The following is a 112,130-nucleotide window of genomic DNA, read 5'->3' on the forward strand; positions in this document are numbered from 1 at the left end:
TGTTGAGGATGAAATGCCGTTATTGCCCGAATAAAGGGAGTCGAAACTTTCCGATCAGATACATCCGGCATTTTAAGGAGAATTTCCGTCACAAACAGTGCTTGCCCGGCAATGTGCAGGCCTGGACCAAGGAACCCCTTGGTTTCCGTTCCAAATTCGACTGAAAAGCAGTGGATGACGCGTATGACGCCGGGCGGTTTCCTGACGACCGGTCTCTCGCTTAGGAGAGAGCAAGTAGCGAGACCGGTCGCAAGTCCCAGAACCGCCGGGGCCACACGCGTAACATCCGTTGCTGCACAGAATATTAGGCAAGTCGCGTGCCAAACCCGCGTGCTGGGACGCTTTTCCGCCATTTCGCAACGGAGTTTTCCCAACTAATGTCGGTGCGGAATCGGAAAGGCTTTGAGATGGCGGAACAATCCAAACGGGTGATCATTGTCGGCGCAGGCATCATCGGTGTCGCCGCCGCGGTCTGGCTGCAACGCGAGGGCCATCAGGTCGTGCTGCTTGACCGGGCCGGTCCTGCCGAAGGTGCCTCTTTCGGCAATGGCGGCGTGCTGGCCTCGGCCTCGGTGGTGCCGGTGACGACGCCGGGGCTGTGGCGCAAGGCCCCGCGCATGGTGCTGGACCCCGACAGCCCGCTGTTCCTGCGCTGGTCCTACCTGCCCCGGATGCTGCCCTGGCTGGCGCGCTACCTGTCCCATGCCAACGACCGCGACGTGCGGCGCACGGCAAAGGCGCTTTATCCGATTGTCGGCGACAGCCTGGCCGATCACCGGGCGCTGGCCGCAGGGACCGGGGCCGAGAAATGGATATCGGAGGCCGATTTCGTCTATCTGTACCGGTCGCGCCGCGACTATCTGGCCGATGCCTACGAATGGCAGTTCAACCGCGACTACGGCTTTGCGCCGGTCGAATATGAAGGCGACGCCCTGCGCGCCTACGATCCGGCCTTCGGCGACACGATGGGGTTCGGCGCGGCGATGCCCAATCACGGCCGGATCGCCGATCCCGGCCAGTATGTGAAGGACCTCGCCACCCATGTGGAGGCGCAGGGCGGGCAAATGGTCATCGCCGACGTGACCGGGCTGATCCGCGACGGTGGCAGGGTCGTCGGGGTGCACAGCAGCACCGGCGACCTGCGCGGCGACGCCGTGCTGATCGCCACCGGCGCCTGGTCGGGACCGATGTCCAAAGCCCTGGGGCTGAAGATGCCGCTGGAAACCGAACGCGGCTATCATATCGAGCTGTGGAACCCCTCGGTGATGCCCCGCTCGCCGGTGATGATGACGACAGGGTCCTTCGTGATCACCCCGATGGAAGGCCGGTTGCGGCTGGCCGGGATCGTGGAATTCGGCGGGCTGACCGCCGGCCCGTCGCGGGCGCCGTTCAAGCTGTTGATGAAGCAACTGAAAACCGCAATGCCCGATCTGCGTTGGGACCAAGTCACCGAATGGATGGGCTATCGCCCCACCTTGACCGATTCCCTGCCGGTGATCGGCGCGGTGCCGGATCTGCGCGGTGTCTATCTGGGCTTTGGCCATCAGCATGTTGGGCTGACTGGCGGGGCGAAAACCGGTCAATTGCTGGCGCAGATGATCGCCGGGAAACGCCCCAATATCGACATGGTGCCCTATGATCCGGGCCGCTTCACCGGCTGATCCGCGAACGGGTCGTCGGGATAGCCGACCCCGGCCAGATACAAACCCTGCGGCGGACAGACCGGACCACAGGCGGCGCGGTCACGCGCGGCCAGAGCGTCGCGCACATCTTCGGGGGCCCAGGACCCGGTTCCGACCCTTTCCAAGGTGCCGACAAAGCTGCGCACCTGATTGTGCAGGAAGGACCGCGCCCGCAGGAAAAACCGCAGCTCGGGGCCGGACCAGCCGTCGACCTCTTCAATCCGCAGTTCGTCGAGCGTCTTGACCGGGCTGGCGGCCTGGCAGATCGTCGATCGGAACGTGGTGAAATCGTGCTTGCCGATGAGATGGGCGGCCCCCTGCCGCATCGCATCGGCATCGAGTTGCTGCGGCACCTGCCAGACCAGTCCGGCATCATGGGTGGCCGGGGCCCGCCGCATCAGCAGCCGGAACACATAGCGCCGCTCTCGCGCCGAAAACCGCGCGTGCCAATCGTCATCGACCCGGGCCGCCGCCCGGATCGCCACCGGTTGCGGTTTGAGATGGTAATTCAGCGCCTGCGACAGCCGGAACGAATCCCAGTCTTTTGCCAGATCGCAATGCGCCACCTGTGCGATCGCATGCACGCCCGCATCGGTCCGTCCGGCCGCCGCGATGTTGTGCGGCCCCGGTTCCAGCCGCGCCAGCGCGGCCTCGATCGCACCCTGCACCGAGGGTTGATCGGTCTGGCGCTGCCAACCGACAAAAGGGGCGCCGTGATATTCGATATGAAGGGCAAATCTGGGCATGGCGCGCCCATAAAGCAAATTTACGCATTTGGGAAGCGGCCGGGAATTTCGAGTATTTTTTCCAAGAAGAAACACAAGTGGTTTTGCCGGGCCCGGCTTGTGCTTATGTTGGGGGCGAGGCGAGACATGAAAGGCGGACCCTTGGTCATCACCACATTGGCGGACAGCCTGACCCGGCAGGTCGAGGCGGTCAGCGATACCATATCGGAAACCCTGTTCGAGCCGGTGATCCGGCTGGGCGTGACCGGGCTGGCGCGCTCTGGCAAGACGGTGTTTATCACCTCGCTGATCGCCAACCTGATGGATCGCGGCCGGATGCCGCAACTGGTCGCCGCCGCCGATGGCCGGATCGAGGCGGCCTTCCTGCAACCACAACCCGACGATACCGTGCCCCGGTTTGAATTTGAATCCCATCTGGCCGCTCTGACCGGGCCGGAGCCGCATTGGCCCGACAGCACCCGCACCATTTCCGAATTGCGGCTGTCCCTGCGGGTGCGGCCGCGGGGATTGCTGTCAGGGTTGCAGGGGCCGCGCACGGTGCATCTGGATATCGTTGATTATCCCGGCGAATGGCTGCTCGATCTTGGCTTGATGGATAAAAGCTATGCGGACTGGTCCGGCAACATGCTGGGGCGGATCGCCGGGCGGGCTTCGGCGCAGGGCTATCTTGGGTTGCTTGGCGCGGTCGACGGGACCGCCAGCCATGACGAGGGCCAAGCACAGCGATTGGCGCAGGCCTATACCGACTATCTGCAAAAGGCCCGGATCGAGGGGTTTTCCGACTGCACCCCGGGGCGGTTCCTGCTGCCCGGCGATCTGGCCGGGTCGCCGGTTCTGACCTTTGCTCCACTGCCTGCGCTGGCCAACGCGCCGCGCGGGTCGTTGCAGCGCGAGATGCAGCGCCGGTTCGACGCCTACAAGGCGCAGGTGGTGAAACCGTTTTTCCGCGATCATTTTGCCCGGATCGACCGCCAGGTGGTTCTGGTCGACGCGCTGGGCGCGATCCATTCCGGTCCCCGCGCGGTCGAGGACCTTCGGCTTGCCATGGCCGACATCCTGTCGGCGTTCCGGCCCGGGCGGACGGCGTTCCTGGCCCGGCTTCTGGGGGCCAAGCGGGTGGAAAAAATCCTGTTTGCCGCCACCAAATCCGACCATCTGCATCATTCCCAGCACGCGCGCCTGACCGCGATCATGGAGGCGTTGTTGCGCGACGCGCGCACACGGGCGGATTTCGCCGGGGCCGAAACGCAGGCTTTGGCCCTCGCATCGCTGCGGGCCACTACCGAAGAAACCCTGACCCATGACGGCCGGCGGCTTGATTGCGTGCGCGGCCGGTTGCTGGATACCGGCAAGCGGGCCGCGTTTTATCCCGGCGATCTGCCGACAGATCCGGCACAGTTGCTGGCGCCCGCGCGCAAGGGCGCGGAAAGCTGGCTTGGTGCCGATTACGAGGTGATGAATTTCGCCCCCGCCGTCTTGAGCCTGAAACCCGGCGAAGGCCCGCCGCATATCCGGCTCGACCGGGCGGCGCAGTTCCTGATCGGGGATCGGCTGTGACTGTCACACTGCGCGCCGCCGGGCCGCTGGATGCCGGGCAGGCGGGGGCGATCCTGTATCGTTTCAACAGCACCACCGACTGGCTGCCCGATCTTTATTCGCAGGCTGAAACCATCGGGTTCTGCGGCACGATGATCGACCGCGGCTGGGTCACGGTGGCCGAATGCGCGGGGCGCGTGGTCGGCTTTCTGGCTCGCGATGGCGAGGAGATCTGCGCGCTTTACCTGCAATCCGGTCACACCGGTCAGGGCATTGGCAGGCGGCTGCTGAACCGCGCCAAGGCGCAATGCGATGCGCTGCAGCTGTGGGTGTTTCAGGCCAATACCGGGGCGCAGCGTTTCTATGCCCGCGAAGGGTTTGTGGAAACCGGCCGCAGCGACGGCGCGCGTAATGATGAAACCCTGCCCGATCTGCAACTGACCTGGCGCAAGGAGACCGCCAAATGACCAAGGGACCGATCCTGATTGATCTGGAACACGCCCCCGACGCCCCGGGGCCTGACATCGCCCCGCCGGTGAGCGATGAGGGCCTGCCGCGAACGGCGGCGATGCAATCGGCGATCGCGGTGGCCGGTCGGCGGCCATCCAGGCTGGGGCGCTGGATCTGGGGGCTGGCACTGGCTTTCATCGGTGCGGTGGTGTCGGTGGCGGCGTGGGATTTCGTCACCGGGCTGATCGCGCGGACGCCGGTGCTCGGCATGGCCGTGGCTGTGCTGGGGGGTGCTCTGGTGCTGGCGGTGGCGGTTGCGGTGATCCGCGAATTGGCGGCGTTTTCGCGGCTGTCGCGGATTGACGGGCTACACAAACAGGCCAGCGAAGCGCTGGCCGAGGATGATCTGGCCAAGGCGCGGCAGGTCAGTGATGGCGTGATGCGGCTTTATCGCGGGCGGGCTGAACTGGACTGGGCGCGCGACCGGTTTATCGACCGGCAGGGGGACCAGTTTGACGCCTCGGCGCTGCTGGATCTGACCGAATCCGAATTGCTGGCCCCGCTCGACAAGGCCGCGCAGGCCGAGGTGCAGGCGGCGGCGCGCCAGGTGGCGACGGTGACGGCGCTGGTGCCGCTGGCCCTGGCCGATGTGGCAGCGGCGCTGACGTCAAACCTTAGGATGATCCGGCGGGTGGCCGAAATCTATGGTGGCAGGTCTGGCGCCTTGGGCAGCTGGCGGTTGATGCGGGCGGTGATGGCGCATCTGGTGGCCACCGGCGCGGTGGCGGTGGGCGACGATATGCTGGGATCGCTGGCCGGTGGCGGGTTGTTGTCGAAACTGTCGCGCCGGTTCGGCGAAGGCGTGGTCAACGGTGCGCTGACCGCCCGGGTCGGGGTGGCCGCGATGGAGGTTTGCCGGCCGCTGCCGTTTTCGCGGCAGAAACGGCCCAGCGTGTCGGCAATTGTGTCGGGCGCGCTGTCGGGACTGTTTTCCAAATAGGGCGCGCAGCCGCCTCTGGACCTTTGGTCCATTCACCCCCGGGATATTTGTGAAAAGAAGAAGCGGTTTCTTCTTGGGTCAAATACTCCCGCCGGAGGCGGTCGGCGCGCGCGGTCCGGGCGACGCTAGCGCAGGATCGGCACCCCGCCGGGGCCTTGCATCTTTTCTACCACGCTGGCGCGCAGGCTGGCCCCTATTTTATGGGCCATTGCCGACCATGCGGCGGCCTGATCGGGGCGCAGTTCGGTCCGTAGGGTCAGGTCGAACAAGGCCAGCCAGATTTCGAACATGCCGGGGCGGACATTGCCGGCATCGCGGTGAACCCGCACCGGATTGCCGTCATAGCCGCGTTCGTGCAGGATCGCATTGGCCCAGAAGGCGGCGATCTTTTCCTCATGCGCGGGCCAGTCGGTCACATGGGCGGCGAAAACCGGGCCCAGCCCGGGATGCTGACGCACCAGCGCGTAGAAGCTTGCCACTACCCTTTCGATGTCATGGCGGGTCACGTCGAAACGCGGGGGAAGGGCTGTCATCATCAATACTCCGGAATTCGGGCATAGTTTAGCGCAATCCCGCGTGACCGCGAAAGGGCCAAAGCGCCGCGTTTCCGCCACTGGACGCTGCCCGCGCAGGGGCCTATAAAGCCGGTCATGAGGCAGACTATGGCCATTATCATTCGAATTATTTGCCCGGCGCTCTGATCTGAGACGAGCCGCCGGGACAAGGCGTATGGCATCCCGCGCCGCCCCTGAACCCTGACAGACGACTATATCCTGAAGGACGCCCGAAATGTGCGCCGATACACCCGAGACCCCCGATTACAAATCCACCCTGAACCTGCCGCAGACCGATTTCCCGATGCGGGCGGGCCTGCCCAAGCGCGAACCCGGCTGGCTTGACCGCTGGGCCGAAATCGGCGTTTACGACCGTCTGCGCGACAAGGCCAAGGATGGCAGCCGACAGCCTTTTACCCTGCATGACGGTCCGCCCTATGCCAACGGCCACCTGCATATCGGTCACGCGCTGAACAAGACGATCAAGGACATGATCGTGCGCAGCCATCAGATGATGGGGTTTGATGCGCGTTACGTGCCGGGCTGGGATTGTCACGGGTTGCCGATCGAATGGAAGATCGAGGAACAGTATCGCGCCAAGGGCAAGGACAAGGACGCCGTCGACGTGGTGGAATTCCGCCGCGAATGCCGTGCCTTTGCCGCCGAATGGGTCGATATCCAGCGCGATGAATTCAAACGTCTGGGCATCACCGGCAATTGGGCCGACCCCTACCTGACGATGGATTATCACGCCGAGGCGGTGATCGCAGAGGAATTCATGAAATTCCTGATGAACGGCACGCTGTATCAGGGGTCGAAACCCGTGATGTGGTCGCCGGTGGAAAAGACCGCGCTGGCCGAGGCCGAGATCGAATATCACGATCACAAAAGCCACACGATCTGGGTGCCATTCACAGCGCAAAACGGCACCGGAGACCTGCAAGGTGTCAAGGCGGTGATCTGGACCACCACGCCCTGGACCATCCCGTCGAACAAGGCCGTCGCTTATAATCCCAAGATCGCCTACGGGCTTTACGAGGTCACCGCTACGCCTGACGAATGCTGGTGCAAGGTTGGGGATAAATACCTGCTGGCCGATGCGCTGGCCGAGGATGTTCTGGTCAAGGCGCGGCTGGAAGACAGCATGTGGACACGGCTGCGTGACGTCGCGCCCGAGGAACTGGATGGGCTGGTCATGTCGCACCCGTTCGCGGGCCTTGATGGCGCGAACGGGTTCTGGGATTACGACGTGCCGATGATCGACGGCGATCACGTCACCGACGATGCCGGGACCGGTTTCGTGCATACCGCGCCGAGCCACGGCGCGGATGACTATGACTGTTTCGTCAAGCGGGGCTGGCTGGACCGGATGACCCACAATGTCGGCGAGGAAAGCGAATTCCTGCCGCATGTGCCGTTCTTTGCCGGGCTCAAGGTGTTCAACCACAAGGGCAAGGAAGACAAGGCCAACGCCGCCGTCATCGACAAACTGATCGAAGCGGGCGGTATCATCGCCCGTGGTCGCGTCACTCACAGCTATCCGCATAGCTGGCGGTCCAAGGCCCCGATCGTTTTCCGCAACACGCCGCAATGGTTCGCTGCCATCGACCGCAAGATCGACGACGGTCAGGGCAGCTATGGCGACACCATCCGTGAACGGGCGCTGACCTCAATCGACCAATTGGTGAAATTCACCCCGCAAACCGGGCGTAACCGACTGTATTCGATGATCGAAACCCGCCCCGACTGGGTGTTGAGCCGGCAACGCGCCTGGGGCGTGCCGCTGACTTGTTTCACCAAGAAGGGCGTGCTGCCGACCGATCCCGATTTCCTGCTGCGCAATGACGCGGTGAATGCCCGCATTTCCGAGGCGTTCGAGGCCGATGGCGCGGATGTCTGGTATGTCGAGGGCGCCAAGGAACGCTTCCTTGGCGGGATCGTCGACCCGGACGCCTATGATCAGGTGTTTGATGTGCTCGACGTGTGGTTCGATTCCGGATCGACCCATGCCTTCGTGTTGCGCGACCGTCCCGATGGCACCGCGGACGGTATCGCGGATGTCTATATGGAAGGCACCGATCAGCATCGCGGCTGGTTCCATTCGTCGTTGTTGCAGGCTTGTGGCACCAAGGGGCGCGCGCCCTATCGCAACGTGGTGACGCATGGTTTCACGCTGGACGAGAAGGGCAACAAGATGTCCAAATCGCTTGGCAATACCATCGTGCCCGAAAAGGTCGTGCAGCAATACGGCGCCGATATTCTGCGCCTGTGGGTGGCCCAGACCGATTACACCGCCGATCAGCGGATCGGCCCGGAGATCCTCAAAGGCGTTGCCGACAGCTATCGCCGGTTGCGCAATACGCTGCGCTTCATGCTTGGGGCGCTGAATGACTTCAGCGACGCCGACCGGGTCGATCCGGCCGATATGCCCGAACTGGAACAATGGGTGCTGCACCGTCTGGCGGAACTCGACCACAGGGTGCGCAACGGGTATCAGTCCTATGATTTCCAGGGCGTGTTTTCAGCAGTGTTCAACTTTGCCACGGTGGACCTGTCGGCGTTCTATTTCGACATCCGCAAGGACGCGCTCTATTGCGATGGCGACACCGCCCGCCGCCGCGCCGCGCGGACCGTGCTGGACATCCTGTTCCACCGGCTGACCACCTGGCTGGCCCCGATCCTGGTCTTCACCATGGAAGAGGTCTGGCTCGAACGGTTCCCGGGCGCGGACAGCTCGATCCATCTGGTCGATATCCCTGAAACCCCTGCCGATTGGCTGAACGAGCCGCTGGCGTCGAAATGGGCGCAGGTGCGTCAGGCCCGCCGTGTCGTCACCGCCGCGTTGGAACTGCAACGCACCGACAAGGTGATTGGGGCGTCGCTCGAAGCCGCGCCTGTTGTGCATGTCCGCGATGCCGACACGCTGGTCGCGCTGAAATCGGTCAATTTCGACGATATCTGCATCACTTCGGATATCCTGTTGACCGGTGACCCTCTGCCGTCCGAAGCGTTCCGCCTGCCGGAAATCGAAGGTATCGGCGTAGTGTTCGAAAAAGCCGATGGCGAGAAATGTCAGAGGTGCTGGAAAATCCTGCCCGATGTCGGCTCTCATGCCCATCCGGGCACGTGTAAACGGTGCGATGAAGCGCTGAGCTGAACGACGATAGCGGCCCCAAACCCGGTTTGGGGTCGTTTTTATATGGAGTGTCATGATGTTACGGCTGACTGTTGAAACTCCAACTGGCGCCGTTTCCCTGACCGAAGAAAACGGTGCTCTCACCGGCCTCGACTGGGGCGGGGCCTATGCGGATCACTCGCCACTTTTGGACAAGGCCGCGCAACAACTGGTCGAATATTTCAGCGGCGACCGGACCGAATTCGATCTGTCCTTGCGAGTCGGAGGATCGGATTTCCAGCGCCGTGTCTGTGCCGCCATCGCCGCGATTCCGTTCGGAGGAACAAGAACCTACGGCGACTTGGCAAGAGATTTGCAAGTCCCGGCACAAGCGGTCGGGCAGGGCTGTGGCGGCAATCCGATCCCGATCCTGATCCCCTGCCACCGGGTGTTGGGCGCTCAGGGTCTGGGCGGGTTTTCCGGTCGCGGCGGGGTGGAAACCAAAGTCTGGCTGCTCAGGCACGAAGGCGCTGCGGGACTGCTGATTTGATCCCCAAACCCGAAGTAATGTAAAATATTCGATTATGTATTAGAGTTATCCACGTAATAAGCTGCCAAAATTGCCCAAATGTGATGATTTGTGGATAACTTACTGTATCTCAGCGTTGTTTCGCCGTGGCGAAGCAACTTGACTTATCGTCCAGCCGCGGCAAAGCAATTCGATTTCAAATAGTCACATAAGATGTATTTTCGATGACTTATCCACAGAAATTACCACATTTATTGTCTAATTAGTACAATATGTGGATAACTCAAGCTGACCGTTTTTCCGGCGTCATTTGCTGTACGATACCGACCAGCATCAGGTAGACAGAGGTCGCCACAAGACCCCAATGCGCCCAGCTGTCGGGGTGGAAATCGACCCAGGCGGCCCAGCCTGCAAACAGCGTCCAGGCCAGCGCGACCGGCAGTGACACCACCCGCCAGCGTTCGGTCCGCACCGGGTGAATGAATTTCAGCGGCACGAACATCCCCACCGCCAATACGGTGACAAGCGACAGGATCACCCAAAAATTCGGGGTCAGCGCGAACATCACGATCACCAGCATGTTCCAGCAACCGGGAAAGCCGGAAAAGGAATTGTCCTTGGTCTTCATCCTCGTGTCGGCGAAATACATCGCGCTGGCAAAGGTGATGACGATGATCGCGAACCAACCGGTCCACCCCGGCAACAGGTCGGATTTGAACAGCGCAAAGGCCGGAATGAACACATAGGTCAGGTAATCAATGATCAGGTCCAGCAGCACGCCATCGAATTGAGCAGCGTAGTGTTTGACGTGATACCGCCGTGCCAGCGGCCCGTCGACCCCGTCCACGGCAAAGGCCACGACCAGCCACAGAAACATCAGGCTCCATTTGCCGTCCACGGCGGCCAACATCGCCAGCATGGCGAAAACGGCCCCGGTCGCGGTCAGCAGGTGAACAGATAAAGCTTTGAGTTCATTTGTAATAACCATTACAGATCCCTGTTTCTCTGCTTAGCCTGCTTTCGGATGGGTTCTGTCATATACCTCTATGATACGGGTCAAGTCCACCGCGGTATAGGCTTGGGTCGTCGACAATGACGCGTGGCCCAGCAGTTCCTGGATCGCCCGCAGATCGCCGCCAGCATTCATCAGATGGGTTGCAAAACTGTGCCGCATCGCGTGCGGCGTGGCCGTGGCGGGCAGGCCCAGCTGCATCCGTGCCTGTTCCATCACCTTCTGGATGATACGCGGGCTCAACGCGCCGCCGCGCACGCCGCGAAACAGCGCGGTATCCGGGTCCAGCGGGTAAGGGCATAACCGGACATATCGTGCGACCGCCGCCTGAGCGGCGGGTAAAACCGGCACCAAGCGTTCCTTATTGCCCTTGCCGAGAATCCGCAGGCTTTCGGTCAGCGGCACATCCCGCCCCTTAAGCCCCAGCGCCTCGGAAATCCGCAACCCGCAACCATAAAGCAGAGTCACAACCGCCATATCACGGGCTGCAACCCAATCTTCCTTCGCCTGAATTTCGACCGTGTCGATCATGTCGCGCGCGGCATCCTCGTCCAGCGGCCGGGGCAGTTTGGCGGTGAATTTCGGCATTCTTGTGGACAGAACCGCGGTCGGTTCGAACCCTTCGCGTTCTGCCAGCCAGCGATAAAAACTCTTTACCGCCGACAGTTTGCGCGCCAAAGACCGCGACCCGACCTTGCCCGACCGGGTAAAGGCCATCCAGGCGCGCATATCCGATACGGTGATCTGCGACAGCGGCGTCAACCCTTGGATCTGGCCCTTGTGGCCGGTCATGAAGGTCAGGAAACCGCTGACATCTCGGGAATAGGCCGCGATGGTATGATCCGACGCGTCGTTCAGCGCTTTTTGTCCCTCCAGCCACCGTTGCAGGGCATCCCGCGCAGCCGGAGAGATCAGGCTCATGACAGCCAGCGGCGCATCGAGCGTTCGAAAACAGCGGCGAAAAACGCCAGCAGGTCGGTGCCCTGTTGCGGGCTGAACTGATGCGGATCTTCGGCCCCAAGCACCAACATGCCGGGCAAACGGCCCGCGCCGAAATCCAGTTTCAGGCAGGCTTCGGACCGCATCCAGTCGGCCTTGTCGCCATAGATTTCCGGTGCGCCATCCTGAATCTGCCGCAACGTGACCTGACGCAGCGGGATATTGCGGCCCTGAGTCAGATAATCGGCGATGAAACCGGGTTCAGCCACCGATAATACATCGCCCAACCGCTGCACCGCCGGTTCTTCATCATTTTGCACCGATTCAAGCACCAGCTTGATGCAATCGACCCGCAGAATATCGGCCACCGGCCCGGCCAGATCACGCAGGAAAACTTCGAATTCCATCGGGTCCAGCATGCGCAGAATGGCGCGGTTGACCTGGTTGGTGCCGGCCAGGTTTTCATAGGCGGCGGCGATCACGCTGCGATGGGTGTCTTCCAGCCGGTCGAGCCGGGATTCGAGCCGTTCCATCGCGATGCCGCGCAGATCGACGATATTGCCGCCCATCGCGCGTTCATTCGCAGCGATCAGGGCATGCATAAGGTCTTGATCGTCAAGGATAACATCGGGCTGCGAAATGATCTGTTCGCGCAGCTTGTCGTTGATCTTAGGCTTGCTCATCGGTCCATCATTCATTTTTTGCCTAACAGTAACAGATGGTTCTTCGATTTTCTTCATGTTTTTCACAGGAAAACTCAGAAATTGGCTGTCACGGCCGGGCCTTCCAGGGCCCGTTTTGTGGAAATCTTTGTGAAATACCACAAATACAAAGCGTTAAACTGGTCGTTCCTTGTGGATAACCTCGCGCGGGTTTCTGCCGGTTACAACCGCCGGCATGAAAAAGGCGCGCCATCCGGCGCGCCCCGCATCATTCGCTAAGACTGGCGATTTACAGGATCTTGATACCGGCCGCGTCGATATCGGCCAGGAAGGTCGCCAATCCCTTGTCGGTCAGCGGGTGGTTGACCAGCGATTTGATCACCGCAGGCGGCGCGGTCATCACATCCGCGCCGATCCGGGCGCAATCCAGCACGTGGTTCACCGACCGGATCGAGGCGGCAAGGATCTGGGTTTCGAAGCCGTAATTGTCATAGACGGTGCGGATATCTTCGATCAGTTCCATTCCGTCCAGCCCGATATCGTCCATCCGGCCGATGAAGGGGCTGATGAATGTGGCGCCCGCCTTGGCCGCCAGCAGCGCCTGATTGGCGCTGAAACACAGCGTCACGTTGACCATGTTGCCGTCATCGCTCAGCACTTTGCACGCTTTCAGCCCGTCCCAGGTCAGCGGCACCTTGATGGCGATGTTTTCGGCGATCCCGGCCAGCTTGCGGCCTTCGCTGATCATCGTTTCGGCATCGGTCGCGGTCACTTCTGCCGATACCGGGCCGTCGACCAGATCGCAGATTTGCTTGGTCACTTCCAGAATGTCGCGGCCGGATTTCTTGATCAGCGACGGGTTGGTGGTCACACCATCGACCATGCCCAACTCGTGCAGCTCGGCGATGGCGTCGAATTCGGCGGTATCTACAAAGAATTTCATCTCGGGGCCTCGAATGGGTTGGACTTTGCTCGGCTTGGCTTTACCCCATAGAGGCTGAACCCGAAACCCAAAAAAGGCGACCCGTGACGCAGCAGGATTTCTTTGATCAGGGCGATCTTGTCGGTGTGCTGACGACCCAGCCGCTGGACCGTATTCTGGATTACAAAGCGCCCGAAGGCGGCTGTTGGCGCGGGGCCTTTGTCGAGGTGCCGCTGGGCCCGCGCAAGGTGCTGGGCGTGGTCTGGGGCGCGGGCAAGGGCGATTATGACCGCTCAAAGATCCGCTCGGTGATCCGGGTGCTGGATGTCGCCCCGATGCGCGAGGAAATGCGCGCTTTCCTGACCCGCGCCGCCGATTACACCCTCACCCCGATGCCCGCCATGTTGCGGCTGGCCACCCGCGCACCGGGTCTGGGCGATCCGCCGTCGATGCAGAAAATCTATCGTTTGGGCAGTGGCGAACCGGATCGGAAAACCGACGCCCGCACACGGGTGATCGAGGTGTTGCACGATTACGGCGGGTTGGCTTTCACGTTGAGGGAACTGGCCGAAATGGCAGGCGTTTCCACCAGCGTGGTCAAAGGGTTGGTCAAACAGGGTGCGGTGCTGGAACAGGACCGGCCGCGCGATTTGCCGTTCCCGGTGATGGATCCCGAATATGGCGGCAAGGACCTGACCGAGGATCAGGCCGAGTCTGCCGCATCGTTGCGCGCAGCGATGCAAACCGGGCGCTATGGCACCACGCTGCTGCGCGGTGTCACCGGGTCAGGCAAGACCGAGGTCTATCTCGAAGCCGTGGCCGAATGCCTGCGTCAGGGCCGTCAGGCGCTGGTGCTGCTGCCCGAAATCGCGCTGACGGCGGAATTCCTGACACGGGTCGAGGCCCGGTTCGGCACCAAACCTGCCGAATGGCATTCCGGCGTCACCATGACCGAACGCCGCCGGATCTGGAAAATGGTCGGGCAGGGCGGGGCACAGATGGTGATCGGGGCGCGCTCGGCCCTGTTCCTGCCGTTTCAAAACCTTGGCCTGATCGTGGTCGATGAGGAACATGATAATTCCTACAAACAGGAAGACGGCGTTCTGTATAATGCCCGCGACATGGCGGTTCTGCGCGCCAGCCTGTGCGATGCGCGGGTGATTCTGGCCTCGGCGACGCCGTCTTTGGAAAGCTGGACCAACGCCGAAGCGGGCAAATATGACAAGCTGACCCTGACCAGCCGCTTCGGCGCTTCGGTGATGCCGGAAATGAAGGCGATCGACATGCGCGGCGAACAATTGCCGTCGGACCGCTGGATTTCGGACACGCTGCAACGGGCGGTTCAGGCGCGGGTCGAAAAGGGTGAACAGTCACTGTTATTCATCAACCGGCGCGGCTATGCGCCGGTGACGATCTGCCGGGCCTGCGGCCATCAGATCGCCTGTGATCACTGCGACGCGCGGATGGTGGAACACCGGTTCCTCAAACGGCTGGTCTGCCATCAATGCGGTGAAACCAAACCGATGCCGGAAAAATGCCCCCATTGCGATGCCGAAGGCCGTCTGGCCCCGGTTGGCCCGGGCGTGGAACGTCTGACCGAAGAAGCGGTGAAACTGTTCCCCGACGCCCGGGTCGTGACGCTCAGTTCTGACATGTTCGGCACCGCGCGGGCTCTGAAAGCCCAGATCGCGGAAATCGCCGAAGGGGCTGCCGATATCATCATCGGCACCCAACTGGTCGCCAAAGGGCATAATTTCCCGCTGCTGACGCTGGTCGGGGTGATCGATGCCGATCTCGGGTTGCAGGGATCGGATCTGCGCGCCGCCGAACGTACCTTTCAGCTCATGCGTCAGGTCGCAGGCCGGGCCGGGCGGGCCGAACGTAAAGGCACAGCTTTGTTGCAGACCTATCAGCCCGAACACCCGGTGATCCGCGCCATTCTGGCCGGTGACGAAGAAGGGTTCTGGCGCGCCGAGGCCGAAGAACGCCGCCATGCCGGGGTGCCGCCCTTTGGCCGCATGGCCGGGATCATCCTCAGTTCCCCGGATCCGCAGGCGGTGTTCGACCTCGGCACCGATATGGCCCGGCGCAACGCGCCGTTGCGCCAGATCGGGGCACAGGTATTCGGCCCGGCGCCGGCACCGATTGCCCGTATTCGCGGGCGGCACCGGGTGCGGCTGCTGATCAAGGCGGACAAATCCGCGCCGTTGCAAGCGGCGCTGGCGCGTTGGATCGCACAGTTCAAGCTTCCGAACCAGATGCGCCTGACGGTCGATATCGACCCGCAGAGCTTTTACTGAAATACTGCCTCCGGGACAGGAGGAAGCGTTTATGGAACAGGCTATTGTGATCGGGGCAGGTCCGGCCGGGCTGGCGCTGGCCGCCAGCCTCAGGGCAATGGGCGTCACGCCTGTCATTCTGGACAAGGAAAACAGCATCGGCAGCGCCTGGCGGCGGCATTATGACCGGCTGCACCTGCACACCGACAAGAAACGCTCGCACCTGCCAATGCGGCGCTTTCCCGACGATGCGCCGCGCTATGTTCCGCGTGATCAGGTGGTCGCCTATCTGGAGGACTACGCCGACCATTTCGCCCTGTCGCCACAGTTGAACGCCGAAGTGACCCGCGCAGACCCTATCGAACGGGGCTGGCGGGTGACGCTGGCCGATGGGGCGCAGATCGACACAAAGGTTCTGATCCCTGCCACAGGCATTTCCGAATGCCCCAAATGGGGTGACTGGCCGGGGCTGGCGACGTTCCCCGGCCCGATCCTGCACACCCGCGATTACCGGCGCCCTGCCGACCTGCCGGGACAGCGGGTTCTGGTGGTGGGGTTTGGCAATTCCGGTGGCGAGATCGCGATTGATCTGGCCGAGGATGGCCGTCAGGTCGATCTGGTGGTGCGCAGCGCGGTTAACCTGCTGCCCAAGGAACTGTTTGGCCTGCCCATCGGCAATTTCGAACTATTGCAGAAAATCCTGCCCTATCGCTGGGCCGACCGGATCACCGCCCCGGTGCTGAAGCTGAAAATCGGCGATTACCGCCAATACGGGCTGCGCAAATCCCCCAAGGGGCCGATCACCCAGATCCGTGAAGACGGGCGCATTCCGCTGATTGATCTGGGCACTTTGGCATTGATGAAAGCGGGTAAAATAAAATCCCGCCCCGGGCTCGACAGGATCGACGGCGCGACCGTCACCTTCACCGATGGCAGTTCGGCCGACTATGACGCGATCCTGATGGCGACCGGCTACCGGGTCGATCTGCGCCCGCTTTTCGGGGACTTGCCGGGGGTATTGGATGACGCGGGCTGTCCGCATGCATCGGCCCGGCAACTGGCGCCGGGCCTGTGGTTTTGTTCCTATCACCCGGTGCCGAATGGTCAGCTCAGGGAAATCGCATTACAGGCGCCACGGATCGCGGCCGAAGTCGCCGATTATCTGGTCGCCAGCCGCAAAGAGGGCTGATCCAGCAGGATATCGGTGGCCATTGCTCCCACCCACATGAAGAACAGCGCACACCAGGCGGTGCCGGCAAAGATCGACCCGCCGGTAACGCCTGCGCCAATGGCGCAGCCGCCCGCCAACATGCCGCCAAACCCCATCAACACCGCGCCGATCATCGCCCGGCGCATGGTCGAGGGGCCGTCAAAACCCTGCATTTTGAATTCGCCCATCAGGAACGAGGCCAGAAACGACCCCACGAACACGCCCGGCACCAGCCCGACATCGAATTCCAGCACCGCGTTGCGTTCCAGGAAAAACATCAGCGTATGGGCCGACGGTCCGGTAAAGGTGGCGCTTTCGATTTGTACCGGGTCAAACGCGACCTGGCTCAACCCAAAGGTCAGAACCCAGCCCAATGCGACGGAAAACCCGACGCCCGAGGCAAAGACCAGACGTGAAATCCCGATCCGGTTGCGCCGCGACAGTTCCAGCGCCAGCAACGCAATCGCAATGCCCAACGCCAGCCCGCCCCATTTCGGTACCCCGAAAAAGGCCAGCAGGTCCATGTTGCGCCCGCCTTCGGTGATCCAGATCGCCGCCAGCTTATCGCGCCAACCCGACAGGATGCCCTGCAGGCTCATCTGCGCCACCACGGCGAAAATCAGTCCCGAAACCAGTGATCGCAGGTTTCCGGTCGCCGCCAGAACCAGCAGCCGCCCGGAACACCCCTTGGCCAGAACCATACCGACGCCGAACAGAAGCCCGCCGATGATCGCGCCGGACCAGCTGCCCGGTACCGCCATCATCCTCGCGTCTTCGGCCCGCATCAGCCCCAATAGCTGCGCCGCCTGAACCCAGACCACCGCCGTGGAAAAGGTCAGCAACCACACCGCCACCTTGTCATTCATGTGGCCCCGGGCAAATTCCACCGTCGCCGCGCGCAGGCAAAACCGCGATCGCTGCGCCGCAACCCCGAAAACCACGCCAGTGGCCAGCCCCATCACGGCGGCAGTCGGCGCTTCTCCAATTCGTTCAACGATGTCGAGCAATTCCATGGCCACGACTCCCTGTTCTGCGTCGCGGGCAGTCCATCACAAACATATTCAGATTTCATTGATTCAGATCAGGCCGGGCAGGAAAATCCGTCGCCGGTCGGGGCAGGGCGGCGTTTTGCCAAAACCGCGCCGCCCGCCCTTATTCACGCGCCCTGAGCGTCTCAACCGGACGCATGTTCAGCGCCTGCCAGGCAAATCCGATTCCGGCCAGCACCGTCGCAGCCACCCCGCCCAGCACGATCCCCAGCGCCGAAGTCCAGATCACCTCGAACCCGGTTTCCATCACGAAATGCATCACCGCCCAGCCGCCCGCGACCCCCGCGGCCAGCGCGACCAAAGCCGCCGCCGCCCCCAGCAATGCCGCGCGCAATGCGAAACTGCCAAGGATTTTCGCCCGTGTCGCGCCCAGCGTTTTCAGCACCGCCGCCTCGTATCTGCGTTCCGGGGCACCTGCTGCCGCCGCCCCGATCAGCACCAGAAACCCGGTCAACAAAGTCGCCGCCGCCGCCCAGGACGTCGCCGCAGCGATCCCGTCCAGCATCTGCGACACCCGGTCGATCGCATCGCGCACCCGGATCGCTGTAATATTGGGATAAGCGCCGGTCAGATCGCGTAAAATCGCCGGCTCCGCCGTTTCTTCTGCATAGACGGTTGCGATGAAACTGTGCGGCGCGCCCGCCAGCGCCGCCTCGTTCATCGCCAGGACAAATCCCATCCCGGCAGTGGAAAAATCCACTTCGCGGAAACTGGCGATGGTGCCGGTAATATCGCGCCCAAGGATATTGAGGGTCATCGTATCGCCCAGATGCAGGCCCATTTCTTCGGCCTCTTCGGCGGCGAAACTGATCAGCGGCGCTCCGCTGTAATCGCGCGGCCACCAATCGCCTGCGACCAGCTTGGTGTTCTCGGGCTGGGTGGCGGCATAGGTGACGCCCCGATCGCCGCGCAATACCCAATGATCGCCTGCCACGTCGCGGGCGGGTTGGTCATTGATCCGGGTGATAACCCCGCGCAGCATCGGCGCGTGTTCAACCCGGCTGACTGATGTATCGCCGTCCAGCCGGGCCAGAAATCCGTCGATCTGGTCCTTCTGAATATCGACAAAGAAAAACGACGGTGCCTTGTCCGGAAGGTCCCGGGCAATTGCGCCGCGCAGATTGCCGTCAATCTGGCCGACCGCCGCCAAAACCGTCAGACCCAGCCCCAGCGACAACACCACCGGGGTGGCTTCGTCGCGCATGCCGCCAATCGCGGCCAGCGCCCAACGCAGTGCCGCGTGGCCCCGTGCCAGCGGGGTGCCGACCCGGGCCAATTTGCGGATTGCCCGCGCCGCCAGCGCCAGCGCGACCAATGACAGCAATATCCCCCCCGCGGTCCACAGCGTCAGCCGCCAGGTGCCGGAAAACAGGATCGCCGCCCCGATCAGTGCGACCGTCAGCCCCAGCGTAATCAGGACATAACGCAGCGGCGGCAATATCCGCGCCCCGGCCATTGCATCACGGAACAGCGTCGCGGCCCGCACCTCGCCGGTGCGCGCCAATGGCCACAGGGTGAAAATCAATGCTGTCAATGCGCCATAGATCGCCGCCTCGATCAGCGGCGCAGGAAAGACCGTGAAATCAGCCGGCACTGGCAATTGCGCCGCCAACAGCGGCCCTGCAGCCAAAGGCACCCCGGCCCCCAATAGCAGCCCCAGCGCGATGCCCAGCACCGACAGTGCCCCGATTTGCAGGAAATAGATCTGGAAAATGGTGCGCTGATCCGCGCCCAGACTGCGCAGGGTGGCGATCACCCCGGTTTTTCCGGCCAGATAGGCCCGCACCGCAGCCGATACGCCAACGCCACCAACCGCCAAACCGGACAGGCCGACAAGGATCAAAAACGCCCCGATCCGGTCGACAAAGGTCTTGATCCCCGGTGCCCCGTTGCGGGCATCGCGCCAGCGCAGCCCGCTGTCTTCGAACTGCTGCATCGCCTGTCGTTTCAACGGGCCCAGTTCGGTTTCTGGCGGCAATGCCAACCGGTATTTGCTGCTATAAAGCGTCCCCGGCGCCAACAGGCCGGACGCGGCCAGATCGGCCGTGCGTACCATCGTGCGCGGCCCCAGGGCAAAGCCATCCGCCGCACCATCGGGTTCGCGCTCCAATGCGGCGGTCAGCACGAAATCCTGTGTGCCCAACCGGAACCTGTCGCCAATTTCGATCCCCATCTGCGCGATCAGCAAAGGGTCCATCACCGCACCGGGCAGGCCGTCCTGACCCGCCAGCGCCGCGCCCAGCTCCATCGCCGGGTCAAGCGTGACCGCGCCCACCAGCGGATAGGCGTCATCGACCGATTTCACCTGTGTCAGCATCCGGGTGTCGCCCCGCGTCGCCATCGACCGGAAATCGCTGACCTCGGACACCGCAACCGCCCGCGCCGCCATCCAGTCGCGTTCGTCTTCGCTGGCAAAGCGATAGGTGAATTCCATTTCGGCATCGCCACCCAGCAAAGCCGCGCCTTCGCGCGCCAGCCCGGCCTCGATCCCCGCGCGCACACTGCCCACGGCGGCAATCGCCGCCACGCCCAGCGTCAGGCAGGCCAGAAAGATGCGGAACCCCTTCAGACCGCCGCGCAATTCCCGCCGGGCCAGCCGTGCCGCGATTCTCAGGCTCATGCCACCGCCTCTTGGCTGGCATCTTCGATCCGGCCATCGCGCAGATGCACCACCCGGTCGCAGCGGCTGGCCAGGTCCGGCGCATGGGTGACCAGAACCAAGGTTGCGCCGTGACGGTCGCGCAACCCGAACAGCAGATCAATGATCGCCGCGCCATTGGTCCCGTCCAGATTGCCGGTCGGTTCATCGGCCAGTAAAATCTTTGGCCGCGGTGCCGACGCCCGCGCCAGCGCCACCCGCTGTTGTTCGCCGCCCGACATTTGCGACGGGTAATGGTCGGCGCGGCTTTCCAACCCGACCGTCTGCAATTCTTCCATCGCGCGGTCGAACGCATCTTTATGCCCGGCCAGTTCCAGTGGCGTAGCGACATTTTCCAGCGCGGTCATGGTCGGGATCAGATGGAAGGACTGGAACACGATGCCCATATTGCCGCGCCGGAACCGGGCCAACTGGTCTTCGTCCATCGTGGTCAGGTTCCGCCCCAGCGCCCGCACTTGCCCCGAACTGGCCTGTTCCAGACCGCCCATCAACATCAGCAGCGAAGATTTGCCGGATCCTGACGGTCCCACCAATCCGAGGCTTTCACCGCTCTGGACATCCAGAGTAATGCCGTGAAGTATTTTCACGCGACCGGCATTGCCATCCAGAGAAAGGGTTGCATCTGTAAGGGAAAGAACGGGATCAGACATGCGGTTTTACCAATTTTTGCAAACTCTTGTGTCATATGGGGCCAGCGCCTTGCGCGGCAAGTCCCTTGCGGTGTTGATGCTGCTTCTGCCTGTGCCCGGTTTTGCCGCGCCGGTCACGCTGGTGGCCTTTGGCGACAGTCTGACCCAAGGCTATGGGCTGATCGAACAGGACGGGTTCGTGCCGCAGCTGCGCGGCTGGCTGGCCGATCACGGTGCCACAGCGCGGGTCATCAATGCCGGCGTGTCGGGCGATACCACGTCGGGCGGATTGGCGCGGATCGACTGGACGCTGACCGATGATGTCGACGCGATGATTCTGACGCTGGGCGGCAATGACGTGCTGCGCGGCACCGACCCGGGGCTGGTCCGCGCCAATATTCGTGGCATTTTGCAGGTGGCGCAGGTCAAAGGCGTCGAAGTCCTGCTGGTCGGGATGCAGTCGCCGGGCAATTACGGTCCTGATTATGCCCGCGATTTCAACGCGATCTGGCCCGAACTGGCAACAGAATTCAACGCGCTCTATGTGACCAGCTTTTTTGAGGGGCTGGGCACCGACGATCCGGCACAGCTGCGCGATCTGTTCCAACCCGACGGCATCCACCCCAATGCCGACGGCGTTGCGCTGATCGTTGACGCTTTGGGGCCGCATGTGCTGGAATTGCTGGCCCGGCTGGACTGAAGGCCCGGTTGACAGGTGCCGACCGGCATCTGATTGCCAAGCCTTCGGGTATGCGCATAGTCTCCCGGTAAAGAGTCGGGCCGCGATAACGCGGCCAAGGGAGAGCATTCATGAGTAACAAGATCATTGATCCGGGCCGCGATGGCGCCAGGATGAATTTCCGCGACGCGATGTCTTATGGCGATTACCTGTGCCTCGATGCGCTGCTGGATCAGCAACACCCGCAAAGCGACGCACCGGACGAATTGCTGTTCATCATTCAGCACCAGACCAGCGAATTGTGGATGAAACTGGCGATCCATGAACTGTCCGGTGCCCGCAATGCGCTGAACGCGGGCGACATGGCCCCGATGTTCAAGATGCTGGCCCGGGTCAGCCGGATATTCGAACAGCTCAACAATGCATGGGACGTGCTGCGCACCATGACGCCGGCCGATTACACCCGTTTTCGCGAAGCGTTGGGGCCGTCATCGGGGTTCCAGTCCTATCAATACCGGATGATCGAATACGTGCTGGGCAACCGCAATGCCAACATGCTGAAGCCACATGAACACCTGCCCGACGTGCATCAGATGCTGACGGACGAATTGGCCAGACCCAGCTTCTATGACGATGTGATCCGGCATCTGTTTATCACCATCGACGGACCCGACGCGCAAATTCCCGCCCCGCAGCTTAACACGCCGCACATGCCCGTCCCCGAGGTGCAGGCCAAATGGAAACTGGTCTATGAAGACGTGCAAACCCATTGGACCCTGTATGAACTGGCCGAAAAGCTTGTCGATCTCGAAGATTACTTCCGTCGCTGGCGCTTCAATCATGTCACCACGGTCGAACGCGTCATCGGTTTCAAACGCGGCACCGGCGGCACGTCGGGGGTCGATTACCTGAAAAAGATGCTCAGCGTCGAACTTTTCCCTGAACTCTGGCAATTGCGAGGAGAACTCTAATCATGGCATCGCAACTTCCGCGCAAAGACCTCTTCGATCTGCCAGAGGGTGTGATCTATCTCGACGGCAATTCTCTGGGCCCACTGCCCAAAGGGTCCGCTGATCGCGCCGCGCAGGTGATCGGCGCCGAATGGGGGGGCGAACTGATCAAGGCCTGGAATACCGCCGGCTGGATGGCGTTGCCCAAGAAGGTCGGCGACCGCATCGCCGGGCTGATCGGCGCGCCCGAAGGATCGGTTGCCACCGGCGACACCTTGTCGATCAAGGTCTATCAGGCCTTGGCGGCCGCGCTGAAAATGCGCCCCGACCGGCGGGTGATCCTGTCGGATAGCGGCAATTTCCCCTCCGATCTTTACATGGCGCAAGGGCTGATCGACACGATCGACAAGGGCTATGCGCTCAAAACTCCAGCGCCCGAAGATGTGGCCGACGCCATCACCGAAGATGTTGCGGTCGTGATGCTGACCCAGGTCGATTACCGGTCCGGCCGGATGCATGACATGGCCGCGATAACCCGCAAAGCCCACGACATGGGCGCGGTGATGATCTGGGATTTGGCCCATTCGGCTGGCGCGGTGCCGGTCGATCTGACCGGGTGTAACGCTGAATTCGCGGTTGGGTGCAGCTACAAATACCTCAATGGCGGCCCCGGCGCACCCGCCTTCATCTATGTCCGCCCCGATCTGGCGACCACGGTGCAACCGGCGCTGGCGGGATGGCTGGGGCATGATGCGCCGTTCGCGATGGAACTGACCTACCGCCCGGCGATGTCGACCGAACGGATGCGCGTCGGCACACCACCGATTGTGCAACTGTCGATCCTCGATCATGCGTTGGACGTCTGGGATGGGATCGATATGGCCGATCTGCGCGCGGCCTCGATAGTGCTGTCCGAACGGTTCATTTCCGAGGTGGAGGCGCGCTGCCCGCAGCTGACGCTTGCATCGCCGCGCGATCCCGCACAGCGCGGATCACAGGTGTCATTCGCCTTCGAACATGGCTATGCCGCGATGCAGGCTTGTATCGATCACGGCGTGATCGGCGATTTCCGCGCTCCTGACATCATGCGCTTTGGCTTCACCCCGCTTTATATCGACGAGGCGGACGTCATCGCCGCCGCCGGGGTGATCGAAAAGGTGATCGCAGACGAACTGTGGCGCGATCCGAAATATCAAACCGTGTCGAAAGTGACCTGAAACCGGGGCATTCCCGCGCCTAGCGCGGGAACGCCCCATCGGGTTCGGCGCAGGGATAGGGCGTGCCGTCGGGCAGGTGGCATAGCTGCGTGAAGTAATCCGGCGGCACCAGCTCGTACCGGGGCAGGGCTTTGCTTTCTTCGATCCGGGTCAGGTATGCGTTGCAGATGCTCAGGTAATATTGCTCGACCCGTTCCGGTGACCGGTACCATTGGTCGAACGCGGCGCTGGCCGCATCGCTGGGCGTGTCGCTGACCGCCATTTCTTCGGCAAAGCGGGCCGCGATGTCGCGTGCCGAAGGCCAATCCTCGATCGCCTGCCACGGACCGGCATCGCCGTTCTGGCGCAGCCACCACGTCGCCAACAGCATCACCGCCGACGCGTCGGCCTCCAGCGCCAGAACAGCCCGCGCGGTTTCCTGCATCGACATTTCGGGGGCCGGGCAAACCGCGCTGCGGAACTGATCCAGATGCCTCAATTCATGCAGCAGGATCGCCAACAGGATATCGTCGCCCAACCGGGCGTTCAGGACGATCCGGCTTGCATCAGCCTGCATATATCCATGTTCTTCATATAGCTGCCCCGACAGACAAATGTCGGGACCAAGCTCGCGCAATGCCGTATGCAGCGACGGCAGAACCTCCAGCACAGGCGCCAACCGCAGCAGCAGGCCGGTGATCCTTTGCTGCTGTGGACTGTTCGGCTCTGCACCGGCCGTCAGGCACTCTTCGGGCGCGGCGATACCGGCTTGCGCCGATGCTTCGGCGCAAAGGACGAAAAGCCACAGAATTGCGAACCCGAACACCCGTGTCATGTGACCCAGCATGCCCTCAACACGTCCTTCAGGACAAGGGACCATGCCGTTCTTTTCCGCTTCGGCCACGAAACCGGGTGAAACACATACGGCCCCGCGCACGAGCCCCATTGACCAATCGGCAATTCCACAGCATATCCCGATCCATGACCGATCTCGCACATATCCGCAACTTCTCCATCGTGGCCCATATCGACCACGGTAAATCCACATTGGCCGACCGGCTGATTCAGTCCACCAATACGGTGGCGGAACGGGACATGAAGGCCCAGATGCTTGACGCGATGGATATCGAGCGCGAGCGCGGCATCACCATCAAGGCCAACTCGGTGCGGATCGAGTATGTCGCCAAGGATGGCGAAACCTATGTGCTGAACCTGATCGACACCCCCGGCCATGTGGACTTCGCCTATGAGGTCAGCCGCTCGATGCAGGCGGTCGAGGGATCGCTGCTGGTGGTGGACGCCTCGCAAGGGGTCGAAGCGCAGACGCTCGCCAATGTCTATCAGGCGATCGAGGCCGATCACGAGATCGTGCCGGTTCTGAACAAGATCGACCTGCCCGCCGCCGATCCCGAGCGGGTGAAGGAAAACATCGAGGACGTGATCGGCATCGACGCGCAGGACGCGATCCCGATCTCCGCCAAGAGCGGCCTGGGCATTCCCGACGTTCTGGAGGCCATCGTCCACCGTCTGCCCGCCCCGAAGGGCGACCGCGACGCGCCGCTGAAGGCGATGCTGGTGGACAGCTGGTACGACCCTTATCTGGGCGTGGTGGTCCTGATCCGCGTCATCGACGGCGTGATCAAGAAGGGCGACCAGATCAAGATGATGCGCACCGGCGCCACCTACAAGATCGACAAGCTGGCCGTGCTGAAGCCGCAGATGGTCGATTTCCCCGAACTGGGGCCGGGCGAGATCGGCGTCTTCACCGCGCAGATCAAGCAGGTGCGCGACACCAAGGTCGGCGACACCATCACCCATGAAAAGAAGCCCTGCGCGGCGCCGCTGCCGGGCTTCAAGCCGTCGATCCCGGTGGTGTTCTGCGGGCTGTTCCCGGTGGATGCGAACGATTTCGAGGATTTGCGCGACGCGATCGAGAAGCTGCAGCTGAACGACGCCTCCTTCTCGTCCGAGATGGAAACCTCCGCCGCGCTGGGCTTCGGCTTCCGCTGCGGCTTCCTCGGCCTGTTGCATCTCGAGGTGATCCGCGACCGGCTGGAACGCGAATACAATCTGGACCTGATCACCACCGCGCCCTCGGTGGTCTATCACCTGCACATGAAGGACGGCTCCATGACGGAGCTGCACAACCCCGCCGACATGCCCGACCTGACCTATGTGGATCACGTCGAGGAACCGCGCATCAAGGCCACCATCATGGTGCCCGACGAATATCTCGGCGACGTGCTCAAGCTCTGCCAGGACCGGCGCGGCATCCAGATGGACCTGACCTATGCCGGCACCCGCGCGATGGTGGTCTATGACCTGCCGCTGAACGAGGTGGTGTTCGACTTCTACGACCGCCTGAAATCGGTGACCAAGGGCTATGCGTCCTTCGATTACCAGATGATCGGCTATCGCCAGGACAACCTGGTGAAGATGCAGATCCTGGTGAATGACGAACCGGTGGACGCGCTGTCGATGATGGTGCATCGCGACCGGGCCGAACTGCGCGGCCGCGCCATGTGCGAGAAACTGAAGGACCTGATCCCGCGCCACATGTTCAAGATCCCGATCCAGGCCGCCATCGGCGGCAAGGTGATCGCCCGCGAAACCCTGTCGGCCCTGCGCAAGGACGTCACCGCGAAATGTTACGGCGGCGACGCCACGCGGAAGAAGAAGCTGCTGGAAAAGCAGAAGGCGGGCAAGAAGAAGATGCGCCAGTTCGGCAAGGTCGAGATCCCGCAGGAAGCGTTCATCTCGGCGTTGAAGATGGACGATTGAGGCAGGCGGATCATAGGCCGTAGGCCGGGCTTCAGCCCGGCACCCCGCCCCACCAAAGCCCGCCATCCGGCGGGCTTTTCGTTTCTGGCTCCAAAGCTTTGTGCAGCCCGGCCAAATCGAAGATTTGGCAGCGCCCGACCCGTCCCATGGGCGGGTGTTAAACTTGAGCAAGCCAAGTCGTTGTCTGTTCTTGAAAAAACTTGAACGGGTATCGTTCTTCATGCACAAACATCTAAAATAGTTTAGAGGTGTTCTGATGCAAGATGATACCCAGATTGAGTTGGTAGTTTCGTTGGCTGGTGGAAAGAGCGATACCCACCAAGTCCCAGCTTTTACGGCTTTGGATAGCGCCCATGCAATGTCTCAAGCGCTAATGATGATTATATATTTTGCTCAAACTGGAGAAATAAGAAGGCGAAATTTTAAAGACTTGGACTTGCAACTCGATCTCAAAACTACGCGACCAGGTTCTTATGAGTTCGTTTTTGAGTTTTCGCAGTTTGCTCCATATCTGATCGAGGCTTATGGAAGCGGTTTAGCAAACGCATCTTGGAAGTTGATTGAGACTGTTTTCAACCGGGCTACCGGTCTCTCAGGCTCAAAGGAAATTGAAGAAGCAGAAGATGACGGGCGCATTAATGCCGGAGATCTTGGAGCTTTGATCCAAGCGACCGAACCTTCCGTAAGACGTGCACACTCTGCAATCAACCACGGCTCTTCTAACATAAATATTTTCGTGACGGGTGACGATAATACGATCAACCTCGATGCTGAGAGTAAGGAGTATATGTATGAAAGTATTTTCAACGATGAAACTCGTTCTCAGAGGTTCTTGGTAACAAGCTTCGATGGAAGGAATAGAACAGGGCGCTTGTTCGATTTGGAGCAAGAACAGGCGTTTACCTTTGATTTGCTTGCGGAAGCAGACAGGAAATCGCTCACTGTGATTGTCGATGCAGCGAGAGCATATGCTTTGCGCCAGAAGGGGAAGTTCGACGAGAATATGGAAGCTGTATGTGCATTTACTTCTGTAGATGCACCAGATGGTCGAACTAAAAGACTGAAAGTCTTTGCAGCGGCTCGTGAGTTTGATGAGCTAGAAGTCGGGCAAATTCCAGATGTAACGAATGCGGCGAAACAAATCGAAGATCATAGTGACGATGATGGCGATGTGATCGAGTAATGTTAAACAGCTAATCGCCCCTACAGATCACCAGACCACCCAAGCCCGCGCAAAGCAAGCCGTAGGGTGGGGTTTCACCCCACCATTGCCCACCAACGATGGTGCGCTTCACCGCACCCTACATCATCAAATCCATGTCGCTTGAAAACCGCCCATCCCGATGCACCGACGAAAACGGCCACTCCTCGGGCGTTGCCACCAACCCCGTGTTTCACCGGGTTCATCCAACAATACCGCAAATGCGCGCGGAAATCGGCCTCATCCCGGATGTGGTGGTCCCAAAACCGCCTTTGCCAAATCCCGGCATCGCCTTTGCGCAGCTTCGACGCCGACCTCTGGGTGGGGTTACACCCTGCCGCGATCCCGACCCATCCCGGGCCGGGCGCTGGCTTGCGTCAAATGTCGTGACCCTTGGGGCTGGCAACACCGCGCCGCGCTGAAAATCCGGCGTCTTACCCAGCCAGAAACGGCATCGGAACCCCGAACGTATCCGCCAGCAGGACGAAGTTCAGCGCCAGAACCGCCGTCGCCCCCAGCACCGCCAGACCGCGCAGCACCGGTCCGACGCAGAAATCCCCCATGATGTCGCGGCGGGCGGAAAACACGATCAGTGCGATCATCGGCACCGGCAGGGCGATGGACAGGATGACCTGGCTCACCACCAGGGCCTGCGTTGCGTTCACCCCCATCGCCACCACGACAAAGGCGGGCAGCATCGTCACCAGCCGGCGCAGCCAGATCGGCACCCGGATATGCAGGAACCCTTGCATGATCATCTGCCCCGCCATGGTGCCCACCACCGAACTGGAAATCCCCGACGCGATCAGCGAGGTCAGGAATATCCCCGCCGCCGCAGCGCCCAGCAGCGGCGTCAGCGTGTGATAGGCGGTTTCGATTTCGGCCACCTCCGAATATCCCTGATGAAAGGCGCTGGCGGCCATCATCACCATCGCCATGTTGACCATGCCCGCCACGGCCAGCGCCAGAACGACTTCGATATTGGAAAATTTCAGAACTTTGCGCCGGTCGTCATCATTGCGTACATCCGCGCGCGACTGGGTCAGGCCGGAATGCAGGTAGATCGCGTGCGGCATCACCGTGGCCCCGATGATCCCGACCGCAATGGTCAAGGCCGCGCTGTCTGGCAATACCGGCTGCATCATGCCCTGCGCTGCTGCGGGCCAATCGACCGTGGCGATCAACAGCTCGGCCAGGTAACACAGCCCGATCACCGCCACCAGCGCGCCAATGATCAGCTCCATCGGGCGGAACCCCTGCCGTTCGAACAACAGGATGGCATAGGTCACGACCGCGGTGATCGCCATTCCGACGATCAGCGGCAGGTTGAACAACAGCGCCAGCCCGATCGCCCCGCCCAGAAATTCGGCCAGATCGGTGGCCATGGCGGCGACTTCGCTGACCGCCCACATCACCCAGACCAAGGGTCGGGGGAAATGATCGCGCGACAATTCGGCAAGGTTCTTGCCCGTCACGATGCCCAGCCGCGCCGACAATGACTGGAACAGCATCGCAATCAGGTTGGCCAGCAAAACCACCCAAAGCAGGGTATAGCCATAGCCCGCGCCGGCCTGAATATTGGTCGCATAATTACCCGGGTCCATATAGGCGACCGAGGCAATGATCGCGGGACCGGCGAACAGAAGCCTGCTGCGCCAGCCATGGCGTTGTCCGGTCAGAACGGCGGTGATGCCGCTACGCGTTCTGTGTGTCATGTTTTGCATACAGGGACTCGCTGTTAGCTTGCGCTCGTATTTATAGCCTTTGCTATATAGTGTACAATCGTAAAATTGTAATTGCTCCGACTTGTCTGCTGAATGATCTGGTAATTTTAATAAGCCTTGGCTATACAAGCTTCCTGACCCATAAATTTGGGATTACGCCCATGCCCGACACCCCCGTAGAGCCGCAGCAACAGGCCGACCGGTTTTCCCGCGCCCGGCAGATGCAATCGGTCGCCCTGCTGGAAGATTACGTCGAGATGATCGGGGATCTGCTTGCCGACCTGGGCGAAGCGCGGGTTGCCGATATTGCCGAACGGATGGGCGTGGCCCAACCGACCGCGACCAAGGCCATAGCAAGGCTCAAGCGCGAAGGGCTGGCCACGGCACGGCCCTATCGTGGAGTGTTCCTGACAGAAGCGGGCACCGCGCTTGCCGATCGTGTCCGCGCCCGCCACCGCATGGTGGTCGAATTGCTGATCGCGGTCGGCGTGCCCGAGGATGTCGCCGAAATGGATGCAGAAGGGATCGAACACCATGTGTCGAAACGCACCTTGGCGGCGTTCGAAGAGTTCCTGAAAAACCGGGAATAGAAATCCGGGCGGCAGGCGGGGCAAATTGGCAAGCCGCGGCGGCTGCCCGTTGCTCTGCTCAGCTTTCGGAATCTTTGTGACGGAAACTCGCCTCGGGTTCGGACAGGGATTTGTTGAAATCGAAATCCGGCAGGCTGGCAAAGGCTTCGCGCAACGCCACGCCCCAGCCATCCGAGATTTCGCGGAAATAGGCGTTTTCGGTGTCGATCCTGAACACTTTGCCGGTTTTCCGGCTGTCCTTTTCATAGACATGCACATCCAGCGGCGGGCTGACCGACAGGTTGGCCTTGATGGTGGAATCGAACGACACCAGCAACAGCTTGATAGCATCTTCGAAACTCATCGCCGGATCATAGGCGCGCAGGATGATCGGGCGGCCATATTTGGTTTCACCGATCTGGAAAAACGGAGTGTCGTCGCTGGCTTCGATGAAATTGCCTTCGGGATAGATCAGGAACAACCGCATCTGGCCGTCGCCGACCTGGCCACCCACCAGCAGCGTCGCGTGGAAAGTGCCCTCGGCGCGCTGGCCGTTCTCGCTGTTGTTTCGGATCACTTCGCGCAGGGTTTCACCCACCATTGTGGCGACCTGAAACATGCTTTCGCAGCTCAGAATTCCCGGGTCACGTTCAGCCACTTCCTTGGCGCGTTCCTCCAGCAGGCTGACCACCGCCTGGGTGGTGGCCAGATTGCCAGCACTCATCAGGGTGATCGACCGTGACCCGGGCTGTTCCCAGATACGCATCTTGCGGAAGGTTGAAATGTTATCGACACCGGCATTGGTGCGGGTGTCGGACATGAATACCATGCCGCAGTTCAGGGTAAGGCCGACGCAATAGGTCATGATAGGGGCCCGATTCTCTCAATGAGCGGAATACTGACCCTATTGATCAGTCTGCGCCTGAACTTTCAACGCCACATGTAGGTCTTCGTGTCCCGACCCGTGTCGAATGCCATGAATTGGCGTAGCGTCACGATAATCGCGCCCGATTGCGACCCGGACATAGCGGTCATCTGGACAGATTTCATTCGCCGCGTCAAATCCGATCCAGCCCAGTCCTTCGATCCAGATTTCGCACCATGCATGGCTGGCATCCTGATCTTCGATATCTTCCATGTACAGGTAACCGGATACATAGCGGGCGGGCCATCCGATCATCCGCGCCGCCGCGATCATGATATGGGCATAGTCCTGACACACCCCCTTGCCATCTTGCAGCGCCTCTTCGGCGGTGGTGTGGCTGGCGGTGTGGCCGGGGGTGAAGGTCATCAACTTGGACACTTTCGCAGACAGCCGGTGGGCGCGTTCCAGACCGGTTTCATTCGGTTTCGGCTTCATCTTCGACGCCAGTTGCCGCAGCGTTTTGCCCGGGGCGGTGAACGGCGTTGCCGCCTCGAACAGCCAAAGCGGGGCGCAATTTTTTTGCTGGCCGACTACCCCGGACCGGTCTTCGACCTCGACCAGACCTTCGCTGACGATTTCAACCCTTGTGGTGTCCGGTTCTATCAGCAGCAATTCGACCTGATTGCCGAATTCGTCCTCATAGCCGAGCTGCCGCGTGGCCCCCGTGGTGGTGGTCTGCCAGTCGAGAACATGCTGACCATGACCGGATCGCGGTATCAGCCGCAACTGTTGCAGCGCATAGGCGTCGGGGTGATCGTAACTGTAAGTCGTTACATGAGTTATTTTCAGCCGCATTGCTTTCACCCGTTAAACCGGAAGTCGTTTTCGATATGGCTGGCCAGCATCTGGTTGTCTCGGATCGACGCTTCCAGAAACTCATGCAACCCGTCTTCGAAAACGTCATCGACATGGCGGCCGGTGTATTTCGCGCAGATCGCATCGGCGAAATCCTGACACGGCTGGCGCAGGCCGTAATCCTGTTGCAGATGTTCCAGATTGCCGCGGATCTTTTCGTTACAGAAGGCCAGCGACCGCGGCATCCGTTTGTCGAGGATCAGGAAATCGGCCACTGCGGGGGCTGAAATATCGCCGCCATGCAACCAGCCAAAGGCGCGTTCGGCGGACACCGACCGCAGGATGTTTTCCCATTGCGTATTGTCCATCGACGATCCAACGAAGGACGCCGACGGTAACAGCACGTAATATTTCACGTCGAGGATACGCGCGGTATTGTCGGCACGTTCCACAAAGGTGCCCAGACGGCAGAAATTATAGATGTCATTACGCAGCATGGTCCCCGCCAGCGTACCGCGCACCACCGCCGTCTGGTTGCGGATTTCCTGCAGGACCTTGGGCAGGTTGCGGTCGCTGACCGGGCGGGCCAACGCCGCCTTCATCGCCATCCAGTATCCATTGACGGCTTCCCAGACTTCCGCCGACAGGGCCGTGCGCACCAGCCGCGCATTGGATCGCGCCACCCCGATCGACGACAGGACCGACGACGGATTATCGGTATCGCGCAACAGGAAATTGATTGCATGCGCGCCGTCAAAATCATCATATTTTTGTTCGTAAAGGTCACGGATTCCGGCCGTGTTGATGATCGATTCCCATTCATTGTCGCCATCACCCAGCCGGGTCAGGGCGATGCGCCAACCGGCGTCGATCAATCGTGCGGTGTTTTCGCAGCGTTCCAGATAGCGAAACATCCAGAACAGGCCGCCTGCGGTTTTTCCCAGCATCCGGTCAGTCCCCCAATACCCAAGTGTCTTTGGTGCCGCCGCCCTGGCTTGAATTGACCACCAGGGACCCCTCTTTCAACGCCACGCGGGTCAACCCGCCGGGGGTGATCCGGACCTGTTGCGGCGATACCAGAACGAAGGGGCGCAGGTCGACATGGCGCGGCGCCAGACCTTTCTTGGTCATGATCGGCACGGTGGACAGCGCCAACGTTGGTTGGGCGATATAGGCACCCGGCCGGGCCCGTAATTTCTTTTCGAACCGTGCCAATTCGCGTTTGCTTGCGGCCGGACCGACCAACATGCCGTAACCGCCCGATCCGTGCACTTCCTTGACCACCAGATCGGCAAGGTTGTCCAACACGTATTTCAGGCTGTCAGGTTCCGAACAGCGCCATGTCGGAACGTTCTGCAAAATCGCCTTCTCGCCAGTATAGAATTCGATGATATCGGGCATGTAGGAATACAGGGCCTTGTCATCTGCGATGCCGGTGCCCGGCGCGTTGGCGATGGTGATGCCCCCGGCCTTATAGACATCGAGGATACCCGGAACCCCCAGCAGGCTGTCGGGCCTGAAATTCAACGGGTCCAGATATTCGTCATCGACCCGGCGATAGATCACATCAATCGGGGTGAAACCGCGCGTGGTCCGCATCGCCACGCGACCGTCGATGATCCGCATGTCATGCGCCTCGACCAATTCGGCCCCCATCTGATCGGCCAGAAAGGCATGTTCGAAATAGGCCGAATTGTGAATCCCCGGGGTCAGTACCGCGATCACCGGTTTGTCACCGTCAAAGGCCGGCGGGGCGCAATCGGCCAGCGACCGGCGCAGGCTCTGTGGGTAGGAACTGACCGGGCGGACCTTCAGCTTGGTGAACAGCTCGGGGAACATCTGCAACATGGTTTCCCGGTTTTCCAGCATATAGGACACACCCGACGGGGTGCGCGCATTATCCTCCAGCACGTAGAATTCATTTTCGCCCGTGCGTACCAGATCGGTGCCCACGATATGGGTATAGACACCGCCGGGCGGGTTCACCCCGATCATCTTGGGTTCGAACGCGGCGTTGCGCGCGATAAGCTCCTGCGGCAGACGCCCGGCCCGGACGATTTCCTGCCGGTGATAGATGTCATGCAAAAAGGCGTTGATCGCCCGCACCCGTTGTTCGATGCCTTTTTCCAGACGCTGCCATTCACGCGCTGATATGATCCGCGGAATAATGTCGAACGGGATCAGCCGTTCATCGGCACCCTTTTGACCATAGACGTTGAAAGTGATCCCGATGCGGCGAAAAAACGCCTCTGCTTCCAGTGATTTTTTTCGCAGCTCCTTGGGATCTTCGCTTTCGAACCAGTCGAAATAGCGTGAATAGGGGCTGCGAGGCTGGTCGGCACCGCCGAACATTTCGTCGAAGAATTTTGATTGCGTATCCATGTACTCGCGATCGTTAAAGTGTTTCGTTCTCTGAGCAAAAAAGGAAAGCGCCCGGGATGCAATGAGCCGCGTATAGAATTGCGATCGTTCAGTGATATTTCCTAAGCAGAGAGACTATTTTTTAATCATTTATCAAAGTCGGAATTTTTACAACCTTCGTGTCCCGCTGGTCGCAAAGTGTCTGCACACCCTGTGGTGGCGCTTGGTCAGTGAAAAATGTATCTATTTCGGCCAGGTTGGCGATCCGCGCCGGGGCCGAACGGGTCCATTTCGAATGATCGGCCACCACAAACCGGCGCCGTGCATGGGCCAGGATGGTCTGGCTGACCCCGACTTCGGCCACGTCGAAATCCAGCAGATCCCCGCTTTCGTCCAGCGCGGAACAGCCGATCACCGCGATATCGGTTCGAAACTGTTCAATCATCCGCATGGTCAGGCTTCCGGTCAGGCCGCCATCCGACCGGCGCAGGCTGCCGCCCGCGACGATCACATCGCAATCGGGATTTTGCGCCAGAATATTGGCGATGTTCAGGTTGTTTGTCACCACCATCAGGTCACGGTGGGTCAGCAGCGCCCGAGCGACCGCTTCGGTGGTGGTGCCGATATTGAGAAACAGCGAGGCCCCGTCGGGGATCTGAGCCGCGCAGGCCGCCGCGATCCGGGCCTTGGCCGCAGCGTTCAGGCTGCGGCGGTCGTCATAGCCGATATTCTGCACCCCCGAAGGCAGCATCGCACCGCCATGCACGCGCTCCAGCCGACCTGCCTCGGCCAGTTCGCTCAGATCGCGTCGAATGGTCTGCACGGTGACGCCGAATTGGGCGGCCAGGTCCTCGACGCTGACCTTGCCCTGACGGCGGGCCAGTTCAAGGATTTCGGGATGGCGGAAATTTTGTGTCATGTGCTCGGCTCGTTTTTCGTTATTTTTCCTTTTTGATCCAAAACTGCAAGGAAAATCCCCCTATATGCGGTTGAAACACCAAATAGAGAATACAAACGACTTGACCCGAACATTTTCGAAATCCTAGACAGGGTGGTGAAACCAAGGCGAGTCGTGGACATGCCCGGAACGGAAACCTTTGATCTTTTCATTGTCGGTGGCGGTATCAATGGCTGCGGCATCGCACGCGATGCGTCCGGGCGCGGGCTGTCGGTGGGGCTGGCAGAAATGGGCGATCTGGCTCAGGCGACCTCTTCGGCCTCGACCAAGCTGTTCCATGGCGGGCTGCGTTATCTGGAATATTTCGAATTCCGGCTGGTACGAGAGGCGCTGATCGAACGCGAGGTACTGTTGCAGGCAATGCCGCATATCAGCTGGCCGATGCGCTTTGTATTGCCCTTGCACAAGGATATGAGATTTGATGGCGAAACCCCGGCGTCGCGGCTGCTGTCATTGGTCCTGCCGTGGATGAAGGGGCGGCGGCCGAACTGGATGATCCGGTTTGGTCTGTTGCTTTATGATCATCTGGGCGGGCGCAAGATATTGCCGGGCACCCGCGCGGTGGATCTGACGACCGATCCGGCCGGGCAGGGGCTTCAGGACCGGTTCACCAAGGCTTATGAATATTCCGATTGCTGGGTCGATGATGCGCGGTTGGTGGTTCTGAACGCCCGCGATGCCGCCACGCGCGGCGCGCAGATCATGACCCGGACCAAGGTTGTCGCGGCCCGGCGCGACGGCGATCTGTGGCGCATCAGCCTGCAAACCGACACCGGGATGCAAGAGGTGACAGCCCGCGCGCTTGTCAACGCCGCCGGCCCTTGGGTCAGCGAAACCCTGTCCGATGTTGTCCATGTCGACAGCCGGGCCGCGATCCGGCTGGTCCGGGGCAGTCATATCGTCACCCGCCGCCTGTTCGATCATGACAAATGCTATTTCTTTCAGGGCAATGATGGGCGGATCATCTTTGCCATCCCCTATGAACAGGATTTCACCCTGATCGGCACCACCGACGCCGATCATGCCGATCCCGACGACCCCGCCCGGATCAGTGAAACGGAAACCAGTTACCTGCTCGATTTCGCCAATGCCTATCTCAAAACGCAATTGACGGCGGACGATATCGTCTGGACCTATTCCGGGGTGCGGCCGCTTTACGATGACGGGGCAGGAACGGCGCAATCGGCAACGCGCGATTACGTGCTGAAGCTGAACCGCGATGGCGCGCCGCTATTGTCGATCTTTGGCGGCAAAATCACCACCTATCGCAAACTGGCCGAACATGCGCTGGAAAAACTGGCCCCGTTTATGGGCGTTTCGGACAAGGGCTGGACCGCCGGTGTTGCGCTGCCCGGGGGCGACCTGCCGGTGACACAGGTGGCAGACCACAAGGTGGCGCTGATCCGTCGCTACCCGTTCCTGACCGAAAAATGGGCCGAACGCTTGTTTCGTGCCTATGGCACCGAAGCGGGCCAGATACTGGGCGATGCCCGAACCGCCACCGATCTGGGCCGCGATTTCGGCGCCACCCTGACCGAAGCCGAACTGCGCTGGATGCTGACCCACGAATTCGCGCAGACGGGCGCGGATGTCCTGTGGCGGCGTTCGAAACTGGGCCTTCGGCTGACAGACCGGCAGGCGGCAGAGGTCGAGGATTGGATCAAGGCGCGGTCGTGAGGGCTGGAATCCGGCGCGCGGATTGGCCACTCTGTGACCAAAGGGGGGGGGAAGAAACGAAATGAGCTATATTCTGGCGATTGATCAGGGCACCACGTCCAGCCGCGCGATCCTGTTCGACAAGGATCTGCGCGTGGTGCAGGTGGCGCAGCAGGAATTTCCCCAGCATTTTCCGGCTTCGGGCTGGGTCGAACATGATCCGGCGGACCTGTGGGCAACCACGGTGCAGACCGCACGCGATGTGCTGGCACAGGCCGGGATCGACGCGGCGCAACTGGCCGGGATCGGCATCACCAACCAGCGTGAAACCACACTGGTCTGGGACGCGGACACCGGCGCGCCGCTGTATAACGCCATCGTCTGGCAGGACCGCCGCACCGCCGATACCTGCGCCGCCCTGCGCGCTGCGGGTCATGAGGAAATGATCAGCGGAGCGACCGGCCTGCTGCTGGACCCGTATTTTTCCGCCACCAAGGTGCAATGGATACTCGATCACTGCGACGGCGCGCGGGACCGGGCACAGGCAGGCAAGCTGCGCTTTGGCACGGTCGACAGTTACCTGATCTGGAACCTGACCGAAGGCCGGACCCATGCGACCGACGCCACAAACGCCGCCCGCACGATGCTCTATGACATTCACAAGGGCGACTGGAGCGTAGAGATTTGCGCCCTGCTCGACATCCCGATGTCGATGCTGCCCGAGGTCCGCGATTGCGCCGCCGATTTTGGCGTCACCGGGATACTGGGGGCAGAGGTTCCTATTCTGGGGGTGGCAGGCGATCAGCAGGCGGCGACCATCGGGCAGGCATGTTTCCGCCCCGGCATGATGAAATCGACCTATGGCACCGGCTGTTTTGCGCTGCTCAATACCGGCGATACGCCGGTGCGGTCGCGAAACCGGCTGCTGACCACGATCGCCTATCAACTGGACGGCAAACCCACCTATGCGCTGGAAGGGTCGATTTTCATCGCGGGCGCGGTGGTGCAGTGGCTGCGTGACGGCTTGGGGATCATCGACAATGCGGCGCAGACGCAGGCGCTGGCCGAAACCGCCGATCCGGCGCAGGATCTGGTGATCGTGCCTGCCTTTACCGGGTTGGGGGCACCTTATTGGCAACCTGACTGCCGCGGTGCGGTGTTCGGGCTGACCCGCGGATCGGGCCCCGCCGAATTCGCCCGCGCGGCGCTGCAAAGCGTCGGCTACCAGACCCGCGACCTGCTGCAGGCGATGCAGGCCGATTGGCCGGCTGAGACGCGCGGGCAGGATCAGACCACGCTACGGGTCGATGGCGGCATGGCGGCGTCCGATTGGACCATGCAGTTTCTGGCCGACATCCTGGGCGCGCCGGTGGATCGGCCCGACGTGTTGGAAACCACCGCGCTGGGTGCGGCATGGCTGGCCGGGATGCGGGCCGGAATCTATCCCGATCAGGCCGGGTTTGCCGCGACATGGGCGCGGGCCGATGGGTTCGAGCCCCAGATGGGTCAACCCGAACGCGACCGCCGCTATGCGCGGTGGCAGGCCGCTATTGCCGCGACAATCAGCGTTCCGTCTGCCTGATACCGGTATCTGGACAAGCCCCGGGGCAGGGTGGATAAGCAGCCAACCCAAATGAAAGGAATTCCCGATGTCCGATGCTTGCGCATTCTGTGGTGCTGCCGAAACGCAACCAGTTCAGGTTGCCCCGCGCGACGATAGCGTGGCGCTATGTGCCACCTGCGCCGACGGGGTACAAAACGGGGCTGCCGATACACCGCATTGGAAATGCCTGAACGATGCGATCTGGTCGACCGAACCGGCGGTGCAGGTTCTGGCCTGGCGGATGCTGCACAAGCTGGATGCTGCTTGGGCAAAGGACCTTCTGGACATCGCCTATCTGGAACCCGAAGTTCTGGAATGGGCCGAAGCCGGCCTGTCCGAGGAACCGCAGGTCGTGCACAAGGACAGCAATGGCGCGGTCCTGTCGCAGGGCGACAGCGTGGTCCTGATCAAGGATCTGCCGGTCAAAGGCGCCGGTTTTACCGCCAAGCGCGGCACCCCGGTACGCAATATTTCTCTGGTGCAGGACAATGAAGGCCAGATCGAGGGCCGGGTCGAAGGCCAGCGCATCGTGATCCTGACCCAGTTCGTGAAAAAGACCTGATCCAGGCCCCCGGAGAAAAATGAAAAAACCCGCCTATCCGGCGGGTTTTCTTTTGTCAGATCATCAATTCGATCAGCCGTGGCCCGTCGCCTGCATTGGCACGGTTGAGCTGGTCAACAAAGCTTTCCATATCCGTGGCCTGCGTCGCCGGGATGCCGAACCCCTTGGCGATCGACTGCCAGTCGGTGGCAGGACGATCAAGGTTGAACAACTCCTGCGCCGCCGGGCCCAGATTGGCACCCACGGCGGTCATTTCGCCCTGCAGGATCGCGTAACGGCGGTTCGACAGGATTACCGTGGTGACATCCAGCCCTTCGCGCGCCTGCGTCCAAAGCCCCTGCATCGTATAAAGCGCCGACCCGTCCGCCTGCAACGCCACCACGCGCCGGCCCGGTGCCGCCACGGCGGCACCCGTCGCCATCGGAATGCCCAACCCGATGGAGCCGCCGTTCAGGTGCAGGTAATCATGCGGTTTCGCGGTGGTGAACGCGGGCAACAACGCCCGGCCGTAGCTGACGCTTTCATCGACGATGATCGCGTTGTCCGGCAGGTTCTGGTTGATCGCGGCACCAAGCGCCTCGGGGCTGAGCGCACCGGTGAGGGTGCCGTGGTCAGGGGCAGAGGGCAGCGGCGCGTCTTCGGTCGCCTTGACCGCTTCCGCAATTGCGTCCAGCGCCGCCATGTGATCCTGACCCGGACGGGTGACCAAGTGACAGGTGCAGCCCTCGGGCATCGGTACGTTGGGCTTGCCCGGATAGGCAAAGAAATTGACCGGTTCGCGCGCGCCGATCTGGATGATCTGCTCGACCCCTTCCAGCGCCTTGATCGACTGGTCCACGTTATAGGGGATGCGTTCGATCGGCACCCGGCCCAGCCCGGCCTGCAGGCGCGGGATCTGCGACAGGGTCATCAGCCGCGCGCCGGTCTTGTGCGCGATGCGCCCGGCAATTTTCAACGGTGCTTCGCGCAGGGCGCGGTTCGACAGCAGCAGCACGGTTTTCTTGCCATTGCCCAGCATCTGCGCGGCGCGGTCCACCGCCAGCCCGGTCGGCCCGGTGGGCGGGGCAGGGGGCAGGTAGGCGGCGATCTGACCGCCTTCGGTCCACGCCGCATCCGAGGGCAGAATCAGGCTGGCCACGCCGGGGGCTTCCATGCTGGCGCGGACGCCTTCCATCGCGTCGGCGGCGACGCGGGCGGCGTCGACCGACCGGCGGGTCCAGACCGACAGGGTGCTGGCCAGCGCGGTGGTGTCAGCGGTCAGCGGCGGGTCGAGATGCACGATCGAGGTCGCCTGATCCCCGATCAGGTTCAGCACCGGGGTGTTGGCGCGCCGTGCATTGTGCAGGTTCGCCATGCCGTTGGTCAGGCCGGGGCCGCAATGCATCAGGGTGACGGCAGGCTTGTCCATCATCCGGCCATAGCCATCGGCCGCGCCGGTCACCACGCCCTCGAACAGGCCCAGCACGCAGCGCATACCGGGATGGCGATCCAGGGCGGAGACGAAATGCATCTCGCTGGTGCCGGGATTGGCGAAACAGGTATCGATTCCCGCCGCCAGCAAGGATTGGACAAGGCTTTCTGCGCCGTTCATGAAAAAACTCCCTCTCGTTTCCGGGGGAGTTTGCATGTTTCCGGGCCGGGGCCAAGGGCGCCAGAGCGGTTTCTGTTGAAGCGGGATGCATGACGTGCCGTCTTTGCCGTTTTGGCCCGGAACAAGGCGCTATGCGCCGCCGGGCCGCGCCCTCCCTCCCCCTTGGGAGGGCGCATTGGCGATGTGGCGTACCGTTCAGGCGGCGTTCGGGGCTTCAAGATAAACAGCAGGCCACAAAGGTTTGGTGCGCCCGCCCGAGGGAGGGCGCGGCTCTGCGTCCGCGTCAGGCGATCAAGATGCTGCCTTAGTCCCGCACCCCGGCGAACCGCTCCTGCCAGTCTTCGCGCTGCTCGTCGGTGATCTTGCCGAACAACACGTCGGGTACGGTGAAGCCGTGACCGGCGGGCAGGGCGGCCAGCGCCGCGGGCACGTCGTCGGGCCAGCTGTCGTCCTGGGTGTTCATCGCCGCCAGCATCTTGGCCGAGGTTTCGGGGATGAAGGGCGCCGACAGCACCGCGTAAAGCCGGATCAGGTTCAGGCCAAGGCGCACCTGTGCGGCGGCCTGTTCGGGGTCTTCCTTGAACGTGGACCAGGGCGCGGCGGATTGCAGATATTCGTTGCCCGCCACCCAGATCGCGCGCAGCGCCGAGGCCGCCTTGCGGACTTCCTTGTCCTCCATGAACTGCTCATAGGCGCGGATCTTGACTGTCAGCTCTGCGATCAGCGCCTGTTCCTGTTCGCCATAGGTACCGCCTTCGGGCACCGCTTCGGAAAATTTCGAGCGGCAGAACTTGGTGATCCGGCTGACGAAATTGCCCAGCACGTCGGCCAAGTCCTTGTTCACCGAGGACTGGAAGTTTTCCCAGGTGAATTCGGCATCCGACGATTCCGGCGCATGGCTCAGCAGCCACCAGCGCCAGTAATCCGCTGGCAGCAGGCTCAGCGCCTGATCCATGAACACGCCGCGCCCGCGCGAGGTGCTGAACTGGCCGCCATCATAATTCAGATAATTGAACGACTTGATATAATCGACCAGCTTCCACGGCTCATTCGAACCCAGAATAGTGGCCGGGAAGGACAGGGTGTGGAACGGCACGTTATCCTTGCCCATGAACTGGGTATAGGTCACGTCCCCGGCGCCCTTGTCGGTGCGCCACCAGCGTTCCCAATCGTTGCCCTTGCCCGCATCGACCCATTCCTGTGCGCAGGCGATATATTCGATCGGCGCGTCGAACCAGACATAGAAAACCTTGCCGTCCATGCCGCTCCATGGCGCGCCGTCGAATTGCGCCGGTACGCCCCAGCTCAGATCGCGGGTGATGCCGCGATCCTGCAAACCGTCGCCGTCGGTCAGCCATTTCTTGGCGATCGAGGTGGTCAGGATCGGCCAGCCTTCGCGGGTGTCGATCCAGTCCTCAAGCTGATCCTTTATCTTGGATTGCAGCAGGTAGAGGTGCTTGGTCTCGCGCATTTCCAGATCGGTGGCGCCGGAAATGGTGGAATGCGGGTTGATCAGGTCGACGGGATCGAGCTGCTTGGTACAGTTATCGCACTGATCGCCCCGGGCGCTTTCGAATCCGCAATTGGGGCAGGTGCCCTCGATATAGCGGTCGGGCAGAAATCGCCCGTCGGTGGGCGAATACATCTGGGTCTCAGAGCGCTCTTCGATCAGGCCGTTCTGGTAAAGCTGCACGGCGAAATGCTGGGTCAGTGTCTTGTTCGCCTCGCTCGACGAGCGGCCAAAATGATCGAAGCTCAACCCGAATCCTTCGGCGATCTGCGCCTGCACCAGATGCATCTCGGTGCAGTAATCCGCCACCGGCTGCCCGGCCTTGGCTGCGGCCAGTTCGGCCGGGGTGCCGTGTTCGTCGGTGGCGCAGATGAACATGACCTCGTTGCCGCGGGCGCGCTGATACCGCGCAAACAGATCCGCCGGAAGCTGGCTGCCCACAAGGTTGCCCAGATGCTTGATCCCGTTGATATATGGAATTGCCGAGGTGATCAGATGCCGTGCCATAAAGTCATGCCCTTACTGCGTTTCCCGATCCCTTTACCGCATGGTCGGTTGGGGTTCCAGCACCCAGTTCTGCCCGGGCTTTGGGCCGGGCGGATGCGGAACAAAACATTATATCATGATTTGTACGAATCTTCGGGTATAGTGAAGGTCCAAGTTAGGGAGGAAACACATGAAAAAACTGGTTCTCGCAACCGCATTGGCCCTCGCCCCGCTGGGTGCCTGGGCAGAAGGTGTCGTTCACAAAGTGGCAGTTCATGTCAATGACGGCGACCCCCGGGTTCTGAACATGGCGCTCAACAATGTTCAGAACGTCACCAAATATTATGAATCGCAGGGCGACACGGTCGAAGTCGAAGTGGTCGCCTATGGGCCCGGGCTGGTGATGTTCCTTGACGGAAAAAGCCCGGTCGCCGATCGCATCTCGACGATGGCGTTGGAGAACGACCATCTCAAATTCTCTGCCTGCGGCAACACCCTGCGCAAGATGAGCGAAAAGGCGGGCAAGGATGTCCCGTTGATGAGCGAAGCCAGCGTGGTGCCCTCGGGCGTGGTGCGCCTGATCGAATTACAGGAACAGGGGTTCAGCTACGTCCGGCCCTGATCGCAAAACATAACACCGACCCGTCTGGTCATTTCGGCCGGGCGGGTTATTCTGCGCCCTGACGCGACATGAGGGAGCAGCGACATGAAAAAAAATCCACTGGGCCGGACCGGGTTGATGGTCACCGACCTGTGCTTGGGTACGATGACATTCGGCACCCAGACCGAACCGCCCGAGGCCCATGCCCAGATAGATCTGGCGCTGGATCGGGGGATCAATTTCATCGACACCGCCGAAATGTACCCGGTCAACCCGGTGCGCAAGGAAACCGTCGGTCGGACCGAAGAAATCATCGGCGACTGGATCGCGGCGCACCCGGCGCGCCGTGGCGATTTCATTCTGGCGACCAAGCATTCCGGCGAAGGGTCTCATGCCCGCGACGGTGCGCCGATTTCGGCGCAGTCCATTCCGCAAGCCGTGGAAGGATCGCTGCGCCGGCTGAAAACCGATTGCATCGACCTCTATCAGTTCCACTGGCCCAATCGCGGCTCCTACATGTTCCGCAAGAACTGGCACTACGATCCGTCGACGCAGAACCGGGCCGATACGATTGCCCATATGGAAGACGCGCTGGGCGCGTTGCAGCAACAGATCGAGAAGGGCAATATCCGCCATTTCGGCCTGTCCAACGAAAGCGCCTGGGGCACGACCATGTGGTGCCAGACCGCAGACCGGACCGGTGGCCCGCGCCCCGCGACGATACAGAACGAATATTCGCTGCTGTGCCGGCTCTATGATACCGATCTGGCCGAGGTGACGGCGAATGAAGATGTCGGGCTGATTTGCTTTTCGCCGCTCGCCGCCGGATTGCTGAGCGGCAAGTACCAGCACGGCGAGGTGCCCGCAGGATCGCGCATGTCGCTGGTGCCGGAACTGGGCGGCCGCAAGACGGAACGGGTGTTCCCCGCCGTCGACGCCTATTTGCAGGTGGCGCAAAACCACGGTCTGGACCCGGTGCATATGGCGATCGCCTGGGCGCGGCAGCGGCCCTTCATGGCTTCGGTCATTTTCGGGGCCACGACCCTGGCGCAGCTCGAACATATTTTCGAGGCCAGCGATCTGGTCCTTGATGATGAGCTGATGACGGAACTGGATGGGGTGCACAAACAGCACCCGATGCCCTACTAGCCTGTCGGGTGTAAGGGCCTCGCCCCTCTGCGGTGGAAATCGGGGCGATTTCCACCGCATTCGTTCCGGGGTATTGACGCCCGGATGAAACCGATCTGGTGCTCTGCGCCGAATTCCTGCAAGAGGGCGTCATGATCTGGATTCTGGTATCAATCGCGGCGGCAGCGTTTCAGACGTTGCGCTTCATGCTGCAGAAATTTCTCAGCATGGGAACGCTGTCTTCGGGCGGCGCGACATTGGCGCGATTCCTGTTTTCCGCCCCCTTCGTACTGACATTGGCGCTGGGCTATGTCGGCTGGGGCGGGGCGGGGATGCCGGGGCTGGGGGGTATGTTTCTGCCTTTTGCGCTTAGCGGCGCGGTGGCGCAGATCCTGGCGACCTGGTGCGTTGTGGCGCTGTTCGCCAAACGCAATTTCGCCGTCGGCATCACGTTTAAGAAAACCGAAGTGGTGCAAACCGCGCTGGTGGGGTTTGTGGTGCTGGGCGACACCGTTTCCTTTGCTGGGCTTCTCGCCATTCTGTTGGGTCTGACCGGGGTTCTGGTGCTGTCGCAAGCGCCCGAAGGGCAGGGCGGCTGGGCCCGTCGCATCATGAACAAAGGGGCCGGGCTGGGCCTGCTGTCGGGGGCGTTATTCGCCGTCTCGGCGGTGGGATATCGCGGCGCGACCCTGCAAGTGGCCAGCGATGACCCGTTGATGCGGGCGCTTGTGTCGCTGGCCTTTGTCACCACGGTGCAGGCGATCGGGTTGAGCCTGTGGCTGGTCTGGCGCGAACCGGGGCAGCTGCGCAAGGTGGTCGGATCGTGGCGCACCTCGGTCTGGATGGGGCTGACGGGGCTGGGCGGCAGTCTGGGCTGGTTCACCGCCTTTACCTTGCAGAACGCCGCCTATGTTTTCGCTGTCGGTCAGGTCGAAGTGATCTTTTCCATCGCCGCCTCGGTGCTGTTTTTCCGCGAACGCCTGAACCGCCGCGAAATGGCGGGGATCGCCCTGATCAGTGCGAGCGTCCTGTCACTGGTCCTTTTCCTTTGAGCCGCAGGAACAGGTTCTCTTCTTCGTTATTCTTGAAATAGGGCACGTTGGACGGCGGCCGCAGATCATGCGCACGGGCGGCGACTTCGGCCAGCACGACTTCGGTGATGAAGGGCAGGTCGAATTCGCGCACCTTGGGCAGTGGAATCCATTGCAGATGCGAAAGCTCGTCACACGCAGCGTCGAAATCATCCAGATCGCTGGCGATTTCACCCGCGTCGATCAGGAAAAACCGCGCATCGAAACGCCGCGGCCGACCCGGCGGCGTGATGGCGCGGAATACGAATTGTAACGGATGCGCGGCGGGCAGGTGGCCGGTGGCAGCAAAGCTGGCCCAGTCCGCCGGCGGCGGGATGTCCCAACGGCCCTGCTGGCCAAGGACCAGGCCGGTTTCTTCCCATAATTCACGAATGGCCGCGACCGACAGCGCATGGCTGAGATCTTCGGCGGTGTCTTCGCGCAACCTGTCGCGGCAGACCTCGGGCATTTGGCTGGCCAGAGGAATATCGGCATCCTCGGCGTCGACCGCGCCGCCGGGAAACACGAATTTATTGGGCATGAACGCGGCATTCGCCCCGCGCTGGCCCATCAGAACATGCGGATCTTTCAGCCGGTCACGCAGCACGATCACCGTGGCGGCGTTACGGATGGCGGTCTTGTCTATCGTCATAGGTCCTCCCCGACGGCCGGGGTCAGCGGGTTTCTCCGAAACCATGCATACGCCGGGCCCATTGGAATCCAATGAGCGCCCCCTTCAGCCTGGGCAGAAGGTAAAGCGACAATCCGACGGTGCCAATAGAGAAGATGGCAATCAGCATCAGAGGTTCGGGCCGCCAGATTTCGAACACGACAAGCAACAGCGGCGCCATCAGGTGACCAACGATCAGAATGGTCAGATAGGCCGGGCCGTCATCGGCGCGATGATGTTGCAGCTCTTCACGGCAGACCGGGCAGCTGTCGCGAACCTTCAGGTAACCTTTGAGCATGGGGCCGCTGCCGCAGCTCGGGCATTTCCGCCGCCAGCCACGTCGAACGGCGGGCCAGGTTTCCCGGTCCTGCGTTTCGCCTGCCTGCATTGTCACCGTGTGATCCACAATTTCGTCCTCGTTTAAAGGTAAGCTGAATATCTGGGACATCTTGGCACGAAAAAAAAGAGCGCGGATCGTCATTGCGTCCCGATGTCGCAAACCTTGGGCGCGAAACGATCGAAATCACGTCGCCATCACAGCTGTGTGAACCAAGTGACAATCCGCGACGGAAGCGGTGGGCTGCCGCGTTGAAGCTTCAGAAAACGGGCGATGGACCTGAATTCACAGCGAAGTTTGAATGGAGAATAAACAGATGAAACGTTCTTATATCATTGCCGGCCTGACCGCGTTCGCTTTGGCGGGTACCGCCGTGACCGCATCCGCATTTGGCGGTGGCCACGGGGAAGGACCGCGCCAGCCGCGCATCGAATTCAAGGATCTGGACGCCAATAGCGACGGCAAGGTCACTGCCGAGGAAATGCAGGCGCATTTCAAGGCGCGGTTCGACGCAGCAGACACCGACAAAGATGGCAGCCTGAGCGCCGAAGAACTGGCCGCACGCGGTGAAAAAGACCGCGCTGAACGGATGCAGAACCGTCTGGACCGGATGATCGAACGCCGCGACGAAAATGGCGACGGAAAACTGAGCATGGAAGAAATGCAGCCCAAACAACAGGGCATGATGTTCGATCGTCTCGATGCCGACAATGATGGCGCGGTGTCGCAAGAAGAATTCGCCCGGATGGAAGATCGCGGTTCTCACGGCCGTATGGGCGAAGGCGGTCATCATGACCGTATGGGCGAAAAGGGTGGCGAGCACCGTCACCAGCGTCACGGCGATGACTGCGAGCGTGGACAGAAGAACCGCTGAGGCGAGGCCGATCAGCAGCAGAAGTAAGGTAGCCAGTTGAAGTTTAACAAGCGGGGCCGGAAACCGCCCCGCTTGTTTCCAGAGACGGATTGCCACGATTGCGGGAACACGCTACGCCAGCGGGACGATGACTATGGCCCTTGACGCCTTAAGCGATGTATCGGACGACGCTTTGCTCGTCCTGTTCGCCAATGGGGATGCGGATGCTGCCCGGTTGCTGAATCTGCGGCTGACGCCGCGTGCCTATGCGCAGGCCATGCGGATGCTTCGAAACCGGGCCGAAGCCGAGGACGTGGCGCAAGACGCGATGATGCGGCTTTGGAAAATCGCGCCGGAATGGCGTCAGGGCGAAGCCAAGGTGACAACATGGCTTTATCGCGTGGTGGCCAATCTGTGCACCGACCGGCTGCGCCGGCAGCGCAGCGTTGCGATTGATACGATCCCCGAGCCGGAAGACGGCCGCGCCAGCGCCGCCGACGGAATTCAGGACGCGGCCCGTATGAATGCGTTATATGCGGCACTTGACGAATTGCCTGAACGGCAAAGGCAGGCGGTGGTCCTTCGCCATATCGAAGGTCTGGGCAATCCCGAGATTGCCGAGATACTGGAAATAAGCACCGAAGCGGTTGAAAGTCTGACCGCACGGGGAAAACGGGCGTTGGCGGCCATTCTGGCGGGGCAGCGCGAAGAATTGGGATATTCCGATGACTGAACGGGATCTTGACACTCTGGAGCTTCTTTTCGATGCCGCACGGCATCAGGCTGATGACCCGTCTGCGGATTTGATGCAGCGCGTGCTGGACGATGCCCTGACCGAACAGCGGCGTCAGGGCGTCTCGGTTTCGGGCGGGGTGGCGCGCCCGCGGTTATTGCGCCAGTTTCTGGCGACGATCGGCGGCTGGCCTGCCGTGGCAGGATTGGCAACCGCCAGCGTGGTCGGGCTGTGGATCGGGGTGAATCCACCCGCGACGGTGGCAGATACGGCCGAGGCCTATCTGTCCAGCGGTGCGGACAGCTATCTGGTGGACATGATGCCCGGGTTCCAGTTTGATTTGGCGGAAGGGTAAAGCGATGGACGCGCAGCAAATGCAAAAGCCGGTTAAAAACGGATCGCCGCGAGTGTGGGTGCGGATCGTGCTGTTCACCTCGCTGGCTTTGAACCTTGCGGTGCTGGGCGTGGTGATCGGTGCCTTTGTCCGGTTCGGGCCGCACCGGGACGGGCCGCCGTCGCGGGCCGATCTGGTGGGCGGGGCCTATACCCATGCGCTGTCCCCGGCGGATCGCAGGAAAATTGGCCGTGAACTGATGCGGGAGCAATATAACACCCTGCCGACCCGCAGCGCGCGGGCGGCCGAGTATCAGAAAATGCTGACCGCATTGCGCGCGCAGCCTTTCGATCCCGGCAAGGTGGCCGAGGTTTTGCAGCGGCAACGTGACTTCGGTCGCAAACGGGCCGAACTGGGGCATAAGCTGTTTTTGCAGCATCTGACCGATATGACCGCCGCCGAGCGCGCGGCCTATGCCGACCGGTTGGAACAAGGCGTGAAACGTCACGACCGCGACGACCGACGCCCGCCTCCGGGGCATGTCCGGTTGTTCAAGCGGCCGGCCGACTGAGCGTTACCTGATTGCGACCATCCGCCTTGGCACCATAAAGCGCCTGATCGGCCTGTTCCAGCAACAGCTCGGCGCTTGTCTGGGGTTTGGAGGTCTGGGTGTCATAAATCGACAGGCCGATACTGACCGTCACCGGGACCGGTTGTGCCAGTTCGGGCAGGTCGAACGGGGTCATGCCGATTGCGGTACAGATCCGGCACGCAGATGATCGCGCTGTGTCGGTGGATACATTCGGCATGGCGATCAGGAATTCTTCGCCGCCGATCCGCGCCAGCAGGTCGCAGGGCCGCATCAACCGGTTCAGCCGCCGCCCAATGGTTTTGAGAACCTCGTCGCCAACCGCATGGCCATGAGAATCGTTGATTGTCTTGAAATGATCGATATCTGCCAGCATGACCACCAGAGGCTGTTGCGTGGCCGCGGAAGTTTCGACCATCTTGCCCAGCTGGGGCAGGGCATATCGGCGGTTATAAAGACCGGTCAACGGATCTATCAACGCGGCGCGCAGCCCGTCGCGCACCGAATGGTGCAGCCGGTCGGCCAGATGCTTGCGGCGCGCCAACTTGGTCAGGCGCAGTACCGCTTCGTCGTCGTCGAACCCGTTCAACAGGATGTCACTGGCCCCCAGATCCAGCGCATCGGCTGCCAACGTATTGTCACCGTTCCCGATCACGGCCAGAAACATCGTGCGCCGCATTGCCGGCTGGGCATGCAGCCCGGCCAACAGGGACAGGCCGCTTTCGGGGTTATGACCGTCGATTCCGATGATCAGGATGTCGGGCACGCCCTGTGTTTTGATATCGCTCATCAGTGTGTGTGGCGTGTGACAACTGACGATGTGACGCGGATGCAGGCGGAGGGGCTTTTTCCACATCATCGCGCAGGTGTAATCTTCGGTCACGATGCCGACACGCAGCGCAGGCAGGTAGGGCGCGATCGGTTCGCCGAAGCCAAGGGCCCGGTTGGAATTTTCCCGCAGATACTGTTCCTCGGCGCCGCAGCTCAGCCCCGAAATCAACGCTGATCGGTTGGCGATTGGCAGGATCAGCACGACCGGACGATCGCCACCGCTTTCGGCGATCTTGATCTTCTTGCAGAATGTTTCGCCCGTCATGTCGGGCAAGGCGGCGCTGACCAGGACCAGATCGGGCTGTTCGCGTTCGACGATTGCCATCGCTTCGGCACCGCTACCGGCCTGGCATACGATATAGAAGGCCGCCGACAATTTGGCCCGCAGAACGATCCTGTTGGCAGAATTCCCGTCAACGATTAAAATCTTGCTAGGCATAACAGGGCCTGTTGCTGAAAAGCCGTCTGAATACGGTCGGAAAATACGATTTCTTGTTTGCAACAGGGTTTCATGAGAATGGTTAAGAAACCGTTCTCTTCCGATTAAGAGTTTGAATATGACACTGAATTCCGACGCTGCCGAAACCCTTGCTTTGCAGGCTTTGGCCTGGCTTGTCGGCAATGACGACCTGTTGCCCGTTTTCATGGGCGCGACCGGGGTATCGGTCGATGATATCAAGCAAAATGCGACCGACCCCGAGGTTCTGGGATCGGTTCTGGATTTTCTGCTGATGGATGATGCCTGGATTGTTGCCTGCTGTGCGGCGCTGAATTTGCCCTATGAACAGCTGCGCCAGGCCCGCGCGGCGTTGCCGGGCGGGCAACAGGTGAATTGGACCTGACCGGTACGGGCAGGCAATGACCGCGGCGTTCCGGCGGGATCGGTGTCGCGGGGCCGGACCCGCGCCCGGTCAAAGCGTCTTCAGCGGCCCTTCATAGGCGACCGACAGCTTTGACAGCAGCCGCTCAAGCTCGGTTTCCTCGACTGGCGTCAGAACCTCGGACAACGCGGCGGCATTTTCACGGGCAAAGGGCGTGCCCTTGCGGATCAGGTCGCGGCCCTTGTCGGTCAGCATCACATGCCGGGTGCGCCGGTCCCGGGTTCCGTTGGACCGGTCCAGCAGCCCCTCCGCTTCCATGATCCGCAAAGCGCGCGATGTGGCTGTGCGGTCTATCCCGACAAAATCCGCGATTTCAGAAGGTTGAGCCAAATTCTCATTGCCGACGGCCAACAGGATACACCATGTTGTGCGGGTCAGGCCCAGCGTTTTCAAATTCTCGTCCAGCCGGCGTTCGAGCAGACGCGCGGCGATGGATAAATGATATCCAAGCGATTGATGCAGGCGGTAGCGGGTGTCATTTTCCATAGCCGCTTACCCCACCGGATCGTCGACCGAGAGTCAAGCAACGCGCGGCTTGTTTTTCGGTCGGGATCGGGGCAGCTTGGCCTCAGGGCAGTGGAGGATCGGGGCGCAGCATGAAGATCGCGGGGATTTTATTCGACAAGGACGGCACGCTGTTTGATTTCAGGGCCACCTGGGATGTCTGGGCGGTTGATCTGATCGCCGACCTGTCGGCTGGTGACGCCGGCCTGGCGGATCGGATCGCCGAGGCGATTGCGTTCGATCTCGTCAACCGGCAATTCCTGCCGCACAGCCCGGTGATCGCCGGAACCAATCGCGAAGCCGCCGAATGCGTCGCCTCTGCCTTGCCGATGCACCGGGTCGAAGATCTGGAAATCGTCCTGATCGAAAGCGCTGCCAATGCCCCTTTGGCCCCTGCCGTGCCATTGCCCGCGCTTCTGGATGGTCTGGCCCAGCGTGGATTGGCGCTGGGTGTTATGACCAATGATTCCGAACAGGCGGCACGGGCGCATCTGAGCCATGCCCGGATCGACGGCAAACTGGATTTCATTGCCGGTTTCGACAGCGGTTTTGGCGCGAAACCCGCGCCCGAACCCTTGTTGGCCTTTGCCTCCCAGACAGGATTGTCGCCGGAAACCGTGATCATGGTGGGCGACAGCACCCATGATCTGTTGGCCGGGCGGCGCGCCGGAATGCACACGCTGGGCGTCCTGACCGGGATCGCCCCAGCCGAAGAACTGTCGCTGCTGGCCGATGCGGTATTGCCCGATATCGGCCATATCCCGGCATGGCTGGACGCTCTGACGGTCTGACGGTCTGAGGCACGGCGCGGGCGATTTCCTTTGCAACGGATTTGCCACGTAAAACCTGCCCCGGTTCGCGAATTGTTAAACCTTTGACCGCCAGACTGCCCGCATGGAAAAAGGGGCGGCTTAGGTATGCACGGATTGATAAACCGCGCACTCCAGTGTTTTGTGCGTGACACCTATGGCGAAGACAGATGGTTGGATGTTGCCCGCGCGGCCGGTCTCGATCCGCCCCGGTTCGAATCGATGCTGACCTATGATGACGCGCTGTTTTCCGATACATTGGCCGCACTCAGCCGGTCACTTGGGAAATCGAAAGATGATGTGATGGAAGATGTTGGCACATATCTGGTATCCCATCCGCATGTCGAAGCGTTGCGCCGGCTGCTGCGTTTTGGCGGCGTGACTTTCGAGGAATTCCTGCACTCTCTTGACGATTTGCCCGAACGGGCGCGGTTGGCGGTGCCCGATCTGGACCTGCCGCAGCTGGAATTGCGGGATTGCGGCCCTGATCGCTATCTCTTGGTCTGTCGCAGCCGTCACCCCGGCTTCGGACATGCGATGCTGGGGATATTGCGCACTATGGCCGATGATTACGGTGCGCTGGTCATACTGGACATCGAACGTCAGGAACCGGGGGTTGATGTGATTTCGGTTTCTCTGGTGGAACGCGCCTTTGCACAGGGGCGCAGTTTCGATTTGGGCGCACGGGGGATCAATGCCGACGACTTGTGATACTGCCCTTTCAGAACTGCTCGACACGCTGGTGCCGATGCATTTGCAATTGGACGGCGAAGGCCGGATCATCCATGTCGGTCCGACCCTGACGAAACTTCGCCCGGGGGTCGATCTGATCGGGGAGTCGGTGTTCGATCTGTTCGACATTCAGCGCCCGGGCAATATCAGCACGATGGCGGCGCTGATGGCGCGGCTGCGCGCGAAACTGCATCTGCGGTTCAGGCAGGACCCCTGCACCGCGCTCAAGGGGGTGCTTTCCCGGTTCGGGGATACGTTGGTGCTGAACCTGTCCTTCGGTATTTCGGTGCAGGATGGCATTCGCGATTATGCGCTCACCGCGTCCGATTTCGCACCAACCGACATGACCGTCGAAATGCTCTATCTGTTCGAAGCGAAATCCGCCGCGATGGATGCCAGCCGCAGGCTGAACGCGCGGTTGCAGGGGGCCAAGATCGCGGCCGAGGAACAGGCCTATACCGACACGTTGACCGGGTTGAAAAATCGCCGCGCGATGGACCACGTGTTGGCCCGGCTGATCGCAAACCGGGCCGCATTCGCTCTGCTGCATCTGGATCTCGATTTTTTCAAGCAGGTCAACGACACGATGGGCCATGCGGCGGGGGATCAGGTGTTGCAGCAGGTGGCGGGGATCATGGTCGAACTGACCCGGCAGCAGGACACGGTTGTGCGCTATGGCGGCGATGAATTCGTGCTGATCCTTGCCGGACCGACCGACAAACATGTGCTGCAATCGGTGGCGGAACGGCTGATCGCACGGCTGGAACAACCCATCCATATCGACGGCAAATCCTGCGCCGTATCGGCCAGTATCGGCATCGTCCGGTCGGTGGATTATGACCGTCCGGAACCGGAACGGATGCTGTCGGATGCCGATGCCGCGCTTTATGTGTCCAAACGCAATGGCCGGTCCCAGCTGCATTTCCATGGGGCAGACTGAAAGCACCCGGCGGTGGGAACCGCCGAGTGCATGTGCAATCGGACTGTGGCGCGCTGTCAGCCGGTCGCGCGGTTTTTCGGCTTGAACCCGATCTGGTCGGAAACGGTGAACCGGCCGCCTTGCAGCTTTTCGATCTTGCCCTGGCGCAGCAGTTGCCCGAATGACCGCAGCCCGTCTTCGCGGCTGAACTGGTTTTCTTCGACCTGGCGGGCCTTGTTCATCAGTTGCGGGCGCGAAAACTGTTCGTGGCCCTCAACATAAGACAGATAGGCCGCCGCCGCTTCGAGCAGATCAGGCAGCTTTTCCGCGCCCATGGCTTCGGCGAATTCCGCAAAGCTGCCATAGGCCGAAACATCGGCCTGACTGGCGGAACTTTCGGCGGCCGGTTTCAACGAAACGCGGCGCGGTCTGATCTTGATCGGGGCTGTAACCGGGGCCGCTTCGACCGGCGCATCGATACGCTGCGACGCGACCAGCTTCAGCGGCGCCGGGCGCGGCGCTTCGGGCCGTTCGGCATGGGCTTGCGGGCGGACCGGGCGGCGCGGGCGCACAACGCTGTCAAGATCGTCGCGGAAGGCGTCGACGCTGTCATCGCCGCGTTTCAGCCCGCCACCCGCTTCGGTTTCGGCGCGGGTCGCTTCGACGGCGGCGCGCAGATGGGCGATGGCGTTGCGGCGATGCGCCCCTTCGGGATTGTCCATTTCCGACTGGGTCTTTTCCATCAGCCGCGACACATCGGGTTCTTCCAGCTGGGCGCGTCCGGGTTCTTCTTCCTCTGCCGCAACCGCGGCCGTTTCGGGCTCTTCTTCTTCCGCTGCGGCCGTTTCGGCCTCGTCATCTTCGGCAAAGATCGAGCGCACGTCGTCAGCTTCAAGCTCTTCGTCCGCGTCGCCGAATTCGGCTTCGACCTCGGCCAGTTCACGCAGCAGGTCGGCTTCTTCTTCCGGGCTGAGCGAACTTTCGGCTTCGACCTGTGCGACGTCGGTTTGCTCTTCCAGATGGCCGTTTGAAAGCGCGGCCTCGAAATCGCTACGCTTCATCTTCAGCACCCGGACGGGGCGGGCCGGTGGCGTGGTTTCGGCGGCCGGCGCAGCGTCGTCCTCGGCGGTCTCGTCCGCCTCGGCCTGTTGCATCGCTTCGGATTCAGGTTCGGCCTCATCCTCAACGGCTGCTTCCTCTTCGGCCTTTTCGGCGTCTTCGGCCTTGGCCTGCGCAACCGCGTCGAGGATCGAAGAAAAATTGTCGTCCTCGACCTCTTCTGCCGCCAGTTCGGCCTGATCGTCGGCTTCGATCACCTCTTCGATCTCTTCGGCCGCTGCGGCCAGGAAATCTTCGGCATGTTCGTCTTCGGTATAGTCGGTTTCGACGGTCCGGCTATTGCCACGCGACACCACGGCGCGGATGCGCTGCAATTTGGCGGCGACGCTGCTGTCATCGAGCAGACTGACAGCAGCGTCGGCACTGGGCGCAGCCGGAAGGGGTTCCGGTTCTGGCTGCGCCGGTTCGGCAATGGTTTCGGTCAGGGCGATGTCGGTCGTGGCCGCGGCGTCTTCTGCCATGTCGGGTGTCATTTCAGGACCTGTGGCGTCTTCCACGGTTTCTGAGACCTCCGGTGCGGGGGCTTCCGGTGCCGCACCGGGTTCCTCGACCGGTTCTTCGGTGGCGTTTTCTTCGACCGCCTCGACCGGGGCAGCGGCGTCGACAGGCGCTTCGATCTCTGTATCGGCTTGGTCGGTCGCAACCGGTTCCGATGGTGCGGCATCCGAAGCCGGTACCGGGGCCATTTGCGCGTCCGGGTCGGCCTCCGCCGCATCGGGCTTGGCCTCCGCGGTCAGAACAAAGCCGCCGCTTTCTTCGCGGGCCTGAACCCGCCGGGCGATTTCGCGCTCCGCGATCCGGGCCAGCATTTCGGCATCCGGCGTCGGCGGTTCGGCCCCGAAATAACGATCATCCGCTGCCAGGTCGCGGAAATATTCCGCAATCGCTTTCATCGTGTCGAAGGAGTCATCGAAGCCTTCAAGCGTACATGAAAACGTGCCGTAGGAAACGGTCAAAACTTTATTGTTGGAAACCATTGGTACTCGCCTTCCATTGCCTCTGACTTAGCTGTTTACCATGCACATCCCGTCAAAAGCTGATCGAATCTTAGATATTTACCGTATCATTTTGTGTCCATATTGTGATCTGTTTCCATTCAGGCCAGTAATCACGCTATGACTGATGCTATTGTTCGTTCGCCTTCCCCTATTACGCTGCTTGGTGCAGGAAATGTGCCGCCCGGGGCTTTGGCGGCTGCATTAACCTTGGCTCCGGGGGTTGTCTGCGCCGATGGCGGCGCTGATGTGGCGCTGGCCAACAGGTTGGACCCGCTGGCCGTGATCGGCGATTTCGACAGCCTGTCAGATCGGGCGCGCAATGCCATCCCCCCGGATCGCCTGCATCCGATTGCCGAACAGGAAAGCACCGACTTCGACAAATGCCTGCGCCATATCGCGGCCCCGCTGGTGCTGGGCGTCGGTTTCGATGGCAGCCGGATCGACCATCAACTGGCCGCGTACAACGCTTTGGTCCGGCGGCCCGACCGGCGCTGCATCCTGTTGAGCCGCGAACTGATCACATTCGTCGCCCCGCCCGAACTGCGCCTCGACCTGCCGGTTGGAACGGTGCTGTCGCTGTTCCCGATGGCGCGGGTCGAAGGGCGCTCAAACGGGCTGCGCTGGCCGATCGAAGGGTTGAAATTCGCCCCCGATGGTCGCGTCGGGACGTCGAACGAAGTCAGCGGCCCGGTGCATCTGTGGGTCGACGATCCGCGAATGCTGGTGATGGTGCCGCTGTCGGAGTTGCCACAGGCGGTATCGGCGGTCCTGGCTGCACCAGCGTGGCCCGTTCGCGCAGAATGATGTAGATCCCCGCGCTGACCGAAATGGTGATACCGATTGCCGCCAACCCGTTCGGCAGGTCGGAAAAGATCAGCCAGCCGACAAAGGCGGTGATCGGCAATTCGACATATTGGATCGGTGCCAGCGTGGTCGAAGGCGCATAGCGCAGCGACCATGTCATCAGCAAATGCGCCAATGTCCCGATCAGCCCCATCGTGGCCAACAGGACCCATTCGGTCAGGTTCGGCCATGCCAGATCATCGCCCGGCCCGATCCACAGGTAATACACGGCCAAGACAGGCAGCAGCAGCGCCACCGCCATTGCGCCCGACACAACCTGCAACGCCATTGGGTCGATATCCTTCGACACCGACCGGGTGATCAGAATGAAAAAGGCGAAATTCACCGCCACGGCCAGTGGTAGCAGGGCCTGCCACCCCACCTGCTGAAAGCTCGGCTGAACGATCAGCAAGGTTCCCGCAAACCCCACCGCACAGGCGGCAAGCCGCCTTGGCCCGACTTCTTCTTTCAGGATGAACTTGCCCAGAAGCAGCATCAGGAACGGCAGCACAAAGGCGATGGCAATCGCATCGGCCAGCGGCAGCACCCGCAGCGCCGACACCATCAACCCGATCCCGAGAATGTGCAGCAACGTACGCAGGAACGCCAGCCACAGCACCCGGCGGCCGGGGGTGATAACGCGCTGCATGCTCAGCACCAGCGGTGCCAAGATTACCATCTGCGCGACAAAGCGGATCAGCACGATCAGGCTGATCGGCAGAGTCTGGCCCAGAATCTTGGCGATCGCATCGGCAAACGGGGCCAATGCGGAAAAGCTGAGCATCAAAGCGATACCGAGAAGGGGGCGGTCCTGTGACATCGCCGCAGATTAGAAACCGGCCCCGGCGCTGGCAATGCCGTATAAATCCGGCCCGCCCGGGATCAGCAATTGGGCACGTTCACAGCCAGTCCGCCAAGCGAGGTTTCCTTGTAGTGTTCGTGCATGTCGCGCCCGGTCTGGCGCATGGTTTCAATCGCCGCATCCAGCGGCACGAAATGTTCGCCGGTGCCGCGCATTGCCAATGACGCGGCGCTGACCGCCTTGATCGCGCCCAAAGCGTTGCGTTCGATACAAGGCACCTGCACCAAGCCTTTGACCGGATCGCAGGTCATGCCCAGATGGTGTTCCAGCGCGATCTCGGCGGCGTTTTCGATCTGCTCGGGCGTGCCACCCAATACGGCGCACAGCCCGGCTGCCCCCATCGCGGCGGCGCTGCCGACTTCGGCCTGACACCCGGCTTCGGCCCCCGAAATCGATGCGTTATGCTTGATCAGCCCGCCGATGGCGGCCGATGTCAGCAGGAAATCGTCGATCCGTGTCAGGCTTGCCCCCGGCACATGATCGAGCCAATAGCGGATAACGGCGGGCATCACCCCGGATGCGCCATTGGTGGGGGCGGTCACGACCTGCCCGCCGGCGGCGTTTTCTTCGTTCACGGCGATGGCATAGGTGCTGATCCAGTCATTGATCACATGCGGCGCGGACAAATTCAGGCCACGCTCAGCCAACAGCGCCTCATGGATCGCTTTCGCCCGTCGTTTGACGTGCAAACCGCCGGGCAATTCGCCTTCGGTCGTTAATCCGCGTTCGATACAGGCATCCATCACCTGCCAAATTCGGGTCAGCCCGGTTTTCAGGTTCTGCTGACCGCAGCGCGATGCCTCGTTGGCGGTTTTCATCGCCGCGATGGTTTTGCCGGAATTTTGCGCCATCTCCAGCATTTCAGCGGCGGTCTTGAACGGGTAGGGCACCGGCGCGCCCTCGTCGGTATTCTTGCCCGCCGCCAGCTCGGCCTCGGTCATCACGAAACCGCCACCGATGGAATAGAAGGTCTCGCGCAAGATCACGTCGCCCTGTTTGTCGGTCGCCATCAGCACCATGCCATTGGCATGGCCCGGCAGCGGCGGACCATAATCGAACACAAGGTCGGTTTCGGGATCGAAGGTCAGCACCGGCAGGTCCGCCGGGGTCACGGTCTTGGTGCGCCGGATGTTCTCCAGCGCGGTCTCGCTGGCGGAAAAATCATAGCTCTCGGGCTGGAACCCGGCAAAGCCCAGAATCGTGGCACGGTCGGTGGCGTGACCGACCCCGGTAAAGGCCAGCGATCCGTGCAACGACGCGCGCAGCCCGGCAAATTCGAACGGCGAGGCGCGCATCATGTCCAGAAACCGCGCCGCCGCCACCATCGGCCCCATCGTATGGGACGAAGACGGACCAACGCCGATCTTGAACATGTCGAAAACCGATAGGAACATTCCCGGCCATCCCTTCTTGCAGCGCCTGTGATGTCAGAAGCCTAGCGTCGCCCGTCCCCAACCGGCCACAGAAAAACGACCCATGCGGGAACAAACGCGCATCCCGGGCCGCAATCGGGCATTCAGGAAATATCAATATCCGCTGTGTCATTTTTTATCGACAGGCCGATCCCGGCGGTCCCGATCCGCCCCGGGGTTTCGTGATGACTTCGAAAACTGCAGCAGGGGACCCATGCCGACACTTTCAGCCCTAGGGGCAAATGATCTTAACCTGTCCGGCCCCGACCCATTCCTGTCAGGAACCGGACGCAATACCAGCAGTTTCGACAGCACCACTTTCACCGTGAATGCCGATGCATGGACAGACCTGAGCCTGCGCGACAAGGATCTGGATTTCGAGGATGAAGATCATCGTCAGAGGCTTGCGACTGATACCGAATTTGCAGGACAAACATGGTCCCGCGGCACCGTTGTCACCAATGAATACAGCTATATCGTGCGCCCGGCCGGATCGACTGCCCCCGATGCCGAAGTGACACTGTATGTGCTCGATTTCGATGGCCAGATCACCGGCGTCGCCTCCGATAGCCGTCTGGTGCCCGGGATCACCTATGAAATCATCCCGGGCGGCAGCGATTATCCGACGGTCCGTTATTCCGATCTGGCAATATGCTTTGCCCCGGGGACGCAAATCCTGACCACCAAAGGATATCTGCCGGTGCAGCATCTGCGCGAGGGCGACAGGGTCGAAACGCTGGATGACGGGCCGCAACCTCTGGCCTGGATCGGAGCGCAGGACATGCGCGGCATCATGGCCTTTGCGCCGGTGCGCGTCGGCAAGGGGATATTGGGCAATTCCCGGCCCTTGCTGTTGTCGCAACAGCACCGGGTTCTGATCCGGCCGGGGCAGGGCATTATCCTGTCCCAGCGCGAAGAAACGCTCGTGCCGGTCAAATCCCTGATCGGGCAACGCGGGGTGACTTTGGCGCCGCGGGCCAGGATCAGGTATTACCACCTGTTATTCGACCGGCATCAGGTCATCTGGGCCAACGGGGCGCTGACCGAAAGCCTGCTGCCGGGCCCGATGGCGATCCGGGCGCTCAGTACCGAGGACCGAACGCGGCTGTTCCGGACCTTTCCCGATTTGCAGCGGACCCCGGACTGGCCGCCGGCGCGCAATCTGCTGCAACCGGCGCAATACCGGCGCCTGACCCGAAAACAGCACGAATTGTTGTCACAGGGTGTTTGGTAAGCGTGGTTTCACCAGTCCCGGCCTATTTGACACTCGCACCCAAGCGGCAACTTTCCTATAAGCGACCCAAATTGAGACGGAGTCGCTGACATGACCGGAGAATTGTCGCCCATCGACAAGGCCAAATTCGTAGCCGCCAAGAAATCGGTGGAATTCGTAGAAGACGGAATGCGCGTCGGTCTGGGGACCGGATCGACCGCCGCTTGGATGGTGCGCTGTCTGGGCGAACTGGTGCGCGAAGACGGGCTTAAGATCCGCGGCGTGCCGACCTCGACCCGTACCGCCGCTCTGGCCCGCGAAGTCGGCATCGAGGTGATCAGCCTGGACGAAGCCCGCTGGCTCGACGTCACCATCGACGGGGCGGATGAATTCGACGCCGAATTCAACCTGATCAAGGGCGGCGGCGGCGCGTTGCTGCAGGAAAAGATCGTCGCCACCGCCAGCGACCGGATGATCGTGATTTCCGACGTCAGCAAGGAAGTCGAAAATCTCGGTGCCTTCCCGTTGCCGGTCGAGGTGATCCCGTTCGGCTGGCAGACGTCCAAGGCGTTGGTCGAAGAAATGCTCGACAGCATGGATGTGCTGGGCCAGTCCTCGACCCTGCGTATGAATGGCGACAGTCCGTTTTTCACCGACGAGGGTAACCACATCATCGACCTGCACCTGACCCGGATCGGCAATCCGCGCCAATTGGCGATGGTGCTGAACCAGATCCCCGGCGTGGTGGAAAACGGTCTGTTCATTGACATCTGCGACACGGTGATCGTGGGCTTCGGCGATGGTCGGGTGCAGGTGCGCGACATCAATGACGACTCGGTGGAAGAAGACAAACTGGAATTCGTCGACAGCGACAACCTGTTCACCGACCTGGGTGACTAAGCATGACGGAAGCAGACCTGCTCACCCTTCAATAAGACTGCGGCCCGGAACAAGGCCGCTTGCCCGGCTTCGCTCTTTGCCTGAACCCTTCGCGGGCCACGGGGGGGCAAATAGCTGTGGGTTGCGGGTTGGAACTTCTCCGCCGACGACTTAGATGTGGCCGTAACCGAAGTCTTCAGAACGAAAGATAGCTTCCCATGAGTTTCGACTATGACCTCTTCGTGATCGGCGGCGGATCGGGCGGCGTGCGCGCGGCCCGGGTAGCGGCGGGCGATACCGGCGCCAAGGTCGCCCTGGCCGAGGAAGACCGCTATGGCGGTACCTGTGTGATCCGCGGCTGCGTGCCGAAAAAGCTGATGGTCTTTGCCTCGGAATTTCCCGGCATGGCGGAAGAGGCCCGCGCCTATGGTTGGGACATGCCCACCGGGGCGTTCGACTGGGGCGGGTTCAGGACCAAGCTGCATGCCGAACTGGACCGGTTGGAAGGTATCTATCGCAACATCCTCAAAAACAATGGCGTCGAAAGCTTCGACGCCCGCGCCAGGGTGGTCGATGCCCATACGGTGGAACTCAGCACCGGCGAACGCAAAACCGCCAAGCATATCCTGCTGGCGATGGGCGGACGCCCGGTGAAACCCGGCATCCCGGGCGAAGAACTGGGCATCACCTCGAACGACATCTTCCACCTCGACAAGCTGCCCGGATCGATCCTGATCCTCGGCGGCGGCTATATCGCGTGTGAATTCGCCGGCGTGCTGAACGGGCTGGGCGTCGCTGTCACGCAGTTTTATCGCGGTGCGCAGATCCTGCGCGGGTTCGACGGCGAAGCCCGCGGGCTGGTCTCCGAGGAAATGATCCAGTCGGGGATTGATCTGCATCTGGGCACCAATATCCTGTCGATGACCCGCGATGCCTCCGGCGGCATCCGGGTCAAGGCCAGCAATGGCACCGAGCGGGTGTTCGATCAGATCATGTTCGCCACTGGCCGGGTGCCCAACAGCGACGATATGGGGCTGCAAGAGGTCGGCGTCAAACTAGGCCGTAACGGCAAGGTTCTGGTGGATGAATACAGCCAGACCGCGGTGCCTTCGATCTATGCTATCGGCGATGTCACTGATCGGGTCAACCTGACACCCGTCGCGATCCGCGAAGGCATGGCCTTCGTCGAAACCGTGTTCCGGGGCAACCCGACCCCGGTCGATCACGATCTGATCCCGACTGCCATCTTCACCCAGCCCGAAATGGGCACCGTGGGGCTGAGCGAAGAAGACGCCCGCGATCAAGGCCCGATCGAGGTCTATTGCAGTTCGTTCCGCCCGATGCGCAGCCTGTTTGCCGGCAGCGATGCAAGGGTTATGATGAAGCTGATCGTATGCGCCGATACCCGCAAGGTTCTGGGTTGTCACATCGTCGCGCCGGGGGCGGGCGAAATGATCCAACTGGCCGGAATTGCGGTCAAAATGGGGGCGACCAAGGAAGATTTCGACCGTACAGTGGCGGTGCATCCGACCATGGCGGAAGAAATCGTCACCATGAAAGCGCCGGTTCGGCGCGCTTAACGGTTGAAATTTCTGCCAGATTGCACAGTTTTAGTGCAAGCTGGTAAAATGACATAACAGAAAGGTTCACAAGCCAATGGCAGGCAATTCGGGCGGCCCCTGGGGCGGCGGCGGAAATAGAGGCGGCGATGATGACCGCAATAACGGGGGCGGGCGCCGTCCTCAGGATGACGGGCCGCAAATTCCCGAAATCGACGAGTTGATGAAAAAAGGTCAGGAACAGTTGCGCGTGCTGATGGGCGGGCGCGGCGGGTCTGGCGGACGTGGGACGTCCGGCGGCGGCGGTGGCCCGAAACTGACCAAGGGAACCTTCGGTCTGGGCGCTTTGGTGCTGGTCGCGCTCTGGGCTTTTGGCAGCTTCTATACCGTCAAACCCGAAGAACAGTCGGTCGAATTGATGCTGGGCAAATATAACGCGACCGGCAATCCGGGTCTGAACTTTGCGCCCTGGCCGATCGTGACCGCCGAAGTGGTCAACGTGACCTCGGAACGGACCGAAAGCATCGGTCTGTCGCGGGCCGGTCAGGATGCCGGGCTGATGCTGACCACCGATGCCAATATCGTGGATATTGATTTTCAGGTGGTGTGGAACATCAACGATCCGGCCAAGCTTCTGTTCAACATTGCCGACCCGCGCCTGACCGTTCAGGCGGTGTCGGAATCTGTGATGCGCGAAATCATCGCGGCCAGTAACCTGGCACCGATCCTGAACCGTGACCGCGGCATCATCGCCGACACCGTCAAGGAAAACATCCAGGCCAGCCTCGACGAATATGAAAGCGGCATCAACATCGTCCGGGTCAACCTTGAAAAGGCCGATCCGCCGCGTGAAGTGATCGACAGTTTCCGCGAAGTGCAGGCCGCCGAACAGGAACGCGACCGGTTGCAGCGTCAGGCCGATGCCTATGCCAACCGCGTGTTGGCCGAAGCCCGCGGTAAGGCGGCGCAGACGCAGGAAGAGGCCGAGGCCTACCGTGCCCAGGTCGTCAACGACGCCTTGGGTGAAGCCAGCCGGTTCAGCGCAGTGCTGGAAGAATACAACAAAGCACCGGATGTGACCCGCAAGCGTCTCTATCTGGAAACCATGGAAAAGGTACTGGGCGGAGTCGATAAGATGATCCTCGACAGCGCCATAACCGGGGCCGGTGGCGGTCAGGGCGTGGTGCCCTATCTGCCGCTCAACGAGCTGCGCCGTACCGATGGGGAGAACAAGTGATGCGGAAAATGACTCTATTGATCCCGATCCTTGTCATTGCCCTGATCGGCGTTCTGTCATCGCTTTTTGTCGTGGACGAACGTGAAAAGGCGCTGGTGCTGCAATTTGGCCAGATCAAGGCGGTGAAGGAAGACCCCGGTCTCAGCTTCAAGATTCCGCTGATTCAGGAAGTCGTGAAATACGACGACCGTATCCTGTCGCTGGACACCGAAACCATCGAGGTGACGCCGTCCGATGACCGCCGGCTGGTGGTCGATGCCTTCACCCGCTACCGGATCAGCGACGTGGTCCAGTTCCGTCAGGCCGTCGGCGTCGGTGGCGTTCGGGTGGCCGAAGACCGGCTCGGTTCGATCCTGAATTCGCAAATCCGCGAAGTTCTCGGCGCGGATCAGGTGACCTCCGACACGATCCTGTCCGAAGATCGCCGCGAATTGATGAACCGGATCCGTAATCAGGCCCGCGACAGCGCGCGCAGCCTTGGTATCGAAGTGGTCGATGTGCGGCTCAAGCAGACCAACCTGCCGGAACAGAACCTCAACGCGACCTTTGCCCGGATGCGGGCGGAACGCGAACGCGAAGCGGCCGATGAAATCGCCCGCGGTAACGAAGCGGCGCAAAGGGTGCGGGCACTGGCCGACCGGACCGTGGTTGAAACCATGTCCGAAGCGGAACGCGAAGCGCAGGTGATCCGTGGTGAGGCCGATGCGAAACGGAACGGCATCTTTGCCGAAGCCTTCGGTTCCGATCCTGAATTCTTCGCCTTCTACCGGTCATTGCAGGCCTATGAGAAAGCATTGCAGGGCAACAATTCGACGATGGTGATGACGCCGGATAGCGAATTCTTCGACTATCTGAAATCGGACCGGGCGGCGAAGTAATGCAAACCGCGCTTCTGGCTCTCGGGCTGGTGCTGATTGTAGAGGGGCTGGCCTATGCGCTGGCCCCTTCTCTTGTGGTGCAGGTGCTTGAAATGTTGCGCGCCCTGCCCGAATCCACCCGCCGCAATATCGGACTGGGGGCGCTTGCCATCGGTCTGTTGCTGGTCTGGATCGCCAAAACGCTGGGGGCGTGATCTGATTGGGCGCCCGTACCGGGCGCGCAGTATTCCTCACCGGTCGGCCTGCGGCCTCCGCCTCGGGCGGTTGCGATGTGACGCAGAGTTTCAGCCGCTTTTCACCGCTTCAAGGATGTCGCGCAGCGGCGTAACCGGAAGGGCGGTCATCCGTCCGTCGCGGTCGCCGAACAGGCCGCGCACTTCTTCACCTTTCAGCAATACGCGATCCCCGATCCGCACTTGATAGGGCAGGGTGAAACTGCGCTCCCGCCAGTTCGGCGCGGCCATTTCGACGCTGATCAGGTCGCCGTCGTGCCCGGGGCTGAGAAATTTCGCATCCGCTGACATCAACCCGATCCCGCGTGCGCCCAACCGTTCGCACAGGGCGGCGTGCCCGCCATGCCGGTGTAGCAGAAAGGTATGAAAACAGCGGTCCAGCCAACGGAAGTAGTTGGGATAAAAAACAATCCCTGCCGCATCGCAATGGCCGAAACTGATCTGCACCTCGATGGCAAAGCTTTGCGCGCCGGGCATGTCTGATTTCCCTCTTCTGTCCCCGGACCGGGTCCGGCAAATTTGCGTCAGTCGCGCCTGCCTGTGCAAGCTATATCCGGCTGTCTTCCCCAAATTGACGCCGCGCCCCGTCCGCCGGCCAACAAGACCGCCCCTGCCATTCTTTCGCGGCGGAGCGGCAGCGGTGTTGGCAGCCGGAGTTGCCGTTTGTCTTTGCTGCTGTTTCTTCTTGGGTGAAATACTCCGGGGGTTTGGGGGCAGCGCCCCCATTCTGCTTTGACCTGGCCCATTTGTGACAGTTCTGCGTCAACGCATGATCACGCTCAGTTGAGGCCAAGAGAGCCAGATTGAGTTGCACATTACGACGGCAGCATGGATGGTGGCCGCAGAACACTCAGAACAGAGGAGTTAAGGGAGTGAACAGTCTTACAGTTTCAATTCCCCGCAACCACGATAGCATGATCAGGGCATTTTGGGTCGGCTTGCTTGCCGGTCTGCTGATGCTTGCACAGACGCTTCAGGCCGCCGCGCGTCCTGACAGCCTGGCCGACCTGGCCAGCCAGATCAGCGATTCAGTGGTCAATATCACCACGACGACCGTGGTGGCGGGCAATGCCGGACCCAACCCGATCGTACCAGAAGGTAGCCCGTTCGAAGATTTCTTTCGTGAATTCCAGGACCGCAACAAGAACGGCGACCGGCCACGCCGGTCTTCGGCACTTGGCTCGGGCTTCGTGATTTCCGAAGACGGCTATATCGTCACCAACAATCACGTGATCGAAAGCGCCGACGAGATCGTGATCGAATTTTTCTCCGGCGAAGAACTCGAAGCCACCGTCATCGGCACCGATCCCAACACCGATATCGCCCTGCTCAAGGTCGAAGCGGATAAACCGCTGCCCTATGTCAGCTTTGGCGACAGCGATACCGCACGGGTCGGCGACTGGGTGATGGCGATGGGCAACCCGCTGGGACAGGGCTTTTCTGTTTCCGCCGGGATCGTATCGGCACGTAACCGGGCGCTTTCAGGCAGCTATGACGATTACATTCAGACCGATGCGGCGATCAACCGGGGCAATTCCGGCGGTCCGCTGTTCAACATGGATGGCGACGTGGTCGGCGTGAATACCGCGATCCTCAGCCCCAATGGCGGCTCGATCGGGATCGGGTTTTCGATGGCCTCCAACGTGGTCAGCCGCGTGGTCGACCAGTTGCGGGAATACGGCGAAACCCGCCGTGGCTGGCTCGGCGTGCGCATTCAGGATGTGACCGACGACGTGGCCGAAGCGATGGGGCTGCAAAAAACCAAGGGCGCTCTGGTCACCGATGTGCCCGATGGTCCGGCCAAGGATGGCGGCATGTTGCAGGGCGACGTGATCACCAGCTTCGACGGGGTCGAGGTCGCAGATACCCGGGCGCTGGTGCGCCAGGTCGGCAATACCGATGTTGGTAAGGCGGTCCGTGTGGTGGTGTTCCGTGACGGCAAGACCGAGACGCTGAAGATCACCCTAGGACGCCGCGAAGAAGCCGAAGCGATCCCTGCGGCGCAGACTCAAAACGCCGAACCGGAGGCACCGAAGGAAATGCTGGGTCTGTCACTCAGCCCGGTCACTCCGAAGCTGACCGAGGAACTCAAGCTCAAACCCAATACCCAAGGGCTTGTCGTTCTGGATGTGGATGAAACCACCGAAGCCTATGAAAAAGGGCTGCGCGCCGGTGATCTGATTGCCGAAGCCGGTCAGCAGAAACTGACCTCGGTTCAGGACCTGCAGGACCGGGTAGACGAAGCCCGCGATGCCGGTCGCAAATCGCTGCTGCTGCTGGTGCGTCGCGCCGGCGAGCCGCGCTTTGTCGCCTTGTCGGTCAAGCAAGACTGACAAAGCTTTCGACCGAAACGAATAAAGGCCGCTTGTAACAAGCGGCCTTTTTCATGCGGGGCACAGGGCGCCGGATCAGCCATCGGGGTTTTCAACCGCGATCAGCCCCAGTTTCCGCGCTGCCGCCAGTGACAGAATGCCTGAATCCAACCCTTGCGGTTTTTGGTATTTGCGGATCGCGGCGCGGGTCCGGGCATCCATTTCGCCGCTGAGCGCGCCATAATAGACCCCGCGCGCTTTCAGTGCTCGCTGCAAGGTCTCGACGAATTCAACCGTAAGACTGTCGCTGCATGGCGTTTCGAACCAGGTTTCCTTGCGTTCCCGCACAACAGCCTGATGAACCTCGGTTTTATAGATCGCGGGCTCTATGACGCTGCCATCGGCCAGAATTTCCGCCGGTTGCAGCATGATCTGTTCGGTCACGGTTTCATAGATTGCCGGCACCACATGTTTGCCCCAGCAACTGTTCGGATCGGCCCCCGGCGGTGCGGTTTCGACCTGCCGGGTGACCTCTGGTTCCGGTGTGATCGACGGCAACGGCAGTGAACTTCCGCACCCTGCAAGCAGGCCGCAGACCCCGATGAGGCCCGAAATGGGGGACAGGATACGCATTGCTCGATAACTCATGACGTTTTTTATTCCATTCAGTGTAGCTTGTTTGACCTTTTGGCGAAAGAGACTTGAACGCCTCCGAAACACAGGTGCTAAACGGGTCTTCACGCAAAAGGGACTGGTCACCGGTGCCCAGCTTGGCTAGGAAGTTTGTTGACACGGACAATGGTCAAAATCAGGAGGCCCCCGAATGGCAAAAATTACCTATGTCGAACATAACGGCACCGAGCATGTCGTCGAAGTCGCCAACGGTCTGACCGTGATGGAAGGCGCCCGCGACAATAACATTCCCGGTATCGAAGCCGATTGCGGCGGCGCTTGCGCCTGTTCGACCTGCCACGTTTATGTCGATCCGGCCTGGGTGGAAAAACTGCCCAAAAAGGACGACATGGAAGAGGACATGCTGGATTTCGCCTTCGAACCCGATGCGGACCGGTCGCGCCTGACCTGTCAGATCAAAGTGACTGACGATCTCGACGGCCTGGTCGTGAACATGCCCGAAAAACAAATCTGATGCAGGTGCGGGCGCGGCGATATCCGTCCCGCCCGTGGCATTCGCTTGCCTGCCGCGCGGCCTTGTCACTGGGACTGTGGGCGGCGGTACAGGTGGCCCCGGCGGCGGCCGATATCCAATCGGCCCGCTATGTCGATCCGACACCGCGTTATGCGCATGGTGTGTTTGGCGACACTCTGGAATGGGCCGGATTGCAGATCCGCTTGTCAGACGGGCGCAGGGTGCGCGTCACCTTGCCCTCCGATCAGGTGTTCGAAGATCAGGCCCCGCGGCTGATTGATGTCGACCTTGATGGCGATGTCGAAATCGTGGTTGTGCAGACCGACATCGCGCGCGGCGCCTCTCTGGCGATCTATGACGAAAACGGATTGATCGCGGCAACGCCCCCGATCGGCCAGACCCATCGCTGGCTGGCGCCCTTGGGTGGGGCCGATCTGGATGGTGATGGCCGGGTGGAGCTGGCCTATATCGACCGGCCGCATCTGGCCCGGACGCTGCGGGTCTGGCGTTTCGAGGCCGGGGCGCTGACCGATGTCGCATCGCTGACCGGCCTGACCAATCATCGTTTTGGTCAGGCTCGCATTTCCGGTGGTATCCGTGATTGCGGGACCGGGCCGGAAATCATCACCGCCGATGCCGATTGGCGCGATGTGATGGCGGTTCGGCTGACACAGGGGCGTCTTGTCGCCCGTCCTCTCGGGCGTTTTGACGGGCCGGACAGCTTTGCCCGGGCGCTGGACTGTCAGGACTGAGCCGCGTCGCGGACCCCTTGCACCAGCGCAGGGATGTCCGAGGCTGGCAAGCTCAGTACCGGTTTCCACGGCGCATAGAACCAACTTACCGCCGCCCCTAGAACCAGAAGCCCCCCCAGCGGCAGCGCCGCGTCACCGGCCCGCGATCCGGCACTGATCAGCACCGCGATGCCCAATCCCACAGCGCTCATTGCCCCGGTCACGCCAAGCGCAAACATGATAAGCCGCGCCCGGCCATAGTCGCCTATACCGACCGGAAAACCGGGCCGCGTTTCGGCAAGTGCGCGCGCGACCGCTTCGACCAGCGCCAGATGGGCCGCGCCATCGGCCGAATCCGCCGCCTGTGCCGTGTCCAGCTTGACGCCGATCCTGTGGCGCCCTCCCGGTCCGGCCAGATCCAGCCGGCGCAGGACGGCTTCGCCGTTGCGGGTTTCCACGAAATCAACGCGCCTGACCCGATGCAGGTCGATCTGCCAGAGGACCGCGCCATCCTCGGCCAGCCGCATCAGCAGCGCACCATCCAGTAAAAAACGGATCGACCCGCGCAAAGCGTCGGGTTTGAACCGGATTTCAAATGGCTCAGTGGCCAACGCTGCTGACCACACGCTCACCGCCAATCGACACCAGCGACTGAAATAGACCGGCAGTATTGGACGCGCGAAATTTCTTCAGCAGGCGCGAACGATGCACTTCGACGGTACGGTGAGATATGCCAAGGCTGATCGCTATTTCTTTCGACGTCTTGCCTTCGCCAATCAAGGTAAAGACCTCACGTTCGCGCCGGGTCAGCGGATAATAGGGCCTTGTGTCCGACAGATCGGCAAACGACCACACCGCCCGCCGGATCGGATCGTCCGGGGTGAAACTGTGGCCGCGCACCCGGCACCAGAACAGCTCGCCGGTTTTACGCATCATGACCCGTTCGTCCCAGTAGGAATTGTTCTCCCGAAAATCCTTGTCGCCGCGATGGCGGATATTCACGAATTCTTCCTGCGTCGGATAAAGCGGCGCGAAGCTCTGGTCGCGCAATTCCGACGCGTTGTATCGGAACATGTGCGCAAAGGTCGGGTTGCAGTCGCGGATCACCCGGCTTTCGGTCACCACAAGCCCAACCGGCGCGAATTCGTAGATCAGTTTGGTGAAGTCACCGCTGTCATACGCGTCAGATATCAGGTTTTCCATATGTCGTGCCGCTCCGGGCCCTGGGGGATTGCAAGCCTTGCCATGATAGGGATGTCACCGGTTCGACGCAATCGTCCGCTGCGCCGGACCGGTGTCCCTGTTTCACAGCTCAGAGCGCACGCCAGCCGATGTCGCGGCGGCAGAACCCTTGCGCCCAGTCGATCTTGTCCACCATCGCATAGGCGCGATCCGCCGCTTCGCGCAACGACGCGCCGCGCGCGGTCACATTCAGAACCCGGCCACCGGTGGCGATGATCTGGCCATCCTTCTTGCCGGTTCCGGCATGGAAACACATTTCGAAACTCGTTTCCGGCAGATCGTCCAGGCCGCGGATCACGCTGCCCTTTTCATACGCGCCGGGATAGCCATTGGCGGCCATGACGACCGATACCGCATGATCGTCACCCCAATTGACCCGCGCCTCGGCCAGTCGGCCCTCGGCGCAGGCCTGCATCAGGTCCAGCGCCTGCGCGCCCAGACGCATCATCAGCACCTGACATTCCGGGTCGCCAAATCGCACGTTATATTCCACCAATCGCGGCTGGCCGTCCTTGATCATGAACCCGGCATAAAGCACGCCCTGATACGGCGTGCCGCGATCAGCCATAACTTTCATCGTCGGCCTGATGATTTCCGCCATCGCTTTTTCTGCGATCTCATCCGACAGAACCGGGGCAGGGGAATAGGCCCCCATGCCGCCGGTGTTCAGGCCGGTATCGCCTTCACCGACGCGCTTGTGATCCTGCGCGGTGCCAATCGGCAGGCAGGTCTCGCCATCCACCAGAATGAAAAAGGACGCCTCTTCGCCCTCCATGAATTCCTCGATCACCACCTCGGCCCCGGCCTGCCCGAATTCACCGCCGAACATATCGTCGATGGCGGCCAGCGCGGTCGCTTCGTCCATCGCCACGATCACGCCCTTGCCCGCAGCCAGCCCGTCGGCCTTGACCACGATCGGCGCGCCCTGCTGCCGGATATAGGCCTTGGCGGCCTCTGCATCGGTGAAATGGGCATAGCCCGCCGTCGGGGCCTTCGCCGCATCGCAAACTTCCTTGGTGAAGCTTTTCGACGCTTCCAGCTTCGCCGCCGCTTCGGACGGGCCAAACACCAGAACCCCTGCCTCGCGCAGCCGGTCCGCCACCCCCGCGGCCAGCGGCGCCTCGGGGCCGATGATGACGAAATCGATGGTGTTTTCTTCGCAGAAATTCACCACCGCCGCGCCGTTCAGAATGTCCAGGTTGGCACAGGTCGCAATCGCGGCGATCCCGGCATTGCCCGGTGCCACGATCAGCTTGTCGCATTTGGGGTTCTGCATCACCGCCCATGCCAGCGCATGTTCGCGCCCGCCGCTGCCCAGGATCAGGATATTCATACCGGCTCTCTCCGCTTGGCCTTCTGTTTGAGGCGTTCTAAGGTGGCTGGAGGCAGGAAACAAGACAGGCAAATTCCGATGTCCGATCTGATCGACGATCCCCGCGAAGGCGAAAACGCCCCGGAATTCAGCGTGTCGGAACTGTCCGGCGCGATCAAACGGATGATCGAAGGCGAATTCGCCCATGTCCGTATCCGGGGCGAAGTCGGCCGGGTGTCGATGCCGCGCTCGGGACATGTCTATCTGGATCTCAAGGATGACCGCTCGGTGATCGCCGGGGTAATCTGGAAAGGCGTCGCCTCGAAACTGACCACCAGACCCGAAGAAGGCATGGAAGTCATCGCAACCGGCCGCCTGACCACCTTCCCGGGCCAGTCGAAATACCAGATCGTGATCGAGGATATGAAACCGGCGGGCATGGGCGCGCTGATGGCGATGCTGGAAAAGCGTAAACAGATGCTGGCCGCCGAAGGGCTGTTCGCGCCCGAACGTAAAAGGCCGCTGCCGTACCTGCCCGAAGTGATCGGCGTCGTGACCTCGCCCTCTGGCGCGGTGATCCGCGATATCCTGCACCGGCTGCGCGACCGGTTCCCGCGCAAGGTGCTGATCTGGCCGGTGGCGGTGCAGGGCGAAAAATGCGCCACCGAAGTGGCCCGCGCCATCGCCGGGTTCAACGCGCTGAACCCGGGCGGCGCGCTGCCGCGCCCCGACCTGTTGATCGTGGCCCGTGGCGGTGGCTCGATCGAAGACCTCTGGGGCTTCAACGAAGAAATCGTCGCCCGCGCCGCTGCCGCCTCGGACATCCCGCTGATTTCGGCGGTTGGGCATGAAACCGACACCACGCTGATTGATTATGTTTCCGACATGCGTGCGCCGACCCCCACGGCGGCGGCGGAACTGGCGGTGCCGGTGCGGCTGGAATTGCTCGGCTGGCTCGATCAGCAGGGCGCGCGGCTGACCCGGGCGCTGACCCAGGGGATCGGTCAGCGCGGTCAGCGTCTGCGCGATCTCAGCCGCGCCCTGCCACGCGCCGACACCTTGCTGGAAGGCCCGCGGCAACGGCTCGATGGCTGGGGGGATCGGTTGCCGCAGGCGCTGATCCGCTCGGTGCAGTTGCGTCAGGTGAGGCTCTCTGACATTCGCGGCGGGCTGCGCCCGGCCAACTTGACGCGCCGGATCGAGGCGGAAAAACGCGCCCTTACCGCACTCTCGCCCCGCCTTGCGGCAGGTCTCCAGCGGGGTGTCGATGCCAAGCGCGAAGCGCTGGGGCGGCGCGCGGACCGGCTGAAGATCGAACCGCTCAAACGCGACCTGACGCGCAAACGCGATGAATTCACCGGCTTGTCAAAGCGGCTGTCGGAGGCGGCCAATCGACAGACCGCCGATTGGCAGGGCCAGATCGACGCGCTCGACCGGCTGCGCGAAACGCTGGGCTACAAGGCGACGCTGAAACGGGGCTACGCGGTGGTGCGCGGCGATGGCGATGTCGTCACCAGCAAGAAGGCGGCAGGCAAGGCGCAGGAACTGGAAATCGAATTCGCCGATGGTCGCCTCACCCTTGGCGCCAAGCCGGTAAAACCCCCGGCCAAGTCAAAACCCAAACCTCCCGAACAGGGCAGCCTGTTCTGATCTTCTTCTTTTGACTAAATCCCCAGGGTTTCAATCCGTGGGTCCATCACCCGCCGCCACAGGTTTGGCCACAACGCGATCACCGCCATCACCGGCAGCGAATGCGGCAATACCGGCATGTCCGGGGTCAGCCGCAGGGCCGGGTAATGCCGGGTTGGATGGATGTGATGATCGGAATGGCGCGGCGCGTTCAGCATCATCGCGCTGGAATAGCGATGCGGCGTGTTCCAGCTATGCTCGGGTCCAACCGCAACCGGCTTGCCGGACAGGCCCTGACCGCGCTGCAACCCGTAATGCTGAACATAATCCGACAGCAGCATTTGCAGCTGGGCATAGGCGGCCACTGCGATCAGCGCGGCAAACCCTCCGGGTCCGAAAATTGCGGTGGCGATCATCAGGGTCGCGGCGGCGCCCCCGACATACCGGGAATAGGGATGGCTCAGGACCGATGCCCGCCCGATCCGGGCGCGGCGCTGGTTTTCGGCGGCCAACCCGGCCTTGAACGCGCCGATCCAGCCGCGTTTGACAAAGCGCCAGAACCCTTCGCCCCTGCGGGCGGAACTGGGGTCGGCGGCGGTGGCGACATGGCTGTGATGCACCAGAAGATGCGCCGAAATGTGATGCCCGATCAGCAGGGTGATATAGACCATCTTGCCCAATCCGGCGAGCCAGCGATTGCCGCGATGGATCAGTTCATGCGCGTTGGGGTGGCCGATCTGGCCGAAAAATAAACCAAACCCTGCCAGCAGCCCGGCGCGTTCCCATCCGCCCAGACCGCTATCGCCGCCAATCGCCCAGACCGCCAGGGTCAGCATCGGCAGATGCAGCAGCGCCAGCAAAGCCGACAACCCGTCACCGGCGGGAAATTCGCTGTCGGGGCGGGATGTTGGCCCCGGCGGGATCAGCCGGTCCATGGTAAAGGTGAAAACGGTGATGAACAGCAACGCGATCAGAATCCACATTCCGCCATACAGCGCCGACAGGATCAGCAGGCAGGCCGGGGCCAGCGTGGCGAAGGTGAAAAGGGCCATAAAACATTCCTGCGGGCGGTGGGTTACGCGTCGCAGGCTACCCCGAAGATCGCGCGGCGACAATTCTTTCAGGCGTTAGGCGGTTTTGTTGTGTCTCGGCATTAAATTGCGAATTACGAGCCAAATTCTGAGAATAAAAGTTGAAAAATAAAAATTATACCCCGACATCCGGACCCAGACACAGCATCGGTTCATCCGATTTATTGACCTCATACAGCACCGTTTGCGCCGGATCGTTTTCGAACCGCGCCACCAATCCACCCGGGCTTTGGAAAAAGGTCCAGCATTGAGGATCCGGCCCTTCTTCATAAACAAAACAGATCATGCCGCCGGATTCATACCATGTGCCATCCTTGCATTTGCCATCAAGGAAGGACCAGCGCACCCGGCGGTTCTCAAGATATTCCTCGCCGCCATAAGGCGCATCGCCATCCGCGTAATAAAACGTCTTGCCGCGCGTGTAGGCGTCGAATTCGGCCCCAGACATGGCCTGCTCAGCCTGTAGCGGCGCGGCGAAAAATAGCAGTGGCATAATCCATTTCATGCCGCCATCCTGAGCAACAAATGGCCAAAGGCCAAGTCACAATTGCGCGTGTGGGGTTCCGGCAGGGATGGGACAGATTTGATGATGACCGCAGCACCCTATGGCATCGCACCCGGATTTCTGCTGATCGGGGCGGCGTTGTCCCTTACCTATCTGATCGGATTTTGCTGGCGCGGGCCGGGGCTGATCAAAACGCTGGTCAAAACCGGCGCGGTTGCAGCACCCGCCTTCGGGATCAGCCTTGCCGGGGCTTCGGGCTGGGCCTTGGCGGGGCTCTGGGCCTGTGTTGCGGGGGATTTCCTGTTGTCGCGCCCCGGCGAGGCATGGCTGAAATCGGGGATCGCGGCCTTTGCGCTGGGGCATATTTTCTATGTTCTGGCCTTGCTGACAGGGTTCGGCCCGGGGTTCGGTGCCGATTGGATCGGCGGGGCGGTGCCTTTGGCTTTGCTCCTGCTGGGCCTGTCGACCGAACTCTGGCTGATCCCGCATTGCGGCCCGCTGAAGGGACCGGTGCGGTTCTATGTCCTGCTGATCCTCGTCATGGGCGGCATTGCCGCGCAATTACCGATTCCTCGGATTCCGGTCCTGGCCGGTGCGCTGACCTTCATTCTGTCCGATCTGATCCTCTCGGTGGAACTTTTCGTGCTGTCTGGGGGATGGTTCGGCCGGCTGGCGCCATTCTTCATTTGGTTCTTTTACTACGCGGCGCAAGTTCTTCTTTTCATGGGATTTATGGGCTAAAGATACACGCTGCCCCACAGGGTTTTCCACAGCGGTATCCCCAAGGAAATAAGGCCCGGGGCTTCCAATGCCGGGTCAGAGTGGCTAGGTCAATTCAAATACCTACGGAATCCCCCAGATGTCTTTTTTTGGAAAACTCAAACAACGGCTGATGAAAACCTCGTCCCGGATCGAGGACGGATTGGATTCCATCGTTGAAGACGGCGGCGATACCGAAGCGGCTGACGCGCCGGACGCAATCGCCAACGACGCGCCGCAGCCTGATGCGGCCGCCGCGCCGCAACCCGCTCCGGCCGATCCGGAATCAGCCAAACCCGAACCGGCACAGGACAGTCCACAGGTCACGGCCAAGCCGGGCCTTCTGGGCCGCATCATCGGCCGCAAGGATGCCCAACCGGTTGTCCGCCGGGTGCTCGATGACGATATGCTTGAACAGCTCGAAGAGCTGCTGATCGCATCTGATATGGGGGTCGACACCGCGTTGCGCGTCACCGCCAATATCGCCGAAGGGCGCTTTGGCCGCAAATTGTCGGTTGCCGAAATCAAGGGCCTGCTGGCGGATGAAATCGCCCGGATCATGGAAAACGTGGCAAAACCGCTGCCGATCTTCCCCAAAAAACCGCAGGTGGTTCTGGTCGTCGGCGTCAACGGGTCGGGCAAGACCACCACCATCGGCAAGCTGGCCAGCCAGTTCAAGGCGGCGGGCAAATCGGTGGTGATCGCGGCGGGCGACACGTTCCGCGCCGCAGCGGTTGAACAATTGCAGGTCTGGGGTGATCGCGCCGGGGTGCCCGTGCTGACCGCGCCCGAAGGGTCGGACCCGGCCAGCCTTGCCTTTGACGCGATGACCAAGGCCGAAGCCGACGGCGCTGACCTGCTGTTGATCGACACCGCCGGGCGATTGCAGAACCGTGCCGACCTGATGGAGGAGCTGGCCAAGATCGTCCGGGTCATCCGCAAGAAAGACGAAACCGCACCGCATAACACGCTTCTGGTGCTGGATGCGACCACCGGCCAGAACGCGCTGAGCCAGGTCGAGACGTTCCAGAAACTGGCCGATGTGTCGGGTCTGGTGATGACCAAGCTCGACGGCACCGCCAAGGGCGGCGTGCTGGTGGCACTGGCCGACAAGTTCGGCCTGCCGATCCATGCGATCGGCGTGGGCGAGCAGATCGACGATCTGCAAGCCTTTGATCCCGAAGAATTTGCAAAAGCGCTGACAGGTCTTGATGCTTGAGATACATGATACACTACAAGGCGACCACGGCTGGGATATCGTGGCGGTTCACATGGCTGTGGATGAGGTGATGGAATCCTCGCGCCTGAGCTATCCCTATCTGGGCGACGACGATTGGTCGGCAGGACGCATCCTGTATTCCGAATGCATCGTGACCGATGGTGACGAAGTCGTCGGGGCCGGGCGTCTGATCTGGGATGCCGAGCGCGACAATGCGATCCCGCGGATACAGGATTTCTGCCTGATGCGGGCCTATCGCAGCAGTTTTGTCGTCGATTCGATGATTTCTGCGCTGATCGACGGCTATGCCGAAGACGCCGCAGGCGGCACCACGATATTGTCCCATGACGGTCAGGAAATCGACATTTCCGAACGGGTCGAGCGGTTGCGCGACATCGCAGCGGGCCAGTTTGAACCCCGCGTGATATGAGCGCTTGGCTGATCGGGCTGGAAGGCACCGAAGCCGGGCATCAACTGGCATTGATTTTGGCCCTGAGCGCGGCCTTGCTGCACGCAGTGTTCGGCGCGCTGCAAAAGGGGCGGCACGATCCTTGGCTGTCGCGCGGGGCGATTGATTTCAGCTATGCGGTGATGGCCGCGCCAATCGCCCTTTTCCTCGTGCCTTGGCCTGAACCGCATATGTGGCCGATCTTTGCCACCGCGATCGCAATCCATATCGGCTATAAATTCCTGCAGGCTTTCGCCTATACCAAGGGGGCTTACACCGTCGTCTATCCGGTGGTGCGCGGCACTGGCCCGTTGTTCACGGTGATCGGGGCCTATTTCCTGTTCGGGGAAACCTTTGCGCCGTTGCAATGGCTGGGGGTCGCGACCCTGCTGGCCGGGATCTTCGGCTTGGCGCTGTATAATCTGATTTTTCTGGAACTGAACCGGGACACGCTGGGCATTGCCCTGATGCTGGCGGGCATGACCGGCCTGTTCGTTGCGCTTTACACCACCTATGACGCTTATGGCATCCGCGCCACCGCCAACCCTTTTACCTTTCTGGCATGGTTCTTCCTGTTCGACGGCTTGGTCATGCCGCCCGTTGCGTTCCTGCGCTGGCGTAACATGGCGCTGCGCCCGGCTGTTGCTCCGCTGATGCTGCGCGGCGTGGCGGGCGCGCTGGTGGCGTTTCTCAGTTTCGGGTCAATCATGCTGGCGACGCGGCTTGACAAGGTGGGCGAGGCTGCTGTTCTGAGGGAAACATCGACCGTTTTCGCGGCACTGATCGGCTGGCTGGTACTGAAAGAAACGGTGGGACCGCGCAGAATTGCGCTGATGGCCTTGATCGCGGTGGGCGCGGTCATAGTTGAATTGGGAAGCTGACGGGAAATCTTATGGCAGGCAAGAAAATCAATCCGCTACTCAAATCGGGGCTGGAAATCGGTCCCATCGTGGCGTTTTTCGCGGCTTATCTGCTGTTGAAGGACAATGTCTATACCATCGGCGGGACCGATTATGATGGGTTCATACTGGTTACTGCCGGATTCATCCCGCTGCTGATCCTGTCCACTCTGGTGCTGTGGCGGCTCAACGGGCACCTGTCGAAAATGCAGGTGGTGACGCTGGTTCTGGTGGTGGTGTTCGGCGGCATGTCGGTCTGGCTGAATGATGACCGGTTTTTCAAGATGAAGCCGACCTTGATCTACCTACTCTTTGGCGGTGCCCTTGGATTCGGGCTGCTGCGCGGCAAAAGCTACCTCGAAGACCTGATGGATGCCCATTTGCCGCTGACCAAAGAGGGCTGGCTGGTGCTGACCCGGCGTCTGGCCGGATTTTTCTTTGCATTGGCGGTCCTGAACGAAGCGATCTGGCGCACCCAAAGCACCGAAACCTGGGTGTATTTCAAAACCTTCGGTCTGACGGCGGCGGTGTTTTTGTTTTTCATGACCCAAGGGGCCTTGTTCAAGAAATATGGCATCGACCCCGATCCGGAAGATGGCGGCGACACAGAGTGAGTGCCGCTTGCCTGACCTGAATGTCGGTGCGGCCCTATCGCAAATCCTCCTTCTCCATGCCCAACCCTGGCCGCTGCAAAGCGGTGACCTGAACGTCGCATATCAGATGTCAGCAAACGGTTAACCCACAGTTCATCGCTCCTGTTGCCAATCCCACGGCAATGGCAAATCCGTCCCCGGATCGCGTGCCTTGATCGCCTTCCATTGCGCGTAAAGCCGGTCCAGCCTGCGGCGCTCATCGGCCAGACTGCGGCCTTCCCATTTTTCCAGCAATTCGCATTGTTCCATCGGCACCACCGCACAACTCGCTGCACCGTGCTTGGTGATCCATATCCGGCCGCCGCGATGCTGGACCCATCCGCTCAACCTTGTGGCGTCGCGGCGGAACTCGGTGACGGGGATGATGCGATAGGGGGCAAGACGGGGCATGGGTGATCCTTTCGCGCCCATCCTCGGGCGGGTGGATTAACGCCACACTGACCCGACGCGCGGCGGGATGGGGGATTTGTAGTCTTTGGCACTACAAATTCCGCAAATGTCAGAAAATAACGCTACGGCAGGGGCGGCGATCCCGGTTCATTGCCAGAATAATTGATGCATATCAAAGTCATGATATTCCAAATATGCTATATTTTTTTATATTGGATCGCGCGACAGCAAAGGAGGTTGCCATGTTAAGGCTGGGTTTCATTCTGCATCTCTTCATCGGCTCTACCCTTGCCGGATCGGCGATGATCGCGGCGTTGGTGCTGGGATTTGCCACCCTGCAACCGATTCTTCTGTCGGCGCTCGTCGGATTTGTCGCCGCGTTTCCCGTAACTTACTTCGTTTCCAGGGCGATCTATAACGCCTGACGAGATGCCCGCCACAAGCGGGCTATGGTGGTGACGGCGCAAAGGGAAGGGGTCCCCCGCGTGTCGTCGCCACCACTTTTTATGTCAGAAAGGCCCGCACGGCGGCTTCGAATTCACGCGGCTTTTCTGCATGCAACCAATGCCCCGCATCGGGGATCTTGGCGAATTTCGCCTGCGGGAACAGCATCTTGACATGGGGCCGGTCTTCGCGTTTGACATAGTCAGATTTCGCCCCCGACAAGAATAGGGTTGGCCCATCGAAACGGCCGTCAAGATTAGGAAAAGACAGGATTTTATCCATGTCCCGTTCCAGCGCGTCAAGGTTCAGCCGCCACCGTTTCTGCGCGACGTCCAGCGACTGGGTGAAAAAGGTCGGCAGGATCGGATCATCCACCAACGCGCGCAATTGCGCTTCGGCATCTGATCGTTTTTCCACCTCGTCCAGATCCACCGCCCGCATCGCCTTGATATACTGTAACTGCGAATGTCCATAGGGGACTGGCGCGATGTCGGCGACGACCAAGCGATTGACAAGGCTAGGATATTTCAACGCCAGAACCATAGCCGCCTTGCCGCCCATGGAATGGCCCAGGACGTCCATCGGCGCGCCCTTGGCTTCGATCACCCGTGCCAAATCCTCTGCCATGCTTTCATAGTCATGGTCGTCATGCCAAGGGCTGAAGCCATGATTGCGCTGGTCGACGGCAATCACCTGACGGCTGTCGGACAAACGCTTTGCAATCACCCCCCAATTGCGCCCCGACCCATAGAGGCCATGAACGATCAAAAGCGGGGGCAGGTCGGTTTTTTCACCGTGGACAATCTGGTTTAGCATAGGGTTTAGATAGAACAGGGCGCGGCCGGAGGCCAGTACCCTTGGGATCAGTACGGGATGAGATCAGTGTTCGATCCAGTAGAATTTGAAAAGAAACAGGCAGAACTGGCGCAGCTTTTGTCCGAAAAATTCGGAGCCTCCTCGGGCGATTTGCAGCGCCGCATGCGTAAGGTCGGTCGACGGGTGCCAAAACGACTGCACAAGGCAGCCAAGACGATCACCGATGCCGAGGCGCAGGCGGGGCACCCTAAACTGAGGCAGTTCATCGACCCAGCTGCGGTGAACCGGGCCTATGCGGACATACGTACCTACCTGAAAACCATCGACGTGACCGACCGGCGCAAAAGCGCTGTCTTGAGTGTACTGGGTGGGCTGTCCTTCAACCTGCTGCTGGCGGTGGCGCTGCTCTTGGGGTTTCTGCTTTGGCAGGGTTTACTTTGATTATCGCTCGGCGGTGCAGCACTCGCCGGAACACCAAGGTTACGGTGACGAAACTGACATAGAGCAAAAGATACCAGGACCCCATCTTTGCAAAGCTCACCCGGTCGAATGGATTCTGCCCGGCATAGAGCCAAGTGCCGGTTAATGTCCCGATATTTTCCGCCAGCCACAGGAAGAAACTGGAGAAAAACGCTGCGAGTGGAAGAGGCATCCAGTACCAGTTTTCGCCGATCCGGAACCATATGCGGGTGCGTAGGAAAAGGATCAATGTCGCGGCGAAGAGCGCCAGCCGGATATCGGCGAGGAAATGATGGGCGAAGAAATTGACATAGATACCCGTGGCCAGGGCCAGCGTGGTCCAATAGGGAGGGTAGGGGGCGAATTGCATGTCGAAAAGACGTATGACCCGCGCCATATAGCTACCCACTGAGGCGTACATGAACCCCGAAAACAGCGGCACGCCATAGAGCTTGAACAGCGCTGGTTCAGGGTAGGCCCAGCTGCCGGCATTTACCTTGAATAGCTCCATCGCAGTGCCGGTCAGGTGAAACAACACGATGATCCGCGCCTCGTCCCAGCTTTCCAGCTTGAGCCTCAGAAACAACGCCTGCAGCAGCACTGCAAGCCCAAGCAATATGTCATAGCGGTGTAGAATCCACTCAGGTTGCCAAACCGCCTTGCTGATCAGGATCGCCAGCAACAGGCAGATGCCGAACAGGCAAGCCCAGCCCTGTTTCAGCACGAACATGACGAATTCGGCCGCCCAATGTGGCAGGCGTGCGCGCATCCAGTCGCCAAGCCGGCGCTCGATGCGAAGGGTGAGGGGGGCGTGGTGGGTCATATACTCTGATCAAATAAACTTTGGAGCACATAAAAACGCCGCCGCAGGTTTGTCCAGCGGCGGCGTTTCTTAGATCTGTGAGGTGTGATCAGAGCTCAGGGTAAAGCGGGAATTTCGCGCAGAATGCTTCGACCTCGGCCTTCACCTTGGCTTCGACTTCACCGTTGCCTTCTTCGCCATTGGCGGCCAGCCCGTCGACCACTTCGACGATCCAGTCGGCGATCTGGCGGAATTCGGCTTCGCCGAAGCCGCGGGTGGTGCCGGCCGGGGTGCCCAGTCGGATGCCCGAAGTCACCATCGGTTTTTCCGGATCAAACGGGATACCGTTCTTGTTACAGGTGATATGGGCGCGGCCCAATGCCTTTTCGGTAGCGTTGCCCTTCACGCCCTTGGGACGCAGGTCGACCAGCATCACATGGGTGTCGGTGCCGCCCGTTACCATGTCAAGACCGCCCTTCATCAGCTGATCGGCCAGAGCTACTGCATTGGCGCGCACCTGTTTCTGATAGGTCTTGAATTCGGGACGCAGTGCTTCGCCGAAAGCCACTGCCTTGGCGGCGATCACATGCATCAACGGGCCGCCCTGAAGGCCGGGGAAGATGGCCGAGTTGACCTTTTTGGCGATGGCTTCGTCATTGGTCAGGATCATGCCACCGCGCGGACCGCGCAGGGTCTTGTGGGTGGTGGTGGTTGCGATGTCGGCATAGGGGAAGGGCGAGGGATGTTCGCCCGCCGCGACCAGACCGGCGAAATGCGCCATGTCGACCATCAGGTAGGCGCCCACGGAATCGGCAATCTCGCGGAACTTGGCGAAATCAATCTGGCGCGGGATCGCCGAGCCACCGGCGATAATCAGCTTGGGCTGGTGTTCCTTGGCCAGCGCCGCGACCTCGTCATAGTCGATCAGGCTGTCCTGCTTGCGCACGCCGTACTGGATCGCGTTGAACCACTTGCCCGACTGGTTCGGCGCGGCACCGTGGGTCAGGTGACCGCCCGAAGCCAGGTTCATGCCCAAAATGGTGTCGCCAGGCTTGATCAGCGCCATGAAAGCACCCTGGTTGGCCTGGCTGCCGGAATTGGGCTGCACATTGGCGAAGTCACAGCCGAACAGTTGCTTGGCCCGTTCGATGGCCAGGTTTTCGGCCACATCGACGAATTGGCAACCGCCATAATAACGCCGGCCGGGATAGCCTTCGGCGTATTTGTTCGTCATCACCGAACCTTGCGCTTCCATGACAGCGGCCGAGACGATGTTCTCGGAGGCGATCAGTTCGATCTCATTGCGCTGACGGCCAAGCTCGTCGGTGATCGACTGAAACAGTTCGGGATCGCGGGAAGACAGTGCTTCGGTGAAGAAACCGGTATCGGACATCGGGGACTCCGTCATGGGAATTGGGATTGGCCGCTAGGTAAAGGAAATAAGACAGATGGGGAAGGCCCTATTGCGACGCAACGGCGAACACTCGCGGCAGGGGTGGCGCCGCCCCGCAACTTGTGGTTCGATTGGCGTAAATTGATCCCAATCGGAAACAGGCCGCCGCCGAATGAGTTTGAAAATCGCTTTTGTCGCCAGCGACAACCCATCGGCTCAGACAGCGAGGGCCGTGCTTGTGGGCCGTTATGGTCAGTCCGAGGAACAAACCGCCGACATCATTGTCGCTTTGGGCGGTGATGGTTTTATGTTGACGACGCTGCACCGCACTCAACATCTGGATGTTCCGGTCTACGGGATGAACCGTGGAACGGTCGGGTTTTTGATGAATGAATATTCCGAATCCGACCTGATGGAACGGCTGAAAGAAGCAGAGGAAGAGGTTATCAACCCGCTGTCGATGCGCGCCACCTGTGCTGACGGAACGGTACACCAGGCCCTGGCGCTGAACGAAGTGTCAGTGCTGCGCAGCGGATCGCAGGCGGCCAAGCTGAAAATAACTGTGGACGGGCGGCTGCGGATGGAAGAACTGGTCTGCGATGGCGCCTTGCTCGCCACCCCTGCAGGCTCAACCGCATATAATTATTCAGCCCACGGCCCGATTCTGCCGATCGGGTCCGACGTACTGGCGTTGACCGCGATTGCGCCGTTCCGGCCGCGCCGCTGGCGTGGAGCATTGTTGCCAAAAACCGCGAATGTGCAATTTGATGTGCTGGAGGCCGAAAAACGCCCGGTGATGGCCGAGGCCGACAGTCATCTGGTGGAAAACGCGGTCTGCGTTGAAATCCGGTCCGAACCCGGTATCAAGCACCGGATATTGTTCGATCCGGGTCACGGGTTGGAAGAGCGCCTGATCCGCGAACAATTCGTCTGAGCAAAGCGGGAGACCCCGGGGGTATCCCGACTTGGGGGCGAGCTTTGCTTGTCGGCTCCGCCGGGTTGACCTAGCATGGCGGTAATTCTTGCCCCATTTTTCAAGGCGTGCCATGTTTTCGACCCGTATTTTCATCCTGCTGGCGGCTTTCAGCTTTGTTTTGTTGCCTACAGTTCGTGTTGAGGCATCGGATATTCTCAAGGAATGGGACATCGCCGTCACCAGAGGCGCAGCTGCCGGCTATATTCCCGACGCCACCTGCGCCGAATGTCATCAGGACAAGGCGGAAAGCTTCAGCGAAATGGGGATGGCGAAAAGTTTCTACCGGCCATCGCCGGATAACGTCATCGAAGACTTTGACAATGCTCATTTCTTTCACGCGGCATCAAACCGCCATTATGAAATGCAGTTGCGCGATGGGACCTATTGGTTCACCCGCTATCAGCTGAATGAGGCGGGCGAACGGATTCATCTATTCGAACAGAAAGTCGATTGGATCCTCGGATCGGGCCATCATACCCGGGTGTATCTGTATCAGACCGCCAGCGGCGAACTGTTTCAGCTGCCGCTGGCCTGGTACAGTCAGGAGGGCGGCAAATGGGAAATGGCCCCGGGATTTGAATTTGCAGATCACCTAGGGGTCAACCGGTCGGTCCGGCAACGCTGCATGGCCTGTCACAACGCCTTTCCAGATGTTCCCGAAGGCAGCGACCGCCCCGGAATGCCCGAAGTTTTCCCGGCGCATCTGCCCGAAGGCATCGGTTGTCAGCGCTGTCACGGACCGGGGGCGGATCATGTCGAAAAGGTGCTGGGCGGCGAAAGCGAACTGGGAGACATCCGCGCCGCCATCGTGCATCCGGGCAAGCTGCCGCAGACGCAGCTTTATGGCATTTGCTATGGCTGCCATATGCAGCCCAGCGTGGCGGTGACGCCGGAACTGAGGCTTGGCCGCTCGGTGTATTCCTTCCGGCCCGGCCAAAGCTTGAGCGAATACAAAGTGTTTCTGGATATCGACGACGCCTTGCGGATGCGCGACGACCGGTTCGACATCAATCACCATCCGTTCCGGTTGGAACAAAGCCGCTGTTTTATCGAAAGCAAGGGGCAACTGGGTTGTCTGAATTGTCACGACCCGCATGTGAAAATCAAACCGGAAGAACGCGCCGAGCACTACCGGGCGGCTTGCCTGTCCTGTCATGAAACCGACGGGCAGGGCTTGCCTGTGATGCAAAGCGGTATGTTCCATCCTGATATAGCGCCCGATGCTGATTGCACCGCCTGCCACATGCCTGAACGCCGTACGCAGGATGTTATCCACGTCACCATGACGGATCACCGGATCGTGCGCGACCCGGGGCCGCGGCAGTCGCTGACGCAGCCGCTCGCCAAGGTTCCTTCCGACGTCATCGAGGTCAGCCTGTTATATCCTGAAACAGGGCTTAGTGCCGCCGAAAAGCTGCTGGCCAAGGCCAATGGGGTTTTGGCCAATCAGAACTACAAGGCAGATTATGCGGCAGAGGCGATGGCGGATGTCATGGCGTCTGGTGAGGTTTCGCATTATGAACCCTGGCTGTCTCTGTCGCGGGCTTACTACGAACAAAAAGCCTATGAGAAATCACTGGCGGCAGCACAGCAGGGGTTGGATTTGGCCCCGGATATCGCGCAGCTGCGATTGCAGCGGGCGGTCGCGGACTATGCTTTGGGGCGGCAGGAGGACGCAATTGCGCAGATGCAAGCGTTGATCGACGACCATCCCAATTACACCCATGCCCAATATGACCTTGCTGTCTTTTATTTTGGCACCGACCGTCTGGAGCAGGCACGGGAACAGGCGCTGCTGGTGACACAACTGCACCATACCCATTGGCAGGCATGGCGGCTTCTGGCCCGGATCGAGGCGCGTCAGGGCCATGCCGACGCGGCGATCACGGCTTATCTGCGGGGGCTTGCCATTGAACCTGGGGCTGTGCGGATGCAGGAAGAGCTCCGCGCCGAACTGGAAAACACAGGCAGGTCAGAGCAGGCGCAGCAATACGAGGCTGCAAAGTAGAACCAAGCTTTCGTGCGCCTGACCCTGAACGACGCGCAGGGAACCGGCCCGCCCTGCGTACCGGTCCATCTGTTCCCTGAATGCTCTATTCCCAGCCGGGGAGTTTCAGAGCCGAAGCCTATCATGAGCCGGAAATCGGGAACGGATTCAATTCAGGCACCGTTCTAGACAGCGCTGTCTTCGTCCTTGCCTTCTTCTTCGCGGACGATTTCGATCTTAACTTTGGTCGCAAAAGCGGCAATTGCGCCGATGATTGCCAGCACCGGAGCGGCAAGCACAACAACACCCCCGGCAATCGCACCCACCGACAGCGGAATGTCGACAGCAACGTCGCCATCAGGTTCGATGATGCGCACACGGCGCACCTGAGCCTCGGCGGCCAGATCCTTGATCTTGGCGATCAAAGCGTCGCTGGAAATTTCGATTTCTTCTTTCCAGGTTTTCTTGTCTTTGGAGTCTTCGGTCATCTTCGTAGCCTCTGATTGAACGAAACAAGCCCAGACTACCCTATTGGGCGGGGTCTGGGCTTGATTCAAATCAGATCAGGCACGTTTACGCCGTGGCATAGCCGATGGTCTGCAGCGCATCCTTGATTTCATCCAGGATCGCCGGGTCGTCGATGGTGGCGGGCAGTTTGAAATCCTTGCCGTCGGCGATCGAAACCATGGTGCCGCGCAGGATCTTGCCCGACCGGGTTTTCGGCAGCCGGTCCACCACCAGGGCCAGCTTGAACGCAGCAACCGGGCCGATCTTTTCCCGCACCAGCTTGACCACTTCCTTGATCACCTCTTCGTGTGGACGGTTCGACCCGGCGTTGAGGCACAGGAAACCGACCGGAAGCTGTCCCTTCAGGTCGTCGCTTACGCCGATCACGGCGCATTCGGCAACATCCGGGTGGCTGGCCAGCACTTCTTCCATGCCGCCCGTCGAAAGCCGGTGGCCGGCCACATTGATCACGTCATCGGTGCGCGCCATGATGTAGAGGTAGCCGTCTTCGTCTTTGTAGCCGGCATCGCCGGTTTCATAGTGGCCTGGGAAACTGTTCAGGTAGGATTTGCGGAACCGGTCTTCGGCATTCCACAGCGTTGGCAAAGTGCCCGGTGGCAGCGGCAGCGGGGTCACGATCGCACCCAGTTCGCCCGGCGGCAATTCCTTGCCGCCATCGTCGAGGATCTTCATGTCATATCCGGGCATCGCCACACCGGGCGACCCCAGTTTGACATCCATCAGCTCGATCCCAACCGGGTTGGCTACCGCAGGATAGCCCAGCTCGGTCTGCCACCAGTGGTCGATCACCGGCACGCCTAGCTGATCCTGCGCCCAGACGATGGTGTCCGGATCGGCACGTTCACCAGCCAGGTAGACCGTTTGCAGGCAGCTGAGATCGTACTTGCCGATGAACTCGCCCTTGGGGTCTTCGCGCTTCACGGCACGAAACGCTGTGGGGGCTGTGAAGAAGCTTTTGACTTTATGTTCGGAAATCACCCGCCAGAATGTACCGGCATCGGGGGTGCCGACCGGCTTGCCTTCGAACACGATGGTGGTGTTGCCGTGGATCAGAGGGCCATAGCAAATATAGCTGTGCCCGACGACCCAGCCCACATCGGAGGCCGCCCAGAAAACATCGCCCGGATCGACATTGTAGACGTTTTTCATCGTCCAGTTCAGCGCGACCAGATGGCCCGCGGTGGGGCGGATGACCCCCTTGGGTTGCCCGGTGGTTCCAGAGGTGTAGAGGATATAGGCGGGATGATCGCCCTCGACCGGCACGCAATCGGCCGGATCAGTGCCATACTGGAAGCCGTGCCAGTTGTAATCGCGGCCCTCTACCAATTCGGCCACTTCGTTTTCGCGCTGGAAAATCACGGTGAAGTCGGGCTTGTGTTCGGCCAGATCGATCGCCTCGTCGAGCAGAGGTTTGTAATGCACCACGCGGCCCGGTTCGATGCCGCAAGAGGCAGCGATGATGCATTTCGGGGTGGCGTCGTCGATCCTGACTGCCAATTCGTTGCTGGCGAAGCCACCAAAGACCACCGAATGGATCGCGCCCAGACGGGAACAGGCCAGCATCGCTTCCAGCGCTTCGGGGATCATCGGCATGTAGATGATGACGCGATCGCCTTTTTCGATCCCCTTGGCACGCAGAGCACCGGCAAGGCTTGCTACGCGATTGCGCAGCTCGACATAGGTGATCCATTTTTTCGATCCCGTGACCGGGCTGTCATGGATGATGGCGACCTGATCACCACGACCGTTTTCAACATGACGGTCGACCGCGTTCCAGCAGGTGTTGACCCGGGTGTCCTTGAACCATTCGTAGAGAGGGGCATTTTCATCTGACAGCGCCTTGGTTGGTGCCTTGTCCCAGTCGATCTCTTGCGCGGCTTCGAGCCAGAACGCATCGGGATCCTTCTGCCAGCCTTGGTAAACGTCTTTATACGACATCACGTGCCTCCTCCTGAAGTGTTGCAACAGGTGTATCGGAGCGGTCAGATTCTTCGCAAGCGCGTTACCGGTCACAGCGACCGTTTTACGCAGAAAATTTGCAGAATTGGCGAAATTCGCTTAGCAAAGTTTGCAAACCATTGCAAAATATACCGAAAAACGGGGCGATATAGTCAAATTTGCAAAATTAGCAGACTCGGTCGGGCGTCTGGTCGCCCGACCTTGTGTCGGTCAACCGTAATGCGCCACCGGGGTTCCGGCGATGGCAGCCATGTTCAGCAACCCGCGCGCTGTGATCGAAGGGGCCACGATATGGGCGCGGTTGCCCATACCCATCAGGATCGGCCCGACCTCCAATCCGTTCGCACGCATTTTCAGGATGTTGCGCACACCCGAGGCCGCGTCGGCATGGGCAAAGACCAAAACATTGGCAGCCCCCTGCAGCCGCGAATTGGGGAAGATCCGGTGGCACAAGTCCGGGTCCAGCGCCGATTCCACGTTCATTTCGCCCTCATAGGTGAAATCGCGCGGTCTGCTGTCCAGGATCGACAGCGCCTCGCGCAGGCGTTTGCCCGACCCTTCGCTGTGATTGCCGAATTGCGATTGCGAACACAGCGCGACCTTGGGGTCCAGCCCGAACCGACGCACATGGCGGGCAGCACCTTCGGCGATCCGTGCGATGTTGTCCGGGCTGGGCAGTTCATGCACTTGGGTATCGGCGATGAAAAGCGGCCCGTCTTCGAGGATCATCAGCGATAGCGCCCCATGCGGCGACAGGGCGTCACTGCCGAGAATCTGGGTGATGTAATTCAGGTGCCAGCGGTATTCGCCAAAGGTGCCGCAGATCAGGCTGTCCGCATCGCCCCGATGGACCGCCACCGCGCCAATTGCGGTGGTGTTGGTGCGCATGATCGCTTTGGCCAGATCCGGGGTAACGCCCCGACGCTGCATCAATTCGTGATAGGATTGCCAGTATTCGCGGTAGCGGGAATCACTTTCAGGGTTCACTACTTCGAAATCGCGATCCGGGCGGATGGTCAAACCGGCGCGTTCGCAGCGGCTTTCGATGACCTCGGGGCGACCGATCAGGATCGGGGTTTCGGTGGTTTCCTCGAGCACTGCCTGGGCGGTGCGCAGCACCCGTTCATCTTCGCCCTCGGCAAAAACGATGCGGCGCGACGCGGCACGGGCGGCTTCGAATACCGGCCGCATCAGCAGGGCGGATTTGAACACTGACTGGTGCAGCCGGTGTTTGTAGGCGTCCAGATCGTAGATCGGTTTTGTGGCGACGCCGCTGTCCATCGCCGCCTTGGCAACCGACGCGGACACCACGCCCACCAGACGCGGATCGAAGGGTTTCGGGATCAGGTAGTCGGCACCGAAGGTCAGCTGTTCACCCTTATAGGCTTCGGCAGCTTCGGCGCTGGTGGTGGCGCGGGCCAGTTCGGCAATACCCGCGACGCAGGCCAGCGACATGTCGTCGTTGATTTCGGTGGCGCCGACATCCAGCGCACCGCGAAAGATGAAAGGGAAACACAGGACGTTATTGACCTGATTGGGAAAATCCGACCGGCCGGTGGCGATGATTGCATCAGGGGCGACCGCACGGACATCGTCCGGCATGATTTCAGGGGTCGGATTGGCCAGCGCAAAGACGATCGGTCGTTTGGTCATCTTGGCGACCATTTCGGGCGTCAGCACACCGGGGCCGGACAGGCCGAGGAACATATCGGCCGCCTCGATCACGTCATCCAGGGTGCGTTTGTCGCTCGACTGGGCAAAGTTCGCTTTCTGCGGCGTCATGTCCTCGGTGCGGCTCTGATAGACCAGCCCGTGAATGTCGCAAAGCCAGACATTTTCCCGTTTCACCCCCAGCTTCAGCAGCATGTTCAGGCAGGCGATCCCCGCCGCGCCGCCCCCGGTGGAAACGATCTTGATATCCTCGAAGCGTTTGCCCGCCACTCTGAGCGCGTTGGTGGCGGCAGCCCCGACCACGATGGCGGTGCCGTGCTGATCGTCGTGGAAAACGGGGATGTTCATTCGTTCGCGGCAAAGCTTTTCGACGATAAAGCAATCGGGGGCTTTGATGTCTTCGAGGTTGATTGCGCCAAACGTGGGCCCCAGAGCGCAGACGATATCGGCCAGTTTTTCCGGGTCGGGTTCGTCCACTTCGATGTCGAAACAGTCGATATTGGCGAATTTCTTGAACAGGACCGCCTTGCCTTCCATCACCGGTTTCGAGGCCAGCGCGCCGATATTGCCCAGCCCCAGCACGGCGGTGCCGTTCGACACAACTGCTACCAGATTGCCGCGCGCGGTGTAGCGGCTGGCATTGGTTGGGTCTGCCTTGATTTCCAGACAGGCTTCGGCCACGCCGGGACTGTAGGCAAGGCTGAGATCGCGGCCATTGGCCAGAGGTTTTGTCGCGCGGACCTCAAGCTTACCCGGTTTGGGAAATTCGTGATAAGCAAGCGCCGACTGACGCAGCGATGGGTTCTGATTATCGGTCATGGGGCTCCTCCGGTCCGGTTAGTTTAGTGTTAAACTATTATTTTGCAGGATGAAACCCGTTGTTTTTAGGTTGTTGGCAGGCTGATGCTTGCAAATGGTGGCGCGTCAGGCCAGAGTTTTCCAAACGGTCAAAAGGGTCTGCGGGCCGAAACCGGTTTGCATAACGTTCAGGAGGTATCGGAATGTCATTGCTGGATGCGGCGCGAGATGTGCGCGAACGGGCTTATGCACCTTATTCGAATTTCAAGGTCGGCGCGGCGGTGCGGTCGAAATCGGGAACGATTTTCCAGGGTTGCAACGTGGAAAATGCCGCCTATCCCGAAGGGACCTGTGCCGAAGCGGGCGCTATCGCGGCGATGATCGCATCCGGCGAAACCGAGCTGGTCGAGGTCTGCGTGATCGCGGATGCAGAGACCCCTGTGACCCCCTGTGGCGGGTGTCGTCAGAAGCTGGCGGAATTTGGCAAGGGAGAGGTGACTGTGCGCATGGCGACGCTTGACGGACCGGAAATGACCATGACACTGGCCGAGCTGCTGCCCGGAGCCTTCCACAAAAGCCAGATGGATCGGAGCTGAGAGCCATGGATGCCCGTGCTATCATCGTCAAAGTCCGCGACCGTCAGCCGGTCACGCAGGAAGAACTGAACTGGTTCGCGCAAGGTCTGGCGGATCATGGCGTCAGTGACGCGCAGGCTGGGGCTTTTGCGATGGCCGCGCTGCTGAATGGGCTGGGGGAAAAAGGCAGGGTCGAGCTGACCCTTGCGATGCGCGATTCCGGCGATGTGATGCGCTGGGAAATGGACAAGCCGGTGCTGGACAAACATTCCACTGGCGGGGTCGGCGATTGTGTCAGCCTGATACTCGCTCCGGCGCTGGCGATGTGCGGGGCCTATGTGCCGATGATTTCGGGGCGCGGGTTGGGCCATACCGGCGGCACGCTGGACAAGCTGGAAGCGATCCCGGGCTATCGCACCGACCTCGACGAGACACAGTTTCGCAAAGTGGTGGGGCAGGTGGGTTGTGCCATTGTTTCAGCCAGCGGCGATATCGCCCCGGCGGACAAACGGCTTTATGCGGTGCGCGATATCAGCGGTACAGTCGAAAGCCTTGATCTGATCACCGCATCGATTCTGTCCAAGAAGCTGGCCGCCGGTCTGGAAGGGCTGGTGCTGGATGTGAAGGTCGGCACCGGCGCGTTCATGAAAAATGCCGAGGATGCACGCGCCTTGGCGCAGGCTTTGGTCAGTACCGCCAATGCTGCGGGATGTCAGACCTCGGCCCTGATCACCGATATGAACCAACCGCTGGCCCCCGATTTGGGCAATGCGCTCGAAGTGGCAAGCTCGATGCGGGTTCTGACCGGACAGGTTCAGGGCCGCTTGCTGGATTTGACGGCGCAACTGGGTGGGGTGGCGTTGGCCAATGCCGGACTGGCCGGGGATGCCGAGGCTGGGGCGGAACAGATCGCCAAGGTTGTCGCCGATGGCAGCGCGGCAGACTGTTTCGGCCGTATGGTAGCGGCGCAGGGCGGGCCGGTGCAATTCGTCGAAAATTGGCAGCGGTTCCTTCCCGAAGCTCCGGTGATCCGTGAAGTGGTTACTACGAAGGATGGATATATTTCTGCAATGGACGGTCAGGCACTGGGGCTGGCCGTGGTCGGGCTGGGCGGCGGACGTCAGGTGGAAAGCGATGTGGTGGACCCGGCGGTGGGCATATCCGATATGCTGCCCCTCGGCACCAAGGTGCAGAAAGGCCAGCCTCTGGCGCGGATTCATGCCGCGCGTGAAGAGGCGGCGGATGTCGCCTGTAAATCCGTGCTGGGGGCTGTAACCCTGTCGTCCAAGGCCCCCGAGCTGCCGCCGCTTGTGCATGAAAGGATTGGCTGATGGCGCGCGCCTTCCTGATCGTGATCGACAGCGTCGGCATTGGCGGTGCGCCGGACGCTGACAAGTTCTTCAATGGCGACCGGCCCGATACCGGGGCGAATACGGTCGGCCATATCGCCCGCGCCTGTGCGGCAGGGCAGGCCGAAGAGGGTCGCAGCGGGCCATTGCATCTGCCCACGCTTGACGCTTTGGGGCTCGGGGCGGCGGTCAAGCTGGCCTCGGGCGAAGTGGCCCCGGGGTTGGGGGCTGACCACCCCAAAGGCCGCTGGGGTGCGGCGAGCGAAGTCAGCCGGGGCAAGGACACGCCCTCGGGCCATTGGGAACTGGCAGGTGTGCCGGTGCCATGGGATTGGCATTATTTCCCCGATACCAAACCAACCTTCCCGCCCGACCTTTCGGCGCGGGTGGCCGAACTGGCGGGAACCGAAGGCATCCTGGGCGATTGCCACGCCTCGGGCACCCAGATCATCGCGGAGCTGGGGGCCGAGCATATCCGCTCCGGTTGGCCGATCTGCTACACTTCGGCTGATAGCGTGTTGCAGATCGCAGCGCATGAGGCCCATTTCGGGCTCGACCGTTTGCTGAAGCTTTGTCAGGGCATCGCGCCGATGGTTCATCAGATGAAGGTGGGCCGTGTTATCGCGCGGCCCTTCATCGGCACGGTTGAGGACGGGTTCACCCGCACCGCCAACAGGCATGATTATGCAATTTCCCCGCCCGCCCCGACGCTGTGCGACTGGGTGCAGGGGGCTGGCCGCCACGTCTATGCCATTGGCAAGATCGGTGACATTTTTTCGATGCAGGGCATCGACGAGGTCCGCAAGGGTGCCGATGCGCAGTTGATGATCCATCTGAACGATCTGGTGAACGGGGCCGCAGAGGGTAGCCTGACCTTTGCCAATTTCGTCGAATTCGACAGCCTGTATGGTCATCGACGGGACATTTCGGGCTATGCGCGGGCACTGGAATGGTTCGACGCGGAACTGGGAAAAATTCTGCCGCGTCTGCGGCCTGACGATATGGTGCTGATCACCGCCGATCATGGTAACGATCCCAGCTGGAGCGGCACCGATCACACCCGCGAACGGGTGCCGGTGCTGATTGCGGGCAAAGGCGCAGGCAGCTGTGGATTGGTCAATTTTGTCGACATCGCGGCCAGCGTGGCCGCTCATCTGGATGTTCCCGCGCAAGGGCAGGGGCGGAGTTTTTTATGAGTTGGAAAGCGTTTCCCAAGGTTGAATTGCACCTGCATCTCGAAGGTGCAGCGCCGCCTGCCTTCGTACGCGGACTGGCGCAGGAAAAAAGCATTAATCTGGATGGGGTGTTCGACGAGAGGGGCAATTATGCCTATCGTGATTTCACCCATTTTTTGCAGGTTTATGAGGCCGCGACACAGGTGTTGAAAACGCCCGAGGATTACCGCCGCCTGACCTTTGCGGTTCTGGAACAATGCGCCGAAAACGGTGTGATCTATGCCGAAAGCTTCCTCAGCCCCGATTTCTGCGGTGGCCGCGACGTGATCGCGTGGAAGGAATATCTGCACGCAATGCAGGAAGCCGCCGATCAGGCCGAGGCGCAGATGGGCATCACCCTGCGCGGGATCGCCACTTGCATTCGTCATTTCGGCCCGGACAAGGCGCGTGAAACCGCGATCTGCGCAGCCGAAACCGCTGGGGACTGGATTACCGGCTTCGGTATGGGTGGCGACGAAGGTGTAGGCAAACAGGGCGATTTCGCCTGGGCTTTCGATTGCGCCCGCGAAGCAGGATTGCGGCTGACCACGCATGCCGGGGAATTCGGTGGGCCGGATTCGGTGCGGCAGGCGGTGCAGGATCTGAAGGTCGAACGGATCGGTCACGGCGTGCGTTCGATAGAGGACCCGGCGCTGGTCGATATTTTGGCCGAAACCGGTGTCGTGCTGGAAGTCTGCCCCGGTTCGAACGTCGCGTTGGGACTATATCCCAACTATGGTGCCCATCCCATCGCGCGGCTGCGGGAAGCGGGGGTCAAAGTGACGGTGTCGACCGACGACCCGCCCTTTTTCAATACCACCATGACGCGGGAATTCGAAGAACTGGAACGTGCTTTCCGCTGGGGAACAGAGGATTTTACCGCACTGAATGCGATTGCCATCGACGCGGCCTTCTGCGACGAACATACCCGCACTGGCATCAAGCAAAAACTGGAGCAAGCCGCATGACCGAGCATCTGACCATCGTGACCCACCCCTTGGTGCAGCATAAACTGACCCTGATGCGCGACAAGAAGGCTTCGACCGGGGAATTCCGACGCCTGCTGCGCGAAATCAGCCAGTTGCTGGCTTATGAAATCACCCGCGATCTGGAACTGACCACGCGCGGGATCGAAACCCCGATGCAGGAAATGGAAGCACCGGTGCTCAAGGGCAAGAAGCTGGCGCTGATATCAATCCTGCGGGCCGGAAACGGGTTGCTGGACGGTGTTTTGGAACTGATCCCTTCGGCCCGGGTCGGGTTTGTCGGCCTTTACCGAGACGAGGAAACGCTGCAACCGGTGCAATATTATTTCAAGGTTCCCGAAGGGTTGGAGGATCGTCATCTGATCGTCGTTGATCCGATGCTGGCGACTGGCAATTCATCGGTCGCTGCGGTGGATCTGCTGAAGAAGGCCGGTGCCAATAACATCAGCTTCATGTGTCTGCTGGCCGCCCCCGAAGGCGTGGCCCGGATGAAGGAAGCACACCCCGATGTTCCGATCGTCACAGCGTCTCTGGACGAGCGGCTGAATGAAAAGGGCTATATCCTTCCGGGACTAGGGGATGCGGGCGACCGCATGTTTGGCACAAAATAGGCTGTCATTAGCTTTACTCAGGGAAACAATTCGTGCACAGTGCCTCTACATTTCGTGTGGGGGCACAGATGAAGTTTATCACAGCAGCCGCAAGCGCCGTTATCGCTTTTTCGATGGGGTTAGGCATGGTTCAGGCCGCCACCCTGCGGGGGGCAGACGAACCGGCGGAATTTCCACCGGCCAGCTATAAAGGCAGCCAATATGTTGATAGCCGGGGCTGCGTCTATATCCGCGCCGGGATCGATGGCAATGTAACTTGGGTGCCGCGGGTGACCCGCGGGCGTGAACATCTTTGCAATGCCAAGCCGACCTTTGCCCAACCTGTCACGGCGAAATTGCCGGTGATTGCCGATGGGCCCGAGACCAGCGCGCCCAAGGCGGCGCCGCAAGTGGCGGTCAAGCCGCGCAAAGTGGTTCAGGCCCCGGCGGCGAAACCCGCGCCGCGGACGGTGCGCAAACCGATGACCACGATCGCGTCGATCTTTACGCCGCCCAAGATGATCAAGCCGGTACAGCCTGCGCCGAAAGTGCGCGTGGTGAAAGCAAAACCGGCCCCGAAACCGGCCCCGAAACCGGCCCCGGCGACGATGGAAACAGCCTGTGCAGGGGCGTCGGCGGTCAGTCAGAAATATCTCAAAGGGTCGGGTGTGCGTTGCGGTCCGCAGGCGGAATCGCCAGTGTCTTACGCATCGGGAAACAATGGCCAACGCCGGACCATTGCGCCCGCACCGGTTGTGCCGGCCTATGCCCGCACCACACAGGTACGCCCGTCCGCCCCGGCGGCATCGGCGCAGGTGTCTACGGTGTCGCCCAACGCCCGTATCGTGCCCCGTCATGTCTATGAACAACAGCAAAACGCCAAGCTGTCCAACCCGATTCCCAAAGGGTATCGGCAGGTTTGGGACGATGATCGTCTGAACCCCTACCGGGCGCATCAGACCCGGGCCGGGCAGGCGCAGATGGCGTTGGTCTGGACCGATACGATCCCGCGTCAATTGGTCGATCGCGCGACCGGGCGGAACGTGACCCGAATGAATCCGGGACTGCGTTATCCGTTCACCGATCTGACCACGCAGACTCAGACCTTGGCGCAGATTGAACGCGATAAGGCCAGTGGCCGCACAGCCGGGGTGATGTCGACCAAGTCCCGCGCCCCGGTGAAATCGATGCCCGCCAAACCCGCGCGCAAACCGGTCGTACAGGCCAGCGGTCAGAGCTTTGTTCAGGTCGGCATGTTCGGTGTGCCGTCGAACGCTCAGAAAACAGCCCTGCGGCTGAAACAATCCGGTCTGCCGGTTCGGATCTGGAGCGCCAATCGCAAAGGCAAAGCCTATCAGATCGTGGTGGCGGGTCCGTTCCCGTCCAATTCCGGGGCGCAACAGGCCCTTGGCACAGTCCGCAAGTCCGGATTTAGCGACGCATTCCTGCGCCGCTGACATCCCGAACAGCTAAGAATGATGGACCCCTGCCATATCGGTGGGGGTCTTTTAGGTTTCGCAGATGCTTTGCAGCCTGATCCAGTCGCCATCGGACAGAACCGGGCTGGGCGCTTCGCCGGGATAGGGGTCAGCCTCGATCAGTGGCAGGGTCGCTTCGCCCGATACATCCAGAGCATAGGCATAGGGGCTGGATTTCACCCCGGCCTCGTGGAACCCTTGCAACAGGGTTTCGACGGGCAGCTCGGTCACTGGCTGCGTCAGCAGGGTTTCGGCATAAGCCTTGAGCGTATCGTCGGGCAGCGTGCCCGTGGTCAGCAGCCTGAGACTACTGAACATGCCGCTGTGACGCAAAAGCTGGTCCAGCGGGTCTGAGGCACGGGCGCGCAACATTTCGGCGATGACGTGACCGGCGGCGATATCGGGGACTTCGTAATCTTCGAACAAGGCGCTGTTCAGCACCATGATACGGCCCGGCAACATGACGCTGTCGGGCACGCCGGTCTTGACCACGGTAAGGTGCAGATCGTCCTCGGTCAGCCGGTCGGCCAAATGGTCCAGCGCCAATCGCGCACTGGCGGTGTCGCAAGATGGACCGGAAAGCCGCTGAATATCCGCCAGCAGGCGCTGACCGATATCCGACCGTTTGGCGGGCGGGACCACGCTGAGCGCGTGATCCACCATCGCGCCCGGCAGCCAAAACACCCCAACCGCCAGAACGGAAGTCAGGGACGCCGCCATCATCACCGCCCTGAGTCGCCCGGGTCGGGGTCGTCGCCGTTCGATGGCATTGCGCAGCTTTTCGATCGCCGCAACCATTTCGGTTTCGGCTTCGGTCAGTTCCAGAGTCTCACCTGGATCACCATCGGGATGATAGATCGCCGGCCAGTCGCCCGGGTTGGCGCGCATCACAGCGGGTAGCGACCAATGGGTCAGCGCCCGATCCTGCAGATCGGAAATCACCAGCGTGGCATCCCCGATCGACACGATCACTTCGCGGCGCTGATCTTCTGGCGAAGCGCGCCAAAGGCCGGACGCTTCGATCCGTTGGTATTTTGTCAATGCTGTCATGCGGGCGCTGCTCTGCCTCGGTCTTTGAGACCTGAATAGCACGCTAAGGGGCAGGGCGGCAATCGGCTAGCAAAGGCGTGGTGAAACCTGTCGTGTGCAGATCAGGCGGCTTTGAAGCCGATCTTGCGGAAGATAGAGGCCGCCGGACAGACCCGGGTGAAGGCCGACTGGAACAGGTTGACGCCGACGAAGGCGGTGAGCCAGACGAAGGCCGGGTGCACGAAGTAGGTCAGCACCAGCGAAAGAAGTACCATGAAGCCCGCAAAGGCGGTGACGGCTTGATTGACGGTCATTTCTATATCCTCTTGTATGGAACGCACCGGGCGAAGAAACCGTGAAACTGTGTTTACGAAGCCCGGTGTGTTAATTAATATTCCATATATGGAATGTTTTGAGCCATTGCAAGAGGCGAGCCGGTCAGAATCCTTTGGCCAGCGTTCTCAGCTCGAATTTCTGGATCTTGCCGGTCGAGGTCTTGGGTAATTCCTGAAACACCACCTTTTTCGGCGTCTTGAACCCGGCCAGCCGTTCGCGGGCAAAGGCGATCAGCGCGGCCTCATCCGCCTGATGCCCGTCCTTTAATTCCACAAAAGCGCAGGGCACTTCGCCCCATTTTTCATCCGGTTTGGCCACCACCGCGCAAAGCAGCACATCGGGATGTGCCATCAGCACGCCTTCGACCTCAACCGAACTGATATTTTCGCCGCCCGAAATGATGATGTCCTTGGCCCGGTCGGCGATCTGCACAAAGCTGTCGCGATGCTGCAAGGCGATGTCGCCGGTGTGGAAATAGCCGCCCGCGAAGGCCTCGGCGGTGGCGTCGGGGTTTTTCAAATACCCTTTCATCACACCGTTGCCGCGCATGACGATTTCGCCCTGCGTTTTGCCATCCATTGGGATCTGCTGCATTTTTTCGTCCATGACGGTGATATGTTCATAGATCGGCATCGCCACGCCCTGCCGCGCTTTGATCGCGGCGCGGTCATCACCTTGTAAGGGGTCCCATTCGGATTTCCAGGTGCATTCGGTGGCAGGACCGTAAACTTCGGTCAGGCCATAAACTTGCGTGACGTTGAACCCCATCGGTTCGATCTTGGCCAGGGTCGCAGGGGCGGGCGGGGCACCGGCGGTGAACACCTCGACCACGTGATCGAAATCGCGGCGGTCGGAAGCGGGGGAATTGACCAGCGTGTTCAAAACGATCGGCGCGCCGCCGAAATGGGTCACGCCTTCATTCGCGATGGCGTCGAATATTGCCTTGGCTGTGATGTCGCGGCAGCACACCACGGTTCCGCCCAGAACCGGCATCATCCAGGTGTGGCACCAGCCGTTGCAGTGAAACAGCGGCACGATGGTCAGGTAGCGCGGGTGCAATGTCATCCGCCAGCTGATCACCTGACCCATCGCATTCAGATAGGCCCCGCGATGATGATAAACTACGCCCTTGGGCCGTCCGGTCGTGCCAGAGGTGTAATTCAGCGCAATGCTTTCCCATTCGTCCTCGGGCATGATCCACTGGAAATCCGCGTCACCGGTTTTCAGCAGGTCTTCGTATTCCATGTAATGCCCATGGGCATGAACCCCGGCCTGATCGTCGGCCACTTCGATCAGGATCGGTGCGGGGCCGTCCATGATTTCGATCGCCTGAGCCAGAACCGGCAGGAATTGCGGATCGACCAGCACCACCTTGGCCTGCCCGTGGTCCAGGATATAGGCGATGGTGTCGGCCTCGACCCGTGTGTTGATCGTGTTCAGGACGCCACCGCAGGCGGGCACACCGAAATGCGCTTCCGCTTGGGCCGGAATATTGGGCAGCACGGTGGCGACCACATCGCCGGGATTGACCCCCAGCTTGGTCAGCGCCGAGGCCAGCCGCGTTACCCGGTCATGGTATTCGACATAGGTTTTGCGATGTGTGCCATAGACCACCGCCGGGTGGTCCGGAAATACTGTCTTCGCGCGGTTCAGCCATGATAGCGGGGTCAGCGGCACGTAATTCGCTGCAGTTTTCCCCAGTCCGGTTTCGTCGGCCATCCAACCCATGATGATTTCCTCCCTCTTTCATGGCGCATATTGCGCAGGGGGGAGGGGCTTGAAAAGTCCGTAAGAACACCAATCGGTCTTTTATCCCGCTCAGGCCATAAGGTCGTATTCGACACCGTTCAGCCAAAGCGTGATTTCCGATTGCGCGGCCCCGTCTACCAATGCCCAGATAATTTGGCCGGTCGGCCGGTAGATGACAAAGGCTTCTTCCACACCAGCGCCGCCCGCGCCGTCCGTTTCGACGAAATTGACCTGAAACTGATCGCGTGTCCCGGTGCGTCCGAATTGCAGGACATCGCCGTCAGCGGCGCTGTAATCCTGTATCCAGTCCGACCCGTGATCTGCGATCCCAAGGTGAAAAAACCTGTCGGCACCGTCACCGCCATTGGCCTGATCGTATCCGAAACCACCGTTGAGGAAATCATTGCCCGCGCCGCCATACAGGATGTCGCCCCAGGCTTGTGCGGTCAGATTGTCGTCGCCGTTTGCCCCGATAACCGTGTCTGCGCCAAAGCCGCCGATCAGGGTGTCCTGACCGTCATCGCCGCGCAATTCGTCATTGCCATAGCCGCCGTCGATATAATCGTCACCCGTCCCGCCGAAGACGGCATCGTGGCGGTCTGCCGCGGTTTCGCCGCCCATGATCGTATCGTTGCCATCGCCACCGATTAGCGAATCCAGACCATCCCCACCGGTCAGGCTGTCATCGCCGCCGCGCCCGTTCAGGGTATCGTTACCATCCAGCCCCTCCAGTCGATTGGCCAGATCATTCCCTTCGACAAGATCATTTCCAGCTGTGCCGATGGCGTTCTCGATGTCGACCCCGTAAGCGACCGCGATCCGGGCCTGAACTCCGCCCGATGCATGGCCCAGTTCCGAAAATCTGCCCTCTCTGAGGTCCAGCACCGCCGCCGTTGTGCTGGCCCCTGCGGTCAGAGTGTCAGTGCCGCCCGCATCCCAAATGACATAGAGATTGCCGTCTTCGCGTAAAACGTAGGTATTATTGCCAGTGTGAAAGCTCTGATTGCCGCCCCAACGTTCCTGAAGCGCAGCAATGTCATAGAGCATCAGGCTTTCCGGTTCCTGACCAAGATCCGGGTTCGGAGTGTAGGACATGACTGTGAATTGGTAATTGTCCTCTTCCTCGGGCAGATACGGTCCCGGCGGAGCGTTGAGCGGATTCACATCGTAATTGCCCGGATGTTTCAAGGAAAACGCATGACCGATCTCGTGCAGGATCAGGTTTATTTCGCTGGGCTGGGTCAGGTCTCGATCGGTGTTGAACACGACAAAGCCGTCATATTCCAGGCTGGGCCAGCTATCGTATTGAAACCGGCCTCTCCCGCCAGACAGCCCATAAGAGGCGCGCAAGAAGGTGATATCGACCGCGTTTTCGTCCAGAGTTTCGACGAACTGAACGTTCAGAACGCGCTCATATTCCCTCAGCCCCGCGCGCACCGCATCGCGTTCGGCTTCGGTATATGTGCCCCAGCCGCCGACATCGGTCCAACTGGTTTCACGCAGATCATCGGGGCGGTCATTCTGAAAACTATAGCTGATCTGCAGAGGCGGCGCTGCTGTCGTATGATAAGTGTCATAGAAGGTGGGCCACTGAACCGCGTCAATCCGTTCGGGCATGTCTTCGGGGGCTACGCCTTGCTGTGTCATGCTTTAACTCCCAAAATTTATTTAACGTTTGAAAATTACCGAAGTCTTGCGTGGACTAGGTCTTTTGGCAATGCTTCGTTTGAGTTAGCATCGCGCCATGTTTATTTCGCACGGTCGGCAATATATCTTCATCCATATCCCCAAGACCGGCGGCACCTCGATGGCGCTGGCGCTGGAAGACCGTGCCAAAAAGGACGATATCCTGATCGGCGATACGCCCAAAGCGACCAAGCGCCGGCGCAAGTACCAAAGTTCCGATTGCAAGGGGCGGTTGTGGAAACATTCCACCTTGGCCGATATCGAAGGCTTGGTCGGCGCCGACGAGATCGAGCGCTATTTCACCTTTACTATGGTGCGCAATCCGTGGGACCGGGTGGTAAGCTATTATTATTGGCTCAGGGATCAAAACTTCGATCATCCGGCGGTGAAGCTGGCCAAGGGCGAAGCGTTCAGCGGCTTTCTCAGCCATCCGCTGACCTGGCGGACGCTGCAGGAAACACCGGCGCGATTTTACATGACCGACGCGCGCGGCAACGAGATTTGCGATACCTATATCCGGCTGGAACATGTCGATCAGGATGCTGAACCGCTTGTCGAACATCTGGGATTTTCACTGCGGTTGCCGCGGGTGAACGAATCGTCGCGCCGGAAAGATTACCGCAGCTATTACAATGACAGCGACGCAGAGTTTCTGGCCGATATCTGTGCTGAGGATATCAAACGGTTCGGCTATCATTTTGATCCGGTGAAAACGCCGGTGGTGCTGTAAGGGTTGCGGCCGGGACTATACGCCCGAAGTGCGCGGCGATCCTTCGTCTACCCATCATTCTCAAAAAAAACGCGCCCCCGAAGGGACGCGCCATACTCGGTAACGCTGTGCGGGGCCGTTAGGCCGCCGCTTTGTCTTCCTTGCCGAACCGGCCATAGAAGGTCTGACCTTTTTCGGCCATTTCCCGCAGCAGCGGCGGGCAGGAAAAGCGGTCGCCATAGGCTTCGGTCAGCTGATCGCAGCGCTCGGCGGCATAAGGCGTGCCGATGATGTCGATCCAGCTCAGCGGGCCGCCCGACCAGGGGGCAAAACCCCAGGCCAGGATGGCACCGACATCGCCCTCGCGGATGTCCATCAGAACGCCTTCCTCCAGCGCACGAACTGCTTCCAGCACCTGCGCGAACATCAGACGTTCCTGAACTTCGATCAGGTCGGGCTGCGGATCGGCCAGCGGGTATTTGTCTGTCATACCTTTCCAATAGCCCTGCCGTTTGCCTTTTTCGTCATAATCGAAGAACCCGGCCTTGGATTTGCGGCCCAGACGCCCTGCGTCTTCCATCCAGAAGATCAGGTCGTCGGACGGGCTGTCGGGATAGGCGTTGCCCATCGCGGCCTTGGTCGCCCGGGCGATCTTGGCCCCCAGATCGATCGAGGTCTCATCCGTCAGCTGAATCGGCCCCACAGGGAAGCCAAGCTGCTGCGCGGCATGGTCGATCAGCGCGGGGGAAACGCCCTCGGTTACCATCCGCATCGCTTCGTTCATGTAGGGAATGATGCAACGGTTGCAGTAGAAGAACCGCGCATCGTTGACCACGATCGGTGTCTTGCGGATCTGGCGCACATAGTCCAGCGCCTTGGCAACGGCCCGATCACCGGTTTCCTTGCCCTTAATGATCTCGACCAGCAGCATTTTTTCGACCGGCGAAAAGAAGTGGATGCCGATGAACTGCTCGGACCGTTTGGAAGCCTTGGCAAGCTCGGTGATCGGCAGGGTCGAGGTGTTGGAGGCGAAGATGCAATCCTCGGGGATGATCGCCTCGACCTTTTGGGTCATCTCGGCCTTGACGCCGGGGTCTTCGAACACCGCCTCGATGATCAGATCGCAGCCTTTGAGCGCGTCCAGATCCGGCGTTGCGGTGATCAGCGACAGCATCGCCTCTTTCTTCTCCGCGGTGACCTTGCCACGCTTGATGCCCTTGTCGAGATAGGCCTCGGTATAGGCTTTGCCCTTGTCGGCGGCGGCCTGATCGCGGTCGATCAGCACGACTTCCATGCCCGCTTGTGCCGACACCAACGCAATGCCCGCGCCCATCATGCCGGCGCCCAACACGCCCAGTTTCTTGACCGACTGATCGGGGATGTCTTTGGGCCGTACCGCGCCTTTTTCCAGCGCTTCCTTGTTCAGGAACAGCGACCGGATCATTGCAGCCGAAGACGGGTTCATCAGGATATGGGTGAACCAGCGCGCTTCGATCTTCAGCGCGGTGTCAAACGGCACCATCGCGCCCTCATAGACCGCGCTCAGCAGCGCCTTGGCAGCCGGGAAGGCACCATTGGTGTTGGCGTTGACCATAGCAGAGGCGCCGACAAAGGTCGGGAATCCGGCAGGGTGATAGGGCGCGCCGCCGGGCATCTTATACCCCTTGGCATCCCACGGCTTCACCAGATCGGCGTCTTTAGCGTTCAGCACCCATTCGCGGGCCGCGGCGACCGGATCACCGACCACGTCGTCGATGATGCCCGCGCCCTTGGCTTTCTTCGGATCGACCAGCTTGCCCTGCAGCAGGAAGGGCGACGCGCCCATCGCGCCCAGCTTGCGCACCAGACGGGTGGTGCCGCCGGCACCGGGGAAAATCCCGACCATGATTTCCGGCAGGCCGATCTTGGCCTTGGGATTTTCTGCGGCAAAGATGCGGTGGGTCGACAAGGGCAGTTCCAGCCCGATACCCACGGCAGTGCCGGGCAGGGCGGCCGCGATCGGCTTGCCGCCTTTCTTGGTCTTGAAATCCATCCCGGCCAGTTCGATTTTCCGCAGCAACCCGTGCATCTGCATGATGCCATCGAACAGCCCCTGTGCCGGATTGTCCCCGGCAGCGGTTTTCATGTCGGCCAGAACGTTCAGGTCCATGCCACCGGCGAAATCTTTCTTGCCGCTGGTGATCACGATGCCTTTGACGCCCTCGTCGGCAAGGGCCGCGTCGATCAGATCGCTCAATTCGATCAGAGCTTCGCCGCTCATCACGTTCATCGATTTTCCAGGGCAGTCCCAGGTGACGATTGCGACGCCGTCGGCGTCTTTTTCCATGGTGAAATCAGTCATTTGTCTCACTCCTGTCCCCGCTTAAACGCGTTCGATGATGGTTGCCGCACCCATGCCGGACGCGATGCACAAGGTGGCCAGGCCCATTTCCTTGTCGGTCCGTTCAAGTTCGTCCAGTAGCGTGCTGATGATGATCGCGCCGGTGGCCCCCAGCGGGTGGCCCATCGCGATCGAGCCGCCATTGACGTTGATCAGGTCCGGGTCGACGTCGAAGGCCTGCTGGAACCGCAGCACGACGGCGGCAAAGGCTTCGTTCACTTCGAACAGGTCGATATCCGAAATGGACAACCCGCTTTCGGCGAGGATTTTCTGCGTGGCCGGAACCGGACCGGTCAACATAATGGTCGGATCGGTGCCGATTTTTGCGGTGGCCCGGATGCGGGCACGCGGGGTCAGACCGTATTTCTTGCCGAATTCTGCGTTGCCGACCAGAACCCCGGCCGATCCGTCGACGATGCCCGAAGAGTTGCCGGCATGGTGGATGTGATTGACCTTTTCCAGATGCGGATATTTCAGCATCGCCACCTTGTCAAAGCCCGGCATCACTTCGCCCATGTCCTTGAAGGACGGCTTCAGCGCGCCCAAAGTCTGCATGTCGGTGCCGGGGCGGATGAATTCGTCATGATCGAGAATGGTCAGCCCGTTCACGTCGGTGACCGGGATAACCGATTTTGCAAACCGGTTGTCATCCCACGCCGCCTTGGCGCGGCGCTGCGATTCCACCGCCAGCGCGTCGGCCTGATCGCGGCTGAAGCCGTATTCGGTGGCAATGATATCGGCCGAAATACCCTGCGGCACGAAATACTGGTCCAGCGCGACGGAAGGATCGACGGCGATGGCGGCGCCGTCACTGCCCATCGGTACGCGGCTCATCATTTCCACGCCACCGGCGATATAGGCCTCACCGGCCCCGCCCCTGACCTGGTTGGCCGCAAGGTTGACCGCTTCCATGCCGGACGCGCAGAACCGGTTGATCGACAGCCCGGGGATCGATTCATCGAGATCTGAGGCCAGAACCGCGGTCCGCGCCAGACAGGCCCCCTGTTCCATCACCTGGGTGACGTTGCCCCAGATCACATCCTCTACCGCGTGGCCATCCAAGCCGTTGCGGCCCTTCAGCGCGTTCAGAACGGTTGCGGACATCCGCAGAGAGGTGACTTCGTGCAGGCTGCCGTCCGGGCGGCCCTTGCCGCGCGGTGTACGCACCGCGTCATAAATATAGGCTTCGGTCATCAGTTGCCTTCCTTCTCGTTTCAGGCCCGGTCGGCAGGCGAGCCGGGCATCAGGTCATAGGGGTGTTTCCAACCGGGCTGGTCGCTGATGTTGCTCAGCCAGCGGTCGATATTGGGCCAGTCGGCGCGGTCAAACCCGAACGGTTCGGGATAATAAAGATAGCCGCAGCAGGAAATGTCGGCATTGGTGATGCCATCGCCAACGATCCAGTCTCGGCCCTCAAGATGGGCATTCAGGGTCTGGTAGGCGGCTTTGAGGCGGCCCAGATTGAAACCGATGACATCCGGGTTGCGGTGCTTTTCGGGCAGGAAATTCATCAGGAACCGGGTCATGCCAGCCTGCGAGCTGAGCTTGTGATTATCCCACAGGACCCAGCGGAGTACTTCGTATTTCTCCTCCTGTGTCCGACCTCCGAATTTGCCTGATTTGTCGGAGACATATTGCTGGATCACGCCGGACTGACTGAGCTTCAGGTCGCCATCGACCATCACCGGCGCTTCGCCCATTTCATTGATTTCGCGGTATTCGGGGGTTCGGTTCTCGCCATTGAAGAAATCGACAAAGACCGGTTCCCAGTCCAGCCCGCTGAGTTGCAGCGCCAGCGCCGCCTTGTAGGAATTCCCGCTTTCTCCGAAGCAATAGAGTTTGATTGTCATGCGTGCTCCCTCCCGATGGTTTGCATGTGGACAGGCTTGAGTGTGAGTATTTTTGGCAAGATGAAAAGCGATGCCTTTCGAAGTAACGCGCCGTTAAGGTTAATCCATTAAGCATAACGCTGCGTTACAGGCTGGAGAGCCGATGGACGTGCAAGGTGAAACCCCGTTCCGCGCCCCGGTTCCGGGTTTGTGGGGCGGGGCGCCTCTTGTGGGTTCATCTTGCCAAAAATACTCAAAAAAGCGCAACTTTTCAGCAGCCTGAGGCTTGGTCTATGGCGCGTTTGGATTACGTCTCCCTTTGCTTAGCGTTTCCGCGCATCCAGTTCTGAATTGAACAATCGCAGCTTGTGGCCGAAATTCTCGTGGTCGATGATCCCGTCGAAATTCTCGAACACGAAGGAAATCGCCTCGCCCTCGTCAAGCCCGGCCTCGGCCGCGAACCTTTTCAGCCGCCGGTAGGCGTCTTCGGTCATGGCGATTGGCATGCGCCGGGTCAGCCGGAAGCGTTTGGGCATTGATCTCCTCCTTGTCGGATTCAACCGGCGCGCATCCCCTGCGCGCCGGAGCCGTGAGTGGGGCATTCCCCCCCCCTGTCAGCCTAAACAGGCGCGGTTAACTCCGGGCTCAGAACTGATCGGCGCTCAGCGCCATCACCGGATCGGCACCGCTGTTGATCCGCGCCAGGTGCATTCCGGTCGCGGGCAGGCGGCGCGCCATGTAATAACGCCCGGTTGCCAGCTTGGTTTCATAGAACGCGGTGTCCGAGGTACCTGCATCCAGCGCTTCCTGTGCCGCCTTCGCCATCTGCGCCCACATCAGGCCGAGGCAAACATGGCCGAACAGATGCATGAAGTCATAGGATCCCGACAGCGCCGCGTTGGGGTTTTTCATACCGTTCTGCATGAAGAACATGCCAGCGGCCTGCAGATCCTTGGACGCCTGTTTCAGCGGCTCGAGGAAACCGTTTTTCAGCGCTTCATTGTCGCCGTTGTCCTTGATGAAGTTCTTCACAAGGTCGAAGAACGCCATCACGTGCTTGCCGCCATCCTGCGCCAGTTTGCGGCCAACCAGATCAAGCGCCTGAACGCCGTTGGCGCCCTCGTAGATCATCGCGATCCGGGCGTCGCGGGTGAATTGCGACATGCCGGTTTCTTCGATATAGCCATGGCCGCCATAGACCTGCTGAGCCTGCACAGTGGCCTGATAGCCTTCGTCGGTCAGGAAGCCTTTGACCACCGGGGTCAGTAGGCTGATCAGCCCGTCGGCATCCTTGTCGCCCATGCGGTGCGACCGGTCGATCATCTGCGCGCCCCACAGCATGAAGGCGCGCGCGCCTTCGATGAAGCTTTTCTGGTCCATCAGGCTGCGGCGGATATCGGGATGCACGATCAGCGGATCGGCGGGACCATCGGGGTTTTTCACCCCGGTGACGTCGCGGCCCTGAAGCCGGTCCTTGGCATAATCCAGCGCGTTCTGATAAGCCACCTCGGCCTGCGCCAGACCCTGCATGCCGACGCCGATGCGGGCTTCGTTCATCATGGTGAACATGGCGCGCATGCCCTTGTGTTCCTCGCCCAGCAGATAGCCGGTCGCCTCGTCATAGTTCATGACGCAGGTGGAATTGCCGTGAATGCCCATCTTTTCTTCGATCTTGCCGCAGGTGACGCCGTTGCGCGCGCCGGGGGTGCCGTCTTCGGTGACGATGAACTTGGGCACGATGAACAGCGACACGCCCTTGATGCCGTCGGGGCCGCCGGGGATCTTGGCCAGCACCAGATGGATGATGTTGGAGGCCATTTCGTGTTCACCGGCAGAGATGAAAATCTTCTGGCCGGAAATCTTGTAGCTGCCGTCGTCCTGCGGCACGGCCTTGGTGCGCATCAGGCCCAGATCGGTGCCGCAATGCGGTTCGGTCAGGTTCATGGTGCCGGTCCATTCACAGCTGACCATTTTCGGCAGGTAGGTCGTTTTCTGCGCGTCGGTGCCATGGGTCAGGATGGCCGAGGCCGCGCCGTGGGTCAGGCCCTGATACATGGTGAACGCCTGATTGGCCGAGCTGAACATTTCGCCCATCGCGGTGCCCATCACATAAGGCAGCCCCTGTCCGCCATATTCCTCGGGCATGTCCAGACCGGTCCAGCCGCCGTCGCGGACCTGATCGAAAGCTTCCTGAAACCCGGTCGGGGTGCGCACTACGCCGTTTTCCAGCACGCAGCCTTCGGTATCGCCCACCATGTTCAGCGGCGCCACAACTTCGGAGGTGATCTTGCCTGCTTCCTCCAGCACGGCCGAGGTGAAATCGGCATCAAGGTCTTGGTAGCCGGGAATATCCGACTGGCTGATCTTCAGAAGATCGTGCAGCACGAACTGCATGTCCTTGGTGGGGGCGGTATAGCTGGGCATGTCTCTCTCCCTTTCAGGCCACCGTCATTCGGCGGCTTTCTTTTGCTGACGGAGCGAAACAATCATCTTTTCGCCCCATTTCATCTGTTCCTTCAGCTCTTCGATGGCCTTGTTCAGCTCATCGCGCTGTTCTTCCATGTCGTGCAGGCGTTCCTGCGCGACGTCATAGGTGCGGCTTAGCTGGGTCAGCTGCGCGTCGCCCATGTTGTAGAGGTCCAGCAATTGCCGGATCTCTTCGAGGCTGAAGCCGAAGCGCTTGCCCCGCAAAATCAGTTTCAGACGCGCCCGGTCCCGTTTGGTAAACAGCCGCTTCTGCCCTTCGCGTATCGGGAACAGCAGCTCCTTGGCTTCATAGAAGCGCAAGGTGCGCGGTGTGACCTGATACGCATCGCACATTTCTCGGATCGTCAGTGTTTCTTCGGTCATTTTTCGCTCGTGGATGTCGTCTGCAGACCAAGAATGCGACCCGTGATCCTTGGTTACAACAGGGGTTGACGTTTACGTAAGCGGGACGCTGCGTCACTTTACAGGGTGACGTAGGATCAATCAAGGTAATCCAGAGGGTGTCATGATTTTCATGCGAAAAGCGAGCGTGACAAGGCTCGTAAAACGAAAAGGAGGCGGGAAACCCGCCTCCTTTTTTGTCGTCTGTTTGAATTGTGTCACATGGATTTCAGCGCGTCTGCGGTTTCGTCGCGGGACTGGGTCAATTCTTCGATGGCTTCCTCCAACTGGCGGCGCTGCTCTTCCAGTTCAGCCAGTTGGCGGGTTGAGCTATTGACCCAGGCTTCCATCTGCGCCTTGGTGCCTTCCTTGTCGTAGATCAGCAACCACTGGCGAATCCCTTCCAGCGAATAGCCCCATCTGCGCCCGCGCAGAACCAAGGTCATCCTCGCCACTTCGCGCGGCCCATAGTAGCGCGACCGGCCTTCGCGTTCAGGCTGCAACAGCTCGATATATTCGTAATAGCGCAAGGTACGCGGCGTCACATCGAATTTGGCGCACATTTCCTTGAATGACAGTCGTGTTTCGGACATTTCTTCGCTCCCTTGCCGGCAGGTTAGGATCAAGTTCGGGCAAGGGCAACCGCCGCCCTTGCGATTTCGGTCGAATGAAGCTCATAAACGTTACGTGAAAAATCAGGAGTAATTGATGGCTGCCGATCAGACCCAAATTGCCCAGCAATTCATCGAAGCGATCCCCCATGCCAAGGAATTGGGGATGCAATATACCGAGGTCAAAGACGGCTTTGCCGCGATGACGATGCCCTATGACGAACGGTTCGTCGGTGATCCGCAGACGGGGGTGATCCATGGCGGTGCGGTTTTTTCCTTGCTTGATACAACTTGCGGCGCGGCAGTAATGAGCCACCCCAAGATGAAGGGCCACCCCGCGACCATTGATCTGCGCATAGATTACATGCGCCCGGCAACACCGGGGCAGGCCATTCGTACCCGTGCGACCTGCTATCGCATGACCCGTTCGGTCGCGTTCGTGCGGGCCGAGGCGCTGGATGACAATGATGAACACCCGGTCGCTTCGGCTGCGGGAACCTTTACCGTGGGGGGCAACTGATGGGACGCAAACCGCCAGAGCCCGTGCAAGTGGTCAAGCAACGCCGTGATGCCGCGCTGAATGCCCTGGTCCACGGCGTGCCCTATATTCAGTTTCTGGGGATTGAATTCGAACGGCGTGGCGATGAATTGACCGCCATCATGCCGTTTCGGGACATGTTGATCGGTAACCCGATGCTGCCGGCAATCCACGGCGGGGCCACGGCGGCATTTCTGGAAGTGACCGCGATCATCGGTCTGAGCTGGTCAATCCTGTGGGAAAAGATCGAAAGCGGCGAAATTGACGCCGACGCGCTGGTGCAGGGCCATCTGCCGAGTCTGCCAAAGACCATTGATTTCACCGTGGACTATCTGCGTTCTGGCCTGCCGCGCGACGCTTATGCAAGGGCTCAGGTGAACCGGTCCGGGCGTCGCTATGCCAGCGTCCATGTCGAAGCATGGCAAGACAACAGGAACCGCCCCTTTGCTCAGGCCACCGGGCATTTTCTGATGCCGCGCCCCGAGGACTAGGCGGTTGTCGACGCCGCCAGTGACGCATCGCAGGGTGTTGAAAATCGCCCTGCCGATTGTTCTGTCGAATGCCACCGTACCGTTGCTGGGGGCGGTGGATACCGGCGTTGTGGGGCAGATGGGGCTGGCCGCGCCAATCGGTGCGGTCGGCGTCGGCGCCATCATGCTGACCGCGATCTATTGGGTATTCGGTTTCTTGCGCATGGGCACGACCGGTTTGGTCAGTCAGGCCCACGGTGCCGGGCAGACCGGCGAGGTGGCGGCGCTGCTGACGCGGGCGCTGATGATCGCCTGGGCGGCCGGATTGGCGATCATCGTGTTGCAAATCCCGATCTTCGCCGCCGCGTTCTGGATGTCGCCGGCCACAGCCGAGGTCGAGTCGTTGGCGCGCGATTACATGCAGATTCGCGTGTTCAGCGCCCCGGCGGCCATATCTATCTACGGGCTGACCGGCTGGCTGATCGCGCAGGAACGCACGCGCGGCATGTTCCTGATTCAGTTCTGGATGAACGGCATGAACATCCTGCTCGACCTAGTCTTCGTTCTTGGGCTGGATCTTGGTGTGCAAGGGGTGGCCTGGGCCACCTTCCTGTCTGAATGGAGCGCCTTTGGGCTGGCGCTTTACCTGTGCCGCGGTGCCTTCGCGGTGCCAGCCTGGCGCGACTGGCCGCGGGTGTTCGACGGTGAACGCCTGCGTCACATGATGCTGCTCAATACTAACATCCTGATCCGGTCGGCCCTGCTGCAGGTCATGTTCCTGTCCTTCATGATGCTGGGCGCGGATTTCGGCGACGTGAC

107 protein-coding genes and 2 pseudogenes (1 of these 109 only partly in view) are annotated in these 112,130 nt (G+C 60.8%); 58 read left to right on the top strand and 51 right to left on the bottom strand.

From position 1 onward, the window contains the following. The first annotated feature begins 407 nt into the window (after window positions 1–407). On the top strand, window positions 408–1,661 hold the full coding sequence (locus VOI23_RS12030) for an NAD(P)/FAD-dependent oxidoreductase (protein WP_323785081.1): 1,254 nt from the start codon (window positions 408–410) through the stop codon (window positions 1,659–1,661). Here VOI23_RS12030 and truA read toward each other — a convergent pair. Beyond that, a complete protein-coding gene (truA, locus tag VOI23_RS12035) occupies window positions 1,634–2,428 on the bottom strand; it encodes a tRNA pseudouridine(38-40) synthase TruA (protein WP_323785082.1) in 795 nt (264 codons plus the stop codon). The genes VOI23_RS12030 and truA overlap by 28 nt on opposite strands. Window positions 2,429–2,554: 126 nt before the next feature. Here truA and VOI23_RS12040 point away from each other — a divergent pair, with 126 nt between their 5' ends. The 3 genes from VOI23_RS12040 to VOI23_RS12050 are packed head-to-tail and all read left to right on the top strand — an operon-like array spanning window position 2,555 to window position 5,414. Further along, window positions 2,555–3,985, top strand: coding sequence for a YcjX family protein (locus VOI23_RS12040; protein ID WP_416376527.1), 1,431 nt, complete (start codon window positions 2,555–2,557; stop codon window positions 3,983–3,985). Further along, window positions 3,982–4,431, top strand: coding sequence for a GNAT family N-acetyltransferase (locus VOI23_RS12045; RefSeq protein ID WP_323785083.1), 450 nt, complete (start codon window positions 3,982–3,984; stop codon window positions 4,429–4,431). Before VOI23_RS12040 ends, VOI23_RS12045 begins: the two co-directional genes overlap by 4 nt. After that, window positions 4,428–5,414 carry a TIGR01620 family protein gene (locus VOI23_RS12050; RefSeq protein ID WP_323785084.1) on the top strand — a complete coding sequence of 329 codons (987 nt, stop codon included), beginning with the start codon at window positions 4,428–4,430 and terminating at the stop codon, window positions 5,412–5,414. Before VOI23_RS12045 ends, VOI23_RS12050 begins: the two co-directional genes overlap by 4 nt. Before the next feature lie 125 nt (window positions 5,415–5,539). Here the strand turns inward: VOI23_RS12050 and VOI23_RS12055 are convergent, their stop codons facing one another. Continuing rightward, the gene (locus VOI23_RS12055; RefSeq protein ID WP_323785086.1) at window positions 5,540–5,950 is read right to left on the bottom strand and encodes a group III truncated hemoglobin; all 411 of its coding nucleotides are present in this window, start codon (window positions 5,948–5,950) and stop codon (window positions 5,540–5,542) included. 253 nt (window positions 5,951–6,203) lie between these two features. Between VOI23_RS12055 and ileS the strand changes: the two genes are divergently transcribed. Further along, a complete protein-coding gene (gene ileS / locus VOI23_RS12060) occupies window positions 6,204–9,125 on the top strand; it encodes an isoleucine--tRNA ligase (protein WP_323785087.1) in 2,922 nt (973 codons plus the stop codon). Window positions 9,126–9,180: 55 nt separating this feature from the next. Beyond that, complete coding sequence (locus VOI23_RS12065) at window positions 9,181–9,633, top strand: methylated-DNA--[protein]-cysteine S-methyltransferase (RefSeq protein ID WP_323785088.1); 453 nt, start codon at window positions 9,181–9,183, stop codon at window positions 9,631–9,633. Window positions 9,634–9,895: 262 nt separating this feature from the next. On the opposite strand, the gene VOI23_RS12070 is transcribed toward VOI23_RS12065, so the two are convergent. From VOI23_RS12070 to fsa, 4 genes are all read right to left on the bottom strand, one after another. After that, the gene (locus tag VOI23_RS12070) at window positions 9,896–10,600 is read right to left on the bottom strand and encodes a CDP-alcohol phosphatidyltransferase family protein (protein ID WP_416376528.1); all 705 of its coding nucleotides are present in this window, start codon (window positions 10,598–10,600) and stop codon (window positions 9,896–9,898) included. Between the two features lie 21 nt (window positions 10,601–10,621). Further along, window positions 10,622–11,545 (bottom strand): tyrosine recombinase XerC, encoded by a 924-nt coding sequence (locus VOI23_RS12075; protein WP_323785089.1) that lies wholly within the window; start codon window positions 11,543–11,545, stop codon window positions 10,622–10,624. After that, window positions 11,542–12,246, bottom strand: a complete 705-nt coding sequence (locus VOI23_RS12080; RefSeq protein WP_323785091.1) for a DUF484 family protein — start codon at window positions 12,244–12,246, stop codon at window positions 11,542–11,544. Before VOI23_RS12080 ends, VOI23_RS12075 begins: the two co-directional genes overlap by 4 nt. A 268-nt stretch (window positions 12,247–12,514) precedes the next feature. Then, window positions 12,515–13,168 (bottom strand): fructose-6-phosphate aldolase, encoded by a 654-nt coding sequence (fsa, locus tag VOI23_RS12085; protein WP_323785092.1) that lies wholly within the window; start codon window positions 13,166–13,168, stop codon window positions 12,515–12,517. Window positions 13,169–13,251: 83 nt separating this feature from the next. Here fsa and VOI23_RS12090 point away from each other — a divergent pair, with 83 nt between their 5' ends. Then, the gene (locus VOI23_RS12090; protein ID WP_323785093.1) at window positions 13,252–15,447 is read left to right on the top strand and encodes a primosomal protein N'; all 2,196 of its coding nucleotides are present in this window, start codon (window positions 13,252–13,254) and stop codon (window positions 15,445–15,447) included. 31 nt (window positions 15,448–15,478) lie between these two features. Beyond that, window positions 15,479–16,615 (top strand): NAD(P)/FAD-dependent oxidoreductase, encoded by a 1,137-nt coding sequence (locus VOI23_RS12095; protein ID WP_323785094.1) that lies wholly within the window; start codon window positions 15,479–15,481, stop codon window positions 16,613–16,615. On the opposite strand, the gene VOI23_RS12100 is transcribed toward VOI23_RS12095, so the two are convergent. The 3 genes from VOI23_RS12100 to VOI23_RS12110 all read right to left on the bottom strand — a co-directional run bounded on the left by VOI23_RS12100 (window position 16,585) and on the right by VOI23_RS12110 (window position 20,994). Beyond that, entirely contained in the window at window positions 16,585–17,649 is a 1,065-nt protein-coding gene (locus tag VOI23_RS12100; protein ID WP_323785095.1) for a YeeE/YedE family protein, read from the bottom strand. The genes VOI23_RS12095 and VOI23_RS12100 overlap by 31 nt on opposite strands. A 139-nt stretch (window positions 17,650–17,788) precedes the next feature. Continuing rightward, window positions 17,789–20,305, bottom strand: a complete 2,517-nt coding sequence (locus VOI23_RS12105; protein WP_323785096.1) for an ABC transporter permease — start codon at window positions 20,303–20,305, stop codon at window positions 17,789–17,791. Next, window positions 20,302–20,994 carry an ABC transporter ATP-binding protein gene (locus VOI23_RS12110; RefSeq protein WP_323785097.1) on the bottom strand — a complete coding sequence of 231 codons (693 nt, stop codon included), beginning with the start codon at window positions 20,992–20,994 and terminating at the stop codon, window positions 20,302–20,304. The genes VOI23_RS12105 and VOI23_RS12110 overlap by 4 nt, the downstream gene beginning before the upstream one ends. Here VOI23_RS12110 and VOI23_RS12115 point away from each other — a divergent pair. The 3 genes from VOI23_RS12115 (at window position 20,993) to kynU (ending at window position 23,819) form a co-directional block, all read left to right on the top strand. Further along, window positions 20,993–21,673 carry an arylesterase gene (locus tag VOI23_RS12115; protein WP_416376529.1) on the top strand — a complete coding sequence of 227 codons (681 nt, stop codon included), beginning with the start codon at window positions 20,993–20,995 and terminating at the stop codon, window positions 21,671–21,673. The genes VOI23_RS12110 and VOI23_RS12115 overlap by 2 nt on opposite strands. A gap of 110 nt (window positions 21,674–21,783) precedes the next feature. Beyond that, on the top strand, window positions 21,784–22,623 hold the full coding sequence (locus tag VOI23_RS12120; RefSeq protein WP_323785098.1) for a tryptophan 2,3-dioxygenase: 840 nt from the start codon (window positions 21,784–21,786) through the stop codon (window positions 22,621–22,623). A 2-nt stretch (window positions 22,624–22,625) separates the two neighbouring features. Further along, complete coding sequence (kynU, locus tag VOI23_RS12125) at window positions 22,626–23,819, top strand: kynureninase (protein WP_323785099.1); 1,194 nt, start codon at window positions 22,626–22,628, stop codon at window positions 23,817–23,819. Between the two features lie 19 nt (window positions 23,820–23,838). Here the strand turns inward: kynU and VOI23_RS12130 are convergent, their stop codons facing one another. After that, window positions 23,839–24,744, bottom strand: coding sequence for a DUF6782 family putative metallopeptidase (locus VOI23_RS12130; RefSeq protein WP_323785100.1), 906 nt, complete (start codon window positions 24,742–24,744; stop codon window positions 23,839–23,841). Window positions 24,745–24,779: 35 nt separating this feature from the next. Between VOI23_RS12130 and lepA the strand changes: the two genes are divergently transcribed. Together lepA and VOI23_RS12140 are read left to right on the top strand one after the other, a co-directional pair. Next, window positions 24,780–26,579, top strand: a complete 1,800-nt coding sequence (lepA, locus tag VOI23_RS12135; RefSeq protein ID WP_323785101.1) for a translation elongation factor 4 — start codon at window positions 24,780–24,782, stop codon at window positions 26,577–26,579. A 256-nt stretch (window positions 26,580–26,835) separates the two neighbouring features. Further along, complete coding sequence (locus tag VOI23_RS12140) at window positions 26,836–27,762, top strand: hypothetical protein (RefSeq protein ID WP_323785103.1); 927 nt, start codon at window positions 26,836–26,838, stop codon at window positions 27,760–27,762. A gap of 118 nt (window positions 27,763–27,880) precedes the next feature. Here the strand turns inward: VOI23_RS12140 and VOI23_RS18575 are convergent. Further along, window positions 27,881–28,106 (bottom strand): annotated as a pseudogene (locus VOI23_RS18575) (REP-associated tyrosine transposase); the annotation flags it as partial. A 108-nt stretch (window positions 28,107–28,214) separates the two neighbouring features. Then, window positions 28,215–29,504: an Nramp family divalent metal transporter gene (locus VOI23_RS12145; RefSeq protein ID WP_323785104.1), complete on the bottom strand. Its 1,290-nt coding sequence runs from the start codon at window positions 29,502–29,504 to the stop codon at window positions 28,215–28,217. 161 nt (window positions 29,505–29,665) lie between these two features. Between VOI23_RS12145 and mntR the strand changes: the two genes are divergently transcribed. Continuing rightward, a complete protein-coding gene (gene mntR / locus VOI23_RS12150; RefSeq protein WP_323785105.1) occupies window positions 29,666–30,094 on the top strand; it encodes a manganese-binding transcriptional regulator MntR in 429 nt (142 codons plus the stop codon). Window positions 30,095–30,152: 58 nt separating this feature from the next. Here the strand turns inward: mntR and VOI23_RS12155 are convergent, their stop codons facing one another. The 5 genes from VOI23_RS12155 to VOI23_RS12175 form a co-directional block, all read right to left on the bottom strand. Beyond that, entirely contained in the window at window positions 30,153–30,938 is a 786-nt protein-coding gene (locus VOI23_RS12155) for a proteasome-type protease (protein WP_323785107.1), read from the bottom strand. 39 nt (window positions 30,939–30,977) lie between these two features. Continuing rightward, entirely contained in the window at window positions 30,978–31,793 is an 816-nt protein-coding gene (locus VOI23_RS12160; protein ID WP_323785108.1) for a transglutaminase family protein, read from the bottom strand. A 5-nt stretch (window positions 31,794–31,798) separates the two neighbouring features. After that, entirely contained in the window at window positions 31,799–32,740 is a 942-nt protein-coding gene (locus tag VOI23_RS12165) for an alpha-E domain-containing protein (protein WP_323785109.1), read from the bottom strand. Between the two features lie 4 nt (window positions 32,741–32,744). Next, a complete protein-coding gene (locus VOI23_RS12170) occupies window positions 32,745–34,175 on the bottom strand; it encodes a circularly permuted type 2 ATP-grasp protein (RefSeq protein ID WP_323785110.1) in 1,431 nt (476 codons plus the stop codon). 121 nt (window positions 34,176–34,296) lie between these two features. Beyond that, window positions 34,297–35,073 (bottom strand): DeoR/GlpR family DNA-binding transcription regulator, encoded by a 777-nt coding sequence (locus tag VOI23_RS12175; RefSeq protein WP_323785111.1) that lies wholly within the window; start codon window positions 35,071–35,073, stop codon window positions 34,297–34,299. A 159-nt stretch (window positions 35,074–35,232) separates the two neighbouring features. On the opposite strand from VOI23_RS12175, the gene glpD reads away from it, so the two are divergent. From glpD to VOI23_RS12190, 3 genes are all read left to right on the top strand, one after another. Continuing rightward, window positions 35,233–36,789 (top strand): glycerol-3-phosphate dehydrogenase, encoded by a 1,557-nt coding sequence (gene glpD / locus VOI23_RS12180; RefSeq protein WP_323785112.1) that lies wholly within the window; start codon window positions 35,233–35,235, stop codon window positions 36,787–36,789. A gap of 61 nt (window positions 36,790–36,850) precedes the next feature. After that, a complete protein-coding gene (glpK, locus tag VOI23_RS12185; RefSeq protein WP_323785113.1) occupies window positions 36,851–38,350 on the top strand; it encodes a glycerol kinase GlpK in 1,500 nt (499 codons plus the stop codon). Between the two features lie 67 nt (window positions 38,351–38,417). Beyond that, window positions 38,418–38,933 carry an alkylphosphonate utilization protein gene (locus VOI23_RS12190; RefSeq protein ID WP_323785114.1) on the top strand — a complete coding sequence of 172 codons (516 nt, stop codon included), beginning with the start codon at window positions 38,418–38,420 and terminating at the stop codon, window positions 38,931–38,933. A gap of 55 nt (window positions 38,934–38,988) precedes the next feature. Here the strand turns inward: VOI23_RS12190 and VOI23_RS12195 are convergent, their stop codons facing one another. Next, window positions 38,989–40,524 carry an acetolactate synthase large subunit gene (locus VOI23_RS12195; protein WP_323785115.1) on the bottom strand — a complete coding sequence of 512 codons (1,536 nt, stop codon included), beginning with the start codon at window positions 40,522–40,524 and terminating at the stop codon, window positions 38,989–38,991. A gap of 304 nt (window positions 40,525–40,828) precedes the next feature. After that, window positions 40,829–42,541, bottom strand: a complete 1,713-nt coding sequence (metG, locus tag VOI23_RS12200; RefSeq protein WP_323785116.1) for a methionine--tRNA ligase — start codon at window positions 42,539–42,541, stop codon at window positions 40,829–40,831. Between the two features lie 169 nt (window positions 42,542–42,710). Between metG and VOI23_RS12205 the strand changes: the two genes are divergently transcribed. The 3 genes from VOI23_RS12205 (at window position 42,711) to VOI23_RS12215 (ending at window position 45,301) form a co-directional block, all read left to right on the top strand. Next, on the top strand, window positions 42,711–43,142 hold the full coding sequence (locus tag VOI23_RS12205; RefSeq protein WP_323785117.1) for a DsrE family protein: 432 nt from the start codon (window positions 42,711–42,713) through the stop codon (window positions 43,140–43,142). A gap of 84 nt (window positions 43,143–43,226) precedes the next feature. Further along, window positions 43,227–44,270, top strand: coding sequence for an aldo/keto reductase (locus VOI23_RS12210; RefSeq protein ID WP_323785118.1), 1,044 nt, complete (start codon window positions 43,227–43,229; stop codon window positions 44,268–44,270). A gap of 131 nt (window positions 44,271–44,401) precedes the next feature. After that, entirely contained in the window at window positions 44,402–45,301 is a 900-nt protein-coding gene (locus VOI23_RS12215; protein WP_323785119.1) for a DMT family transporter, read from the top strand. Here VOI23_RS12215 and VOI23_RS12220 read toward each other — a convergent pair. Together VOI23_RS12220 and VOI23_RS12225 are read right to left on the bottom strand one after the other, a co-directional pair. After that, a complete protein-coding gene (locus VOI23_RS12220) occupies window positions 45,264–45,971 on the bottom strand; it encodes an NUDIX hydrolase (protein WP_323785120.1) in 708 nt (235 codons plus the stop codon). The two genes, VOI23_RS12215 and VOI23_RS12220, sit on opposite strands and share 38 nt — an antisense overlap. Window positions 45,972–45,993: 22 nt before the next feature. Next, window positions 45,994–46,377 carry a DUF983 domain-containing protein gene (locus VOI23_RS12225; RefSeq protein WP_323785245.1) on the bottom strand — a complete coding sequence of 128 codons (384 nt, stop codon included), beginning with the start codon at window positions 46,375–46,377 and terminating at the stop codon, window positions 45,994–45,996. 265 nt (window positions 46,378–46,642) lie between these two features. Between VOI23_RS12225 and VOI23_RS12230 the strand changes: the two genes are divergently transcribed. The 4 genes from VOI23_RS12230 to VOI23_RS12245 all read left to right on the top strand — a co-directional run bounded on the left by VOI23_RS12230 (window position 46,643) and on the right by VOI23_RS12245 (window position 48,817). Then, window positions 46,643–47,200: an EF-hand domain-containing protein gene (locus VOI23_RS12230; RefSeq protein ID WP_323785122.1), complete on the top strand. Its 558-nt coding sequence runs from the start codon at window positions 46,643–46,645 to the stop codon at window positions 47,198–47,200. Window positions 47,201–47,327: 127 nt separating this feature from the next. Further along, window positions 47,328–47,912 (top strand): RNA polymerase sigma factor, encoded by a 585-nt coding sequence (locus tag VOI23_RS12235; RefSeq protein WP_323785124.1) that lies wholly within the window; start codon window positions 47,328–47,330, stop codon window positions 47,910–47,912. After that, complete coding sequence (locus tag VOI23_RS12240) at window positions 47,905–48,267, top strand: hypothetical protein (protein WP_323785125.1); 363 nt, start codon at window positions 47,905–47,907, stop codon at window positions 48,265–48,267. Before VOI23_RS12235 ends, VOI23_RS12240 begins: the two co-directional genes overlap by 8 nt. 4 nt (window positions 48,268–48,271) lie before the next feature. Beyond that, a complete protein-coding gene (locus VOI23_RS12245) occupies window positions 48,272–48,817 on the top strand; it encodes a periplasmic heavy metal sensor (RefSeq protein ID WP_323785127.1) in 546 nt (181 codons plus the stop codon). Here VOI23_RS12245 and VOI23_RS12250 read toward each other — a convergent pair. After that, window positions 48,798–50,105: a diguanylate cyclase domain-containing protein gene (locus VOI23_RS12250; RefSeq protein WP_323785128.1), complete on the bottom strand. Its 1,308-nt coding sequence runs from the start codon at window positions 50,103–50,105 to the stop codon at window positions 48,798–48,800. The two genes, VOI23_RS12245 and VOI23_RS12250, sit on opposite strands and share 20 nt — an antisense overlap. Window positions 50,106–50,223: 118 nt before the next feature. Between VOI23_RS12250 and VOI23_RS12255 the strand changes: the two genes are divergently transcribed. Next, window positions 50,224–50,508: a DUF3572 domain-containing protein gene (locus VOI23_RS12255; RefSeq protein WP_323785129.1), complete on the top strand. Its 285-nt coding sequence runs from the start codon at window positions 50,224–50,226 to the stop codon at window positions 50,506–50,508. Between the two features lie 69 nt (window positions 50,509–50,577). Here VOI23_RS12255 and VOI23_RS12260 read toward each other — a convergent pair whose 3' ends face one another. Next, entirely contained in the window at window positions 50,578–51,033 is a 456-nt protein-coding gene (locus VOI23_RS12260; protein ID WP_323785130.1) for a MarR family winged helix-turn-helix transcriptional regulator, read from the bottom strand. Between the two features lie 110 nt (window positions 51,034–51,143). On the opposite strand from VOI23_RS12260, the gene VOI23_RS12265 reads away from it, so the two are divergent. From VOI23_RS12265 to VOI23_RS12275, 3 genes are all read left to right on the top strand, one after another. Beyond that, window positions 51,144–51,842, top strand: a complete 699-nt coding sequence (locus VOI23_RS12265; protein WP_323785131.1) for an HAD family hydrolase — start codon at window positions 51,144–51,146, stop codon at window positions 51,840–51,842. Window positions 51,843–51,968: 126 nt separating this feature from the next. Continuing rightward, complete coding sequence (locus VOI23_RS12270) at window positions 51,969–52,571, top strand: heme NO-binding domain-containing protein (RefSeq protein ID WP_323785132.1); 603 nt, start codon at window positions 51,969–51,971, stop codon at window positions 52,569–52,571. Further along, a complete protein-coding gene (locus VOI23_RS12275) occupies window positions 52,555–53,532 on the top strand; it encodes a sensor domain-containing diguanylate cyclase (RefSeq protein WP_323785133.1) in 978 nt (325 codons plus the stop codon). The genes VOI23_RS12270 and VOI23_RS12275 overlap by 17 nt, the downstream gene beginning before the upstream one ends. Window positions 53,533–53,588: 56 nt before the next feature. Here VOI23_RS12275 and VOI23_RS12280 read toward each other — a convergent pair whose 3' ends face one another. After that, window positions 53,589–55,607: a hypothetical protein gene (locus VOI23_RS12280; protein ID WP_323785134.1), complete on the bottom strand. Its 2,019-nt coding sequence runs from the start codon at window positions 55,605–55,607 to the stop codon at window positions 53,589–53,591. 138 nt (window positions 55,608–55,745) lie between these two features. Here VOI23_RS12280 and VOI23_RS12285 point away from each other — a divergent pair. Next, window positions 55,746–56,294, top strand: a pseudogene (locus VOI23_RS12285) (thiamine pyrophosphokinase); the annotation flags it as partial. Between the two features lie 13 nt (window positions 56,295–56,307). On the opposite strand, the gene VOI23_RS12290 reads toward VOI23_RS12285, so the two are convergent. Together VOI23_RS12290 and VOI23_RS12295 are read right to left on the bottom strand one after the other, a co-directional pair. Then, the gene (locus tag VOI23_RS12290) at window positions 56,308–57,291 is read right to left on the bottom strand and encodes a DMT family transporter (protein ID WP_323785135.1); all 984 of its coding nucleotides are present in this window, start codon (window positions 57,289–57,291) and stop codon (window positions 56,308–56,310) included. A gap of 62 nt (window positions 57,292–57,353) precedes the next feature. Beyond that, a complete protein-coding gene (locus tag VOI23_RS12295; protein WP_323785136.1) occupies window positions 57,354–58,727 on the bottom strand; it encodes an L-serine ammonia-lyase in 1,374 nt (457 codons plus the stop codon). A gap of 232 nt (window positions 58,728–58,959) precedes the next feature. Between VOI23_RS12295 and VOI23_RS12300 the strand changes: the two genes are divergently transcribed. The 6 genes from VOI23_RS12300 to VOI23_RS12325 all read left to right on the top strand — a co-directional run bounded on the left by VOI23_RS12300 (window position 58,960) and on the right by VOI23_RS12325 (window position 64,705). Beyond that, window positions 58,960–59,979, top strand: coding sequence for a Hint domain-containing protein (locus tag VOI23_RS12300; protein ID WP_323785137.1), 1,020 nt, complete (start codon window positions 58,960–58,962; stop codon window positions 59,977–59,979). Window positions 59,980–60,069: 90 nt separating this feature from the next. Then, on the top strand, window positions 60,070–60,858 hold the full coding sequence (gene rpiA, locus VOI23_RS12305; protein WP_323785138.1) for a ribose-5-phosphate isomerase RpiA: 789 nt from the start codon (window positions 60,070–60,072) through the stop codon (window positions 60,856–60,858). A 197-nt stretch (window positions 60,859–61,055) separates the two neighbouring features. Beyond that, window positions 61,056–62,417, top strand: coding sequence for a glutathione-disulfide reductase (gor, locus tag VOI23_RS12310; RefSeq protein WP_323785139.1), 1,362 nt, complete (start codon window positions 61,056–61,058; stop codon window positions 62,415–62,417). 76 nt (window positions 62,418–62,493) lie between these two features. Then, window positions 62,494–63,633 carry an FtsH protease activity modulator HflK gene (gene hflK, locus VOI23_RS12315; protein WP_323785140.1) on the top strand — a complete coding sequence of 380 codons (1,140 nt, stop codon included), beginning with the start codon at window positions 62,494–62,496 and terminating at the stop codon, window positions 63,631–63,633. Further along, window positions 63,633–64,511 (top strand): protease modulator HflC, encoded by an 879-nt coding sequence (hflC, locus tag VOI23_RS12320; protein WP_323785142.1) that lies wholly within the window; start codon window positions 63,633–63,635, stop codon window positions 64,509–64,511. The genes hflK and hflC overlap by 1 nt, the downstream gene beginning before the upstream one ends. Next, window positions 64,511–64,705: a DUF2065 domain-containing protein gene (locus tag VOI23_RS12325; RefSeq protein WP_323785143.1), complete on the top strand. Its 195-nt coding sequence runs from the start codon at window positions 64,511–64,513 to the stop codon at window positions 64,703–64,705. The genes hflC and VOI23_RS12325 overlap by 1 nt, the downstream gene beginning before the upstream one ends. 90 nt (window positions 64,706–64,795) lie before the next feature. Here the strand turns inward: VOI23_RS12325 and VOI23_RS12330 are convergent, their stop codons facing one another. Beyond that, on the bottom strand, window positions 64,796–65,221 hold the full coding sequence (locus VOI23_RS12330) for an acyl-CoA thioesterase (protein ID WP_323785144.1): 426 nt from the start codon (window positions 65,219–65,221) through the stop codon (window positions 64,796–64,798). Between the two features lie 437 nt (window positions 65,222–65,658). Here VOI23_RS12330 and VOI23_RS12335 point away from each other — a divergent pair, with 437 nt between their 5' ends. Beyond that, entirely contained in the window at window positions 65,659–67,077 is a 1,419-nt protein-coding gene (locus tag VOI23_RS12335; RefSeq protein ID WP_323785246.1) for a Do family serine endopeptidase, read from the top strand. Between the two features lie 75 nt (window positions 67,078–67,152). Here the strand turns inward: VOI23_RS12335 and VOI23_RS12340 are convergent, their stop codons facing one another. Beyond that, complete coding sequence (locus tag VOI23_RS12340; protein ID WP_323785145.1) at window positions 67,153–67,704, bottom strand: peptidoglycan-binding domain-containing protein; 552 nt, start codon at window positions 67,702–67,704, stop codon at window positions 67,153–67,155. Between the two features lie 175 nt (window positions 67,705–67,879). Here VOI23_RS12340 and VOI23_RS12345 point away from each other — a divergent pair, with 175 nt between their 5' ends. Both VOI23_RS12345 and VOI23_RS12350 read left to right on the top strand, forming a co-directional pair. Beyond that, on the top strand, window positions 67,880–68,203 hold the full coding sequence (locus VOI23_RS12345; protein WP_323785147.1) for a 2Fe-2S iron-sulfur cluster-binding protein: 324 nt from the start codon (window positions 67,880–67,882) through the stop codon (window positions 68,201–68,203). Then, window positions 68,203–68,955, top strand: coding sequence for a VCBS repeat-containing protein (locus VOI23_RS12350; protein WP_323785148.1), 753 nt, complete (start codon window positions 68,203–68,205; stop codon window positions 68,953–68,955). Before VOI23_RS12345 ends, VOI23_RS12350 begins: the two co-directional genes overlap by 1 nt. Here the strand turns inward: VOI23_RS12350 and VOI23_RS12355 are convergent. The 3 genes from VOI23_RS12355 to purD form a co-directional block, all read right to left on the bottom strand. Beyond that, window positions 68,946–69,545: a hypothetical protein gene (locus VOI23_RS12355; protein WP_323785149.1), complete on the bottom strand. Its 600-nt coding sequence runs from the start codon at window positions 69,543–69,545 to the stop codon at window positions 68,946–68,948. The two genes, VOI23_RS12350 and VOI23_RS12355, sit on opposite strands and share 10 nt — an antisense overlap. After that, window positions 69,535–70,137 (bottom strand): PAS and helix-turn-helix domain-containing protein, encoded by a 603-nt coding sequence (locus VOI23_RS12360; RefSeq protein WP_323785150.1) that lies wholly within the window; start codon window positions 70,135–70,137, stop codon window positions 69,535–69,537. Before VOI23_RS12360 ends, VOI23_RS12355 begins: the two co-directional genes overlap by 11 nt. A gap of 109 nt (window positions 70,138–70,246) precedes the next feature. Further along, the gene (gene purD, locus VOI23_RS12365; protein ID WP_323785151.1) at window positions 70,247–71,509 is read right to left on the bottom strand and encodes a phosphoribosylamine--glycine ligase; all 1,263 of its coding nucleotides are present in this window, start codon (window positions 71,507–71,509) and stop codon (window positions 70,247–70,249) included. Window positions 71,510–71,587: 78 nt separating this feature from the next. Here purD and xseA point away from each other — a divergent pair, with 78 nt between their 5' ends. Further along, window positions 71,588–73,138: an exodeoxyribonuclease VII large subunit gene (gene xseA / locus VOI23_RS12370; RefSeq protein ID WP_323785152.1), complete on the top strand. Its 1,551-nt coding sequence runs from the start codon at window positions 71,588–71,590 to the stop codon at window positions 73,136–73,138. 14 nt (window positions 73,139–73,152) lie between these two features. Here the strand turns inward: xseA and VOI23_RS12375 are convergent, their stop codons facing one another. Then, window positions 73,153–74,169, bottom strand: coding sequence for an alkane 1-monooxygenase (locus VOI23_RS12375; protein WP_323785154.1), 1,017 nt, complete (start codon window positions 74,167–74,169; stop codon window positions 73,153–73,155). A 154-nt stretch (window positions 74,170–74,323) separates the two neighbouring features. Beyond that, window positions 74,324–74,713: a hypothetical protein gene (locus VOI23_RS12380; protein ID WP_323785155.1), complete on the bottom strand. Its 390-nt coding sequence runs from the start codon at window positions 74,711–74,713 to the stop codon at window positions 74,324–74,326. Between the two features lie 81 nt (window positions 74,714–74,794). Here VOI23_RS12380 and VOI23_RS12385 point away from each other — a divergent pair, with 81 nt between their 5' ends. The 5 genes from VOI23_RS12385 to VOI23_RS12405 all read left to right on the top strand — a co-directional run bounded on the left by VOI23_RS12385 (window position 74,795) and on the right by VOI23_RS12405 (window position 78,652). Continuing rightward, window positions 74,795–75,454, top strand: a complete 660-nt coding sequence (locus VOI23_RS12385; RefSeq protein ID WP_323785157.1) for a lysoplasmalogenase family protein — start codon at window positions 74,795–74,797, stop codon at window positions 75,452–75,454. Between the two features lie 118 nt (window positions 75,455–75,572). After that, window positions 75,573–76,691, top strand: coding sequence for a signal recognition particle-docking protein FtsY (gene ftsY, locus VOI23_RS12390; RefSeq protein ID WP_323785158.1), 1,119 nt, complete (start codon window positions 75,573–75,575; stop codon window positions 76,689–76,691). Further along, window positions 76,684–77,121: a hypothetical protein gene (locus tag VOI23_RS12395; protein ID WP_323785159.1), complete on the top strand. Its 438-nt coding sequence runs from the start codon at window positions 76,684–76,686 to the stop codon at window positions 77,119–77,121. Before ftsY ends, VOI23_RS12395 begins: the two co-directional genes overlap by 8 nt. After that, a complete protein-coding gene (locus VOI23_RS12400) occupies window positions 77,118–78,020 on the top strand; it encodes an EamA family transporter (protein ID WP_323785160.1) in 903 nt (300 codons plus the stop codon). Before VOI23_RS12395 ends, VOI23_RS12400 begins: the two co-directional genes overlap by 4 nt. Window positions 78,021–78,031: 11 nt before the next feature. Next, on the top strand, window positions 78,032–78,652 hold the full coding sequence (locus tag VOI23_RS12405; RefSeq protein WP_323785161.1) for an inner membrane-spanning protein YciB: 621 nt from the start codon (window positions 78,032–78,034) through the stop codon (window positions 78,650–78,652). 132 nt (window positions 78,653–78,784) lie between these two features. Here the strand turns inward: VOI23_RS12405 and VOI23_RS12410 are convergent, their stop codons facing one another. After that, complete coding sequence (locus VOI23_RS12410; RefSeq protein ID WP_323785162.1) at window positions 78,785–79,081, bottom strand: hypothetical protein; 297 nt, start codon at window positions 79,079–79,081, stop codon at window positions 78,785–78,787. Between the two features lie 242 nt (window positions 79,082–79,323). Between VOI23_RS12410 and VOI23_RS12415 the strand changes: the two genes are divergently transcribed. Beyond that, complete coding sequence (locus tag VOI23_RS12415; protein ID WP_323785163.1) at window positions 79,324–79,506, top strand: CTP synthetase; 183 nt, start codon at window positions 79,324–79,326, stop codon at window positions 79,504–79,506. A gap of 79 nt (window positions 79,507–79,585) precedes the next feature. Here the strand turns inward: VOI23_RS12415 and VOI23_RS12420 are convergent, their stop codons facing one another. Further along, the gene (locus tag VOI23_RS12420) at window positions 79,586–80,341 is read right to left on the bottom strand and encodes an alpha/beta fold hydrolase (protein WP_323785164.1); all 756 of its coding nucleotides are present in this window, start codon (window positions 80,339–80,341) and stop codon (window positions 79,586–79,588) included. Between the two features lie 66 nt (window positions 80,342–80,407). On the opposite strand from VOI23_RS12420, the gene VOI23_RS12425 reads away from it, so the two are divergent. Continuing rightward, window positions 80,408–80,782, top strand: coding sequence for a hypothetical protein (locus tag VOI23_RS12425; protein ID WP_323785165.1), 375 nt, complete (start codon window positions 80,408–80,410; stop codon window positions 80,780–80,782). On the opposite strand, the gene VOI23_RS12430 is transcribed toward VOI23_RS12425, so the two are convergent. Both VOI23_RS12430 and glyA read right to left on the bottom strand, forming a co-directional pair. Continuing rightward, window positions 80,721–81,623, bottom strand: coding sequence for a DUF817 domain-containing protein (locus tag VOI23_RS12430; RefSeq protein ID WP_323785166.1), 903 nt, complete (start codon window positions 81,621–81,623; stop codon window positions 80,721–80,723). The two genes, VOI23_RS12425 and VOI23_RS12430, sit on opposite strands and share 62 nt — an antisense overlap. A gap of 88 nt (window positions 81,624–81,711) precedes the next feature. After that, on the bottom strand, window positions 81,712–82,995 hold the full coding sequence (glyA, locus tag VOI23_RS12435; protein WP_416376530.1) for a serine hydroxymethyltransferase: 1,284 nt from the start codon (window positions 82,993–82,995) through the stop codon (window positions 81,712–81,714). A 172-nt stretch (window positions 82,996–83,167) separates the two neighbouring features. Between glyA and VOI23_RS12440 the strand changes: the two genes are divergently transcribed. Together VOI23_RS12440 and VOI23_RS12445 are read left to right on the top strand one after the other, a co-directional pair. Beyond that, complete coding sequence (locus tag VOI23_RS12440) at window positions 83,168–83,929, top strand: NAD kinase (RefSeq protein ID WP_323785168.1); 762 nt, start codon at window positions 83,168–83,170, stop codon at window positions 83,927–83,929. Window positions 83,930–84,041: 112 nt separating this feature from the next. Then, complete coding sequence (locus VOI23_RS12445; RefSeq protein WP_323785170.1) at window positions 84,042–85,979, top strand: cytochrome c3 family protein; 1,938 nt, start codon at window positions 84,042–84,044, stop codon at window positions 85,977–85,979. 164 nt (window positions 85,980–86,143) lie between these two features. On the opposite strand, the gene VOI23_RS12450 is transcribed toward VOI23_RS12445, so the two are convergent. The 3 genes from VOI23_RS12450 to VOI23_RS12460 form a co-directional block, all read right to left on the bottom strand. Then, a complete protein-coding gene (locus VOI23_RS12450; RefSeq protein WP_323785171.1) occupies window positions 86,144–86,446 on the bottom strand; it encodes a DUF4342 domain-containing protein in 303 nt (100 codons plus the stop codon). Between the two features lie 85 nt (window positions 86,447–86,531). Beyond that, the gene (gene prpE, locus VOI23_RS12455) at window positions 86,532–88,424 is read right to left on the bottom strand and encodes a propionate-CoA ligase PrpE (protein WP_323785172.1); all 1,893 of its coding nucleotides are present in this window, start codon (window positions 88,422–88,424) and stop codon (window positions 86,532–86,534) included. 231 nt (window positions 88,425–88,655) lie between these two features. Further along, on the bottom strand, window positions 88,656–90,935 hold the full coding sequence (locus tag VOI23_RS12460) for an NADP-dependent malic enzyme (RefSeq protein ID WP_323785173.1): 2,280 nt from the start codon (window positions 90,933–90,935) through the stop codon (window positions 88,656–88,658). 182 nt (window positions 90,936–91,117) lie between these two features. Here VOI23_RS12460 and VOI23_RS12465 point away from each other — a divergent pair, with 182 nt between their 5' ends. The 6 genes from VOI23_RS12465 (at window position 91,118) to VOI23_RS12490 (ending at window position 97,085) form a co-directional block, all read left to right on the top strand. Beyond that, window positions 91,118–91,510, top strand: a complete 393-nt coding sequence (locus VOI23_RS12465) for a cytidine deaminase (RefSeq protein ID WP_323785175.1) — start codon at window positions 91,118–91,120, stop codon at window positions 91,508–91,510. Window positions 91,511–91,515: 5 nt separating this feature from the next. After that, window positions 91,516–92,820: a thymidine phosphorylase gene (locus VOI23_RS12470; RefSeq protein ID WP_323785176.1), complete on the top strand. Its 1,305-nt coding sequence runs from the start codon at window positions 91,516–91,518 to the stop codon at window positions 92,818–92,820. Next, complete coding sequence (locus VOI23_RS12475; protein WP_323785177.1) at window positions 92,820–94,034, top strand: phosphopentomutase; 1,215 nt, start codon at window positions 92,820–92,822, stop codon at window positions 94,032–94,034. The genes VOI23_RS12470 and VOI23_RS12475 overlap by 1 nt, the downstream gene beginning before the upstream one ends. Continuing rightward, a complete protein-coding gene (locus VOI23_RS12480; protein ID WP_323785179.1) occupies window positions 94,031–95,020 on the top strand; it encodes an adenosine deaminase in 990 nt (329 codons plus the stop codon). The genes VOI23_RS12475 and VOI23_RS12480 overlap by 4 nt, the downstream gene beginning before the upstream one ends. Further along, window positions 95,017–95,649 (top strand): uracil phosphoribosyltransferase, encoded by a 633-nt coding sequence (upp, locus tag VOI23_RS12485; protein ID WP_323785181.1) that lies wholly within the window; start codon window positions 95,017–95,019, stop codon window positions 95,647–95,649. The genes VOI23_RS12480 and upp overlap by 4 nt, the downstream gene beginning before the upstream one ends. A gap of 68 nt (window positions 95,650–95,717) precedes the next feature. Further along, window positions 95,718–97,085 (top strand): SPOR domain-containing protein, encoded by a 1,368-nt coding sequence (locus VOI23_RS12490; RefSeq protein ID WP_323785182.1) that lies wholly within the window; start codon window positions 95,718–95,720, stop codon window positions 97,083–97,085. Window positions 97,086–97,136: 51 nt separating this feature from the next. Here the strand turns inward: VOI23_RS12490 and VOI23_RS12495 are convergent, their stop codons facing one another. The 4 genes from VOI23_RS12495 to VOI23_RS12510 form a co-directional block, all read right to left on the bottom strand. After that, on the bottom strand, window positions 97,137–98,156 hold the full coding sequence (locus VOI23_RS12495; RefSeq protein ID WP_323785184.1) for a hypothetical protein: 1,020 nt from the start codon (window positions 98,154–98,156) through the stop codon (window positions 97,137–97,139). A 101-nt stretch (window positions 98,157–98,257) separates the two neighbouring features. Continuing rightward, complete coding sequence (locus VOI23_RS12500) at window positions 98,258–98,449, bottom strand: DUF2892 domain-containing protein (protein WP_323785185.1); 192 nt, start codon at window positions 98,447–98,449, stop codon at window positions 98,258–98,260. Between the two features lie 124 nt (window positions 98,450–98,573). Continuing rightward, window positions 98,574–100,199 (bottom strand): AMP-binding protein, encoded by a 1,626-nt coding sequence (locus VOI23_RS12505; protein WP_323785186.1) that lies wholly within the window; start codon window positions 100,197–100,199, stop codon window positions 98,574–98,576. A gap of 90 nt (window positions 100,200–100,289) precedes the next feature. Further along, window positions 100,290–101,867 carry a M10 family metallopeptidase C-terminal domain-containing protein gene (locus VOI23_RS12510; protein ID WP_323785187.1) on the bottom strand — a complete coding sequence of 526 codons (1,578 nt, stop codon included), beginning with the start codon at window positions 101,865–101,867 and terminating at the stop codon, window positions 100,290–100,292. A 97-nt stretch (window positions 101,868–101,964) separates the two neighbouring features. Between VOI23_RS12510 and VOI23_RS12515 the strand changes: the two genes are divergently transcribed. Next, window positions 101,965–102,636, top strand: coding sequence for a sulfotransferase family 2 domain-containing protein (locus VOI23_RS12515; RefSeq protein WP_323785188.1), 672 nt, complete (start codon window positions 101,965–101,967; stop codon window positions 102,634–102,636). A 118-nt stretch (window positions 102,637–102,754) separates the two neighbouring features. Here VOI23_RS12515 and VOI23_RS12520 read toward each other — a convergent pair whose 3' ends face one another. The 7 genes from VOI23_RS12520 to VOI23_RS12550 form a co-directional block, all read right to left on the bottom strand. Continuing rightward, a complete protein-coding gene (locus VOI23_RS12520; protein ID WP_323785189.1) occupies window positions 102,755–104,956 on the bottom strand; it encodes a 3-hydroxyacyl-CoA dehydrogenase NAD-binding domain-containing protein in 2,202 nt (733 codons plus the stop codon). Between the two features lie 21 nt (window positions 104,957–104,977). Next, window positions 104,978–106,189, bottom strand: a complete 1,212-nt coding sequence (locus tag VOI23_RS12525) for an acetyl-CoA C-acetyltransferase (RefSeq protein WP_323785190.1) — start codon at window positions 106,187–106,189, stop codon at window positions 104,978–104,980. Window positions 106,190–106,209: 20 nt separating this feature from the next. Beyond that, window positions 106,210–106,845, bottom strand: a complete 636-nt coding sequence (locus tag VOI23_RS12530; RefSeq protein WP_323785191.1) for a glutathione S-transferase — start codon at window positions 106,843–106,845, stop codon at window positions 106,210–106,212. Between the two features lie 302 nt (window positions 106,846–107,147). Beyond that, a complete protein-coding gene (locus tag VOI23_RS12535) occupies window positions 107,148–107,360 on the bottom strand; it encodes a hypothetical protein (RefSeq protein ID WP_323785192.1) in 213 nt (70 codons plus the stop codon). A 109-nt stretch (window positions 107,361–107,469) separates the two neighbouring features. Continuing rightward, complete coding sequence (locus tag VOI23_RS12540) at window positions 107,470–109,248, bottom strand: acyl-CoA dehydrogenase C-terminal domain-containing protein (protein ID WP_323785193.1); 1,779 nt, start codon at window positions 109,246–109,248, stop codon at window positions 107,470–107,472. 24 nt (window positions 109,249–109,272) lie between these two features. Then, window positions 109,273–109,674: a MerR family DNA-binding transcriptional regulator gene (locus VOI23_RS12545; RefSeq protein ID WP_323785194.1), complete on the bottom strand. Its 402-nt coding sequence runs from the start codon at window positions 109,672–109,674 to the stop codon at window positions 109,273–109,275. A gap of 236 nt (window positions 109,675–109,910) precedes the next feature. Next, a complete protein-coding gene (locus VOI23_RS12550) occupies window positions 109,911–110,285 on the bottom strand; it encodes a MerR family DNA-binding transcriptional regulator (RefSeq protein ID WP_323785196.1) in 375 nt (124 codons plus the stop codon). A gap of 115 nt (window positions 110,286–110,400) precedes the next feature. On the opposite strand from VOI23_RS12550, the gene VOI23_RS12555 reads away from it, so the two are divergent. The 3 genes in view from VOI23_RS12555 to VOI23_RS12565 are tightly spaced (at most 4 nt apart) and all read left to right on the top strand, a layout consistent with a single transcriptional unit that may run on beyond the window. Further along, a complete protein-coding gene (locus VOI23_RS12555; protein ID WP_323785197.1) occupies window positions 110,401–110,823 on the top strand; it encodes a PaaI family thioesterase in 423 nt (140 codons plus the stop codon). Beyond that, window positions 110,823–111,332 (top strand): PaaI family thioesterase, encoded by a 510-nt coding sequence (locus VOI23_RS12560; protein ID WP_323785198.1) that lies wholly within the window; start codon window positions 110,823–110,825, stop codon window positions 111,330–111,332. Before VOI23_RS12555 ends, VOI23_RS12560 begins: the two co-directional genes overlap by 1 nt. A 4-nt stretch (window positions 111,333–111,336) precedes the next feature. Continuing rightward, window positions 111,337–112,130, top strand: partial view of an MATE family efflux transporter gene (locus tag VOI23_RS12565; RefSeq protein WP_323785199.1) — the 5' portion only. It continues 538 nt past the right edge of the window; the window shows 794 of its 1,332 coding nt (coding positions 1–794); its start codon is at window positions 111,337–111,339; its stop codon lies off the right edge, out of view.

This window comes from Thalassovita sp., assembly GCF_034670005.1.
Classification (GTDB): Bacteria; Pseudomonadota; Alphaproteobacteria; order Rhodobacterales; family Rhodobacteraceae; genus Thalassobius.

Excerpts from the sequence above, each read along its gene's own strand:
- VOI23_RS12295 (WP_323785136.1), bottom strand. The coding sequence starts at position 58,727 with ATGTTCCTATCGGTTTTCGACATGTTCAAGATCGGCGTTGGTCCGTCT.
- fsa (WP_323785092.1), bottom strand. The coding sequence starts at position 13,168 with ATGAAATTCTTTGTAGATACCGCCGAATTCGACGCCATCGCCGAGCTG.
- VOI23_RS12385 (WP_323785157.1), top strand. The coding sequence starts at position 74,795 with ATGATGACCGCAGCACCCTATGGCATCGCACCCGGATTTCTGCTGATC.
- VOI23_RS12140 (WP_323785103.1), top strand. The coding sequence starts at position 26,836 with ATGCAAGATGATACCCAGATTGAGTTGGTAGTTTCGTTGGCTGGTGGA.
- VOI23_RS12280 (WP_323785134.1), bottom strand. The coding sequence starts at position 55,607 with ATGGTTTCCAACAATAAAGTTTTGACCGTTTCCTACGGCACGTTTTCA.
- VOI23_RS12065 (WP_323785088.1), top strand. The coding sequence starts at position 9,181 with ATGTTACGGCTGACTGTTGAAACTCCAACTGGCGCCGTTTCCCTGACC.
- VOI23_RS12325 (WP_323785143.1), top strand. The coding sequence starts at position 64,511 with ATGCAAACCGCGCTTCTGGCTCTCGGGCTGGTGCTGATTGTAGAGGGG.
- lepA (WP_323785101.1), top strand. The coding sequence starts at position 24,780 with ATGACCGATCTCGCACATATCCGCAACTTCTCCATCGTGGCCCATATC.
- VOI23_RS12195 (WP_323785115.1), bottom strand. The coding sequence starts at position 40,524 with ATGAACGGCGCAGAAAGCCTTGTCCAATCCTTGCTGGCGGCGGGAATC.
- VOI23_RS12420 (WP_323785164.1), bottom strand. The coding sequence starts at position 80,341 with ATGCTAAACCAGATTGTCCACGGTGAAAAAACCGACCTGCCCCCGCTT.
- VOI23_RS12510 (WP_323785187.1), bottom strand. The coding sequence starts at position 101,867 with ATGACACAGCAAGGCGTAGCCCCCGAAGACATGCCCGAACGGATTGAC.
- ftsY (WP_323785158.1), top strand. The coding sequence starts at position 75,573 with ATGTCTTTTTTTGGAAAACTCAAACAACGGCTGATGAAAACCTCGTCC.
- VOI23_RS12470 (WP_323785176.1), top strand. The coding sequence starts at position 91,516 with ATGGATGCCCGTGCTATCATCGTCAAAGTCCGCGACCGTCAGCCGGTC.
- VOI23_RS12145 (WP_323785104.1), bottom strand. The coding sequence starts at position 29,504 with ATGCAAAACATGACACACAGAACGCGTAGCGGCATCACCGCCGTTCTG.
- VOI23_RS12230 (WP_323785122.1), top strand. The coding sequence starts at position 46,643 with ATGAAACGTTCTTATATCATTGCCGGCCTGACCGCGTTCGCTTTGGCG.
- glyA (WP_416376530.1), bottom strand. The coding sequence starts at position 82,995 with ATGTCCGATACCGGTTTCTTCACCGAAGCACTGTCTTCCCGCGATCCC.
- VOI23_RS12555 (WP_323785197.1), top strand. The coding sequence starts at position 110,401 with ATGGCTGCCGATCAGACCCAAATTGCCCAGCAATTCATCGAAGCGATC.
- hflK (WP_323785140.1), top strand. The coding sequence starts at position 62,494 with ATGGCAGGCAATTCGGGCGGCCCCTGGGGCGGCGGCGGAAATAGAGGC.
- VOI23_RS12250 (WP_323785128.1), bottom strand. The coding sequence starts at position 50,105 with ATGCCTAGCAAGATTTTAATCGTTGACGGGAATTCTGCCAACAGGATC.
- glpD (WP_323785112.1), top strand. The coding sequence starts at position 35,233 with ATGCCCGGAACGGAAACCTTTGATCTTTTCATTGTCGGTGGCGGTATC.
- VOI23_RS12220 (WP_323785120.1), bottom strand. The coding sequence starts at position 45,971 with ATGACGATAGACAAGACCGCCATCCGTAACGCCGCCACGGTGATCGTG.
- VOI23_RS12505 (WP_323785186.1), bottom strand. The coding sequence starts at position 100,199 with ATGGGTTGGATGGCCGACGAAACCGGACTGGGGAAAACTGCAGCGAAT.
- VOI23_RS12120 (WP_323785098.1), top strand. The coding sequence starts at position 21,784 with ATGAGTAACAAGATCATTGATCCGGGCCGCGATGGCGCCAGGATGAAT.
- glpK (WP_323785113.1), top strand. The coding sequence starts at position 36,851 with ATGAGCTATATTCTGGCGATTGATCAGGGCACCACGTCCAGCCGCGCG.
- VOI23_RS12445 (WP_323785170.1), top strand. The coding sequence starts at position 84,042 with ATGTTTTCGACCCGTATTTTCATCCTGCTGGCGGCTTTCAGCTTTGTT.
- VOI23_RS12225 (WP_323785245.1), bottom strand. The coding sequence starts at position 46,377 with ATGCAGGCAGGCGAAACGCAGGACCGGGAAACCTGGCCCGCCGTTCGA.
- VOI23_RS12545 (WP_323785194.1), bottom strand. The coding sequence starts at position 109,674 with ATGACCGAAGAAACACTGACGATCCGAGAAATGTGCGATGCGTATCAG.
- VOI23_RS12040 (WP_416376527.1), top strand. The coding sequence starts at position 2,555 with ATGAAAGGCGGACCCTTGGTCATCACCACATTGGCGGACAGCCTGACC.
- VOI23_RS12255 (WP_323785129.1), top strand. The coding sequence starts at position 50,224 with ATGACACTGAATTCCGACGCTGCCGAAACCCTTGCTTTGCAGGCTTTG.
- VOI23_RS12500 (WP_323785185.1), bottom strand. The coding sequence starts at position 98,449 with ATGACCGTCAATCAAGCCGTCACCGCCTTTGCGGGCTTCATGGTACTT.
- VOI23_RS12190 (WP_323785114.1), top strand. The coding sequence starts at position 38,418 with ATGTCCGATGCTTGCGCATTCTGTGGTGCTGCCGAAACGCAACCAGTT.
- VOI23_RS12540 (WP_323785193.1), bottom strand. The coding sequence starts at position 109,248 with ATGCCCAGCTATACCGCCCCCACCAAGGACATGCAGTTCGTGCTGCAC.
- VOI23_RS12405 (WP_323785161.1), top strand. The coding sequence starts at position 78,032 with ATGGCAGGCAAGAAAATCAATCCGCTACTCAAATCGGGGCTGGAAATC.
- VOI23_RS12380 (WP_323785155.1), bottom strand. The coding sequence starts at position 74,713 with ATGAAATGGATTATGCCACTGCTATTTTTCGCCGCGCCGCTACAGGCT.
- VOI23_RS12210 (WP_323785118.1), top strand. The coding sequence starts at position 43,227 with ATGAAAAAAAATCCACTGGGCCGGACCGGGTTGATGGTCACCGACCTG.
- VOI23_RS12275 (WP_323785133.1), top strand. The coding sequence starts at position 52,555 with ATGCCGACGACTTGTGATACTGCCCTTTCAGAACTGCTCGACACGCTG.
- VOI23_RS12340 (WP_323785145.1), bottom strand. The coding sequence starts at position 67,704 with ATGAGTTATCGAGCAATGCGTATCCTGTCCCCCATTTCGGGCCTCATC.
- VOI23_RS12480 (WP_323785179.1), top strand. The coding sequence starts at position 94,031 with ATGAGTTGGAAAGCGTTTCCCAAGGTTGAATTGCACCTGCATCTCGAA.
- VOI23_RS12400 (WP_323785160.1), top strand. The coding sequence starts at position 77,118 with ATGAGCGCTTGGCTGATCGGGCTGGAAGGCACCGAAGCCGGGCATCAA.
- VOI23_RS12495 (WP_323785184.1), bottom strand. The coding sequence starts at position 98,156 with ATGACAGCATTGACAAAATACCAACGGATCGAAGCGTCCGGCCTTTGG.
- purD (WP_323785151.1), bottom strand. The coding sequence starts at position 71,509 with ATGAATATCCTGATCCTGGGCAGCGGCGGGCGCGAACATGCGCTGGCA.
- VOI23_RS12335 (WP_323785246.1), top strand. The coding sequence starts at position 65,659 with ATGATCAGGGCATTTTGGGTCGGCTTGCTTGCCGGTCTGCTGATGCTT.
- VOI23_RS12350 (WP_323785148.1), top strand. The coding sequence starts at position 68,203 with ATGCAGGTGCGGGCGCGGCGATATCCGTCCCGCCCGTGGCATTCGCTT.
- VOI23_RS12205 (WP_323785117.1), top strand. The coding sequence starts at position 42,711 with ATGAAAAAACTGGTTCTCGCAACCGCATTGGCCCTCGCCCCGCTGGGT.
- mntR (WP_323785105.1), top strand. The coding sequence starts at position 29,666 with ATGCCCGACACCCCCGTAGAGCCGCAGCAACAGGCCGACCGGTTTTCC.
- VOI23_RS12055 (WP_323785086.1), bottom strand. The coding sequence starts at position 5,950 with ATGATGACAGCCCTTCCCCCGCGTTTCGACGTGACCCGCCATGACATC.
- VOI23_RS12520 (WP_323785189.1), bottom strand. The coding sequence starts at position 104,956 with ATGACTGATTTCACCATGGAAAAAGACGCCGACGGCGTCGCAATCGTC.
- VOI23_RS12300 (WP_323785137.1), top strand. The coding sequence starts at position 58,960 with ATGCCGACACTTTCAGCCCTAGGGGCAAATGATCTTAACCTGTCCGGC.
- VOI23_RS12440 (WP_323785168.1), top strand. The coding sequence starts at position 83,168 with ATGAGTTTGAAAATCGCTTTTGTCGCCAGCGACAACCCATCGGCTCAG.
- metG (WP_323785116.1), bottom strand. The coding sequence starts at position 42,541 with ATGGCACGGCATCTGATCACCTCGGCAATTCCATATATCAACGGGATC.
- rpiA (WP_323785138.1), top strand. The coding sequence starts at position 60,070 with ATGACCGGAGAATTGTCGCCCATCGACAAGGCCAAATTCGTAGCCGCC.
- VOI23_RS12100 (WP_323785095.1), bottom strand. The coding sequence starts at position 17,649 with ATGGAATTGCTCGACATCGTTGAACGAATTGGAGAAGCGCCGACTGCC.
- ileS (WP_323785087.1), top strand. The coding sequence starts at position 6,204 with ATGTGCGCCGATACACCCGAGACCCCCGATTACAAATCCACCCTGAAC.
- VOI23_RS12360 (WP_323785150.1), bottom strand. The coding sequence starts at position 70,137 with ATGGAAAACCTGATATCTGACGCGTATGACAGCGGTGACTTCACCAAA.
- VOI23_RS12050 (WP_323785084.1), top strand. The coding sequence starts at position 4,428 with ATGACCAAGGGACCGATCCTGATTGATCTGGAACACGCCCCCGACGCC.
- VOI23_RS12095 (WP_323785094.1), top strand. The coding sequence starts at position 15,479 with ATGGAACAGGCTATTGTGATCGGGGCAGGTCCGGCCGGGCTGGCGCTG.
- VOI23_RS12430 (WP_323785166.1), bottom strand. The coding sequence starts at position 81,623 with ATGACCCACCACGCCCCCCTCACCCTTCGCATCGAGCGCCGGCTTGGC.
- VOI23_RS12550 (WP_323785196.1), bottom strand. The coding sequence starts at position 110,285 with ATGTCCGAAACACGACTGTCATTCAAGGAAATGTGCGCCAAATTCGAT.
- VOI23_RS12030 (WP_323785081.1), top strand. The coding sequence starts at position 408 with ATGGCGGAACAATCCAAACGGGTGATCATTGTCGGCGCAGGCATCATC.
- kynU (WP_323785099.1), top strand. The coding sequence starts at position 22,626 with ATGGCATCGCAACTTCCGCGCAAAGACCTCTTCGATCTGCCAGAGGGT.
- VOI23_RS12465 (WP_323785175.1), top strand. The coding sequence starts at position 91,118 with ATGTCATTGCTGGATGCGGCGCGAGATGTGCGCGAACGGGCTTATGCA.
- VOI23_RS12130 (WP_323785100.1), bottom strand. The coding sequence starts at position 24,744 with ATGGGGCTCGTGCGCGGGGCCGTATGTGTTTCACCCGGTTTCGTGGCC.
- VOI23_RS12105 (WP_323785096.1), bottom strand. The coding sequence starts at position 20,305 with ATGAGCCTGAGAATCGCGGCACGGCTGGCCCGGCGGGAATTGCGCGGC.
- VOI23_RS12450 (WP_323785171.1), bottom strand. The coding sequence starts at position 86,446 with ATGACCGAAGACTCCAAAGACAAGAAAACCTGGAAAGAAGAAATCGAA.
- VOI23_RS12395 (WP_323785159.1), top strand. The coding sequence starts at position 76,684 with ATGCTTGAGATACATGATACACTACAAGGCGACCACGGCTGGGATATC.
- VOI23_RS12560 (WP_323785198.1), top strand. The coding sequence starts at position 110,823 with ATGGGACGCAAACCGCCAGAGCCCGTGCAAGTGGTCAAGCAACGCCGT.
- VOI23_RS12175 (WP_323785111.1), bottom strand. The coding sequence starts at position 35,073 with ATGACACAAAATTTCCGCCATCCCGAAATCCTTGAACTGGCCCGCCGT.
- VOI23_RS12070 (WP_416376528.1), bottom strand. The coding sequence starts at position 10,600 with ATGGTTATTACAAATGAACTCAAAGCTTTATCTGTTCACCTGCTGACC.
- VOI23_RS12375 (WP_323785154.1), bottom strand. The coding sequence starts at position 74,169 with ATGGCCCTTTTCACCTTCGCCACGCTGGCCCCGGCCTGCCTGCTGATC.
- VOI23_RS12245 (WP_323785127.1), top strand. The coding sequence starts at position 48,272 with ATGGACGCGCAGCAAATGCAAAAGCCGGTTAAAAACGGATCGCCGCGA.
- VOI23_RS12260 (WP_323785130.1), bottom strand. The coding sequence starts at position 51,033 with ATGGAAAATGACACCCGCTACCGCCTGCATCAATCGCTTGGATATCAT.
- VOI23_RS12155 (WP_323785107.1), bottom strand. The coding sequence starts at position 30,938 with ATGACCTATTGCGTCGGCCTTACCCTGAACTGCGGCATGGTATTCATG.
- VOI23_RS12535 (WP_323785192.1), bottom strand. The coding sequence starts at position 107,360 with ATGCCCAAACGCTTCCGGCTGACCCGGCGCATGCCAATCGCCATGACC.
- hflC (WP_323785142.1), top strand. The coding sequence starts at position 63,633 with ATGCGGAAAATGACTCTATTGATCCCGATCCTTGTCATTGCCCTGATC.
- VOI23_RS12530 (WP_323785191.1), bottom strand. The coding sequence starts at position 106,845 with ATGACAATCAAACTCTATTGCTTCGGAGAAAGCGGGAATTCCTACAAG.
- gor (WP_323785139.1), top strand. The coding sequence starts at position 61,056 with ATGAGTTTCGACTATGACCTCTTCGTGATCGGCGGCGGATCGGGCGGC.
- VOI23_RS12330 (WP_323785144.1), bottom strand. The coding sequence starts at position 65,221 with ATGCCCGGCGCGCAAAGCTTTGCCATCGAGGTGCAGATCAGTTTCGGC.
- VOI23_RS12215 (WP_323785119.1), top strand. The coding sequence starts at position 44,402 with ATGATCTGGATTCTGGTATCAATCGCGGCGGCAGCGTTTCAGACGTTG.
- VOI23_RS12475 (WP_323785177.1), top strand. The coding sequence starts at position 92,820 with ATGGCGCGCGCCTTCCTGATCGTGATCGACAGCGTCGGCATTGGCGGT.
- VOI23_RS12160 (WP_323785108.1), bottom strand. The coding sequence starts at position 31,793 with ATGCGGCTGAAAATAACTCATGTAACGACTTACAGTTACGATCACCCC.
- VOI23_RS12490 (WP_323785182.1), top strand. The coding sequence starts at position 95,718 with ATGAAGTTTATCACAGCAGCCGCAAGCGCCGTTATCGCTTTTTCGATG.
- VOI23_RS12515 (WP_323785188.1), top strand. The coding sequence starts at position 101,965 with ATGTTTATTTCGCACGGTCGGCAATATATCTTCATCCATATCCCCAAG.
- VOI23_RS12170 (WP_323785110.1), bottom strand. The coding sequence starts at position 34,175 with ATGGATACGCAATCAAAATTCTTCGACGAAATGTTCGGCGGTGCCGAC.
- xseA (WP_323785152.1), top strand. The coding sequence starts at position 71,588 with ATGTCCGATCTGATCGACGATCCCCGCGAAGGCGAAAACGCCCCGGAA.
- VOI23_RS12080 (WP_323785091.1), bottom strand. The coding sequence starts at position 12,246 with ATGAGCAAGCCTAAGATCAACGACAAGCTGCGCGAACAGATCATTTCG.
- VOI23_RS12115 (WP_416376529.1), top strand. The coding sequence starts at position 20,993 with ATGCGGTTTTACCAATTTTTGCAAACTCTTGTGTCATATGGGGCCAGC.
- VOI23_RS12110 (WP_323785097.1), bottom strand. The coding sequence starts at position 20,994 with ATGTCTGATCCCGTTCTTTCCCTTACAGATGCAACCCTTTCTCTGGAT.
- VOI23_RS12460 (WP_323785173.1), bottom strand. The coding sequence starts at position 90,935 with ATGACCGATAATCAGAACCCATCGCTGCGTCAGTCGGCGCTTGCTTAT.
- upp (WP_323785181.1), top strand. The coding sequence starts at position 95,017 with ATGACCGAGCATCTGACCATCGTGACCCACCCCTTGGTGCAGCATAAA.
- truA (WP_323785082.1), bottom strand. The coding sequence starts at position 2,428 with ATGCCCAGATTTGCCCTTCATATCGAATATCACGGCGCCCCTTTTGTC.
- VOI23_RS12345 (WP_323785147.1), top strand. The coding sequence starts at position 67,880 with ATGGCAAAAATTACCTATGTCGAACATAACGGCACCGAGCATGTCGTC.
- VOI23_RS12165 (WP_323785109.1), bottom strand. The coding sequence starts at position 32,740 with ATGCTGGGAAAAACCGCAGGCGGCCTGTTCTGGATGTTTCGCTATCTG.
- VOI23_RS12265 (WP_323785131.1), top strand. The coding sequence starts at position 51,144 with ATGAAGATCGCGGGGATTTTATTCGACAAGGACGGCACGCTGTTTGAT.
- VOI23_RS12290 (WP_323785135.1), bottom strand. The coding sequence starts at position 57,291 with ATGTCACAGGACCGCCCCCTTCTCGGTATCGCTTTGATGCTCAGCTTT.
- VOI23_RS12235 (WP_323785124.1), top strand. The coding sequence starts at position 47,328 with ATGACTATGGCCCTTGACGCCTTAAGCGATGTATCGGACGACGCTTTG.
- VOI23_RS12240 (WP_323785125.1), top strand. The coding sequence starts at position 47,905 with ATGACTGAACGGGATCTTGACACTCTGGAGCTTCTTTTCGATGCCGCA.
- prpE (WP_323785172.1), bottom strand. The coding sequence starts at position 88,424 with ATGTCGTATAAAGACGTTTACCAAGGCTGGCAGAAGGATCCCGATGCG.
- VOI23_RS12415 (WP_323785163.1), top strand. The coding sequence starts at position 79,324 with ATGTTAAGGCTGGGTTTCATTCTGCATCTCTTCATCGGCTCTACCCTT.
- VOI23_RS12525 (WP_323785190.1), bottom strand. The coding sequence starts at position 106,189 with ATGACCGAAGCCTATATTTATGACGCGGTGCGTACACCGCGCGGCAAG.
- VOI23_RS12075 (WP_323785089.1), bottom strand. The coding sequence starts at position 11,545 with ATGAGCCTGATCTCTCCGGCTGCGCGGGATGCCCTGCAACGGTGGCTG.
- VOI23_RS12270 (WP_323785132.1), top strand. The coding sequence starts at position 51,969 with ATGCACGGATTGATAAACCGCGCACTCCAGTGTTTTGTGCGTGACACC.
- VOI23_RS12410 (WP_323785162.1), bottom strand. The coding sequence starts at position 79,081 with ATGCCCCGTCTTGCCCCCTATCGCATCATCCCCGTCACCGAGTTCCGC.